Below are 115,343 nucleotides of genomic sequence, written 5' to 3'. Positions count from 1 at the left end.
CCTGGATCGAAACCCACTTGGTTCACTTGGGGGATCCGGTGGTAAATATTCTCTACAAGCGTCTTGAGGGCATGCTTAGCGACGGTTTATTGGATGCCGATGAATCGGTGGAATTGCTGGAGATTCTTCATCAGTTCGCCGGCCTGCCAGTGGGCGCAGCACAAACCTTCAGTGTGCCCAACAGCCTGCCGCTCGATAGTCCAGCCCCAACTCTGGACTGTGCCAATCGTGTTTTTCTGTTTACCGGTGTTATGGCTTACGGGCCGCGCAAAGCGTGTGAATCGCTGATCGTAGAACGCGGCGGAATGATAGGTGCAGGTGTCAGCAAGAAAATCCATTATCTAGTGATCGGCAGCATCGGCAATGAACAGTGGCTGCACAGCAGCTATGGTACGAAGATCAAAAAAGCCGTTGAGCTGAGAGACAGCGGCGTGCCGATCGCCATCATCAGTGAAGATCATTGGCAGAAGGTGCTGTTCGGATAACAGGAGCCAGGTATGAGTGGAAAAGCGATTCTGTTCTGCAAAACCGCTAGCCTGACCATTGCCTATGAGGCGCATGGCCCGGAAACCGGTGTGCCGGTGATCCTCCTTCATGGCTTCCCCTATTCCCCTCGCGCTTACGATGAAATCGCGCCGCCCCTCGCCGCTCAGGGTTACCGAGTCATCGTTCCGTACCTGCGCGGTTATGGGCAGACTCGCTTCAACGATGCACAAACACTGCGCTCAGGCCAGCAAGCCGCACTCGCTCAGGATTTGTTGAATTTGATGGATGCACTCTCCATCGAACAAGCCACGCTCTGCGGGTATGACTGGGGTGGTCGCGCGGCATGCATCGTCGCGGCGTTATTTCCGGAACGAGTGCGCGGCTTGGTGACCGGTGATGGCTACAACCTGCAGGACATCCCCAACTCGATTCGACCGCTGGATCCCGAGACCGAGCATCGGTTCTGGTATCAGTATTACTTCCACACGCCACGTGGCGTTGAGGGCCTGAAGCACAATCGTCGGGAGTTTTGTGAGCTGCTCTGGAGGCTTTGGTCTCCGACCTGGTCGCACGCTGCCAAGCGTTTTCCCCTGACCGCGCCTGCCTTCGACAACCCTGATTTCGTTGACGTGGTGATCCACTCCTATCGCCACCGCTTCATGTACGTCGCGGGAGATCCGGCGTTTGAGTTGATGGAAGATTTGCTGACTCGGCAACCGACCATTGGCGTGCCGACCATTTCTTTGTGCGGTGCCGACGACGGTGTCGGCCCTGCGCCGCAAGAGGATGAAGACGCAGAGCATTTCACCGGTTTTTATGAGCGGCGTGTGTTGCCCGATGTCGGCCATAACATTCCCGAGGAAGCTCCTGAACAAACCCTCAAGGCATTACTGGATCTGTTGCAGCGCTGACCGAAAACCGCTCGCGATAGGCCTGCGGCGTCACCCCGATAGCCCGCAGGAAACTTCGGCGCAATGTCTCTTCACTGCCAAACCCGCAATTGGCGGCGATGCGTTTGACCGGCAAACCGGTGTCACTGAGCAATCGCCGGGCGGTTTCGACGCGAATCAATTCGATCGCCCGCGCCGGGGTCTGGCCGGTGTCGGCACGGTAGTGGCGGACGAAACTGCGTTCGCTCATGCCAGCTTGTTCTGCGAGGGTCGGGATGCCGAGGTCGCAGGTGAGGTTTTCGGCGATCCACGCGTGCAGTTCATCAAAGCGATTGCCCTGACTCTGCAAGGATAAGGTCACGCTGAACTGCGATTGCCCGCCCGGGCGCTTGAGGAACACCACCAGATGCCGGGCGACGTCCAGGGCGATGTCGCTGCCCAGATCCTCTTCAACCATGGCCAAGGCCAGATCGATGCCGGCCGTGACCCCCGCCGAGGTCCAGATCGGGCCGTCATTGATGAAAATCGGATTGGCCTCAACGTGCAGATTCGGATGTTGCTGCGCCAGTTGTTCGCATCGCGTCCAGTGTGTGACCACGCGACGGCCATCGAGCCAACCGCTTGCCGCCAACAGAAATGCCCCCGTACACACGGAGGCCACGCGTCGACATTTGCCCGCGTGTTCGCGCACCCAATCCACCAACAGCACATCTTCGGCCGCCGGATAAATGCCCCAGCCACCGGCGATGATCAACGTGTCGCTGGGCGCTTCGGGCAACGGTTCGGCCAACACCGCCAGACCCGCCGACGACATCACCGCCCCGCCGCCGCTGGCAATCACGCTCGGCGCATACGGGATCGGCAAGCCGCGCTGACGGGCGATGTCGTTGGCCGAGGCGAACACCTGCAAGGGGCCGGTGACGTCGAGGATCTGCATGTTGGCAAACGCGAGTACGTGGATGGCTTTGGGCATTTGGCGTAATTCGTGGGGTTATTGGCGTATGCGCCAGAACCTACGCGCCTACAGTGAAGCCGTCCAGCCCTTTTCATGGAGTAAGAACGATGACGTTGCAGATCGGTTTTCTGTTGTTTCCGCAGGTTCAGCAACTCGACCTGACCGGGCCGTATGACGTGCTCGCCTCGCTGCCGGGCGTGCAGGTGCACTTGATCTGGAAGGATCTGATGCCGGTCACCGCCAGCACCGGACTGCTGCTGAAACCGACCACCACGTTTGAGGATTGCCCGGATCTGGATGTGATCTGTGTACCGGGTGGTGGTGGCGTCGGCGCGCTGATGGAAGATGAGCTGACGCTGGCTTTCATCAAGCGTCAGGCTGCGCAGGCGAAGTACGTGACATCGGTGTGCACCGGTTCGCTGGTGCTCGGCGCGGCGGGTCTGTTGCAAGGCAAGCGGGCGACCACGCATTGGGCGTATCACGATCTGCTGCCGACGCTGGGGGCGATCGCGGTGAAGGATCGGGTGGTGCGTGACGGCAATCTGTTTACCGGCGGCGGGATTACGGCGGGGATTGATTTTGCGCTGGTGCTGGCTGAAGAGTTGGTGGGTGCCGACGCGGCGCAGCTGATCCAGTTGCAATTGGAATATGCCCCGGCACCGCCGTTCAACTCGGGCAGCCCGGAGACTGCGCCGAGTGAGATTGTCGATGAAGCACGTTTGCGTGCAGCGCCATCGCTGAAGCTGCGCACGGAAATCACCGAGCGTGCGGCGGCGAAACTTAACTTGCGCTAGATCCCACGCCAAACGCAAAACCCTTTCTGGAATACCAATCCCCTGTGGGAGCGAGCTTGCTCGCGAATGCGGTGTATCAGTCGAAACAACTATTGCCTGTCACACCGCTTTCGCGAGCAAGCTCGCTCCCACATTGGGATTTATGTTTGGCCAACGGTATTGGAGTTGTCCCGGTTTGCCGCCACACCTTCACTTGTCCCCCGCCGCTCGTCCGTGTAGAAAGCCCTTCCACAAATTTGCACAGGGACTTTCGATGAAGGCTTTGCCATGGCTCTATCTGGCGCTTCTCAGCCTCGGTTACGGATGGGCGCTGAGTTACGGCCACCTCGGCTGGCTGGCGCTGATTTCCATTGGGCTGCTGGTGTTCGCAGGTTTCGCCGTGCATCTGCAGAAAGTGCCGGTCGCACGTTTTCTCGGCCATGGCCTGTTCATCGTGCTGGCCGTGGCGTTGGCATTGCACTGGCTACCGGGCTTCGCCAACGGTCGCGCCATTGATCCGCAACGCTTCACCGACAACGCCGTGCCGTTCGCGATGTACCTGAACCTCGACAAACCGCTGGTTGGCTTCTGGTTGTTGCTGGTGTGCCCGTGGATTGTCGGGCGACGTTCGTTGCGCCTGAGCGTCTACGCCACCGCCCTCGCCCTGACGCTGAGCGCGGTTCTTGCCCTTGGCGGCGCGCTGTTGCTGGGCGTGATCGCCTGGGCACCGAAGTGGCCTGATCAAGCGTGGCTGTGGGTGCTGAACAATCTGCTGCTGGTGACCTTGGTCGAGGAAGCGCTGTTTCGCGGCTATATACAGGGCGGCCTCAGTCAGCGTTTCAAAAGTCTGCCCTACGGAGAAAATCTCGCCCTGCTGCTGGCCTCGTTGCTGTTCGGTCTGGTGCATGCCGGCGCAGGCTGGACCTGGGTGTTGCTGGCAGGGCTGGCGGGCGTCGCCTATGGTCTGGCCTACCGTTTTGGCGGACTCGGCGCGGCGATCGCCACACATTTCGGCCTGAACCTGCTGCATTTCGGCCTGTTCACCTATCCGATGCTCGCCGGCTGAAGCAAGCGCCATTTTGCGACGCCGTGCTGATTATTGAAAAAAATTTCAATAAAAAGCTGTCACCGCCGACAACCTTTCAAAGCCTTGCGGATTGAAAAACCATGCGTAACAACCAGCCCATTACACAACGCGAACGGACTTTCCCGGCTCAGCAACGGTTGATTTCCACAACCGACGCCAAGGGCGTGATCACCTACTGCAACGACGCTTTCGTCGAGATCAGCGGGTTTTCGCGTGAAGAGCTGATCCGTGCGCCGCACAACCTGGTCCGTCACCCCGACGTCCCGGCGGCGGTGTTTTCGCACATGTGGGGCACATTGAAACAAGGCTTGCCATGGATGGGCATTGTCAAGAATCGCTGCAAGACCGGTGACCATTACTGGGTTAACGCCTATGTCACACCGGTGTTCGACGGCAATCAGGTGGTCGGTTACGAGTCGGTGCGGATCAAACCCACGGCCGAACAGATCCGCCGCGCCGAAGCGCTCTACCAACGCATCAACCAGGGCAAGTCGGCGATCCCTTCCAGCGACAAATGGCTGCCGGTGCTGCAGGACTGGCTGCCGTTCATTCTGGTCAGCCAACTGAGCTTCGTGATCGGCGCGACGCTGAACTCGCACTGGGGCTTCGCCCTCGCTGCCGGTTTGTCGGTGCCGCTGGGCCTGATGGGCCTGCAATGGCAGCAACGCGGGCTGAAACGCCTGCTGCGCCTGGCCGAGCAGACCACTTCCGACCCGCTGATCGCGCAGATGTACACCGACAGCCGTGGCGCCCAGGCGCGTCTGGAAATGTCGATCCTCAGCCAGGAAGCACGCCTGAAAACCTGCCTGACCCGTCTGCAGGACACCGCCGAACACTTGACCGATCAGGCCAAGCAATCCGACGTCCTGGCGCACAACAGCTCCACCGGCCTGGAACGCCAGCGTGTGGAAACCGAACAAGTCGCCACCGCCGTCAACCAGATGGCCGCGACCACCCAGGAAGTGGCGAGCCATGTCCAGCGCACCGCTGACGCCACTCAGGAAGCCAATCGCCTGACCGGTCGCGGCCGTGACATCGCCGGCGAAACCCGCGAAGCCATCCAGCGTTTGTCGGTCGTTGTCGGGGAAACCGGCCTGACCGTGACGCAACTGGCCAAGGACAGTGACGAAATCGGCGGCGTGGTTGATGTGATCAAAGGCATCGCCGACCAGACCAACCTGCTCGCGCTCAACGCCGCCATCGAGGCAGCCCGTGCTGGCGAGATGGGCCGTGGTTTTGCCGTGGTGGCTGACGAAGTGCGTCAACTGGCGCAACGCACCAGCGAATCGACCGGGCAGATTCATGCCCTGATCGCCAAGTTGCAGCAGACGGCTTCGAGTGCCGTGCAAACCATGGAAGCCGGACATCGTCAGGCTGAAGAAGGTGTAGCGCGGGTGCTGGAAGCGGATCAGGCGTTGGTCGGTATCAGTGAAGCGGTGGCCAACATCACCGACATGACCACGCAGATTGCTGCAGCGACGGAAGAGCAAAGTGCGGTGGCTGAAGAGATCAGCCGCAACATCAGCAATATTTCGGAACTGGCGGATCAGACGTCGGAACAGGCGCATAACTCGGCGTTGTTGAGTGAAGAACTGACGAAGACAGCGAATACGCAGTACTCGTTGGTGGAGCGGTTTAACCGCTGATTGAACTGGCGATAACATAAAACCCGGAAAGCGAGAGCTTCCGGGTTTTTTGTTGTGTCATTGAATATCTCCCCCTCACCCCAGCCCTCTCCCCCCAAGGGGGCGAGGGGGAAAGGGAGCCGATCTCTGTGCATTTCAGAATTTGAGTTCGACTCGGTATCTCAAGTCGGTGCACCTGGCACATTCACCTCGGTCAGTCCCCTCTACCTCTGGGAGAGGGTTAGGGTGAGGGCCGGCCCAATAACTACTGAGGCAACTTCAGCTTATCCAGCAGTCGATTGACCAACAGCTCGTTGAGCATGATCACCTGTTGCAGCGCCAGCAGCGGTTTGCGCTCCGGGCCGCCTATTGAGTTGGCGATGTTGCCGGCCATGGCGTGGGCGTATGAAAGCGACTCGCTCGCCTCGACCAGCAGGGTTTCGTCATCCAGCGTGGGGTCGACGAGATAGACCGGGCGAAATTTTGGCGAGCTTGGTGGAGCCCCCAGTGCTTCGGGTCTGAGGTAATAGTCGAGGGCGCGGTCGGTTGCTTCTTTGATCTTTTGCGGGCTGAGCGCTGGGTCGTGGGGGATTGGATCAGTGGGTGGTGGGTTTGGTGTGATTTTGAACATAGATAAAGCTCCAATTTGAAAAAACGGGAGCCATCACCCTCGCTACCAAACGGCGGGTGGCGGCCATGCGCGGGTTGGTAGACCGGTCAAATTGGGTAACCCGGCGCTCACAGAGGAGCCCCACGCATGCCCACCATACAAAGCCATATCTCAAAAAGGAGACAGCATCGACAGTGTCGCAACAACGACAATTTAAGGCGGGCTACCAAACCCGATCACTGTTTTTCAGTGACAAGGAAACGATATAGCCCGGCCTGTAGTCGTGTAAGCCGGCGGATTCTGGCGTACGCGTAGGTAACGGCGCAAGGTGTTGTAGGCCCCGTGGCGTAACGGGTTGTGTAATTTAAACGTGCTCACAAAATCATGTTTGCGCACAGGAAATGCTGGGCAGTGCGCGCTTCCAGTTTTTTATCGTGTCAGCGAAATCGCCCCTCACCCTAACCCTCTCCCAGAGGGAGAGGGGACTGACCGCATGGAATGGAAGAGATACGCCGACGTGCGATACCGAGTTGAACTCAGATTCTGAAACAGATCAAAAGCCCCTCACCCTAGCCCTCTCCCCGAGGGAGAGGGGACTGATCGCGGTGTTTGGGAGAGGTACGCCGACGTGCAATAGCGCGTTGAACTCAGGCTTTGAAAAGCCCAAAAATCGGCTCCCTCTCCCTCGGGAGAGGGCTGGGGTGAGGGGCGAGAACACCACAAAAACCAAAGCCAAGCGCGCCGTACTCTTCACCACTCAATAGGCCGAGTGTCAGCTCGCCTGCTTTTGATCTTGACCCACCGGCGACGTCGGAAGGCTGAGTGGAGGGATTGATCCGGGCGTGGGAGCGCAGCGACCGTTTGGCGCAGCCAAACACAGCGGGAGTAGGTGCAGCGAAGCAAACCGGAGACGCTGCGCCCGGATCGATCCCGGAGCGAAGGGACCCCGAGCTTTAGCGAGCGGGCCGCACGTAGGAGCAAGCGTTTTTTTGCTTACTTTTTTTAGGCGTTTGTAAAAAAAGTGAGTCGCCGTAAGGGCGAAACCCTAAGTGGGCTTAACCGCAGCAACGAATATGCACATAGATCGAAAAATGTGCAGTGTTCAAGATCTACCCCCTCACCCCAGCCCTCCCGAAACGTCGGACCGCCCCCAAGGGGGCGAGGGGGAAAGGGAGCCGATCTTTATGCAGTTCGGGATCTCGGTTAACCCTTGAGAAACTCGGATACTTTCTGCGCAGCGCTAGCCAAATGCTGTTCATGGGTAAACCCGGAAACCTTTAATGGCTTCAGGTCATGATCGCCGGCAGTTAACCACGCCACCTCAATACTCGGTGACAAGGTGTAAGCCTCAACCGCCTCCCGATTACCCAGCGCATCCCGCTCCCCCTGCACAATCAAAGTCCGCGTCTGCAAAGAAGCCAAATGCTCAACCCGCGGTTTCTCCGGTTTACCCACTGCATAAAACGGATAGCCCAAACACACCAACGCATCGGCACCCAATTCGTCAGCCAAAAGACTCGCCATCCGCCCGCCCATCGACTTCCCGCCAATGGCCAAAACCCCAGCGACATGACGTCGCACTTCGGCAAACACTTCGCGCCAGCATTCCTGCAGTTTCGCAGCAGGATTCGGCGGCCGCTTCACGCCATCCACCCGCCGCTGCGCCATATACGCAAACTCAAACCGCAACACGTTGATGCCAAGCCCGGCAAGGCGCCCAGCCATGTCGTTCATCCAATCGCTATCCATCGGCGCCCCCGCCCCGTGAGCAAGGATCAACGTCGCCGACGCCTTACCCTCAGCGGCATCCCAAAGCCACCCATGATCACGCACGCACTGCGCCCATTGATCCCCGTCAATACTGGCCTTGTGCTGTTTGTCCATGCTTGCCTCGCTTTTAGTCTGCCTATAACTCCAGACGAAGGATTCGCCGCGTGTTTTGCGCGCGCTCACTTCGGCTGAACCGTGGATGGGGAACCATGAACACTTCTATCAGTACCGCCTACAACTACAAGGTGGTCCGCCAATTCGCCATTATGACGGTGGTGTGGGGCATCGTCGGCATGGGCCTCGGGGTTTTTCTCGCGGCCCAATTGGTCTGGCCCGAACTCAACTTCAATTTGCCCTGGACCAGTTTCGGCCGTCTGCGCCCGCTGCACACCAACGCGGTGATCTTCGCGTTCGGTGGCTGTGCGCTGTTCGCCAGTTCGTTCTACTCGGTGCAACGCACCTGCCAAACCCAATTGTTTGCGCCGAAAATCGCCGCGTTCTGCTTCTGGGGCTGGCAACTGGTGATCCTGTTGGCGGCGATCAGCCTGCCACTGGGTTACACCAGCTCCAAGGAATACGCCGAGCTGGAATGGCCGATCGACATCCTGATCACCATCGTCTGGGTCGCCTACGCCATCGTGTTCTTCGGCACGATCATGCAGCGCAAGACCAAGCACATCTACGTGGGCAACTGGTTCTTCGGCGCGTTCATCATCACCGTGGCGATTCTGCACATCGTCAACAACCTTGAGTTGCCGGTGAGTTTCACCAAGTCCTACTCGGTGTACGCCGGTGCAACCGACGCGATGGTGCAATGGTGGTACGGCCACAACGCCGTAGGCTTTTTCCTCACCGCCGGTTTCCTCGGGATGATGTACTACTTCGTGCCGAAACAGGCCGAGCGTCCGGTGTATTCGTATCGCCTGTCGATCGTGCACTTCTGGGCCTTGATCACCCTGTACATCTGGGCCGGCCCGCACCACTTGCACTACACCGCGCTGCCGGACTGGGCACAGTCGCTGGGCATGGTGATGTCGCTGATTCTGCTGGCACCGAGCTGGGGCGGCATGATCAACGGCATGATGACCCTCTCGGGCGCCTGGCATAAGTTGCGCAGCGACCCGATCCTGCGCTTCCTTGTGGTCTCGCTGGCGTTCTACGGCATGTCGACCTTCGAAGGTCCGATGATGGCGATCAAGACTGTCAACGCCCTCTCCCACTACACCGACTGGACCATCGGCCACGTACACGCCGGCGCTCTCGGCTGGGTAGCGATGATCTCGATCGGCGCGCTGTACCACATGATCCCGAAAATCTTCGGCAAGGCGCAGATGCACAGCGTCGGTTTGATCAACGCGCACTTCTGGCTCGCGACCATCGGCACCGTGCTCTACATCGCCTCGATGTGGGTCAACGGCATCGCCCAAGGCCTGATGTGGCGCGCGGTGAACGAGGACGGCACGCTGACCTACTCCTTCGTCGAAACCCTGGTGGCCAGCCACCCAGGCTTCGTCGTGCGGCTGATTGGTGGGGCGATCTTCCTCAGCGGCATGTTCCTGATGGCTTACAACACCTGGCGCACCGTGCGGGCCTCGCGGCCTGCTGACGTCGTTGCTGCCGCGCAGATGGCCTGAGGAGTCCGCCATGAAACACGAAACGATTGAAAAGAACGTTGGCCTGTTGATGTTGCTCATGGTGTTCGCCGTGAGCATCGGCGGCCTGACCCAGATCGTCCCGCTGTTCTTCCAGGACGTCACCAACAAACCGGTGGAAGGCATGAAGCCCTACACCGCGCTGCAACTGGAAGGCCGCGACATCTACATCCGCGAAGGCTGCGTCGGTTGCCACTCGCAGATGATCCGGCCGTTCCGCGCCGAAACCGAGCGCTACGGGCACTACTCGGTGGCCGGCGAAAGCGTTTGGGATCACCCGTTCCTGTGGGGTTCGAAACGTACCGGGCCGGATCTGGCCCGGGTCGGCGCGCGTTACTCGGATGACTGGCACCGCGCGCACTTGTACAACCCGCGCAACGTTGTGCCGGAATCGAAAATGCCGGCCTACCCGTGGCTGGTCACGCAGGCGGTCGACAGCAGCCACACCGAAACCAAGCTCAAGACCATGCGCACCCTCGGCGTGCCGTACACCGACGACGACATCAGCGGCGCGGTGGCCAGCCTCAAGGGCAAGACCGAAATGGACGCCCTCGTCTCCTACCTGCAAGTGCTCGGCACTGCGATCAAGAGCAAGAGGTGAGCCATGGTCATTGAAATGAGCACAGGGCTGATCCGTGGTTTAGGCACCGTTGTCGTGTTTGTAGCTTTCGTCGGTTTGACTTTGTGGGTGTTCAACCGCAAGCGCACCCCGGAGTTCGCCGAAGCGCGTCTGCTGCCGTTCGCCGACGAGCTGCAACCCGACACAACCCCAGTAAATGAGACAAGGAGTACCCGGCCATGACCACCTTCTGGAGTACGTGGATCTGCGTACTGACCATCGGCAGCCTGATCGGCCTGACATGGCTGCTGATCGGCACCCGCCGGGGCGAGACCAAGGGCAGCGTCGACCAGACCATGGGCCACAGCTTCGACGGCATCGAGGAGTACGACAACCCGCTGCCGCAGTGGTGGTTCATGCTGTTCGCCGGCACGCTGGTGTTTTCCGTGGGCTATCTGATCCTCTATCCGGGCCTGGGCAACTGGAAAGGCATTCTTCCCGGTTACGAGGATGGTTGGACCGGTGTGCACGAGTGGGAAAAGGAAATGAATAAGGCCGACGCGAAGTTCGGGCCGATCTTCGCCAAGTTCGCCGCCATGCCGGTGGAAGAAGTGGCGAAGGATCCGCAGGCACTGAAAATGGGTGGCCGCTTGTTCGCTTCCAATTGCTCGGTGTGCCACGGTTCCGATGCCAAAGGCGCGTTCGGTTTCCCTAACCTTGCCGACAGCGACTGGCGCTGGGGCGGCGACGCCGACACCATCAAGACCACCATCATGGGTGGCCGGATGGCGGCGATGCCGGCCTGGGGCGAAGTGTTGGGCGAAGCCGGGGTGAAAAACGTCGCGGCGTACGTCCGTCACGAACTGGCCGGTTTGCCATTGCCAGCCGACAACAAGGCTGACCTGCAAGCCGGACAGCAAGCGTTCAGTACTACTTGCGTGGCCTGTCATGGGGCGACCGGCCAAGGTACTGAAGCCATGGGCGCGCCGAATCTGACGCACCCGGCCGGGTTTATCTATGGCACCAGCCTGACCCAACTCGAGCAGACCATTCGCCATGGTCGCCAGGGTCACATGCCGGCGCAGAACGAGCTGTTGGGCAACGATAAAGTGCAATTGCTTGCCGCTTATGTGTACAGCCTGTCACATGGATTGAGTACAGAAAAACTTATTACTGAAGACAACAAGAAGTAATCATTGCGTACACATCTGCCGCACCATTCTCGGTGCGGCAGCATCCAGCCCCTTTGCGACGCATTGTCGCACCCCTTCACACCCTCTCCTTTCGGTTCCTCTGATTCGGGTCTACGCTTGCTCGATGCGGACTGGCTTGTGCCGGTTCCAGGTCAACGCTGACTGCTGTGTTCCGCGAACCGGCTGACTGATGTGGCCGCAAACGCCGGTAGATACCGGCTGTCGTGCCATTTACCGTCCGTCACCCGAACTGAGCGTTTGAACACACCCCGTTACAAGCGACCTGAACCCCTCGCTTTTTTCGTCCGCTGCGACATTTTGTCCGAGGCCAATTTTGTCCTTACGCGGCGCATGGAAAGGCCGCAGAATCAGCGTTGGAAAGCATTGACCCAGGTCATGGCGCGTTGCAATGACCCCCTGCTCTCTGCATACTTGCGGCCGATTTTAATCCTAATAAAACACCCAAACCGTGGAACCTTAGAATGAGCACAGCAATCAGTCCGACTGCTTATAACTATAAGGTAGTCCGCCAGTTCGCCATCATGACGGTGGTCTGGGGGATCCTTGGCATGGGGCTCGGTGTCTTCATCGCCTCGCAACTGGTCTGGCCGGAGTTGAACTTCGGTCTGCCGTGGACGAGCTTTGGACGCCTGCGCCCGTTGCACACAAACCTGGTGATTTTCGCCTTCGGTGGTTGTGCACTGTTTGCCACTTCCTACTATGTCGTGCAGCGAACCTGCCAGACGCGACTGATTTCCGACAGCCTCGCGGCCTTCACCTTCTGGGGCTGGCAAGCGGTGATCGTCGGCGCAATCATCACCTTGCCGCTGGGTTACACCACCACCAAGGAATACGCGGAACTGGAATGGCCACTGGCTATTCTGCTGGCGATTGTCTGGGTCACCTACGGTCTGGTGTTCTTTGGCACCATTACCAAGCGCAAAACCAAGCACATTTATGTGGGTAACTGGTTCTACGGTGCGTTCATCGTGGTCACGGCGATGCTGCACATCGTCAACCACGCCTCCCTGCCGGTGAGCTTCTTCAAGTCCTACTCCGCCTACTCCGGCGCGACCGATGCGATGATCCAGTGGTGGTACGGCCACAACGCGGTGGGCTTCTTCCTGACCACCGGTTTCCTCGGGATGATGTACTACTTCGTGCCGAAACAGGCCGAACGTCCGATCTACTCCTATCGTCTGTCGATCGTGCACTTCTGGGCCCTGATCACCCTGTACATCTGGGCCGGCCCGCACCACCTGCACTACACCGCATTGCCGGATTGGGCACAATCGCTGGGCATGGCGATGTCGATCATCCTCCTGGCGCCAAGCTGGGGCGGCATGATCAACGGCATGATGACCCTGTCGGGCGCCTGGCATAAGCTGCGCACCGACCCGATCCTGCGCTTCCTCGTGGTTTCGTTGGCGTTCTACGGCATGTCGACCTTCGAAGGGCCGATGATGGCGATCAAGACCGTCAACTCGCTCTCGCACTACACCGACTGGACCATCGGCCACGTACACGCTGGCGCTCTCGGTTGGGTCGCGATGATCTCGATCGGCGCGATCTACCACATGATCCCGCGCCTGTTCGGGCGTGCGCAGATGCACAGTGTCGGCCTGATCAACGCGCACTTCTGGCTCGCGACCATCGGCACCGTGCTGTACATCGCTTCGATGTGGGTCAACGGCATCACACAGGGCCTGATGTGGCGTGCAATCAACGACGACGGCACCCTCACCTACTCGTTCGTTGAAGCGCTGCAAGCCAGCCACCCGGGCTACATCGTTCGCGCCTTGGGCGGTGCTTTCTTCGCCAGCGGCATGTTCCTGATGGCTTACAACGTCTGGCGCACCGTGCGCGCCTCGAACCCGGCTGAAGCCGAAGCCGCTGCCCAGATCGCTGTCGTTGGAGCTCACTGATGAAGCATGAAGCTGTCGAGAAGAATATTGGCCTGCTGGCCTTCTTCATGGTCATCGCCGTCAGCGTTGGCGGCCTGACCCAAATCGTTCCGCTGTTTTTCCAGGACGTCACCAACAAGCCGGTCGAAGGCATGAAGCCGCGTTCGGCGCTGGAACTGGAAGGCCGCGACGTTTACATCGCCAACGGCTGTGTCGGCTGCCACTCGCAGATGATCCGTCCGTTCCGCGCTGAAACCGAACGCTATGGGCACTACTCGGTCGCCGGTGAAAGCGTCTGGGATCACCCGTTCCTGTGGGGTTCCAAACGTACCGGGCCAGATCTGGCCCGTGTCGGCGGTCGTTACTCCGATGACTGGCAACGTGCGCACTTGTACAACCCGCGCAACGTCGTGCCTGAGTCGAAAATGCCGGCTTACCCGTTCCTCGTAGAAAACAAGCTCGACGGCAAAGACACTGCCAGGAAGATGGAAGTGTTGCGCACGCTCGGCGTTCCTTACACCGACGAAGACATCGCCGGGGCCAAGGATGCCGTGAAGGGCAAAACCGAAATGGACGCGCTGGTGGCCTATCTGCAAGGCCTGGGCACCATCATCAAAAGCAAACGGTGATCTGGATGGATATCGGGATGATTCGTGGCCTGGGCACCGTTGTCGTGATGGTGGCCTTCATCGGTCTGGCGCTGTGGGTGTTCAGCCCCAAGCGCAAGTCGGAGTTTGAAGACGCGACCTTGTTGCCTTTTGCGGATGATCCCGAAGCCATCAAGCACGTCGAGCAAGCTTCTAGGAGTAACAAAGAATGACTACATTCTGGAGTCTGTACGTCACAGTCCTCAGTCTCGGTACGATCTTTTCCCTGACCTGGCTGCTGCTGTCGACCCGCAAGGGCCAGCGCAGCGAACAGACGGACGAGACGGTCGGGCACTCTTTCGACGGGATCGAGGAGTACGACAACCCACTGCCGAAATGGTGGTTCATGCTGTTTGTCGGCACCATCATTTTTGCCTTGGGTTACCTGGTGCTGTACCCGGGCCTGGGCAACTGGAAAGGCCTGCTGCCGGGCTACAACTACCTCGATAACGACAAGCAGACCGCGTTCGCCAATGGCCAGACCGGCTGGACCGGCGTGCACGAGTGGGAAAAGGAAATGGCCCGCTCGGACGCCAAGTTCGGTCCGATCTTCGCCAAGTTCGCTGCCATGCCAATCGAAGAAGTGGCCAAGGATCCGCAAGCACTGAAGATGGGTGGCCGTCTGTTCGCCTCCAACTGCTCGGTGTGCCACGGTTCCGACGCCAAGGGCGCCTACGGTTTCCCTAACCTGACCGACGCCGACTGGCGCTGGGGCGGCGAGCCGGAAACCATCAAGACCACCATCATGGGCGGTCGTCACGCAGTGATGCCGGCCTGGGCTGAAGTCATCGGTGAGCAAGGTGTTGCCGACGTAGCAGCATTCGTTGTGACCAACCTGGATGGCCGCAAGCTGCCGGAAGGCACCAAGGCTGATCCGGCCAACGGCGGCAAACTGTTCGCCGCCAACTGCGTGGCCTGCCACGGTCCGGCCGGCAAAGGCACCCCCGCCATGGGCGCGCCTGACCTGACCCACCCGGGCGCGTTCATCTACGGTTCGAGCTTCGCGCAACTGCAGCAGACCATCCGTTACGGCCGTCAGGGCCAGATGCCTGCGCAGGAACAACTGCAAGGCAACGACAAGGTGCACCTGCTGGCGGCATATGTTTACAGCCTGTCCCACGGTGAAAAAGCACCCGAAGCGAACGCCGAGTAAGGCCAGCGCTTGAAGTACAAAAGGCCCCGCCAATGTTGATTGGCGGGGCCTTTTTTCATGCTGGCATTCATGCCTTGAGACATATGCTCAATAGACCTGAGCAGCACTGCCCTGTAGGTTTTTCCCACTCCGATGAACAGCATCGGGTCAACCTTCAAGGATGAAGCCTACATGTCAAAGAATGACGAAACCACACTGCCAAAACGTTTGCAGCCCCTCCATGATCATGAAGCAACGGCGGTGAATAGGCCTGTGGCACCCGCACGCTCACCCTCACCAAACCCTGTAGGTCGCCCAGGTAACAGCGGCGGTCTGGACGGTCTTGGCGGCGGCAGATTGCCCTGACAGGGGGCAGCAAAACACAGCGAATTTACGTCCAATATCCTGCGCCCCTGCCCTTTGGCCGGGGCGCTTTCGCCGGTGCCGTTATGACAGTGATAAACCGATCGTCCGCAACCCACCTTTTTGATTGCTGGGCAAACCCCAAAGTAGTAACGTTTCTACACCAGAATCACCGGAGGCCGAACATGATGGCCATCACGACCATTTCCAGCCGCGAATTCAACCAGGACACCAGTGCCGCCAAAAAAGCCGCGCATCAGGGCCCGGTCATCATTACCGATCGTGGCAAGCCTGCCCATGTACTGCTGAGCATCGAGGAATACCAGAAACTGACCGGTAGCCAGACCAGCATCGTCGATCTGCTGGTCATGCCGAATGCGCCTGACATCGAATTCGAAACCGAGCGCGCCGTCATCACTCCTCGCAGCGTGGACCTGTCCTGATGTTTCTACTGGATACCAATGTAGTTTCCGAACTGCGAAAACCCCAGGCCAACAAGCAGGTGGTGACATGGGCAAACAGCGTCGCCCCGGCCAGCCTGTATTTATCGGCCATCACTGTGCTGGAGCTGGAAACCGGCATTCTGCGTATCGAACGCCGCGACCCGCCACAAGGAGGGATGCTGCGCAACTGGCTCGAGCGTCATGTCAAACCCGCATTCTCGGGAAGAATCCTCTCGGTCGATAGCGCCGTCGCTAGCCGATGTGCACAGCTGCACGTGCCTGATCGCAGCAATGAATGCGACGCTTTGATCGCCGCCACCGCGCTTGTTCATGGTCTGACGCTGGTCACCCGTAATGTTGCCGACTTCCAACTCAGCGGCGTTCATCTGATCAATCCATGGAACGCGGCCAATCACTGATCGTCCAAAGCCCCGCCTAATCACTGGCGGGGCTTTTTTTATGGGCGCTTGGCAAAGATTGAATGCACCGGCGTCGTATCGATCAGCGTTCGATTGCGCCACTGATTGCTCTTCACCAGATAGACCTGCAACTGCTTGCGGTCCTCGGTGAAACTGGCAATCAGATAGGTTTGCTGAGACGTACTGCCGCTCAGGTAGATGGGTACGCTACCCTCCCAATAGGCATCACCTCCATCCTTATGCAAATGGCCGGCAAAGATCGCCGTCACTTGATATTTATTGACCATATCGGTGAAGCGTTTCTGTTGCGCCTGGGTCCCCTGGTGGCGCAACGGTTTATGCATATTGATGATGATGGCGTACCCCGAGGCTCGCGCCAGTCTGAGGTCCGTCTCGAGCCAGTCGAGCGCATGGTTGATTTCAAATGTCGTCGGGTTCAATGGATGAGCAATCCGGGTGGTATACGTCGGTTCGTTATTGAGTTGAACCATATGAACTTCGCCGATGTTTTTTGAATAGGCGAGACTGCCAGAGTACTTTTTACTGAGAAACCCACTGGTGATTTTCAGATCAAAGCTGTCGACTTTACCCTCATGGTGCTCTTTGAACTCGACAACACTTCCCGCCGCACAGCTATTACTAAAACAATCATCAACATTGTTTTCATAATCGTGATTACCCAAGCCGTATAAATACTCACCTTTGAAGTGCTTGGTCAGTAAATCCTTCATGAACGAACGCTGCCAGCCATGACCAAAAGCGGTTATATCGCCATTGATCATCAAAGGCACCTGGGCTTGAGAGCCGTGCTGATTTCTGAACTCGGCAATACTCCCAAGCTGAGTATCAACCAGCCATTTCGAACGAACATCGAATTCGGCGTCGGATTCGGCTTCGCGATCATCGGTCTTGTCGGTCCAGGGATATTGAGTATCCGAGGCAAAAACCATGTGTTTCGGTGTTCCGGTTATAGCCTGCGCCGATACACCCGTCGCCAACAAACAAACACCCAGCACAACGCTTGCAAACTTGTTAAAAGCCATACATTAAATTCCGTTTAAATTAATCAATCAGGCGCAAACTTTTCGCGCAAACAGAACTTATTCGAAAAAACAAAAAACTTCAAAGCACTCACAAAGAACAATCAATTGGATTTATTTCAGAGACACTAGCCGCACAAGTTTAATAACCTGCAGAGCACTGAAAATAAACATGACAAGTTCCATTCAACGTGGCGTGGCCCACGCAAAACCACATTCAAAGTTTTCTTTCAGGCCAGACACGCGTCGAGTTGTGCAAAGGAAACCCTGAACGTGACGCCATTCGTGCGTGCGTCCAATCTGACCAGGCTTTTTTATGAAACTCGCAATGACCGCAGCGGCGGACTGTTCTCCCATGGAAACAATGAATTAGCCCTCAAGCCAAAACCGTCCATACTCAACAAGTCAATTGACCTGCATCATGCTTTGCTGCATTCGCTACACCATTCAGGTTTTTTACCCAACGCGACCAAAGGTCGCACCCTTGAGCCAGAGCGACCGGCGTATCATTGCGCCACTGCAACACCCCTTTCTGACCTGGGTTGGCACGTATCGACCGAGGCATTTTTCCACTGCCGTGGGATGCAATGATGAGCAACCAGATTCCGGTACACGACGTCACACCACCGAGCAAAAACGCGAACAACAGCGTTGACCTTTACGCCTCTCGAGAAAAAATCTACACCCGCGCGTTCACCGGCCTGTTCCGCAATCTGCGGATGATGGGCGGCGCGGCATTGTTCCTGCTGTATTTCGGTACGGTGTGGCTGAACTGGGGCGGTCATCAGGCCGTGTGGTGGAACCTGCCGGAGCGCAAGTTCTTCATCTTCGGCGCCACTTTCTGGCCACAGGATTTCATTCTGCTCTCGGGCCTGTTGATCATTGCCGCGTTCGGCCTGTTCTTCATTACCGTGTACGCCGGCCGGGTCTGGTGCGGCTACACCTGTCCGCAAAGTGTGTGGACGTGGATTTTCATGTGGTGCGAGAAGGTCACCGAAGGCGACCGCAATCAGCGCATCAAGCTCGACAAGACGCCGATGAGCACCAACAAATTTGCGCGCAAATTCGCCAAACACGCGCTCTGGCTATTGATCGGTTTTGTCACCGGCATGACCTTCGTTGGCTACTTCTCGCCGATCCGTGAACTGGTCTTCGAATTCTTCACCGGCCAGGCCGATGGCTGGTCGTATTTCTGGGTCGGTTTCTTCACCCTCGCCACTTACGGCAACGCCGGTTGGCTGCGTGAGCAGGTGTGCATTTACATGTGCCCGTACGCACGCTTCCAGAGCGTGATGTTCGACAAGGACACGCTGATTGTTTCCTACGACCCGCGTCGCGGTGAAAGCCGTGGCCCGCGCAAGAAAGGCGTCGATTACAAGGCCCAGGGGCTGGGCGATTGCATCGATTGCACCATGTGCGTTCAGGTGTGCCCGACCGGCATCGACATCCGCGACGGCCTGCAGATCGAGTGCATTGGCTGCGCGGCCTGCATCGACGCCTGCGACAGCATCATGGACAAGATGGATTACCCGCGCGGGCTGATCAGCTACACCACCGAACACAACCTGTCCGGGCAGAAAACCCATAAACTGCGGCCACGCCTGATCGGCTATGCCGTAGTGTTGCTGGCGATGATCAGCCTGTTGGTCACTGCATTCGTGATGCGCTCGCTGGTTGGCTTCGACGTCAGCAAGGACCGCGTGCTGTACCGCGAAAACGCCGAAGGCCGGATCGAAAACGTCTACAGCCTGAAGATCATGAACAAGGATCAGCGCGACCACACTTACGTGCTGGAAGCCGCCGGCCTGCCCGACCTGCGCCTGCAAGGCAAACGCGAGATCAAAGTCGCGGCCGGCGACATCGTCAGCATGCCGGTCGAGTTGTCGAGCGCACCGGAGCAACTGCCATCGAGCACCAACGAGGTGAAATTCATCCTCAAGGATGCCGATGACGACAGCGTCCACGTTGAAGCCAAGAGCCGATTCATCGGCCCACAAATCCGTTGAGAGAACTGAACATGCCCGCAGCAAACGCCGCAAGTCCCTGGTACAAGCACCTTTGGCCATGGATCATCATCGGGATTCTGGCCTGTTCGGTGACCCTGACCCTGTCCATGGTGACCATTGCGGTGAACAACCCGGACAACCTGGTCAACGACAACTACTACGAGGCCGGCAAAGGCATCAACCGTTCGCTGGACCGTGAACTGTTGGCACAGACTCTGAAAATGCGCGCCGCTGTGCATCTGGATGACGTGACCGGTGAAGTTGATTTGCGCTTGAGCGGTGACAGTCAGCCAAAGACCCTGGAGCTGAACCTGATTTCACCGACGCAGCCGGAGAAGGATCGCAAGATTGTCCTGACCCGCAGCGAGACTGAAACCGGGCGTTACATCGGTCAATTGGGTGACAAAGTTGAAGGTCGCCGGTTTGTCGAGTTGCTGGGCAGTCAGGATGATCACGTCTGGCGGATGTTCGAGGAAGAATTGGTTAACCATGACAAGGATCTGCTGCTGGGTGATGAACCGCTGCAAGGTGCCGAAGACTTGAAGAAGTAAACAACTTCAAAAGCCCCCTCACCCTAGCCCTCTCCCCCAGGAGAGGGAACTGATCTCGAGCGTTTGCACGTTTTGTGTATGACAGTAAAGATCCAGCCGACTGAACCAGTTTTTCCGGCTCACACCGATCGGCTCCTTCTCCCTCCGGGAGAGGGAACTGATCTCGAGCGTTTGCACGTTTTGTGTATGACAGTAATGATCCAGCCGACTGAACCAGTTTTTCCGGCTCACACCGATCGGCTCCTTCTCCCTCCGGGAGAGGGGACTGATCTCGAGCGTTTGCACGTTTTGTGTATGACAGTAATGATCCAGTCGACTGAACCAGTTTTTCCGGCTCACACCGATCGGCTCCCTCTCCCTCCGGGAGAGGGCTGGGGTGAGGGCAAGCGGACAACCCCAATGCAAGGGCTTAACCCCTCAACGATGCCATGACCACCCCACTCCCCTGCTATCACTGCGCCCTGCCGGTCTCGTCCGGCAGCCGCTTCACTGCCGTCGTACTCGGGCAATCCCGCGAATTCTGCTGCCCGGGCTGTCAGGCCGTGGCCGAAGCCATCGTCGCCGGCGGCCTGGAAAGCTATTACCAACACCGCAGCGAAGCCTCGGCCAACCCCGAAGCATTGCCGGTGCAATTGGTCGATGAGCTGGCCCTGTACGACCGCGCCGATGTGCAGCAACCCTTCGTCCGCCATGAAGGCGAACTGGCTGAAACCACCCTGTTGATGGAAGGCATCAGTTGTGCCGCCTGCGGCTGGCTGATCGAAAAACACCTGCGCACGCTGCCCGCCGTGGCCGAAGCGCGGCTGAACCTGTCCAACCATCGCCTGCATGTGCGCTGGGCCGACGCGCAATTACCGCTGAGCCAAGTACTCGCCGAACTGCGCCACATCGGCTACGCCGCCCACCCGTATCAGGCCGATCACGCCAGCGAACAACTGGCCAGCGAAAACCGCCTGGCCCTGCGTCAGCTCGGCGTCGCCGGGCTGCTGTGGTTCCAGGCGATGATGGCGACCATGGCCACCTGGCCGGAATTCAACATCGACCTCAGCCCCGAGCTGCACACGATCCTGCGCTGGGTCGCGCTGTTCCTGACCACACCGATCGTGTTCTACAGCTGCGCGCCGTTCTTCAAAGGCGCGATGCGCGATCTGCGCACACGCCACCTGACCATGGATGTCTCGGTGTCGCTGGCGATCGGCAGTGCCTACATTGCCGGGATCTGGACCTCGATCACCGGGGTCGGCGAGTTGTATTTCGACGCGGTGGGGATGTTTGCACTGTTCCTGCTCGCCGGCCGCTATCTCGAACGCCGTGCCCGCGAACGCACCGCTGCCGCCACCGCGCAATTGGTCAATCTGTTGCCTGCCTCCTGCCTGCGCCTTGATGCAGCCGGCCAGAGCGAACGCATCCTGCTCAGCGAACTGCGCCTCGGCGAGCGGATTCTGGTGCAGGCCGGCTCGATTCTGCCGGCGGACGGCAAGATCATCGACGGCCAATCGAGCATCGACGAATCGCTGCTCACCGGCGAATACCTGCCGCAACCGCGTACCCTCGGCGACACGGTCACTGCTGGCACGCTCAATGTCGAAGGCGCGTTGACCGTGGAAGTTCAGGCGCTGGGCCAAGACACGCGCCTGTCGGCCATCGTCCGTCTGCTCGACCGCGCCCGGGCGGAAAAACCGCGACTGGCGGAAATCGCCGACCGCGCCGCGCAATGGTTTTTGCTGTTATCACTGATTGCCGCCGCGGCCATCGGCCTGCTCTGGTGGGAGCTGGATTCATCGCGCGCATTCTGGATTGTCCTCGCCATGCTCGTTGCGACCTGCCCGTGCGCGCTGTCGCTGGCAACACCGACCGCGCTCACCGCAGCCACCGGGACATTGCACAAACTCGGTTTGCTGCTGACCCGTGGTCACGTGCTGGAAGGCTTGAATCAAATCGACACGGTGATCTTCGACAAGACCGGCACCCTCACCGAAGGCCGACTGGTGCTGCGCTCGATTCGCCCGCTCGGCGCGCGCGACAGCGATGAATGCCTGAGCCTTGCCGCCGCACTGGAAAACCGTTCGGAACACCCGATTGCCCGCGCCTTTGGCCGTGCGCCGCTGGCCGCTGAAGAAGTCCACAGCACGCCAGGTCTTGGCCTCGAAGGCTTGGTCGATGGACAGCGTTTGCGCATCGGCCGGGCAGAATTTGTCTGCGCCCTCAGCGGTGCGAACGTGCCCGCCATGCCAAACGAGGCCGGCCAATGGTTGCTGCTCGGCGACACTCAAGGGCCGCTGGCGTGGTTCGTTCTCGACGACCGCTTGCGTGATGACGCCCCCGCGCTGCTCGCCGCGTGCAAGGCACGTGGCTGGCGTACGCTGTTGTTATCCGGCGACAGCTCGCCGATGGTCGCCAGTGTGGCGGCGGAACTCGGCATCGACGAGGCTCGCGGTGGTCTGCGCCCGGACGACAAGCTGCAAGTCCTGCAACAGTTGCACAAGGAAGGTCGCAAAGTGCTGATGCTCGGCGATGGCGTCAATGACGTGCCGGTACTCGCCGCGGCCGACATCAGCGTGGCCATGGGTTCGGCCACCGATCTGGCGAAAACCAGTGCCGATGCGGTGTTGCTGTCCAACCGCCTCGACGCCTTGGTCCAAGCCTTCACGCTCGCGCGGCGGACCCGTCGGGTCATCATCGAGAACCTGCTGTGGGCGGCGCTGTACAATGGCCTCATGTTGCCGTTCGCCGCCCTCGGCTGGATCACTCCGGTGTGGGCCGCCGTCGGCATGTCGATCAGTTCGTTGACCGTGGTGCTCAATGCCCTGCGCCTGACTCGCCTGCCGAGTCCGCCGCCCGCCAGCACCCGATCGCACACCCGCCCGCTGCCGGCCTGAGCCGCGCGGGCACCTGGAGTACAGATGCCAGCTCTCTACGTGATGATCCCGGCCGCCCTGCTGATCGTGGCCATCGCCGTTTACATCTTTTTCTGGGCGGTGGACAGCGGTCAGTACGACGACCTCGACGGCCCGGCGCACAGCATCCTGTTCGATGATCAGGATCCGAACCACACCGCCGCCGTGGACGAAGCCAACCCCGACAAACCGGACGACAAGGCCCCACCTCATGCTTGAACTGGCGCCCTTGCTGGTATCGGCATTGATCCTCGGCCTGCTCGGTGGCGGTCATTGCCTGGGCATGTGCGGCGGTTTGATGGGCGCGCTGACCCTGGCGATTCCCAAGGAACAGCGCAGCCGGCGTTTCCGCTTGTTGCTGGCGTATAACCTTGGGCGGATTCTCAGTTATGCCACGGCTGGTTTGTTGATCGGTCTGGCCGGATGGGCTGTCGCCAACAGTCCGGCCGCGCTGTTCATGCGCGTGCTGGCTGGATTGCTACTGATCGCCATGGGTTTGTATCTGGCCGGATGGTGGAGCGGGCTGACGCGCATTGAAAGTCTTGGACGCGGTTTGTGGCGCTACATTCAGCCGGTGGCCAACCGCTTGCTGCCGGTGTCGAGTGTGCCGCGCGCGTTATTACTTGGCGCATTGTGGGGCTGGCTGCCGTGTGGTCTGGTTTACAGCACATTGCTGTGGTCGGCGAGTCAGGGCAATGCGCTGGACAGTGCGTTGTTGATGCTCGCGTTTGGCCTCGGCACCTGGCCGGTGCTACTCGCCACGGGCCTCGCGGCAGAACGCGTGACTGCCATTTTGCGCAAACGCAGCGTGCGCATGGCGGGTGGATTGCTGGTAATTCTGTTTGGCATCTGGACATTGCCGGGGCCGCATCAGCATTGGTTGATGGGCCATTAGATCGGCGGCGCAGCCTGCTCGCGAAGAGGCCCGCACTAACACCACACCTCTCCCCGTTGATGCAAATCAACAGCGCCACCACCGCCCCCCGATAGACTCGCTCACACTGCCAGCCTATCCGGGGGAATGCCCGCATGCTCGACGCCATTCGTTGGGACTCTGATCTGATCCGCCGCTACGACTTGGCGGGGCCGCGCTACACCTCGTATCCGACGGCCGTGCAATTTCATAGTCAGGTCGGCACCTTCGACCTGTTTCATGCCCTGCGCGACAGCCGCAAGGCCCTGCGCCCGTTGTCGTTGTATGTGCATGTGCCGTTCTGCGCGAACATTTGCTACTACTGCGCCTGCAACAAAGTCATCACCAAGGATCGTGGTCGCGCCCTGCCCTACCTGCAGCGGCTGGAGCAGGAAATCCAGTTGATCGCCTGCCACCTCGACCCGGCGCAGAAGGTCGAACAATTGCACTTCGGTGGCGGCACGCCGACCTTTCTCAGCCACGACGAACTGCGTCAGTTGATGGCGCACCTGCGCAAGCATTTCAATTTACTGGATGACGACTCCGGTGATTACGGCATCGAGATCGACCCGCGTGAAGCCGACTGGTCGACCATGGGCCTGCTGCGCGAACTGGGTTTCAACCGGGTCAGCATCGGCCTGCAAGACCTTGATCCAGCGGTGCAGCGCGCGGTCAATCGCCTGCAAAGTCTGGAAGAAACCCGCGCGGTGATCGATGCTGCGCGTACTCTGCAATTTCGCTCGATCAATATCGATTTGATCTACGGCTTGCCCAAACAGACCTCGGAAAATTTCGCCCGCACCGTTGAAGAAGTCATCAGCCTGCAACCGGACCGGCTCTCGGTGTTCAACTATGCGCACCTGCCCGAGCGTTTCATGCCGCAGCGACGGATCAACGGCAATGAATTGCCCGAGCCTGCGCAGAAGCTGGAAATGCTTGAGCGCACCATCGAGCAGCTCACCGCCGCCGGCTATCGCTACATCGGCATGGATCACTTCGCCCTGCCCGATGACGAGCTGGCGATTGCTCAGGAAGAACAAACCCTGCAACGCAACTTCCAGGGTTACACCACTCATGGCCACTGCGATCTGATTGGTCTGGGGGTTTCCGCGATCAGCCAGATCGGCGACCTGTATTGCCAGAACAGCAGCGATCTCAACGAGTACCAGAACACCCTCGCCGCCGCACAACTGGCGACCAGCCGGGGCCTGGTGTGTAACGCCGATGATCGCTTGCGCCGAGCGGTGATCCAGCAGTTGATCTGCAATTTCAGTCTGGAGTTCGCCGCGATCGAGCAGCAGTTCAACATCGATTTTCAGGGCTATTTCGGCGCGCTGTGGCCGCAGTTGCAAGGCATGGCCAGTGATGGCCTGATCGCGCTGGATCGCGAGCGGATCGCCGTGTTGCCGGCGGGTCGTCTGCTGGTGCGCTCGGTGTGCATGGTGTTCGATGCCTATCTGGAACAGCAGAACCGTCAGCGTTTTTCGCGGGTGATCTAGTTTTTCGTCAGCAACGAACCGACGCTCAGGTTCTGATCCGCGGTCAACCCGGACTGCCCGACCACTTTGGACAAAGCCAGATTGGCCGTGATCAGGCCGGTATTCAAGGCGGCGATAGCGCCTCGCAGCGCGGCAGCCTTGATGATCTTTTCTTCGTTGGAAAGGCGCTTGTCGGCCATGACCGCTTCGATGAGTGCCTTTTTCTCGGCAATCTGTTTTTGCAGTTTGCGGATCATCTTCAGCAATTGCTGGATGTTCTCTGGCAAGCCACTGTTCTCGATGTCGCTGTTTTCGCCACCGATACTGGCGGCCTTTTCGATCGATGCGCCGGACAGCGACACTTTGACGCCCTCGACCAAGGTCGGGGTTGCCTCTTCGGGCGAGCCTGGATCGCGTGCATTGCCGGACGCAGCTTTAAACGCTTCCGGCGTTGCCGCAACGTCGCTGCTAGCGGGGCCCAGCGTACCAATGGCGGCCATCGAATCGTTCCTTGTATGCACTTTGATACCTGTTTATCGGCTGCTGGCCCTGTGGCTTTATGGCTGTAGGGCAAAGTCGCCCCAGACTGGCCTGAATGTCCTCCCGTGAGTTACCCTTACGGCTTATGTGTGTTTTCCCACAAGGATCCAAGAAATGTCCGAGCCAGTTAAACTGCGCGCTCACAACCAGGCCCATTGCAAGGATTGCAGCCTGGCCCCTCTCTGCCTGCCACTTTCTCTGAATCTGGAAGACATGGATGCGCTGGACGAAATCGTTAAACGCGGCCGCCCGTTGAAAAAAGGCGAGTTCCTGTTCCGCCAGGGCGACACGTTCGATTCCGTTTATGCAGTACGCTCCGGCGCCCTGAAGACCTTCAGCCTCAGCGACAGCGGCGAAGAGCAGTTGACGGGTTTCCACCTGCCGAGCGAACTGGTCGGCCTGTCCGGCATGGACACCGAGAAACACCCGGTCTCCGCCCAAGCACTGGAAACCACTTCGGTCTGCGAAATCCCTTTTGAACGTCTCGACGAACTGGCCCTGCAACTGCCGCAGCTACGCCGCCAGTTGATGCGCGTCATGAGCCGGGAAATCCGCGACGACCAGCAAATGATGTTGCTGCTGTCGAAAAAAACCGCCGACGAGCGCATCGCTACCTTCCTGGTCAACCTCTCGGCCCGCTTCCGCGCTCGCGGATTTTCGGCCAACCAGTTCCGTCTGAGCATGTCGCGCAATGAAATCGGTAACTACCTCGGTCTGGCGGTGGAAACCGTGTCCCGGGTCTTCACCCGTTTTCAGCAGAACGAACTGATCGCCGCCGAGGGCAAAGAGATTCACATCCTCGACCCGATCCAGCTCTGCGCGCTGGCCGGTGGCTCGATCGAAGGCTGATCTCGATCCGCGGTTGAGCGAAGCGTTTCAGCCGCGGGTATACTGCGCCGTTTGCAGCCCTGCCAGGACACCTCGACGATGGTCTTCGACTCCTTCGACATCAAATCGCTTATCCGCCCTGTGATCGACTTCCCGAAACCGGGCGTGATCTTTCGCGACATCACCCCGCTGTTTCAGTCGCCGACGGCTCTGCGCCTGGTGATGGACAGTTTCGCCCACCGCTACGTCGAAGCTGATTTCACCCACATTGGCGCGATGGATGCCCGTGGCTTCCTGATCGGCTCGGTGTTGGCCTATCAGTTGAACAAACCGCTGGTGCTGTTCCGCAAGCAAGGCAAACTGCCGGCGGACGTACTGGCCGAAGGTTACGCAACCGAGTACGGCGAAGCGTTCCTGGAAGTGCACGCCGACAGCCTGTGTGAAGGCGATTCGGTGGTGATGTTCGATGATTTGATTGCCACGGGCGGGACATTGATCGCAGCAGCCAACCTGATTCGCCGCATGGGCGCGCGGGTGCATGAAGCGGCGGCGATTATTGATTTGCCGGAGCTGGGTGGTTCGCAGCGTCTTGAGGACATGGGCATTCCTAGCTTCTGCCTGACGCAGTTTGCCCTGACTGATAAATAAGTAGCGCCCTCCCGGACGCTTTCGCGAGCAAGCTCGCTCCCACAAGGGAACGCATTCCAACTGTGGGAGCGAGCTTGCTCGCGAAGGGTCCGGCAGCCTCACGCCGAAACCTATAGCCCCATCTGCTTGCTGATGATCTCGTTCATCACTTCCCGCGTCCCGCCGCCAATCGACAGAATGCGGTTATCCCGATACAGCCGCTCCACCAGACTTTCGCGCATATAACCCAGCCCGCCAAGAATCTGCACCGCCTCGGTGGTGATCCGGTCCGAGGTGTCCGTGGCAAAGTTCTTCGCCATGGAAATTTCCTTGATCACACTCTGTCCCGCCGCCATCTTCGCCGCTTGCCGGTAAGTAAACTCGCGTGAGACTTCCAGCGCAGTCGCCATCTCGGCGAGGCGATGCTTGATTACCTGAAACTTGCCGATCGGCTTGCCAAACGCTTCGCGCTCGCGCGCCCACTTCAGGCTTTGCTCCAGTGCAAGCTGTGAGGTCATGTTGGCCATCAGCGCCAACGCCAGCCGTTCGCTCTGGAAATTGCCCATGATGCAGGCGAAGCCCATGTTCTCGGCGCCGATCAGGTTTCCTGCAGGCACGCGGCAATCGTCGAAGAACAACTCAGCCGTGTCCGACGCCCACCAACCCATTTTTTTCAACTGCCGGCCAACGGTGAAGCCCGGCGTACCCTTCTCGATCAGCAGCAGACTGATGCCGCCAAACCCCGGCGCACCGGTGCGTACCGCGACGGTGTAGAAATCGGCGCGCACGCCACTGGTGATAAAGGTTTTACTGCCGCTGACGCGATAGACATCGCCGTCACGCACGGCGCGGGTTTGCAGGTTGGCGACGTCGGAGCCGCCGCCGGGTTCGGTGACGGCCAGGGCACTGATCTTTTCGCCGCTGAGCACTTGCGGCACAACGTGATCACGCACCTCGGGACGGGCCCATTTGACGATCGGTGGCAGGCCGATATCCAGCGATCCCAGCCCCGCTACCAGGCCGCCAGAGCCGCAGCGCATCAACTCCTCACTGGCGGCGACCTTGGCGAACAGATCGCCTGCATGGCTGCCTCCCAGCGCTTCCGGATAACCGATGCCGAGGATGCCTGCCGCGCCAGCCTTCAGGTACAGCTCACGGGGAAAGCTTTCGGCTTCTTCCCACTGATCGATGTCCGGCAGGATCTCGCGTTCGACGAAACGTCTGACGCTGTCGCGGACCAATTGGTGGCTGGGGTCGAAGTATTCCTGAAAGGCAGGCATGGGCGAGCTCCACGGAAAGGTTCGCCGAACTTAACCGAGCGCTTGCTTGGTTTTCAACTCAATTGTGTGAATCAGCCAAACCGAGTCGCCCCATTCGCGAGCAAGCTCGCTCCCACAGGGGATTTGTGAATGACACAAAACCAATGTGGGAGCGAGCTTGCTCGCGAAGGCGTCAGCTCAGACACTGCAAATTCAGAGAGAAATCGGTTTACGCCCGGCAAACGAATGCGCCAGCGTGCCGCCATCGACCAGTTCCAGTTCACCACCCAACGGCACGCCGTGGGCAATCCGCGAGGCGATCAGGCCTTTGTTGCTCAACAGCTGAGCAATGTAATGCGCCGTCGCCTCACCTTCCACGGTCGGGTTGGTCGCGAGGATGACTTCGGTAAACGTGCCCGCCTCTTCGATCCGCGTCATCAACTGCGGAATGCCGATCGCCTCAGGCCCCAGGCCATCGAGCGGCGACAAATGCCCCTTGAGCACAAAGTAGCGGCCACGGAAACCGGTCTGCTCGACCGCATACACATCCATCGGCCCTTCCACCACGCACAGCAACGTATCGTCACGGCGGGTATCGGCGCATTGCGGGCACAGATCGTCTTCGGTCAGCGTGCGGCACTGACGGCAGTGACCGACCCCTTCCATGGCCTGGCTGAGGGCCTGGGCCAGGCGCAAGCCGCCGCTGCGGTCACGCTCGAGCATCTGCAACGCCATGCGCTGGGCGGTTTTCTGCCCCACGCCCGGCAAAGTGCGCAAGGCGTCGATCAGTTGGCGAATCAAAGGGCTGAAGCTCATGGGTAAAAAGTCCGACAAAACAACGAGACGCGGTTTATACCCGCGCCTCTGGCCAGCGTCAAATACTCAGTCCTGGGCGACCTTCACCACCAGTTTGCCGAAGTTGCGCCCTTCCAGCAGACCGATAAACGCCTCGGGCGCCTGCTCTAGGCCTTCGACCACGTCCTCGCGGGATTTCACCTTGCCATCGCGTACCCACGGCACCATGTGGCTGATGAACTCCGGCTGACGATCACCGTAATCGTCGAACACGATGAAGCCCTGAATCCGCACGCGCTTGGTCAGCAGCGTGCGTTGCAGCATCGGCAGGCGATCCGGGCCTTTTGGCGCTTCGGAGGCGTTGTAACCAGCGATCAGACCGCACAACGGAATGCGCGCCTTGGGATTGAGCAGCGGCACCACGGCATCGAATACATGACCACCGACGTTCTCGTAATAGATGTCGATGCCGTTGGGGCAGGCCTTGGCCAGTTGCTCGGCGAAGTCGGCGGCTTTGTGATCGATGCAGGCATCGAAACCCAGCTCTTCGACCACGTACTTGCACTTCTCGGCACCGCCGGCCACGCCGACCGAGCGCAGGCCTTTGATCTTTGCCACTTGCCCGACCACCGAGCCGACCGCGCCGGACGCAGCCGCCACCACCAGCGTTTCGCCTTCTTTCGGCTGACCGATGTCCATCAGCCCCATGTACGCGGTCATGCCGGGCATGCCCAACACACCCAGCGCCATCGACGGGCTCGGCAACCCGGCAGGGATCGGGATGATGTCACGGCCATCGCTGATGCTGTGGCTCTGCCAACCGGTCGCGCCGACCACCAGATCGCCTTTATGGAATTTCGGATGACGTGAATCCTCGACACGGCTGACCGCGCCGCCGGTCATCACTTCACCGATTTGTACCGGCGCGGCGTAAGAGGGTGCGTCGCTCATGCGCCCGCGCATGTAGGGATCGAGGGACAGGTACAGGGTTTTCAGCAATACCTGGCCGTCCTGCAGATCCGGCAAGGCTTCGCGTTCGAGGCGGAAGTTTTCCGGGGTCGGCGCGCCAACCGGACGCGAGGCGAGGACGAAGCGTTGGTTGAGGGTAAGAGAGTCGGACATGTCAGCGTCTCCTGTGAAGGGTTAATTCAGCGGGTATAGGGAGCAGACCGTTGAGCCATTTGGGCGTTCGATGTTTATTCCGGTGGACCGAGGTGAGTTGATCGTTCCCATGCTCCGCGTGGGAATGCCGCAACGGACGCTCCGCGTTCGGCTCTGGACTTGGAACGCGGAGCGTCCCGGGCTGCATTCCCACGCAGAGCGTGGGAACGATCGGTCAGAAACAAAAATGCCAGGCGCAATGCCTGGCATTTTGTGTAGCTCATCTGCCGCCGGTTGGCGAATCAGAATGGCAGTTTCATACCGGCCGGCAGGTTCATGCCAGCGGTCATGTTGCCCATTTTGTCCTGGCTGTTCTTTTCGATCTTGCGCACTGCGTCGTTGACGGCGGAGGCGATGACCGCTTCCAGCATTTCTTTGTCATCTTCGCTCATGCCTTCAACCAGGCTTGGGTCGATGCTCACGCTTTTGACGTCGTGACGACCGGTCATCACCACGGTGACCATATCGCCGCCGGCCTTACCGGTGACTTCGGCGTTGGCCAGTTCTTCCTGCATCTTGGCCATTTTTTCCTGCATCTGCTGTGCCTGCTTCATCAGGCCGGCCATGCCACCTTTCATCATGGGAATCACCTCAAAAGTACTTGGATCAAAACAGCGCCCGGCCAGCGCGGCCGGGCACCTTCAGTTATTAGCCTTGGGCGACCAAGGCATCGACAGGTTCAATAGTATCGTGTCGCACCACCGCGCCGAACTGCTGAACCATTTGCTGGATGAACGGATCGCCGTGAATCGACTCCTCCGCCTCGCGCTGACGGTTGGCACGCCGACGGGACGCGGCCCGGGCCGGGGTTTCCTGCTCGGGCTTGATCAGCTCGATGGTCAGGCTCAATGTGCGACCGTGGAACTGGTTCAGCGCATCGTTGAGACGACGCTGCTGCGTGGCGTTGAAGAGTGCGCTGTGCGCCGGGTCGAGGTGCATCAGCCAATGGTCGCCATCGACGGCGATCAATGTGCAGTTGGCGGCGATGCTGCCGGTCATGCCGGAGATCGGCAGTTTCGGGAACAATTCCAGCCACTGCAACGCCAGACCTGTGGCCGGCGCCGCAGCCGGCTCTGGCTCGGGCTCCGGGGCAGGCTCGGCGGCGTGCTCACTGGCCAGTTCGTCGAGGTAGCTGTAGGCCGAATCGATGTCCGGCTCGATGTAATCCTCATCCAGCGGCGGCTCGTCGTCCAGGTCCATGCCCGGGGTGGCGGCATCGACGTCAGCGACCGACGGTTCGGGAATCGGCGCGGCGGCCCACTCAGGCGCCTCCGGAACGACGCTGTCCGGGGTCGGCAGCGGCATCGGCGGCAACTCGGGTTGCTCGGCGGTGGTTTCCAGCACTGGTTCGACGGCGGGTTGCTGCGCAGGCTCGGGTTCAGCCTCGGGCTCTACCGGGTCATTCCACGGCAGGTCGACGACGGCTTCGGCGACGACCGGCGCGGGTTCAGGTTCTGCCGCAGCAACGGGCGCAACCGGCGCAGGCTCGGGAGTCGGTGCCGGGATCGCAACAGGTGCCGGCGCTGGAGCTGGATCCGGCACTGGAGCCGGCGCAACAGCAGCAGCGACTACCGGCGCTGGTTTAGGCGCGGCAGCCACGGAGTTTGCGGAATCAACTGTGGCCTGGCTGATCCCCACTGGCTTTAGCGGTTGCCTCGGTGCGTCTGCGGTATCTGCCGGCCGGAAGGCCAGCATCCGCAGCAGGACCATTTCGAAGCCACCACGCGGGTCCGGCGCCAGCGGTAAATCGCGGCGGCCGATCAGGCCCATCTGGTAATAGAACTGCACGTCTTCGGCCGGCAAGGCCTGCGCCAGTGCCAACACGCGATCGCGGTCGCCATGGCCATTGTCGACGCCTTCCGGCAGCGCCTGGGCGATGGCCACGCGGTGCAGCACATTAAGAATTTCCGAGAGCACGCCATTCCAGTCCGGGCCTTGTTCGGCCAGGTGACGCACGGCTTCGAGCAACGCTTTGGCGTCGCCTTCGATCAACGAATGCAGGACGTCATAGACCTGACCGTGATCCAGCGTGCCGAGCATCGCTCGCACGTCGGTAGCGAGAACCTTGCCTTCACCGAAAGCAATCGCCTGGTCGGTGAGGCTCATGGCATCACGCATCGAACCGTCAGCGGCGCGACCGAGCAACCACAGGGCATCGTCTTCAAACGGCACGTTTTCGGCAGTGAGAACGTGGGTCAAATGCTCGACCACACGCTCCGGCGTCATGTTCTTCAGAGAGAACTGCAGGCAGCGCGACAAAATCGTTGCCGGAAGTTTCTGCGGATCAGTGGTCGCCAGGATGAACTTAACGTACGGCGGCGGCTCTTCGAGGGTTTTCAGCAGCGCATTGAAGGAATGGCTGGAGAGCATGTGCACTTCGTCGATCAGGTAGACCTTGAAGCGCCCACGGCTTGGCGCGTACTGCACGTTGTCGAGCAGTTCGCGGGTGTCTTCGACCTTGGTGCGGCTCGCGGCGTCGATCTCGATCAGGTCGACGAAGCGCCCCTCATCGATTTCACGGCACACCGAACACTCGCCGCACGGGCTGGAAGTGATACCTGTCTCACAGTTCAGGCATTTGGCAATGATCCGCGCAATCGTGGTTTTACCCACCCCGCGCGTACCGGTGAACAGGTACGCGTGGTGCAGCCGCTGGCTGTCCAAGGCATTGATCAGAGCTTTGAGCACATGGGTCTGGCCGACCATTTCGCGGAACGAGCGCGGACGCCATTTACGTGCAAGAACCTGATAACTCATCGAAAACCGTCGCAGCGAAGGAAGCAGAAGCGGCTAATGCTAGCGGAGCAAGGGCAAAATTGCATCCGGTGTCCTCGTCTAATATGGCTAAGCTGCATGAGCAGAGGCTTTTATCGGCTCGGGATCGGGAATTACCGGAGCGTTTATGCGGTGGGCCTTAGGGGCGTTGCTGGGAATCAGCCTGAACGTGACGGCAGCGGAAAACCCGTTGCGCTTCGCCATGCCCGACAGCTGGGCAATGCCGATGGTGCAATTCGAACGCGGCCGACCGACCCAAGGCATTCTCTACGACCTGATGCTCAGCCTGGCCACGCAGGTCGGTGTACCGGCCGAGTTTCACGTCCTGCCCCGCGCCCGCGTGCAGACCGCCATGGAACACGGCGAGATCGACGTGCGCTGCTATGCCGCACAGTCATGGCTGCCAAATCAGTCGGGGGATTACATCTGGAGTCTGCCGTTGTTCTTCCAGCGCGATCTGCTGATCAGCCGCAAGATCAACCTGCCAGTGTCGTCCCCGCGCATTTGCCCCGCCAATCCATCGGCACCGTTCTGGGCTACACCTACCCGACTCTGCAACCACTGTTCGATGACGATCGATTGCAACGCGAAGATGCGCGCAATCAGGAGCAGGTGCTGGAGAAACTGCTGGCCGGGCGTTATCGGTATGCGGTGAGCAATCAGTGGACGCTGGACTGGTTTAACCAGCGCCTGCTCCCTGAGCAACAGTTGCAGGGGGTGGCGGTTTTACAGGAGCAGAAGGTCGGTTGTTACGTGAGGAATGATCCGAAGGTACCGGTGCAGCGAATATTGCGCACGTTGTTGCGGATGAAAATGTCGGGGGAGATTGATGAGATTATCCGGCTCTATACCGGGTCCTCTGAAGCCACCCCATAACCCCTGTAGGAGTGAGCCTGCTCGCGAAAGCGGTGTCTCAGTCAACTCATCTCTGGCAGGTCTGACGCCTTCGCGAGCAGGCTCGCTCCCACAGTTAACTCAGGGCACTGGCCAAATCGCAGACACAAAAAAACCGCAGTGGGCGAAACCCATGCAGTTCTGTTTAAGCGTTCGATTGTTCGTTAAGGTGGTAACCCCACCAGCCACACCCCGGCACACAATGTTCCCGCTGTGGCTGCTGCCTTCCGGCTCTGACCAGGTTCACGGGTAATCGTTGCGGGGGGACCGATGGGGTCACCATAACGACGCTTGCCTGTCGGCGAGCCGCGCCATTGTACCTATCTGAGACGAAGTTACAACCGTTGGTTGCAGATTAAAAATATGAACGGGTTCAAGGACATAAAGATCGCAGCCTGCGGCAGCGCCTACAGGGCCAGAACTTCATCCGCCCTGCCGCCCGCCTGCTGGATCACCAGATGAATGAAGTGCAGTTTGGCAATCGCTGGCGCCGGCAGCACGAACGGGTAGAAATCCGGCTGGCCCATGCTCCGTGACAGCTCATTGAGCATGCCCGCCAGTTCGATCCACGCGTTGACGAATGACAGGAACGCCTCGCCGCCGGGATGCTCCGGGTCGTACAGCGTGCTGGTCGGAAACGGTTGATAGTCGAAATCCATTTCCCGCGCGCTCATGCCAAAACCCAGTGCCGTGTCCACTGCGTCCATCATATGCAGGTAGTGCGCCCAGGTTTCCGCCCAGTCTTCCCACGGGTGCATGGTCGCGTAGGCGCTGACGTAGTACTGCGGCCAGTCCAGCGGTGCGCCCTGTTGATAGTGACGATCAAGCGCTTCGGCGTAACTGGCGCGTTCGTCACCGAACAGGCTGCGGAATGAATCGAGCCAGGGGCCGTTGGCGATCAGCCGATCCCAGTAGTAATGCCCGACCTCATGACGAAAATGCCCGAGCAGTGTGCGGTAGGGTTCATGCATCGCCGCCCTCACCTGCTCGCGGTGGGCGTCGTCGGCTTCTTTGATGTCGAGGGTGATCAGGCCATTGGCGTGGCCGGTCATCGGCGCCTTGCCTTCAAGGTCGACGCCGATGAAATCGAAGGCCAGCCCAGTGTCTTCATCCACGGTTTTCGGGATGACTTGCAGGCCGAGGGTGATCAGTTGCGCAACGAGGCGACGCTTGGCGATTTCGACTTTGCGCCAACGCTCAGGGTTGTCCGGGGCGGACAGGTCGGGGATGGTGCGATTGAGGCTGCAGGCGATGCACAGGCTGTCGTGATCATTGGCCGGCAGCAGCCAGTTGCACGCAGCGGCTGTGTCGAGGTTGGCGCAGCGGCGGAACAGGCCGGCCTCGGGGTCGGCGTCGAGCGTCCAGGTGCCCGCGTATGGCCCCGGCTGCAGCGAGGTCAGGCGACTTTCTTCGGCTTGATAACCAAGCAATGCGTTGCAGGCTAGGCACTGGCTATTGCGAAAGAACAGCGACTGGCCGCAGCGGCACGGCCAGACTTTGCTGTTGCGTGAGGATTCGCCCATGAACGGCGCGATGATGCGGGAACTGAGCTGCTCGAAAAAGCGGTGCATGGCGATCTCTCCACTGGGGCTTGCCAAGACTAGATCATTCCCGTGACAACATCGTTCCCGCGCTTTGCTGATCGTTCCAACGCTCTGCGTGGGAATGCATCCAGTGACGCTCTGCGTCACAGCGGACGCGGAGCGTCCGGGGCGGCATTCCCACGCGGGAGCGCGGGAACGATCAAACGTTCAGGCCATGGGTTTTGAGGAAGGCGATGAAGGCTTCTTCGTCCATCACCTTCACGCCCAGCTCATTGGCCTTGGTCAGCTTGGAACCAGCGCCGGGGCCTGCGACCACACAATGAGTCTTCGCCGACACGGAACCGGCAACCTTGGCGCCAAGGCTTTCCAAGTGCTCCTTGGCGACATCACGGCTCATCAGCTCAACCTTGCCGGTCAGCACCCGAGGTCTCGCCGGACAGCGGCAAGCCCTCAACAACCTTCTTCTCGCTCTGCCAGTGCATGCCGAAATCACGCAGTTGCTTTTCGGATGCCTCAGCCAGTTGCCGGTTCTCAGGCAGCGCAAAAAACTCGCGAACCGAATTGGCCTGTTTCTCCGGCAAGGCCTGACGCATGTCCAGCCAGTCAGCATTCATCACCGCTTCCAGCGAACCGAACTTGTCCGCCAGCTTCTGCGCGCCACCGGGGCCGACCGAAGGAATGTGCAGCTTGTCGAGAAAGCCACCCAACGTAGTGCTGGCCGCGAACTCGGCGCCCAACTCACCCTGATCCTGAATCTGCAAACCATGGCCGAGCAACTCGATGATCACCTGCTGGTTATGCGCATCTTCAAAGAAGCTGTGAATCTCGTGCGCCACTTCCAGCCCCACATCCGGCAGATAGGTCAGCACTTGCGGCAGCGCCTGCTGCACGCGCTCCAGCGAACCCAGCGAGCGCGCCAGGACCTTGGCAGTCTCCTCGCCGACATCAGGGATACCCAGTGCATAGATAAAACGCGCCAGCCCCGGTTTCTTGCTGTCTTCGATGGCCGCCAGCAGTTTGTTGCTCGATACCTCGGCAAAACCTTCCAGATCGACGATGTCATCGAACTTCAGCGCATACAGATCGGCCGGCGAACTGACCAGACCTTCATCGACCAGTTGCTCGACGCTCTTGTCGCCCAGCCCTTCGATGTCCATCGCGCGGCGCGAGACGAAGTGAATGATCGCCTGCTTCAGTTGCGCGCCACAGGCTAGTCGGCCCACGCAGCGATACACCGCGCCTTCGCTGACGGTTTCCTTGCCTTTGCTGCGCTTGATCAGTTGCGTGCGCTCGACGTGCGAACCGCACACCGGGCAGCTCTCGGGAATCTGCACCGCGCGCGCATTTTCGGGACGGCGATCCATGACCACTTGCACCACCTGCGGAATCACATCACCGGCGCGGCGGATGATCACGGTGTCGCCGACCATCAGGCCCAGACGCGCGACTTCATCCATGTTGTGCAGCGTAGCGTTGGCCACAGTGACGCCGGCGACCTTGACCGGTTTCAAACGAGCGACCGGGGTGACAGCACCGGTACGACCGACTTGAAACTCGACGTCGAGCAGCTCGGTGAGTTCTTCCATAGCCGGGAATTTGTGCGCGATCGCCCAACGCGGTTCGCGGGCACGGAAGCCCAGTTCGCGTTGATCGGCAATGCTGTTGACCTTGAACACCACGCCGTCGATTTCATAGGTCAGCGAGTTACGGCGCGCGCCGATGTCGCGGTAGTAATCGAGACATTCGCCAATGCCCTTGGCCAGCTTCAGTTCGTGACTGATCGGCATACCCCACTTCTGCAACTGCTTGAGGTTGCCGATGTGGGTGTCGGAAATATCGTGGGAGACCTGGCCGATGCCGTAGCAGCAAAACTCCAGCGGACGGTTGGCGGTGATCTTCGAGTCGAGCTGGCGCAGGCTACCAGCGGCAGCGTTGCGTGGATTGGCGAAGGTCTTGCCGCCGATTTCCAGTTGCGAGGCGTTGAGACGCTCGAAGCCGGCCTTGGACATGAACACTTCACCGCGCACTTCCGGGGTCGCCGGCCAGCCTTCGCCATGCAGTTTCAGGGGAATGTTGCGCACGGTGCGCACGTTGACGCTGATGTCTTCGCCAGTGGTGCCGTCGCCGCGCGTGGCGCCGCGTACCAGCACGCCGTCCTGATAAAGCAGACTGACCGCCAGGCCATCAAGTTTCGGCTCGCAGCTGTACTCCACCGCCGCACCGCCACCGAACAGATCGCCGGCCGGCAGGTCCAGACCTTCGGTCACCCGGCGATCAAATTCGCGCATGTCGGTTTCTTCGAAGGCGTTGCCGAGGCTGAGCATCGGCACTTCGTGACGCACCTGGGTGAACGCGGTCAGCGCCACGCTGCCGACGCGCTGGGTCGGCGAGTCGCTGGTGATCAGTTCCGGGTTGGCCGCTTCCAGCGCTTTGAGCTCGTGGAACAACCGGTCGTACTCGGCATCCGGAATGCTCGGCTCGTCGAGGACGTGGTAACGGTAGTTGTGCTGATCGAGTTCAGCGCGTAGCTCGAGAATGCGGTTTTTGGCGGCGGTCATGGGTGTTCTCTCATAAAGCAAAAGAGCAGCCGAGGCTGCTCAATCTATATTGCCGACTGCCTCTTGTGCCGAGGCAATCTTTTCAATCAACGCTTCTGGGTCAAGGCGCGACGTTCGAATTCGACGATGCGCTGACGGTAGTGTTCGATGGTCTGCGCGGTCAGGACGCTGCGCTGGTCATCTTTCAGTTCGCCGTTCAATTCCTGCGACAGCTTGCGGGCTGCAGCCACCATCACGTCGAAAGCTTGCTTCGGATGACGCGGGCCCGGCAGGCCGAGGAAGAAGCTTACCGCCGGGGTACTGAAATGGTCGATGTCGTCCAGATCAAAGATGCCCGGCTTGACCGCGTTGGCCATGGAGAACAGCACTTCACCATTGCCAGCCATGCTTTCGTGACGGTGGAAAATATCCATCTCGCCGAAACGCAGACCGCTTTCGAGAATGTTCTGCAACAGCGCCGGGCCTTTGAAGCCAGCGGCATCACGGCAGATCACGCTGATGACCAATACTTCTTCAGCTTGCGGCTGATCCTTGTCGGCCATCGCCGGCGCGGGCTTGCTGTCTTCAACGAAATCGTTGTCACGGCTGCTGAAGCTCGGGCCGCCGTCCAGATCCAGATCGAGGTTCAGGTCGCCCTGCGCCGGACCGTTGCTGCCACGCTTGCCACGTTTCGAACCGGATTCGCGAGGCTCGCGTGCTTCGCGGGCCGGCATGCTCACCGACGGCAGATCGTGTTCGTCCAGTTGCGGCTCTTTGTGGGTGTCCAGCACGCGAGCCGGGCCCAACAGCTCAGCGCTGGTGTCCTCGTCCGGCAGGTTGGACAGACTTCGGTCAAGACGGAATTTCAGTTTTCCCTTGCCGCCGCGCATACGGCGCCAGCCATCGAAAAGAATACCGGCTATCACAATGATGCCGATGACGATCAGCCACTCGCGCAGACCGATTTCCATGTAATCCCGTGCCTCTATAAAAAATGCTGAAAAATAAGGGGTTTACATTGTGCAAACCGCTTTAAAACGTGGCGCCAACTCTATGTTCTGACAGGCGTTTTGCCCACGTATACGAAAAATTGACATTAAACTAGCACGACCAAAGACAACTTTACACCGTCTGTCTCATTTGGCTTGCGCGAATATGTCGATTGGCCAGCAAGTCGCAGTTGGTAAAAAAGTCCTACAGACCTGAATTACCTTTTCCGACACCACGCTGACTCAGGCGTCCACCATCGCCATCGCCTCCTCGACATCCACGGCTACCAGTCGCGAACAACCCGGTTCATGCATCGTTACGCCCATCAACTGCTCGGCCATTTCCATGGCGATCTTGTTGTGGGTGATATAGATGAACTGCACGGTCTGCGACATCTCTTTGACCAAGCGTGCGTAGCGTCCAACGTTAGCGTCATCCAGTGGCGCGTCAACCTCATCGAGCATGCAGAACGGCGCCGGGTTCAATTTGAAGATGGCAAAAACCAGTGCCAGTGCGGTCAGGGCTTTTTCCCCGCCGGAGAGCAAATGGATGGTGCTGTTCTTCTTCCCTGGCGGCTGCGCCATGATCGTTACCCCTGTATCGAGTAGATCTTCGCCCGTCAGTTCCAAATACGCGCGCCCGCCACCGAAAACTTTTGGAAAAAGTGCCTGTAAACCACCGTTGATCTGATCAAAGGTATCTTTGAAACGGTTACGGGTTTCCTTGTCGATCTTGCGGATTACGTTTTCAAGCGTTTCCAGTGCTTCGACCAGATCGGCGTCCTGGGCATCCAGATAACGTTTACGCTCGGACTGTTGCGTGTATTCATCGATGGCCGCGAGGTTGATCGCCCCCAGGCGCTGAATCCGCGCGTTGATGCGTTCGAGTTCTTCTTCGGCTTCGCGTTCACTGGCTTGCGCGGTTAATGTCGCGAGCACGCCGTTAAGATCGTAGCCGTCTTCCAGCAACTGATCCTGCAAAGCCTTGCGGCGCACGGTCAGGGCTTGCCATTCCATGCGTTGCTGTTCGAGCTGGCCGCGAATCAACTGCGATTGCTGCTCGGCCTGAGTCCGGCGCTTTTCCGCGTCGCGCAATTCGCGATCGGCATCTTCCAAAGCGATCTGCGCGGTCTTCAGTTCTTCATCGACGGTCATGCGCTTGTCGAGCAGTTCTTCGAGTTTCAGGCGCAGCTCTTCCAGCGGTGCCTCGCCCTCCTCCAGATTCAGACTCAACTGTTCGCGCTTTTCAGTCAGGCGCTCGGCCTGCATTTCCAGACGCTCCAGCGCCTGACGCGTGGAGTCGTGTTGCGCGCGCAAAGAGCCAAGACGCACGGCCAATTGATGGGCGTGATCCTTGTGCTGCCGCGCCTCCTGGCGCACGCGGTCAAGGCGCTCGCGCAGGCTGTCGCGCTGGGCCAGCAGCAATTCACGCTGCTCGGTGTCCAGCGCCATGGCATCCAGCGCTTCCTGCAATTGCATGCGCGCTTCGCCGATCTGTTCATGCTCGAGTTCGCGTTGTTCGCCCAGTTCGACCAGCTCTTCATCGAGACGGGTGCGACGCAAAGTCAGCTGTTCGGCCTTGGCTTTACCGGCGGACAGCTGTGCTTTCAATTCGCCTTGCTGACGCGCTTCGTCTTGCAGCAAACGGCGCAAATGTTCGCGGCCGTTTTCCTGCTGACGCTGTTGCGCACGCAGGGTTTGCAGACGGGTTTCCATGGCCTCGACCGTGGCTTCTTTTTCTTCACGTTCGAGGTGCAGCGCTTCGATTTCCTGGCCACGGGCGAGCATGCCGCTTTCCGCTTCGCTGGCCCGGCGCACGCGCAGGAAGTGCCGACCGACCCAGTAACCGTCGCGGCTGATCAAGCTCTCGCCGGCGCTCAATTGCCCGCGCAAGGCCAAGGCTTGCTCGAGGCTGTCGACCGGCTTGACCTGACCGAGCCACGGCGACAGATCGATCTGCGCATCAACCTTGTCGAGCAAGCTGCCGGCCACGCGCACGCCATCGCTGGCAGGGCTGAGCAGGCGCAGATCGCCCTGAGTAAAACCGGACAAATCGAAGCCGCTGAAGTCGTCGACCAGCACCGCTTGCAGATCGGCGCCGAGCACGGTTTCCACCGCCAGCTCCCAACCGGCCTCGACCTTCAAGCCCTCGGCCAGACGCGGGCGCTCGGCGAGGTTGTGTTCTTTCAGCCATTCGGCAGTGCCGGTGCCCGGGTCGAGCGCGGCTTGCTGCAAGGCTTCGAGGGACGCGAGGCGACCGTTAAGTCGCTGCAAATCGCCCTGCGCCTGTTGTTGCGCGGTCAGCGCCTGCTGCAATTCCTGCCGCAGTTGTTCGAGTTTTTCGACCTGCGCTTCTTCGCTGGTCTGCAAATCTTCGAGGGTCGCTTCGGACTCGGCGAGCTGCTCGTTGAGTTCCATGATCGCCGCGTCTTCCGGGTCAGCCGAGAGCAGCGCGCGCTCTTCGCCGAGACGCTTTTGCCGGTCGGCCAGACGCTCCATGCTGGTTTCCAGCTGCTGGATGCGCGACTGCTGCACTTCAGCCTGACGGCGCGGTTCGGCGGCGGTCAGGTTGAAGGCGTCCCACTGCTCCTGCCAGCCGTGCATGACCGATTCGGAATCTTCCAGTGCAGCGGCGGCTTCTTCGGCGGCAGCGCTGGTGACTTCCTGCTCGGGGGTGAGCATGTCCAGCTCTTCGCCGAGGGTCAGCAACAACGTGCGGTCGTGGCCCGGGTGTGATTCGGTTTCGAGGCGTGCGCGCTCGGCTTCTTTCAAGTCGTCCTGCAACTGCCGCAAGCGTTGCTGGCCGTGCTGGATGCTTTGCTCGACGCGGGCGATATCGCCGCCGACCGAATAGAAGCGCCCTTGCACCAGATTGAAGCGCTCGGACAGGTCATGGTGACCATCACGCAAGCGCTCAATGGCCGCGTCAGCATTACGCTGCTCGGCGACCAGCGCTTCGAAACTGATTTCCTGGGTGCCGATGATCGACTCGCGCTGACCGACCTGTTCGTTGAGATCCTGCCAGCGCAGGGCCGACAGTTGTGCCTTGAGCTGACGCTCCTCGGCTTTGAATTCCTGATACTTCTTCGCCGCTTCGGCCTGGCGGTGCAGGCGCTCGAGTTGACGCTCGAGCTCTTCGCGCAGGTCAGTCAGACGCGCGAGGTTTTCGTGGGTGCGGCGGATGCGGTTTTCGGTCTCACGCCGGCGCTCCTTGTACTTGGAGATGCCGGCGGCTTCTTCGATAAAGTTGCGCAGGTCTTCGGGCTTGGACTCGATCAGCTTGGAGATCATCCCCTGCTCGATGATCGAGTAACTGCGCGGGCCCAGACCGGTGCCGAGGAAAATATCGGTGATGTCGCGACGCCGGCATTTGGTGCCGTTGAGGTAATAGGTGGTCTGGCTGTCGCGGGTGACTTTACGGCGGATGGAAATCTCGGCGTAGGCGGCGTACTCGCCCAGCAGCGTGCCGTCGGAGTTGTCGAAAACCAGCTCGATACTGGCCTGACTCACCGGTTTACGGCTGGTCGAACCATTGAAGATGACGTCGGTCATCGACTCGCCACGGAGGTTCTTCGCCGAACTTTCGCCCATCACCCAGCGTACGGCGTCGATGATGTTCGACTTGCCGCAACCGTTCGGCCCGACGACCGCCGCCATGTTACTGGGGAAGTTCACCGTGGTCGGGTCGACGAAGGATTTGAATCCCGCCAGTTTGATGCACTTGAGCCGCACGCTTAGGCAACCGTCAGGGCGGAAACCACCAGATCGCAGCTGCGCTGGGCGTAAGCCGTCAGCACGATGCGGATCTGCGGCAAATCACGGGCGAGCACGGCGGCGAGCAGGCGTTCGAACAGTTCGAGGAACTCGCTCATTGAAGCCTTGCGCTGTTCGAGGGCGAGGAAGTACGCACGGCTCATGGCCGGCTGCAGGTTCTCGACGGTCTCTTGCAGGTACGGATTGTTGGCGAACGGATAGGCGGCGCGCATCACGCTGAAGCTGTCGTCGACGAAGCTGCGGATGTCCTGACGCTCGTAGCTGGCGGTCAGGCGCTGCTGGATCTGCACGAACGGCGCCATGTCCGATTGCACTTGCCAGCCATTGGCCACCGCGTTGCCGAGCAGAATGTACAGCTCGCTCATCAGCGTGCACAGGCTCTGCACCTTGTGCGGCGTCAGCTCGGTGACGTGCGCACCACGACGCGGCAGGATCGCGATCAGGTGACGGCGCTCTAGGATCAGCAAGGCTTCACGGACCGAACCGCGGCTGACATTCAGTGCCAGCGTGACCTTCTGTTCCTGGATGCGCTCTCCCGGCTTCATTTCGCCACGAATGATGCGTTCGGCGAGGTGGTGAGCGATTTGCTCGGCGAGGCTGTCCGGCGCCTTGAACGTCATGGTTGTCCTTCAAACTCTATCGATCTGCACAAGCGGCGCAGTGTAGCGCAAATGCAGGCTCATGGCGGAGTGCCCACTCAGCGGTTTTTGGCACGATTCCCGCAAAAAAGCAGGGGATCCAATGAGGGTCAATACTGAATAGACACGCTGTTGATCGACGAAATGCTTTTTCCTGACCTTTAAGTCAGAAAACCATTGACCGAAAAGTCAGACCTGCTAAATTCGGTTCACGTCGGTTAACAACAATAATGAGTCTGCGAGGCCTTCCGTGATCCAGTTTTTACTTAACCAGGAACTCCGTAGCGAGCACGCCCTGGACCCGAATCTGACTGTGCTCAATTACCTGCGTGAACACGTCGGCAAATCCGGCACCAAAGAAGGTTGCGCCAGCGGTGACTGCGGTGCCTGCACCGTGGTGGTCGGCGAGTTGCAAACGGATGACGCTGGCCGCGAACACATTCGCTATCGCAGCCTCAACTCGTGCCTGACGTTCGTGTCGTCGCTGCACGGCAAACAACTGATCAGCGTCGAAGACCTCAAACACAAAGGCGAACTGCACAGCGTGCAGAAAGCCATGGTCGAGTGCCACGGCTCGCAGTGCGGTTTCTGCACCCCCGGCTTCGTCATGTCGCTGTTCGCCCTGCAAAAGAACAGCGATGCACCGGATCACGCCAAGGCCCACGAAGCACTGGCCGGCAACCTCTGCCGCTGCACCGGCTACCGCCCTATTCTGGCGGCGGCCGAGCAATCCTGCTGCGGCAAGCAGCCGGATCAGTTCGATGCCCGCGAAGCGGAGACCATCGCACGCCTCAAAGCCATCGCACCGACCGATATCGGCGAACTCAACAGCGGCGACAAGCGCTGCCTGGTGCCGCTGACTGTCGCCGACCTTGCCGATCTCTACGACGCGTACCCACAAGCGCGTCTGCTCGCTGGCGGTACCGATCTGGCGCTGGAAGTCACCCAATTCCACCGCACCCTGCCGGTGATGATCTACGTCGGCAACGTCGCGGAAATGAAGCGTATCGACACCTTCGAAGACCGCATTGAAATCGGCGCCGCCACCGCCCTCTCCGACTGCTACGAAGCACTGAACGCCGAGTACCCGGACTTCGGCGAACTGCTGCACCGCTTCGCCTCGCTGCAGATCCGCAACCAGGGCACCCTTGGCGGCAACATCGGCAACGCCTCGCCGATCGGTGATTCGCCACCGCTGCTGATCGCCCTCGGCGCGCAGGTCGTGCTGTGCAAAGGCGAAACCCGCCGCACACTGAACCTGGAAGATTACTTCATCGACTACAAAGTCACTGCCCGTCAGGAAAGTGAATTCATCGAGAAGATCATCGTCCCGCGCGCCAGCGCCGAGCAGCTGTTCCGCGCCTACAAAGTCTCCAAGCGTCTGGACGATGACATCTCCGCCGTCTGCGCCGCGTTCAACCTGCGCGTCGAAAACGGTGTGATCATCGACGCACGCATGGCTTTCGGCGGCATGGCCGCGATCCCGAAACGCGCTGCCCACTGCGAAGCCGCGCTGATTGGTGCGCCGTTCACCAACACGGTGGTCGAACGCGCCTGCGCCGCACTGGCGGAAGATTTCACCCCGCTGTCGGACTTCCGCGCCAGCAAGGAATATCGCCTGCTCAGCGCACAGAACCTGCTGCGCAAATACTTCATCGAACTGCAAACACCGCACATCGAGACTCGGGTGACCGCTTATGTCTAACCATCACGGCGTAGAAAAAACCCAGGCTGAACTGGCTGAACTGTTCGCCAAGGATCTGACCTCTGGCGTCGGCCGCAGCGTCAAGCACGACAGCGCCGCCAAGCACGTGTCCGGTGAAGCGCAGTACATCGATGATCGCCTGGAATTTCCCAACCAGTTGCACCTGTATGCACGCATGTCGGACCGCGCCCACGCGAAGATCATCAGCATCGACACCTCGCCGTGCTACGCCTTTGAAGGCGTGCGCATCGCCATCACCCACGAAGACGTGCCAGGCCTGAAAGACATCGGCCCGTTGATGCCAGGCGACCCGTTGCTGGCCATCGATGACGTGCAGTTCGTCGGTCAACCGGTGCTCGCGGTGGCCGCGAAGGATCTGGAAACCGCGCGCAAAGCCGCGATGGCGGCGATCATCGAATACGAAGATCTCGAACCTGTGCTCGACGTAGTCGAAGCCCTCCGCAAGCGCCACTTCGTCCTCGACAGCCACACCCACCAGCGCGGCGATTCGGTTTCTGCGCTGGCAACCGCTGAACACCGCATCCAAGGCACGCTGCACATCGGCGGTCAGGAACACTTCTACCTGGAGACGCAAATCTCCTCGGTAATGCCCACCGAAGACGGCGGCATGATCGTTTACTGCTCGACGCAGAACCCGACCGAAGTACAGAAACTGGTTGCCGAAGTGCTCGACGTGTCGATGAACAAAATCGTCGTCGACATGCGCCGCATGGGCGGTGGTTTCGGTGGCAAGGAAACCCGGGCCGCCAGCCCGGCGTGCCTGTGCGCGGTGGTTGCGCACCTCACCGGCCAACCAACGAAGATGCGCCTGCCGCGCGTCGAAGACATGCTGATGACCGGTAAGCGTCACCCGTTCTACGTCGAGTACGACGTCGGCTTCGACAGCACCGGGCGCCTGCACGGGATCAACATGGACCTGGCCGGCAACTGCGGCTGCTCGCCGGACCTGTCCGCGTCGATCGTTGACCGGGCGATGTTTCACTCGGACAACTCGTACTACCTCGGCGATGCGACCATCAATGGTCACCGCTGCAAGACCAACACCGCGTCGAACACCGCTTACCGTGGTTTCGGTGGCCCACAAGGCATGGTCGCGATCGAAGAAGTGATGGACGCGATTGCCCGTCATTTGCAACTCGACCCACTCGCGGTGCGCAAGGCCAACTACTACGGCAAGACCGAACGCAACGTCACCCACTACTACCAGACCGTCGAGCACAACATGCTCGAAGAGATGACCGCCGAACTGGAAGAAAGCAGCCAGTACCACGAGCGCCGTGAAGCGATTCGTCGCTACAACGCCAACAGCCCGATCCTGAAAAAAGGCTTGGCGCTGACCCCGGTGAAATTCGGCATTTCCTTCACCGCCAGTTTCTTGAACCAGGCCGGTGCGCTGATCCACATCTACACCGATGGCAGCATCCACCTGAACCATGGCGGCACGGAAATGGGTCAGGGCCTGAACACCAAAGTCGCGCAGGTCGTGGCCGAAGTGTTCCAGGTCGAAATCGATCGTGTGCAGATCACTGCGACCAACACCGACAAGGTGCCAAACACCTCGCCGACGGCCGCGTCCAGCGGTGCAGACCTGAACGGTAAAGCAGCGCAGAACGCGGCGGAAATCATCAAGAAACGCCTGATCGAATTCGCTGCGCGTCACTACAAAGTCACTGAAGAAGACGTTGAATTCCACAACGGTCACGTGCGTGTTCGCGACCATATCCTGACCTTTGAAGCGCTGATCCAGCAGGCGTATTTCAATCAGGTTTCGCTGTCGAGCACTGGCTTCTACAAGACCCCGAAAATCTACTACGACCGCAGCCAGGCGCGTGGTCGTCCGTTCTACTACTTTGCCTTCGGCGCGGCGTGCTGCGAAGTGATCGTCGACACCCTGACCGGCGAGTACAAGATGCTGCGCACCGACATCCTTCACGACGTCGGCGCCTCGCTGAACCCGTCCATCGACATCGGTCAGGTCGAGGGTGGTTTCATTCAGGGCATGGGTTGGCTGACCATGGAAGAGCTGGTCTGGAACAACAAAGGCAAGCTGATGACCAACGGCCCGGCCAGCTACAAGATCCCGGCCGTGGCGGACATGCCGCTGGACCTGCGGGTGAAGCTGGTGGAAAACCGCAAGAACCCGGAAGACACGGTGTTCCATTCCAAGGCTGTCGGCGAGCCGCCGTTCATGCTCGGGATTGCTTCGTGGTGCGCGATCAAGGATGCGGTGGCGAGCCTCGGTGATTACAAACATCAGCCGCAGATCGATGCGCCGGCGACGCCGGAGCGGGTGTTGTGGGGGTGTGAGCAGATGCGTCAGTTGAAGGCTGTGAAAGCGGTCGAAGCTGAAACCGCGGTTGTTTGATGATCGTTCCCACGCTCTGCGTGGGAATGCAGCCCGCGACGCTCTGCGTCGCATCCTGAACAGCGGACGCGGAGCGTCCAGTGATGCATTCCCACGCAGAGCGTGGGAACGATCTGAGAGGTGTGTATGTACAACTGGATCGACGCCCTCGCCGACCTGCAGAACCAGGGTGAACCCTGCGTTCTAGTGACGATCATCGAAGAGCTCGGCTCGACGCCACGCAATGCCGGCTCGAAAATGGTCATCAGTGCTAATCAGAGTTTCGACACCATCGGTGGCGGGCATCTGGAATACAAAGCCATGCAGATCGCCCGCGAGATGCTCGCCAGCGGCAAGCAGGACACCCATCTGGAGCGTTTCAGCCTCGGCGCCAGCCTGGGCCAGTGCTGCGGCGGCGCCACCGTGTTGCTGTTCGAACCGATGGGCCAGGTGCAGGCGCAGATCGCCGTGTTTGGTGCCGGCCACGTCGGCCGCGCTTTGGTGCCGCTGCTCGCCAGCCTGCCCTGCCGGGTGCGCTGGATCGATTCGCGCGAGGCCGAATTCCCCGAACAGATCCCCCACGGCGTGCGTAAAATCGTCGCCGAAGAGCCTGTGGATGAAATCGATGACCTGCCCGCCGGCAGTTACTGCATCGTCATGACCCACAACCATCAACTCGACCTTGAACTCACTGCCGCGATTCTCAAGCGCAACGACTTCGCCTACTTCGGCCTGATCGGCTCGAAGACCAAACGCGCGAAGTTCGAACACCGTTTACGTGATCGCGGTTTCGACAGCGGCGTCGTGCAACGCATGCGCTGCCCGATGGGCATCGGCGAAGTCAAAGGCAAACTGCCTGTGGAAATCGCCATCTCCATTGCCGGCGAAATCATCGCCACCTACAACGCCAACTTCGGCCAGCAGACTGCCAGCGCCGAACCGATTGCCAAACTGCTGCCGGTGTCGCGGCGCAGTCAGGCGACCAAACTCAAAGCCTCAAACTGATTAGAGAACCCTCATGCCTCTGACTCGCAAAGCCTACCGCGCCGCCATCCTGCACAGCATCGCCGACCCCGCCGAAGTCGGGATCGAAGCCTCCTACGAATATTTCGAGGACGGCCTGCTGGTGGTCGATGGCGGCAAGATCAGCGCCCTTGGCCATGCCAGTGATTTGCTGCCGACCCTGCCGGCGGACATCGAAATCGAGCATTACCAAGACGCGTTGATCACCCCGGGCTTCATCGATACCCACATTCACTTTCCGCAAACCGGCATGGTCGGTGCCTACGGCGAGCAATTGCTCGACTGGCTGAACACCTACACCTTCCCGTGCGAAAGCCAGTTCGGCGACAAGGCCCACGCCGACGAAGTCGCTGACATTTTCGTCAAGGAGCTGCTGCGCAACGGCACCACCACCGCACTGGTGTTTGGCAGCGTGCACCCGCAATCGGTGAACTCGTTATTCGAAGCGGCCGAGAAGCTCGACCTGCGCATGATCGCCGGCAAGGTGATGATGGACCGCAACGCCCCGGACTACCTGACCGACACCGCCGAATCGAGCTACGTCGAAAGCAAGGCGCTGATCGAACGCTGGCACGGCAAGGGCCGCCTGCACTACGCGGTCACCCCGCGCTTCGCGCCGACCAGCACCCCGGAGCAACTGACCCTCGCCGGCCAACTGCTGACCGAATACCCGGATCTGTACATGCAGACCCACATCAGCGAAAACCTCAAGGAAATCGAGTGGGTCAAGGAGCTGTTCCCGGAGCGCAAGGGCTACCTCGACGTTTACGATCACTACAAACTGCTCGGCGAGCGCTCGGTGTTCGCCCACGGCGTGCACCTGTGCGACGACGAATGCGCACGACTGGCGGAAACCGGTTCAGCGATCTCGTTCTGCCCGACCTCGAACTTCTTCTTGGGTAGCGGCTTGTTCAACCTGCCGATGGCCGAGAAGCACAAGCTCAATGTCGGTCTGGGCACTGACGTTGGCGGCGGCACCAGTTTCTCGCTGCTGCAAACGCTGAACGAAGCGTACAAAGTGATGCAACTGCAAGGTGCGCGCCTGAGCCCGTTCAAGTCGCTGTACCTGGCGACCTTGGGTGGCGCGCGGGCGCTGCGTCTGGAAGACAAGATCGGCACCCTGCAACCGGGTTCCGACGCTGACTTCCTGGTGCTCGATTACAACGCGACGCCGCTGCTGAGCTACCGTTTGAAGCAGGCCAACAACATTGCCGAGACGTTGTTTGTGTTGATGACGCTGGGCGATGACCGCACGGTGCAGCAGACGTATGCGGCGGGTGCTTTGGTGCATCAGCGCTAATTTCCCCCGCCCCATGATCGTTCCCACGCTCTGCGTGGGAATGCAGCCCGTGACGCTCCGCGTCACTGGACGCGGAGCGTCCCCAGAGGCATTCCCACGCAGAGCGTGGGAACGATCAGACAGGCACAAAAAATCCCCCGCAACTTTTCAGCTGCGGGGGATTTTTCTATTGGTCAGTCAGAGCTTGGCCGCAGGACGCCCCGGCTTCTTGGTCTGCAACAAATGCGAGAACACCGCATGCAGATCATCCGACGCGCCTTCCTCGTCGAGGTTGAGCTTGCTGTCGATGTGATCCATGTGGTGCATCATCAGATTCACCGCCAGCTCACCGTCGCGCTTCTCGATCGCGTCGATCAACTGGGTGTGTTCGTCATACGAGCAATGCGAGCGATTGCCGCTTTCGTACTGGGCAATGATCAGCGACGTCTGCGAAACCAGGCTGCGCTGGAAGCTGATCAACGGGGCGTTCATCGCCGCTTCCGCCAGCTTCAGGTGGAATTCGCCCGACAGACGAATACCGGCGCCACGATCACCACGGGAGAAGCTGTCGCGCTCATCGTTGACCATCTGCCGCAATTCGGCGATCTGCTCGGCGGTGGCGTGTTGCACCGCCAACTCAGTGATCGCGCGTTCGACCAGACGGCGTGCGAGAAACACCTGACGGGCTTCTTCAACGCTCGGGCTGGCAACCACGGCGCCACGGTTCGGCCGCAACAGCACCACGCCTTCATGGGCCAGACGCGAGAGCGCGCGGCGAATGATGGTGCGGCTGACCCCAAAGATTTCCCCCAGCGCTTCTTCGCTCAACTTGGTGCCGGGCGCCAGACGCTGTTCGAGGATGGCCTCGAAGATATGCGCGTAGACAATATCGTCCTGGGTTCCGCTGCGGCCGGCTTTGCCTGCTCGCGGTTGTTTCTTGAGGGGTTGCAACTGTTCGTTCATGGGCACTCGAGTCGGGAGAACTGCGGCGAATAGACCGTGACTGTAATACGGCACAGTAGGTCGCTGGCAAGTATCGCGTAAAAAACAGCGCGATTGTACACAATGGAAGGTGGCAACACGACTGTACGGCTGTTTGTGACTTCCGCTGTATTGCAACGATCCGTTACGTTTGAGTTTAGGCTTGATCACAGAATCCGCTGGTCGACCACAATCCCCTGTGGGAGCGAGCCTGCTCGCGAAAGCCGTTTCACATTCAAAATGAATGTCGACTGACACACCGCTTTCGCGAGCAGGCTCGCTCCCACAGGGGTTTGGCGTACAGGGGACATCTTCATTGGTATAAGGAACACCGCCGTCATGAACGACGCCACGCACACTCAACTGCGCCCACTGGCCGACACATCACCATCGGCGATCGTCGCGGGATTCATCGCGATGATGACTGGCTACACCAGCTCGCTGGTGCTGATGTTCCAGGCCGGGCAAGCGGCGGGTCTGAGCAGCGGGCAGATTTCTTCGTGGATCTGGGCGATCTCGATCGGTATGGCGGTCTGTTCGATTGGTTTGTCGCTGCGTTATCGCACGCCCATCACCATCGCCTGGTCGACCCCCGGCGCAGCGTTGCTGATCACCAGCCTCGGCGGCGTGAGCTATGGCGAGGCCATTGGCGCCTACATCACCTGCGCCGTGCTGGTGACGATCTGCGGCCTGACCGGCAGCTTCGAACGCTTGGTGAAAAAGATCCCCGCTTCACTGGCGGCGGCATTGTTGGCAGGGATTCTGTTCAAGATCGGCAGTGAAATCTTCGTCGCCGCGCAGCACCGCACCGGGCTGGTGCTGGGGATGTTCTTCACTTATCTGCTGATCAAACGCCTGTCGCCGCGTTATGCCGTGCTCGCCGCGCTGCTGATCGGCACCGCGCTGTCAGGCTTTATGGGTCTGCTCGACTTCAGCGGTTTTCATCTGGAAGTGGCGACACCGGTGTGGACCACCCCGCACTTCTCGCTGGCGGCGACCATCAGCATCGGCATTCCGCTGTTCGTGGTGGCCATGACCTCGCAGAACATGCCCGGCATCGCCGTGCTGCGCGCCGACGGTTACAACGTGCCGGCCTCACCGCTGATCACCACCACCGGGATTGCCTCGCTGCTGCTGGCGCCATTCGGCTCCCACGGCATCAACCTCGCAGCGATCAGCGCGGCAATCTGCACCGGACCGCACGCCCATGAAGATCGCAACAAGCGCTACACCGCTGCGGTGTGGTGCGGGATTTTCTACGGGATTGCCGGGGTGTTCGGCGCCACGTTAGCGGCGTTGTTTGCCGCGCTGCCGAAGGAACTGGTGCTGTCGATTGCCGCGCTGGCGCTGTTCGGTTCGATCATCAATGGCTTGAGCATTGCCATGACCGAGGTGAAGGAGCGTGAGGCGGCGCTGATTACCTTTATGGTCACGGCGTCGGGGTTGACGTTGTTTTCCATTGGTTCGGCGTTTTGGGGGATTGTGGCGGGGGTTTTGACCTTGCTGATCCTCAATTGGCGCAAAGTTTAAGGCAAAAGATCAAAAGCCCCTCATCGGAACGCCGCCCGCCTATCCCTCTCCCGAAGGGAGAGGGGACTGACCGCGTTGTATGCGGGAGTTTTAGCGACATGTGATCCCGAGTTGAACTCAGGCTTTGAAAAGCCCATAAATCGGCCCCCTCTCCAGGGGGAGAGGGCTGGGGTGAGGGGTAGATTCACCGCCAAACCAAAACCGAACCCCCAACCACCAGACGAAAAAAAACGGCGACCCTCAGGTCGCCGTTTTTTTCAGTATCACTTAGCCGCGTTGATCGGCTTTTCCGGATACCAAACGTCCAGCAACGGGCTGACTTCATACTTGGTCAGCTCGGAGCGGGTTTTCAGCCAGGCTTCAACGGCAGCGCGCTGCTCTTCGTTGACCGAGCCACGCTTCTGCAGGCAAACCAGACCGAAGTCATCGCCGCCCACATAACCCAGACCATTGGCTTCCATGGCTTCTTTGATGAAGGCTTCGAGGAAAGCGTCAATGGCTTCTTCGGACAAGTCTTCTTTGAAGTCCAGGTTCAGTTCGAAACCCAGCTCTTGAAATTCATCAACGCACAGTTTTTTGCGCAGACGCTGGGAACGGTTAGTCGCCATTGGAACAATCCTCTTAAGTATTAACGGCCGGCACTTTACCAGTTTAAGCCGCCGATTGCCCGACTCTCTGGCCCCTGAAGCCGACCGCCTGTAAAAAAATAACGTATTGGCCGGCCCCGACAAGGCACAAGCTGTAACACCTTGGGGCATAATGCCGACACTTTCATGACCGCTGAGGGCTTTTTCATCCATGTCCTCGTTATTTTCCCCTCGACTGTAGGGTTTTATTTCATATGATCAAATCGTTGCGTCCTCTGTTTCTAGCCGGCCTTCTTTTGCCCCCTGGCCCTGCCTGTTTCCGCTGCCACCATCAATACTTCCCTCACCCCGAATGTCGAAAAAGCCCTCAAGGCGAGCAAATTGCAGCCCAGCGCCCTGTCGCTGGTGATGGTGCCGCTGGACGGCCCGGGCACGCCGACCGTGTTCAACGCCGACGTGTCGGTCAACCCGGCCTCGACCATGAAACTGGTGACCACTTACGCGGCGCTGGAAATGCTCGGCCCCAACCATCAGTGGAAGACCGAGTTCTACACCGATGGCGACCTGAACGGCGGCATCCTCAACGGCAACCTCTACCTCAAGGGCGGCGGCGATCCAAAGCTGAACATGGAAAAGCTCTGGCTGCTGATGCGCGACCTGCGCGCCAACGGTGTGACGCAAATCACCGGTGATCTGATCCTCGACCGTAACTTCTTCGTGCAGCCAGTGCTGCCGGAATTCAACGATGACGGTAATGACGAGAACAAGCCGTTCCTGGTCAAACCCGACTCCTTGCTGGTCAACCTCAAGGCCCTGCGCTTTGTTGCCCGTAACGATAACGGCCGGGTGCTGATCTCGGTTGAGCCGCCGATTGCCAGCGTGCGTATCGAAAACACTGTCAAAGCGCTGCCTTCCAAACAATGCACCGGCGGCGTGCGCTACAACCCGGTGCCGCAGGCCGATGGCAGCGTGACCGTGACCGTGGCCGGCCAGTTGGGCGAAGGTTGCAGTTCGCAGACTTATCTGTCGCTGCTCGACCACGCGACCTACACCGCCGGCGCCGTGCGCGCGATCTGGAAAGAACTGGGTGGCAGCATTCAGGGCAAGGATCGTCTGGCCTCGACCCCGAGCAACGCGAAACTGCTGGCTCGTGCCTACTCGCCGGACCTGGCGGAAATCATCCGCGACATCAACAAATACAGTAACAACACCATGGCCCAGCAGCTGTTCCTCAGCCTTGGCCAACGCTTCCGCAACGACGCCGACGGTGATGACGCCAAGGCAGCGCAACGCGTAGTGCGTCAGTGGATGGCGAAGAAAGGCATCACCGCACCGCATCTGGTGATGGAGAATGGCTCCGGTTTGTCTCGCGCCGAACGTGTCAGCGCCCGTGAGATGGCGAGCATGCTGCAAGCGGCGTGGCACAGCCCGTATGCCGCTGAATACATCAGCTCGCTGCCGATCGCCGGTACTGACGGCACCATGCGTAAACGCCTGAAAACCACGGCGATGCGCGGTGAGGCTCACGTCAAGACCGGCACCCTGAACACCGTGCGCGCGATCGCCGGCTTCAGCCGTGATGTGAATGGCAACACCTGGGCAGTGGTGGCGATCCTCAATGACAAGGCACCGTTTGGGGCATCGTCGGTGCTCGATCAGGTGCTGCTGGATCTGTACAAGCAGCCGAAACTGGCGCAGACCGCTTCGGTTCTCTGATCACCGCGGCTCCTGTAGGAGTGAGCCTGCTCGCGATAGCGTCAGTCCAGATACATCATGTGTGACTGACATACCGCAATCGCGAGCAGGCTCACTCCTACAAGGGAACAGCGTCGCGGCTTAGCTCATCTGTTCGACGCGATCACGCCCGCGCTGCTTCGCCATATACACGCCCGAATCCGCCCGCAACAGCAGCGCGTCCGCGCCCTCCCCCGGTCGCCAACTGGCGATACCGAAACTCGCGGTCACCACGCCAACTACATCCACCGGCGCACTGCGCAAACCCTGCCACAACTCAACCGCCAGCGTGTGCGCATGCTCGCCGTCGATGTCCGGGCACAGCACCATGAATTCCTCGCCGCCCAAGCGACAGAACACATCGGTGCGCCGCAATCGATGGCCGATGCGTTCGCACACCGCTTGCAGCACCCGGTCGCCCACAGCGTGGCCGTACTGATCGTTGATACGTTTGAAGTGGTCAATATCAAGCATGATCACCGACAGCTCGCCGCCGCCGCGCTCGACCCGGGCCATTTCCGTGGTCAGGCGTTCCTGGAAGTAGCGACGGTTGTGGATGCCGGTCAGCGAATCGGTCACCGACAGCGCCCGCAACTCTTCCTCGACGCGTTTGAGGTCAGAAATATCCGAGATATAGCCGTGCCAAAGCACGCCGCCGCCCGGCAGCTCTTCCGGCGTCGCCTCGCCGCGCACCCAGCGCAGGCCGCGCTCGGGCAGTTGCACGCGGTATTCCTCGCGCCATGGGCTGAGGCTGTCGGCCGAGGCGCGAATGGAAGAGCGCACACGAGTAACGTCCTGTGGATGAATGCGCGTGAAGATCGCTTCGGCGTTGAACAACAGCACGTCCGGCTCCAGCTCGTAGATCTCGCGGATGCCGTCGCTGGCGTAGATCACGCTGAAGCGCCCATCGAATTCCATCCTGAACTGATAAATACCGCCGGGCACGTGCGCGCTGAGTTTCTTCAGCAACACATCCCGCGCCGCCAGCACCTCGTGCACGCGCTTGCGCTCAGTGATGTCGATGCAGATCGCCAGATGCCCGACCCACAACCCTTGTTCATCGAGCACCGGCGTGGCGAGCATGTTCACCGGCAAATGACTGCCATCGCTGCGCACCAGCGTCCACTCCCGGGCTTCGTGGCCGCCGACCTCACCGCCCTCGACCAGCATCGCGTGGCAGGTCGGGATGCTTTTCCCGTAGCGCGCACTCAACTCGGCAGCGCGGGCCATCAGCTCACGGGGCAGGTGCAGGTTTTCCAGGGTCATGTGCCCGACGACTTCGGCACTGCTGTAACCGAGCATTTGTTCGGCGCCGGGGTTGAAGGTGTTGATCACGCCGCGCAAGTCGGTGGCAATGATCGCCACCTGCGTCGCCGCATTCAGCACGCCGCGTAACTGGCCGTGGGTGCCGCGCAGCTCCTGTTCGCTGGCGTGCAGTTCCTGGGTGCGCAATTCGACCATGCGCAGGGCGCGCTGACGTTGACTGACCAACACGTAGAGCAAGGCGCTGAGCAGCAGACTGAGCAAGCCCCCCAGGATAATCACACTGCCGACCGACGAATGGTTGGCCTGCGCGAAGGCGTCGCTCGGCAGGATATCGACCTGATAGTCGTGATCGGCCATGCGCAGTAATCGCGTGGCCGACAGGTCGCTCGGCGCCGGCTCATTGGTCGACTCGAACAACACTTCGTGCTGATCATTGGTCGACATGTCGAGAATGCGCACCGACAGATAATCATGGAAGGCATCCGGCAGACCATCGGCCAGCAACTGGCGCATGCTGATTACCGCCATCACGTAGCCAAACGACTGGCGCTCGCCATTACGACTCACTGGCGCCACCAGCAGCACACCGCGCGCATAGGACGGCTCGATGCTGACCAGGTGCATCGGTTGCGACACCGCCAGCCCGCCGCGTTTGTCGGCACGTTGCAGGGTGTCCCGGCGCAAGGGTTGCGCCAGCAGGTCATAGCCCAGCGGTGAGCCGAGTCGACTCTGCGTCTGGCTGTAGAGTACCGGCACGTATTCCTCGCGTTCGCCCGCCAGTTGCAGTTCGCCCTGCGCATTCAGCTCACGAATCGTGAAGTGGGTCAGGCCTTCGTCACGCACGCGCTGCTCAAATGCAGCGCGCTCGGCCCCATTGACCTTGAGGGCAAACGAATAGGCCTGGGTACGCATCAATAAGGGGTGGGTGTAACCGTCGAATTCGGCGCGGGACACCGATTCAGAGTTGGCGAAGAAGCGGCGCAGGCCATCGAGGCGTTGCTCCTGATCCTGAAAGCGTTCTTCGATGCGGGTGTAACGTTCGTTGGCCAGCAGTTGAAAACGCTGACGGGTCTGTTGCTGGAATTGATTGAGGGTGGCCCAGGCGAGCAGCCCCGTGAGAACCCCGCCGGCGAGCAATACCAGTAGCGCGACCAGCCAGGCCGAGACGTCTTCGCTGATGAAACCCAGAATCTTTGGGCGCACGGGGTGCAACGACATAAAGACAACTCACACTACGCCAGCATTTACGGGAAAACCCCATTGACCGTGTGTGAGTTATAGCTATTAGCCACTAATTTAGCTAGCGCGGGCAGATCCACGGAGCCTTTAAAAATCAAGGCTCTGTGGATCCAATTGCGCAAAGCGTCAACGAGCCGTGATTTTCCAGGCGCGGTGGATCTTGGTGTTACGGGCGAAATCCGGATCGATGGTCTGCGCGCTGATTTCCTCGACCGCGTAACGCTCGGCGAGGTTTTCTTCCAGCTGGAACTTGCGGAAGTTGTTGGAGAAATACAGCACACCGCCCGGCGCCAGACGCGCCATGGCCAGGTCGATCAACTGCACCTGGTCACGTTGCACGTCGAAGATGCCTTCCATGCGCTTGGAGTTGGAGAAGGTCGGCGGATCGATGAAGATCAGGTCGTACTCGTCACGGCTGCTTTCCAGCCACGCCATCACATCGCCCTGCTCCAGACGGTTCTTGTCCGAGAAGCCGTTCAACGACAGGTTGCGGCGTGCCCAGTCGAGGTAGGTTTTCGACAGGTCGACGCTGGTGGTGCTGCGCGCACCGCCCTTGGCCGCGTGCACACTGGCGGTCGCGGTGTAGCAGAACAGATTGAGGAAGCGCTTGCCGGCAGCCTCTTTCTGAATACGCATGCGCATCGGACGGTGATCGAGGAACAGGCCGGTATCGAGGTAGTCGGTGAGGTTGACCAGCAACTTCACGCCGCCCTCGCTGACTTCATTGAACTTGCCTTGCGCAGCCTGACGCTCGTACTGCTTGGTGCCGCTCTGGCGTTCGCGGCGCTTGACCACCACGCGGCTCTTGTCGACATTCAGCGCCTGCGGAATCGCCGCCAGCGCGTCGAACATGCGCGCCGAGGCTTTTTCCGGGTCGATCGATTTTGGCGCGGCGTATTCCTGGACGTGCACCCAATCGTGGTACAGGTCGATGGCCATCGCATATTCAGGCATGTCGGCATCGTAGACGCGGTAGCAATCGATGCCTTCGCGCTTGACCCACTTGCCCATGGCCTTGAGGTTTTTCTGCAGACGGTTGGCAAACATCTGCCCGCCTTCGCTCAAGCGCGGTTGCTCGATCACCGGTGCCGGGGCTGGCGTCGGTTTGATCGGGTTACCGTTCTTGTTGAACTTGCGCTCTTGCGGCTCGTCCGGGGTCTGGTCGTAAGCCGCTTGCTCACGCTCGGCCTGACGCTGTTCCGGGGTACGCCGCTCGCCGGTGACGAACTGATCCGGCAGCACTTTGATCAACAGCAGTTTGCACGGCAGCGCGCCGTTCCAGAACGAATACTGTTTGTGGCTACGAATGCCCATGCGCTTGCCCAGATCCGGGGCGCCGGTGAACACCGCCGCTTCCCAGTTCAGGCAAGCCTGACGTAGGCGCTCGCCGAGGTTCTGGTAGAGATACAGCAGGCTGGCTTCGTCGCCGAGACGCTCGCCGTACGGCGGGTTGCAGATGACCAGACCTTTCTGGTTCTGATCCGGACGCGGCTCGAAGGTCGCGACTTCGCCTTGGTAGATCTTGATCCACTCGCTCAGGCCAGCACGCTCAACGTTGTTGCGGCCCGGCTGAATCAGACGTGGGTCAGCTTCATAACCACGAATCCACAGCGGTGGCTTGGCCAGACCGGCAGCGGCACGCTCGACGGCTTCTTCGTGGAGTTTTTTCCACAGCGCCGGCACGTGACCGAGCCATGCGGTGAAGCCCCACTGCTCACGGCGCAGGTTCGGCGCCATGTCGGCGGCAATCATGCCGGCTTCGACGAGGAACGTACCGACACCGCACATCGGGTCAGCCAGCGCGCCGCCTTCAGCGGCAATGCGCGGCCAGCCGGAACGGATCAGGATCGCCGCCGCGAGGTTTTCCTTCAGCGGTGCAGCGCCCTGCTGCAGACGGTAACCGCGCTGGTGCAGGCTGTGGCCGGACAGGTCAAGGGAGAGAATCGCTTCGCCGCGATCCAGACGCAGGTGAATGCGCAGGTCCGGGTTGAGCTTGTCGATCGACGGACGGTCGCCCTGCGGCGTGCGGAGTTTGTCGACGATGGCGTCTTTGACCTTCAGGGCACCGAAGTGGGTGTTGTCGATGCCTGAGCCGTGGCCGCTGAATTCAACGGCCGGGTACCGTCGCTGAGCATGTGATCCTGCCACTCGATGTCGAGCACACCGTGGTACAGGTCTTCAGCGTCTTTCATCGGGAAACGCTTGAGTACCAGCAACACGCGGTTGGCCAGACGCGACCAGAGGCACAGGCGATAAGCGGTTTCCATGGTCGCCATGCCACGCACGGCAGAAGTGTGCTCGCGCGCTTCTTCAAGGCCAAGCCCGACGGCTTCCTCGATGAGCAGGCCTTCAAGACCTTTAGGGCAAGTGAGGAAGAGTTCGAAACGGTCGGACATGGTATTTCCAGAGCCTTTGGCTAGTGAATCGGCAACGCATTGCCGATCCGGTTTTCAATCAGGCGCTTTTCTAAAAGAACGCCCGCGTGGCACGAAGGTGTGCCGTTCCATCCCCGCTGCTCGGGTTAAAAGAGCTTAGATGCCGGGACAGATAAAAAAGTTGATGAAACAAAAAGTCTTAAAGCGACCCTTCGTCGCTTTATACCCCAGCGCAAACGTGGGTCATTCTCACTAAAGAATTAACCCCATCATGCAGCGCGGGGCCGATCATACCGGGGTTTGCTGAAAAACCGTGCATGAAACCCGTCGTTACTTATGGCTGTAGCACCAATTTCGTTACGTCCTTATGACAAAACGATCATTCCCTCGGTGTGACTCATTGGTTAGAACTGAACACAGGTTGACGTCGCAACGGCGTCAACACCTTGGCTCGCCACGCCGGCAGCGAGCCGCACCATGGCAGGTTTCTTCTGCCAGACCTCAGTTGAGGTCAACGCGACACAAAACAGTCAACAAGTGAGGGAAACACCCTATGAGAAGACTTAAGCGTGATCCGTTGGAAAGAGCATTTTTGCGCGGATATCAATATGGCGTTGGTGGCAAATCCCGTGAGCTTTGCCCATTTACTCTACCGTCGGTACGCCAAGCCTGGATTAACGGCTGGCGAGAAGGACGCGGCGACAACTGGGACGGTATGACCGGCACTGCGGGAATCCACAGACTCAACGAACTTCACGCCGTCGGCTGACACAGGGCATTAATTCCGACACGACAATCTGAATTTGTAGCGACTTACCATGCACGTCCTTCCCGGACGGCGGGCTGCGGCCCAGGGGCTCCTTCGAGGAGCCCTTTTTATTGCATGGATTTTTGTGCCGAGCGCATAACCTGTAGGAGTGAGCCTGCTCGCGATAGCGGTCTGTCAGTCGCTGATGAAGTGACCGAAAGAAAGCTATCGCGAGCAGGCTCACTCCTACAAGGGAACAGTGGTGTCTATGGATCAGCGCAGGGCGGCGATCGCGTCTACCGATTCACGAATCAGCGCCGGGCCTTTATAGATAAAGCCAGAGTAGATCTGCACCAGGCTCGCACCGGCCAGAATCTTCTCGGCAGCATGCTTGCCTTCGGTAATCCCGCCAGCCGCAATGATCGGCAACCGCCCAGCCAACTCACCCGCCAGCACCTTCACGGTATTGGTGCTCTTCTCCCGCACTGGTGCGCCGGACAAACCGCCCGCCTCGTCGCCATGCTCCATGCCTTCGACGCCAACACGGCTCAGGGTGGTGTTGGTCGCGATCACCGCGTCCATGCCGGTTTCGATCAGCGCCTGAGCAACCTGTGCGGTTTCTTCATCGGTCATGTCCGGCGCGATCTTGATCGCCAGCGGCACATGCTTGCCGTGACGCAAGGCCAGTTCGGCGCGACGTGTGGCCAGATCGGCGAGCAACTGCTTGAGCGAATCACCAAATTGCAGGCTGCGCAGGCCCGGAGTGTTCGGCGAGCTGACGTTGACTGTCACGTAGCTGGCGTGAGCGTAAACCTTGTCCAGGCAGATCAGGTAATCGTCGACCGCGCGCTCAACCGGCGTATCGAAGTTCTTGCCGATGTTGATACCCAGCACGCCTTTGTATTTCGCCGCTGCCACGCGCGCCAGCAGGTTATCGACACCGAGGTTGTTGAAACCCATGCGGTTGATGATCGCCTCGGCTTCCGGCAGACGGAAGATCCGTGGTTTCGGGTTGCCCGGCTGCGGGCGTGGGGTCACGGTGCCGATTTCAACAAAACCGAAACCCAGTTGCGCGAAGCCATCGATGGCCGCGCCGTTCTTGTCCAGACCGGCCGCCAGCCCCACCGGGTTCGGGAACTCGAGGCCCATGACCGTCACCGGCTTCTTTGCCGGCGCCTTGCACAGCAAGCCGTTGAGGCCCAAACGCCCACCCGCGCCGATCAGATCCAGCGACAGATCGTGGGAGGTTTCCGGGGAAAGTTTGAACAACAGCTGACGGGCCAGGGTGTACATGGGCGGCGATGACTCGGGCGGCGAAAAGAGGCGGCGATTATAGCCGGGCATCGACCTGCGGCGCGAGGCGCACGCGCAAATCACTGGCACTGGCATATGCCTTGCACCCTCCTGGCTATCAGCGCGCCGGTCAATGACGGCAGGCGGGCACGGACAATGGCGTCGTCTTCGGGGTTTGCCTGCGCAAAGTCCGGGGCGGCGCTTTTTTTTCGAGGTACGTCGGATGAATGAACCTTCGGTAGGGCCACTGGCCTGGGTCAATGGCAGCGATGCCCCGGAAAAAAGCGCGATCAACCTCGGCTTCATGGCCCTGAGCGATTGCGCGTCGGTGGTGGTCGCAGCCACACAGGGCTTCGCCCAGCCTTATGGATTGACGCTGAACCTCAAGCGCCAGAGCTCATGGGCGAATCTGCGCGACAATCTGGTCAGCGGCGAACTCGACGCCGCGCACAGTTTGTACGGACTGATCTACGCCGTGCACCTGGGTATCGGCGGGGTCGCCCCGACGGATATGGCCGTACTGATGGGCCTGAATCAGAACGGTCAGAGCCTCAACCTCTCTCACGGCCTGCAAAACCTCGGCGTGAGCAGTCCTGAAGCACTGGACCGGCATGTGCACCAAAGCCGCGCAAAACTCACCTTCGCGCAGACCTTCCCCACCGGCACTCATGCCATGTGGCTGTATTATTGGCTGGCGAGCCAGGGCATTCATCCATTGCAGGACGTCGACAGCGTGGTGGTGCCGCCGCCGCAAATGGTCGCGCACCTGCAAGCCGGGCGTATCGACGGTTTTTGCGTCGGCGAACCGTGGGCCGCCAGTGCAGTGCAGCAGAATCTCGGTTTTACCCTGGCCACCAGCCAGACCATCTGGCCCGATCATCCGGAAAAAGTCCTTGGTTGCACTCGCGAATTTGTCGAGCAGTATCCGAACACCGCACGGGCGTTGGTGATGGCGATCCTTGAAGCCAGCCGCTTCATCGAAGAAAGCCCGGAAAACCGCCGCAGCACCGCGCAGTTGCTTAGCGCGCCGGAATATCTCGATGCGCCAGTGGCGTGCATCGAACCGCGTTTTCTCGGTGATTACGCCGATGGCCTCGGCAATCGCTGGCAGGATCCGCATGCGCTGCGTTTTCACGGCAACGGTGAAGTGAATTTGCCGTACTTGTCCGATGGCATGTGGTTCATGACCCAGTTCCGCCGTTGGGGTTTGCTGCGCGAAGATCCGGACTACCTCGGCGTCGCCAGCCAGGTTCAGCGGCTGGACGTCTACCGCGACGCCGCCACCGCCGTCGGCGTCGCCGCATGGGGCACCGACATGCGCAGCAGTCAGTTGCTCGACGGCAAGGTCTGGGACGGCAGTGACCCGGCCGCTTACGCGCGCAGTTTCAAGTTGCACGCGCTGAACGACGACGCCCCCCTTCTCGCCCGCCGCTGACAGGAGACCGCGAACATGTTGCGCATTCTGTTGATCAACGACACAGCGAAAAAAGTCGGGCGCCTGAAAGCTGCGTTGACCGAGGCCGGTTTCGAGGTGATCGACGAGTCCGGCCTGACCATCGACCTGCCCGCGCGCGTCGAAACGGTGCGCCCGGACGTGATCCTGATCGATACCGAGTCACCGAGCCGCGATGTCATGGAGCAAGTGGTACTGGTCAGCCGCGACCAGCCACGGCCGATCGTGATGTTTACCGACGAGCATGACCCCGGTGTGATGCGTCAGGCGATCAAGTCCGGGGTCAGTGCGTACATCGTCGAAGGCATTCACGCCCAGCGCTTGCAGCCGATTCTCGATGTGGCGATGGCACGATTCGAGAGTGATCAGGCCTTGCGCGCGCAGTTGCAGGCGCGTGATCAGCAATTGGCTGAACGTAAGCGCATTGAGTTGGCCAAGGGGTTGTTGATGAAGATGAAGGATTGCAATGAGGAAGAGGCTTACACCTTGATGCGGCGCCAGGCGATGAGTCGGCAGCAGAAGCTGATTCAGGTGGCGGAGCAGATTATTGCGATGAGTGAGTTATTGGGCTGAGGTGTTCTGACAGCTTAAGAGCCCCTCACCCTAGCCCTCTCCCGGAGGGAGAGGGAACCGATTGGGGGATGCTCGGGAAATACGCCGACCTGCAATTCCTTCTGTGAATCCATAATCGACTCGGTGTTTCAGGTCGATGTTTGAGGTCCGACACCTCGGTCAGTCCCCTCTCCCTCTGGGAGAGGGCTAGGGTGAGGGGCTTTTGATTTTCCGGCTGTTGGCACAAATCTCGCTAAGTAAAACGCACAGGTAACCAACGGCGGTTGCCCCACCTACGACAAAGACGTCGCTCACCCGTTCGCCCAACCGGCGCATCAGGGAGCGGCGTTTTTGCGTTTTGGCCCCACAGACCGGGGCCGGTGGTGCGGCCGTGGCGGCGCTCCACCTGCTGTTGCATGACTCCTTTCGAGACTCTTTTCAGCTGAGGTGCGCGATGAATTCAAGCTTCTGGAAATCCGGCCACACCCCGACATTGTTCGCGGCCTTCCTCTATTTCGACCTGAGCTTCATGGTCTGGTACCTGCTCGGTCCGCTGGCGGTGCAGATTGCCGCCGACCTGCAGCTAACCACGCAACAACGCGGTCTCGTCGTCGCCACGCCGATCCTCGCCGGTGCAGTGCTGCGTTTTGTGATGGGCATGCTCGCCGATCGGCTGTCGCCGAAAACCGCCGGCCTGATTGGCCAGGTCATCGTCATCTGCGCGCTGTTCGGCGCCTGGAAACTCGGCATCCATAGTTATGAGCAGGCGCTGATATTGGGTCTGTTCCTCGGCATGGCCGGCGCCTCGTTCGCCGTCGCCCTGCCGTTGGCGTCGCAGTGGTACCCGCCGCAGCATCAAGGCAAAGCCATGGGCATTGCCGGTGCGGGCAACTCCGGCACCGTTTTCGCCGCGCTGCTCGCGCCGGTACTCGCCGCCGCGTTCGGCTGGAGCAATGTCTTCGGTTTCGCTCTGATCCCGCTGATTCTGACCCTGGTGCTGTTCGCCTGGCTGGCAAAAAACGCCCCTGAGCGGCCGAAAGCCAAAGCCATGGCTGACTACTTCAAAGCCCTGGGCGACCGTGACAGTTGGTGGTTCATGTTTTTCTACAGCGTGACCTTCGGCGGCTTTATCGGCCTGGCCAGCGCCCTGCCCGGCTACTTCAACGATCAGTACGGTTTGAGCCCGGTGACCGCTGGCTACTACACCGCAGCCTGCGTGTTCGGCGGCAGCTTGATGCGGCCGCTGGGTGGCGCACTGGCTGATCGCTTCGGTGGTATTCGCACGTTGCTGGCGATGTACACCGTCGCCGCCGTGTGCATCGCGGCCGTCGGTTTCAACCTGCCAAGTTCCTACGCTGCTCTGGCGCTTTTCGTCTGCACCATGCTCGGTTTAGGGGCAGGCAACGGCGCAGTTTTCCAACTGGTACCGCAGCGTTTTCGTCTGGAGATCGGCGTGATGACCGGGCTGATCGGCATGGCCGGCGGCATCGGCGGTTTTGCCTTGGCCGCCGGTATGGGCGCGATCAAGCAGAGCACCGGCAGCTATCAGTTGGCGTTGTGGTTGTTCGCCAGCCTTGGCGTGCTGGCGTGGTTTGGCCTGCACGGCGTCAAGCGTCGCTGGAGAACCACCTGGGGGTCGGCGGCAGTGACGGCGGCGCGGGTCTGAACCTTCGATGGCCCTGCAACTGAGTTTCGCCGAAGCCAGCGCCACCGGTCCGCGCGCGGAGAATCAGGACGCTTTGCGTCTGGTCACGCCCGCGCCGGCGCTGGCGGCGAGCAAGGGTTATCTGTTCGCTATCGCCGATGGCGTCAGCCAGTGTGCCGATGGCGGACTGGCCGCGCGCTCGACCTTGCAGGCGCTGGCGCTCGACTACTACGCCACGCCGGAAACCTGGAGCGTGGCCCAGGCACTGGATCGCCTGCTGCTCGCGCAAAACCGCTGGTTGCAGGCCAACGGTGGTGGGCAACCGTTGCTCACCACGGTCAGCGCCTTGGTCATGCGTGGTCGGCGTTTCACCCTCGCCCACGTCGGCGATTGCCGGGTGTATCGCTGGCACGCCGACAGCTTGCAGCGAATCAGCGAAGACCACGTCTGGGATCAGCCGGGCATGCAGCATGTGCTCAAGCGTGCGCTAGGGCTGGATCAGCATCTGGTGCTGGACTTCCTTGATGGCGAACTGCGCGACGGCGAGTGCTTTGTTTTGCTCAGTGACGGGGTCTGGTCGACACTCGGCGATACCGCCATTGCGGCGATTCTGCGTGATCAACCGGATCTGCACAGTGCCGCGCAGACGCTGATCAACGCCGCGCATCTGGCGGGGAGCCAGGACAATGCCAGTGCTTTGCTGGTGCGGGTGGATGCTGTCGGTGAGGCGAGTATCGGCGATGCGCTGATTCATCTGCAGCAATGGCCCCTGCCGCCACCGTTGAAACTCGGTCAGTCATTCGAAGGCTGGCAAGTGCTGGAGGTTGTCGCTCAGAGCCAGCAATCGCTGCTGTATCGGGTGCTTGATGGACAAGGTCAAACGTGGCTTCTGAAAACCCTACCCACGCGTTCCGCCGATGATTCCTACGCCGGGCAAGCACTGTTGTCCGAGGAATGGTTTCTGAAACGCGTAGCCGGTCGCCACTTTCCTGAAGTCCATGCCTGCCAGCAGCGTCAGCATTTGTACTACGTGATGCGGGAATATTCCGGGGCGACGCTGGCACAGCTGTTTCAACAGTCAGGCCCGCTGCCGTTGGCACAGTGGCAGGACATCGCCGAGCGCCTGTTGCGTGCGGTCGGGCTGCTGCATCGGCGGCAGATCCTGCACCGGGACATCAAACCGGAAAATCTGCACGTGGGGGACGACGGCGAATTGCGTCTGCTGGATTTTGGCCTGGCGTACTGCCCAGGCTTGTCCGAAGACGCGCCATCGACGCTGCCCGGGACACCCAGTTACATCGCTCCGGAAGCATTTCGCGGTGATCCGCCAAGTGTGTCGCAGGATTTGTATGCGGTCGGTGTGACCCTGTATTTCCTGCTGACAGGGCATTTTCCCTATGGCGAAATTGAAGCGTTTCAACGACCGCGCTTTGGTCTGCCGGTGAGCGCCAGTCGCTATCGGCCGGATCTGCCGGAATGGCTGGCGCAGAGTCTGGAGCGTGGCGTGGCGGCTGATCCGCAACAACGGTTTGAAACGGCTGAGGAATGGCTGTTGGTGCTGGAACAGGGTGAGCGGCGGAGTTTGAGTGTGCGGCCCAGACCATTATTGGAGCGTGAGCCGTTGAAGGTCTGGCGGACGATGGCGTTGCTGGCGTTGCTCGGAAATGTGGCGCTGCTGGTTTTGTTGTTTCACAGTTGAACCGCGTCGCGTCATTCGCGAGCAGGCTCGCTCCCACAAGGAATTTGTGAACGACAAAGATCCACTGTGGGAGCGAGCTTGCTCGCGAAGGGGCCCGCCCAATCACTACAAATCCACCTGCCTGAATGCCCCACGAACGAGCAACCCGCCTCGATTCAGTGCAAAAAATTACCCTCAAAAACTGCCAAACCCCAATAAACCCGCCACCGCCCCCACTTGGCACAACCACTGCATTACCCCACCCAACACACACATAAAGCCCAACCTTCAACGACGAAGGCTGCGCTTCCCGAGAGAACGGGACCAGGACAAAGGCGTCCTCGCTAGGCAACTAGCGGGACGCCTTTTTTTGTTTGCGCAAAATTTCTCGAGCAAGGCCTGACTGCCCACAAGAGGCCAGCCGCAGCTCCCCGGAGAACCTGATGAAAAAACTCAAACTGGTGATGATCGGCAATGGCATGGCCGGGGTCCGCACCCTCGAAGAACTGCTCAAGCTGAGCAACGAGCTGTACGACATCACGGTCTTCGGCGCCGAACCGCACACCAACTACAACCGCATCCTGCTGTCGCCGGTGCTGGCCGGTGAGCAGACTTTCGAGGAGATCGTGCTCAACGACCTCGACTGGTACCTGGAAAACAACATCAAGTTGCTGCTCAACCGCAAAGTGGTGGAGATCGACCGGGTCAAACGCCGGGTGATCGCCGAGGACGGCACCGAAGCCGAATACGATCGCCTGCTGATCGCCACCGGTTCGACGCCGTTCATCCTGCCGATCCCCGGCAACACCTTGCACGGAGTGATCGGCTATCGCGACATCGCCGATACCCAGGCAATGATCGACACCGCTAAAACCCACAAACACGCGGTGGTCATCGGTGGCGGTCTGCTCGGGCTCGAAGCCGCCAATGGCCTGATGCTGCGCGGCATGCACGTCACCGTGGTGCACATCGGTGAGTGGTTGCTGGAACGTCAACTCGACAAAACCAGCGGCCAACTGCTGCAAAACGCTCTTGAATCCCGTGGCCTGCACTTCCGTCTGTGCGAACAGACTCAGGCGCTGCACGACGCAGGCAATGGCCGGGTCGGCTCGGTGCAGTTCAAGAACGGCGAGATCATCCCCGCCGATCTGGTGGTAATGGCTGCCGGTATTCGTCCCAACACAGAATTGGCGGAAAAGGCCGGCATCCCGTGCAATCGCGGGATTCTGGTCAACGACACGCTGCAAACCTACGACCCGCGCATTTATGCCATCGGCGAGTGCGCCAGCCACCGCGGCATTGCCTACGGTCTGGTCGCGCCGTTGTTCGAACAGGCCAAGGTCTGCGCCAACCACCTCGCACAACTGGGTTTCGCCCGTTATCAGGGTTCGGTGACCTCGACCAAATTGAAAGTCACCGGCATCGATCTGTTTTCTGCCGGCGATTTCATGGGCGGCGAAGGCACGGAAACCATCACCCTCTCCGACCCGATTGGCGGCGTGTACAAAAAACTGGTGATCAAGGATGACGTGCTGGTCGGCGCCTGTCTGTACGGCGATACGGCAGATGGCGGTTGGTATTTCCGGCAGATTCGTGAGAATCACGCCATCGGCGAAATCCGCGATCACCTCATGTTTGGAGAAAATGCGTTAGGCGACGTAGGACATCAAGGCCAGGACAAAGCCATGGTCATGGCCGACACCGCCGAAGTCTGCGGCTGCAACGGCGTGTGCAAAGGCGCCATCGTCAAAGCCATTCAGGAACACGGCCTGTTCAGCGTCGATGAGGTGAAGAAACATACCAAGGCTGCCAGCTCCTGCGGCTCCTGCGCCGGGCTGGTCGAACAGATCCTGATCAACACCGTCGGCGGTGCGGCGGACGTCAAACCGAAGAGCGAAAAAGCCATCTGCGGTTGCAGCGACCTCAATCACGGGCAGATCCGTCAGGCCATCCGCGAGCAACATCTGCTGACCATCGCCGGCACCATGAGCTACCTCAACTGGCGCACGCCGAACGGCTGCGCAACATGCCGCCCTGCCCTCAACTATTACCTGATTTCCACTTGGCCCGGCGAAGCCAAGGACGATCCGCAATCGCGCCTGATCAACGAACGCGCCCACGCCAACATTCAGAAGGACGGCACCTATTCGGTGGTGCCACGGATGTGGGGCGGCGTGACCAATCCTTCGGAACTGCGGCGGATTGCCGACGTGGCCGACAAGTACAACGTGCCGATGGTCAAGGTCACCGGCGGTCAGCGCATCGATTTGCTCGGCATCAAGAAGCAGGACTTGCCCGGCGTCTGGAAAGACCTCGACATGCCGTCCGGGCATGCCTACGGCAAATCCATCCGCACCGTGAAAACCTGCGTCGGCAGTGAGTTCTGCCGCTTCGGCACGCAGAACTCGACGCAACTGGGCATCGAGCTCGAGCACGATCTGTTCAACATGTGGTCGCCGCACAAAGTGAAACTCGCCGTCTCCGGTTGCCCACGCAACTGCTCGGAAGCGGGGATCAAAGACGTAGGAATTATCGGTGTCGACTCCGGTTGGGAGATGTACATCGGCGGTAACGGCGGGATCAAAACCGAAGTCGCCGAGTTCTTCGTCAAGCTGAAAACCGCCGAGGAAGTCCGCGAATACAACGGCGCGTTCCTGCAGCTCTACCGCGAAGAAGCCTTCTACCTCGAACGCACCGTGCACTACCTGCAACGGGTCGGCATGGAGCACATCAAGAAAGCCGTGCTCGAAGACCCCGAGCGTCGCAAGGCCCTGAACGAGCGCCTGCAATTCTCTCTGTCGTTCGAGCAAGACCCTTGGAAAGAGCGTCTGGCGCAGCCGCAACTGAAGAAAGAATTCGACGTAATTCCCGTGAAAAACCTGGAGGTGCCGGCATGAACTGGCTGGATATCTGTGCCCTCGACGAGATCAATGCCCTCGGTTCGCGAATCATTGCCGGGCCGAAAGGTGACATCGCGATTTTTCGTACAAGCGACGATGAGGTTTTCGCCCTCGACGACCGCTGCCCGCACAAGGGCGGACCATTGTCGCAAGGTTTGATCTACGGCAAACGTGTGGCCTGCCCGTTGCACAACTGGCAGATCGACCTCGAATCTGGCGAAGCTCAGGCGCCGGACATCGGTTGCGCGCACCATCACCCGGCGCGGGTCGAAAACGGTCGTGTGCAACTGGCCCTGCGGGACGCCATCTGATGAACCGCCAGACGACCGCCTCGACCTGCTGTTATTGCGGGGTCGGCTGCGGCGTGCTGATCGAGCATGACGGCGAGCGCATCCTCGGCGTCAGCGGCGATCCGGCGCACCCGGCCAACTTCGGCAAACTGTGCAGCAAAGGCTCAACCCTGCACCTGACCGGCGACCTGGCAGCCCGCGCGCTGTACCCGGAACTGCGTCTGGGCAAAGGCCTGGCGCGCAGCCGAACGGATTGGGATACGGCACTGGAACACGCTGCCAACGTGTTCGCCGAGACCATTGCCGAGCACGGCCCGGACAGCGTGGCGTTCTATATCTCCGGGCAGTTGCTGACCGAGGACTATTACGCCTTCAACAAACTGGCGCGGGCGTTGGTCGGGACCAACAACATCGACAGCAATTCGCGCCTGTGCATGTCTTCAGCAGTGGTCGGCTACAAACGCAGCCTCGGCGCCGATGCTCCTCCGTGCAGTTATGAAGACCTGGAACTCAGCGATTGCGTGATGATCGTCGGCAGTAACATGGCCTACGCCCATCCGGTACTTTTCCGTCGGCTGGAAGAGGCAAAATCCCGCCGCCCACAGATGAAAGTCATCGTCATTGACCCACGGCGTACCGACACCAGCGACCTCGCGGATCTGCACTTGGCGATTCTGCCGGGCACCGATGTCGCGTTGTTTCACGGAATTCTGCATCTGTTGCTGTGGGAAGACTGGATCGACCGTGACTTCATCAAGGCGCACACCGATGGCCTCGCCGACTTGAAAAATCTGGTGCGCGATTACACCCCGCAAATGGTTTCGCAACTGTGCGGGATCAGTGTCGAGCAACTGCAGCAGTGCGCTGAATGGGTGGGCACCTCGCCGAGTTTTCTGTCGCTGTGGTGCATGGGCCTGAACCAGTCCACCGCTGGCAGCGCGAAGAACAGCGCACTGATCAATCTGCATTTAGCTACCGGGCAAATCGGCCGTCCGGGTGCAGGACCTTTCTCCCTTACCGGTCAGCCAAATGCCATGGGCGGGCGCGAAACGGGCAGTTTGTCGAATCTGTTGCCGGGCCATCGAGACGCGGCCAACCCTGAACATCGCGCCGAAGTAGCGGCATATTGGGGCGTTGATCGGTTGCCGGAAAGTACCGGTCTCAGTGCCATCGAACTGTTCGAGCAAGTGCGCAACGGCAAGATCAAGGCGTTGTGGATTGCCTGCACCAACCCTGCGCAATCGATGCCGGACCAACATGCTGTGCGAGCAGCGCTTGAGACCTGCCCGTTTGTGGTTCTGCAAGAAGCCTTTCGCACCACCGAAACCGCAGCATTCGCCGATCTCCTGCTGCCTGCCGCCAGTTGGGGCGAGAAAGAAGGCTCGGTGACCAATTCCGAGCGACGCATTTCCCACGTGCGTAAAGCCATCCTCCCACCGGGTGAGGCGCGGCCGGACTGGGAGATCACGATAGATTTCGCACAACGTCTAGAGAAACGTCTGCGTCCCGCTGAGTCGAGCCTGTTTACGTTTAACCAACCTGCGCAGTTGTTCGATGAATTCAAAGGGCTGACCCGTGGACGGGATCTGGATATGTCCGGGATCAGCCACGCGCTGATCGACGAGATCGGACCGCAGCAATGGCCCTTCCCTGTCGGAGCGCGGCAAGGAACGCCACGACTGTACGAGGACGGGATTTTTCCGACCGCCAACGGACGCGCGCAATTCATATCCGACCCGTATCGCGCCGCTAAAGAGCAGCGCGATGCTCGCTTTCCACTGACGTTGATCACTGGCCGCTTGCGCGATCAATGGCACGGTATGAGCCGCACTGGCACGGCAGCGCAATTGTTCGGGCATGTCAGCGAAGCGGTGTTGAGCCTGCACCCGGACGAAATGCGCCGGCATCGTTTGCAGCCGGGCGATCTGGTCAACCTTAAAAGTCGTCGCGGCGCGGTAATCGTCGCGGTTGGCAGCGATGACAGCGTACGTCCGGGGCAAGCGTTTCTGCCGATGCACTGGGGCGACCGTTTTCTCAAGGGCGGTGTGAACAGCCTGACCCTGCCGGACTTTGATCCGCTGTCGAAGCAACCGGAACTCAAACACAACGGTGTGCGCCTCGAGCCGGTCAGTCTGCCGTGGCAACTTTTCGCACTGATCGAGGGTGATGTTCAACGGCATTTCGAGACGCTACGACCGCTCTGTGAGGCATTTTCCTACGTGAGTCTCAGCCTTGTCGGACGTGAACGATCGGCATTGCTCATACGCGCGGCCAGCAGCGAAGCTCCGAATGCGCAATTGCTCGGTGAAATCGACCAATGCCTGTCACTGATCGACGGCCCGGTATTGGCTTATGACGATCCTCGCCGCGCCATTGGCAAACGCGTGCGCATTGAAAACGGCCGGATCACTGCGATCCGGTTAGCCGGTGAAACCCTCGCTCAGCATTGGCTGCAAGGGTTGTGGCTGGAAGGCCGTGCGGATGAGCAACTGCGGCGCTGGCTATTGGCGCCAATGAGTGCGCCGCCGGGCAGTGTCGGGGCGCAAATGGCTGTGGATAAAACCCTGTGCAACTGCAAGAACGTCAGCCTCAACGCGGTCTGCGCCGGCATTCGCCAAGGCCTGGATCTGCAGGGCTTGAAAAACCAACTGGGCTGCGGCACGCAATGCGGCTCGTGCGTCCCGGAAATAAAACGCTTACTGGCTGCCGACGTGCAGCCAGCCGCCGTTATCTGATGAGGGAAACACCATGAACGCAAAAGTCTGGCTGGTCGGCGCGGGGCCGGGTGATCCGGAACTGCTGACCCTCAAAGCGGTGCGCGCCCTGCGCGAGGCCGATGTGGTGCTGATCGATGATCTGGTCAACGACGCGGTGCTGGAACACTGCCCTGACGCCCGCATCATTGCAGTGGGTAAACGCGGCGGCTGCCGTTCGACGCCGCAGGCATTTATCCATCGGTTGATGCTGCGCTATGCCCGCCATGGCAAGTGTGTGGTGCGGCTCAAGGGCGGCGATCCGTGCATCTTCGGCCGTGGCGGCGAAGAGGCGCAGTGGCTGCGTGAACGTGGCGTCGAAGTAGAGTTGGTCAATGGCATCACCGCCGGGCTGGCCGGGGCGACGCAGTGCGATATTCCGCTGACGTTACGCGGTGTGGCACGCGGGGTGACGCTGGTGACTGCACACACCCAGGACGACAGCCAGTTGAACTGGCAGGCGCTGGCGCAGGGTGGTACGACGCTGGTGGTTTATATGGGCGTGGCCAAGCTTGGGGAGATTCGCGATCAACTGCTGGCAGGCGGGATGGTGGCGGATACGCCGGTGGCGATGATCGAGAATGCATCGTTGCCAGAGCAGCGCGAATGCCGGAGTGATCTGGCGAGTATGAGTGATGATGCGCGTGCGTTTGGATTGAAAAGCCCGGCGATTCTGGTGATCGGGGCGGTGGCGGCTGTTGTTGAAGAACAAAAGATCGCAGCCTGCGGCAGCTCCTACTTTGGATCTGCATTGGTCCTGTGAGCTGCCGAAGGCTGCGATTTTTTAAAGCTGCAAAGCCAAATCGCAGGCAAAGAAAAGCCCGGCCTAAGCCGGGCTTTTCTCAGAGCGGCAGCTAATTACTTAGCTTGAGCTTCAACCTGCGCTTCTACGCGACGGTTTACAGCGCGGCCAGCTTCAGTTTTGTTGTCAGCAACTGGGCGGGATTCGCCGTAGCCAACAGACTGAACGCGGGACGATTCAACACCGTACTGGTTGGTCAGAACTTGCTTAACGGCGTTTGCACGACGCTCGGACAGTTTCTGGTTGTAAGCGTCAGGACCGACGGAGTCAGTGTGACCTTCAACAGTAGTGGTGGTGGATGGGTACTGCTTCATGAAGTCAGCCAGGTTTTTGATGTCGCCGTAGCTGTTTGGCTTCACAACCGACTTGTCGAAGTCGAACTTAACGTCCAGCTCAACACGAACAACTTCAGCAACTGCTGGGCAGCCGTCAGCGTCAACAGTTACGTTGGCTGGGGTGTCCGGGCACTTGTCAACGTTGTCGCAAACGCCATCGTTGTCGCTGTCGGAGCAGACTTCAGCTGGTGCTGGAACTGGAGCAGCAGCAGGCTTGGAGCCGCCACCGAAGTTCACACCGATACCGACGCTAGGAGCCCACTCGGTGTCGCCCTGGTCGATGTTGTACTGAGCTTCAACGCCAGCACGGGCGTAGAAGTTGTCGGTGAAGTACAGCTTGGCACCAGCGCCAACGTTGGCGAAGGTGGAGCGGTCACGACCGCCGGAACCGTTCTGACCGATGCTCTGATCGGAGAAACCAGCCGATACGTATGGACGCAGCATGTCGCCTGGGTTGTTGAAGTGGTACAGAGCGTCCAGAGCGGTGTTAGCGCCCTTGATGTTACGACCGTCGTCGGAACGCACGTTGTGCACTTCGTCGTAGCCCAGACGCAGTTCAACGTCGTCGGTCAGGAAGTAACCGATCGAGCCGCCGAACAGGTTGCCGTTGTTCTTGAAGTTACGAGCGCTGTCGAATTGTTCTTTCTTTGCGAAGCCTTCGATTTCAACTGCGCCTTGGCCTTGTGCCAGAGCGCCGAACGAAGTGGCGGCAATCAGAGAACCAATGGCCAAGCCCAAGGTGTTTTTCAGTTTCATCCGTTAAATCCCCATCTGGTGATTGTGAAGCAGTCCCGCAAACCGGGGGACAACTCGGCGGCAAGTCTATCAGAACTTGCCTACACGTAAGAGATATTTGCGCTGAACTAAGTTTCAGCAATGCCTGCAAATTTCTCACGCAATTTATCTAGAGCACGTTTGTAACGCATTTTTGTCGCACTCAAACCCATGTGCATGATGTCTGCGATCTCCTGAAATTCCAGCTCTGCGACAAATCGAAGCACCAGAATTTCACGGTCAATCGGGTTCACATACACCAGCCAGCGATCAAGCCCGCCCTTCTCCTCGGGTTTCGGCGCCTTTTCTTCGGACGCTTCCTCGAGGGGGTCAAGACTCAATGCGTCCATCAAGCGACGCTTTCGCCGTTCCTTCCGATACTGCGTAATACATTCGTTGTACGTGATGCTGTAGAGCCACGTTTTGAACTTCGATTTCCCCTCGAAGTTCTTCAGGCCATACAGCACCTTCAACATGACTTCCTGACAGACATCGTCTGCGTCGCGATCGTTCCCAAGATATCTCGCACAAACGTTAAATAATGTTCGCTGGTAACGCCGCATCAGTTCTTCATAGGCGCGCGTTACGTGAAAAAGCTCGGTATGCGAGCGCGCGACCAACTCCTCATCAGAGAGCTCGCGGGGGTCGTAGCGCGTGGATAGCGTTTGGGCTTTATTCAAAACAAGTCGTGCCGACAGTCAGGTCAATGTCCGCCGCAACCAGCATCAGCTGGCATTTTGCGGCGGCATACATTAGCAGGGTTTGCCGGATTAGCGGCTACTCACATGCTGTTCCAGCAGGATCCGATTGGAAAGAGAGACTAGCTCACCCTCATCGGTCAGCAATGTGGTTTTAACCGTGCCGATCTCCTCGATCTGGCCTTCGACCTCGCCAACACGCACTTGTTGCCCAACCTGATACAACTCACGCACATAGATTCCCGCAAGAATCTGACCGGCAATTTCCCGGCTTCCCAAACCCATGGCCAGCGCAACGGCCAGACCAACGGTAATCAAAACGATGACGATCACATGGTTCAGCAGGTCAGTCTTGACCTCAAGCTGACTGATCGCGACCGAGATGCTGATGATGATCACCAGCCCTTGTGCAATTCGCCCCAGCCCCGAAGCGTAGTCCAGGCCCACACCTTCTGCCGCCCCGCGCACCAGCCCGTTGGCCAGTTGCGCGAGCAAAACACCTACCAGCAATACCAGCGCCGCGCCGAATACTTTCGGCAAATAGAGCGCCAACATATCCAGCGTAGCCGAAACTCGCTCAAGGCCAAGGGATTCTGCTGCAGAAACCAGGAAAATCAGCAGGACGAACCAATAAACGATCTTGCCGATCAGGGTCGAGATCGGAACTTGCAACCCGGCGCGCGACATCAATTTGGTCAGCCCGGTGCCACCCATCAGGCGATCAAGACCGAGCTTGGCGAGCAGTTTGGACAGCAGGGTATCGAGCAGCTTGGCCACGACGAAACCCAACAGCAGCACGACCAGTGCGCCGAACAGGTTCGGGATGAAGTTGGCGACTTTGGTCCACAACGCAGTCATTGCCGTGACGAGGCTCTGAGTCCAGAGATCAAGTTCCATATTCAATCAGCCTTATCAGCAGTGCGAGCGGTAGGTTTACGAAGACGGGAAACCGGCGAGACATGCGCCGATCCATTATTCAGGGCGATCATCAGCGCGGGCAGCCAGCGGCCCAGCAGGCTGAACAGATCACCGGCGCCAACCTGGCGGTTGGCGGTTTTGAGTACGCGGCCCAGGCACGCATCGTCGTCGCGGCTGGACGGCGAAGCGTTGAGCATGTCGCGCAAAGACTGTTCAAACGGATCGTGCATACGCACCTCTCGTGATGTCTGTGAAAGACGCGGGCAGATTTGGTCGGGTCACATGCGCCATCTTCATACCCAGCGCAAACGACGGAATAACCACCACTGACCGAAGGCCAGGGCGAGCACCGTCAAACAGGCAATCAGGAAACCATAAGGGCTGCTGGAGAACGGAATTCCGCCGACGTTTATACCCAGCAAACCGGTGATAAAACTCATCGGCAAAAAGATGCAGGTGATGATCCCGAAGCGGTACATCGTGCGATTCATACGCTCGCTCAAGCGCCGGTCTTCGGCCTCCAGCACAAGCCCCACGCGCTCTCGGGTCAATTCGAGCTCTTCGAGATAGCGGGTCAGACTGTTGTTCAGTTCGTTCCAGTAATCGGCATCGTCATCGACAAACCAAGGCAGTTTTATCCGCGTGAGTTGTCCGAAAATATCCCGCTGCGGTGCAAGAAAACGCTTTAGTCCGGCCGCCCGGCGACGGATGTGCAAAATGGCGCCATGCTCGGGAGTATACCGTTCGTCGGCATCCATCTTTTCTTCTTCCTCATCGGCGATTTCCGAGAGGCAAGTGACCAGATCCTGCACCTTGTTGGTGAGGAACTGCGCCAGATAAAGGATCAGTTCGGAGGAGGTTTTCGGGCCGTTGCCGTCGGCCAATTGCGCCAGCAGCTCATCGGTGGCGCGCAACGGGCGCAAACGCAGGGAAATCACCCGTTGGGCAGAAGCGAAAATCCGCACCGAGACCATGTCTTCCGGCTCGGCGCCCGGGTTGAGATTGACCCCGCGCAGAAACAGCAACAGTTCGGCATCCGGCAGCGGCAACAGGCGCGGCCGGGTGTTCTCTTCCAGCAGCAGATCACAGGTGAATTCATTGAGCCCGCTGGATTTGCGCAGCCAGGTCTGGGTCTGCGGATGGCTGCGATCCCAATGCAGCCACAGGCTTTCATGGGCCTGCAGCTGCAAATCGTCGAGCTCAGTCCGGGCTATCGAACGCGCACCGCCTTTTCCGTCCAGCACCAGGGCATGCACTAGCCCCCACTGCGCGTTTTCTTCCTCGAACATCCGCATCCCTTTGTCGAAAAGCTTATTCAGGCATCTTCAGCGGACTCGGCGAGATGATCACGCCGTTGTTGTCCGCATAAATGTAGTGGCCCGGGTGGAACGTCACACCGGCGAAAGTCACCGGGACGTTGAGGTCGCCAATACCACGTTTTTCAGTTTTCATCGGATGGCTGGCCAGCGCCTGCACGCCCAGATCGGTCTGGGCGATGACGTCAACGTCACGGATGCAGCCGTATATCACCAGCCCTTCCCAACCGTTTTTCGCCGCCTTCTCGGCGATCATGTCGCCCAGCAGCGCACGGCGCAGCGAACCGCCGCCATCGACCACCAGCACCTTGCCGCTGCCCTTGAGTTCAGCCTGTTCCTTGACCAGCGAGTTGTCTTCGAAGCATTTGATGGTCACGATTTCGCCGCCGAACGAATCACGGCCGCCGAAATTGCTGAACATCGGTTCCAGCACCTGTACCAGCTCCGGATAGGCGTCGCACAGATCAGGCGTAAGGTAATGGTTCATCGAAAAACTCCTGTAAAAAGGAAAACGATCAAGGATGCTGCGTTCTGAGGAGACGAGTTTCGGTGGTCGTTGTTTACCTTAGTCCATCCCATGGTCGCTGAACGAACCTGAACAAACCCTGAAACGTAATAGCTAAACCGCCACCAAAAATGACCAGATCCGCACATTGCGTCATATCTTAGCCGCAAGCCAACCCGAACGAAATCCCTTCAAGTCCTTCGCACTCACACGGCAGCGGCCAGATCCGGCTTCTCGCCCAACAATGGCGTGTGCTGATCGTTCAACCAAAGCGCCACCAATGGCCAGACCTCGGTCTGCGCCGCTTTGCTCACCAACATCTCGACATGGCCGAAATTATCGTTGAAGCCCTGCTCGCGCCCCAGATTGATGAACTGCTTGTGCTCGGAGCCGATCTGCTCGAACAATTTGCGACAGGCCCAGGCCGGATCCTGATGATCCCCTGCTGCGGTCACCGCCAGCACTGGCACTTGAACATCGGCCAGCCCCGCCCACCAATCCTTGTCCTTGTCGCCAAAACGACCGAACAAGCCGTACCAGCGCATGCTTTCCAGCGCCAGACCGATCGGCTCATCTTCCGGGCCACGCTTGAGACGCGAACCCGACAATTGCGCAAAACGCTTGAGGATAAAGCGCCCGCTCCACTCCACTGGCGGGATTTTCAGCGGCCAGTAGGTGCGGCTGACCTGGGTGCCAAAAAACGCTGCCGACGCTACCGCCGGCTCGCCCAGGTATTCGCCACCGAGCGCCGCCGCCAGGGTGATGCCGCCCAGCGAATGACCAATCCAGTGCGGCACCTGTCCGCTCTGCTCACGCACGAACGCGGCAATCGCCGGCAGGTCGTAGCGGGCATAGTCGGCCACGCGATTGCGCCGGTATTCCTCGTTGCGCTGCGACAGGCCGTGGCCGCGCATCTCCGGAATCCAAACGTCGAACCCCAGGCGCGTCAGATATGCGCCCAAGCCCAGGCCTTTGGGTGAGAACCAGAAGCGCCGATTGGAAAAACTGCCGTGCAGCAGAATCACCGGCACACCGCGAGGCGTCGAGTCATCGGCCATGCCCAAACGGGTCACAGCGATTTCCACGGACCAGTCGGGACTGTTGCCGGGTTTCAAGCGATACACGTCTTCGCTCAGATCACCACGCCGTTCGGCGCTGATCAGGGCGACAGGAAATAAGTTGCTGCTGCTTTGCATAATGCTCTTGCACAAAAAAGGGCGGCATCTACAGGAGCCCGCCCTACTTGAATCTCAAGGCCCGCCCCTGAGAGGGAACGGGCCGTTCACATATTGATCAGGCCTGCGCCTGGCCTTCGGCGAGGAAGAACCAGGTTTCCAGCACGGAGTCCGGGTTCAGCGACACGCTTTCGATGCCCTGCTCCATCAGCCACTTGGCCAGATCCGGGTGGTCCGAAGGACCCTGACCGCAGATACCGATGTACTTGCCGGCCTTGTTGCATGCCGCAATCGCGTTGGCCAACAGCTTCTTGACCGCCGGATTACGCTCGTCGAACAGGTGCGCGATGATACCGGAATCGCGGTCCAGACCCAGGGTCAGCTGAGTCAGGTCGTTGGAACCGATCGAGAAACCGTCGAAGAATTCGAGGAATTCTTCAGCAAGGATCGCGTTGGATGGCAGTTCGCACATCATGATCACGCGCAGACCGTTCTCGCCGCGCTTCAAGCCGTTCTCGGCGAGCAGATCAACAACCTGGCTGGCTTCGCCCAGAGTACGGACAAACGGCACCATGATTTCGACGTTGGTCAGGCCCATCTCGTTGCGCACACGTTTCAGCGCGCGGCATTCGAGTTCGAAGCAGTCACGGAACGATTCGCTGATGTAACGCGAAGCGCCACGGAAGCCCAGCATCGGGTTTTCTTCTTCCGGCTCGTAGAGCTTGCCGCCGATCAGGTTGGCGTATTCGTTGGACTTGAAGTCCGACAGACGCACGATAACTTTCTTCGGTGCAAACGCAGCCGCGAGGGTGCTGATGCCTTCAACCAGTTTCTCGACATAGAAGCCGACCGGATCGTCGTAACCGGCGATACGCTTATCGACGCTGTCCTTGATTTCCTGCGGCAGACCGTCGTAGTTCAACAGCGCTTTCGGGTGGACGCCGATCATGCGGTTGATGATGAATTCCAGACGGGCCAGGCCCACACCGGCGTTCGGCAGTTGCGCGAAGTCGAAGGCGCGGTCCGGGTTGCCGACGTTCATCATGATTTTGAACGGCAGCTCCGGCATGGCGTCGACGGAGTTCTTCTTGATGTCGAAGCCCAGTTCGCCTTCGAAGATGTAACCGGTGTCGCCCTCGGCGCACGAAACGGTCACGCCCTGGCCATCCTTCAGCAGTTGGGTGGCGTTGCCGCAACCGACCACTGCCGGAATACCCAGCTCACGAGCGATGATCGCCGCGTGGCAAGTACGGCCGCCACGGTTGGTGACGATCGCGCTGGCGCGCTTCATGACCGGTTCCCAGTCCGGGTCGGTCATGTCGGAAACCAGTACGTCGCCCGGCTGGACTTTGTCCATCTCGGACACGTCTTTGATGATGCGAACCTTACCGGCGCCGATGCGCTGGCCAATCGCACGACCTTCAACCAGCACGGTGCCGGTTTCTTTCAGCAGGTAACGCTCCATGACGTTGGCCTGGGTGCGGCTTTTCACGGTTTCCGGACGCGCCTGCACGATGTAGAGCTTGCCGTCGTCACCGTCCTTGGCCCACTCGATGTCCATCGGGCAGCCATAGTGCTTCTCGATGATCATCGCTTGTTTGGCCAGCTCGCTGACTTCAGCGTCGGACAGACAGAAACGCGCGCGATCCGCCTTGTCGACGTCAATGGTCTTGACCGAACGACCGGCCTTGGCCTCGTCGCCATAGATCATCTTGATCGCTTTGCTGCCCAGGTTGCGACGCAGGATCGCCGGACGACCGGCCTCCAGCGTGCCCTTGTGCACGTAGAACTCATCCGGGTTGACCGCGCCTTGTACGACGGTTTCGCCCAGGCCGTAGGCGCCGGTGATAAACACCACGTCACGGAAACCGGATTCGGTGTCGAGGGTGAACATCACGCCGGCAGTGCCGGTTTCCGAACGCACCATGCGCTGCACGCCAGCCGACAGGGCGACCAGTTTGTGGTCGAAGCCCTGGTGCACGCGGTAGGAGATCGCACGGTCGTTGAACAGCGACGCGAACACCTCTTTGGCGGCGCGGATAACGTTTTCCACACCACGGATGTTCAGGAAGGTTTCCTGCTGACCGGCGAACGAGGCGTCCGGCAAGTCTTCGGCGGTGGCGGAAGAACGCACGGCCACGGCCACATCAGGATTGCCGGCCGACAGCGCGGCGAACGCGGTGCGGATTTCGGCATTCAGTTTTTCAGGGAATTCGGCTTCCATGATCCATTGACGGATCTGTGCGCCGGTCTTGGCCAGGGCGTTGACATCATCAACGTCGAGCGCGTCGAGGGCCTTGTGGATCTGGTCGTTGAGGCCGCTCAGTTCGAGGAAATCACGATAGGCCTGGGCCGTCGTGGCGAAGCCGCCGGGGACCGAAACACCGGCGCCTGCCAGGTTACTGATCATCTCGCCCAGGGATGCGTTCTTGCCCCCCACATGCTCAACATCGTGTTTGCCGAGCTTATCGAGGGAAACTACGTACTCTACCAAGGTGATCTCTCCACTAACTGTGTTGGAAAAGCTCAGAAACCGGTGGCCCGGGGGAGCCTTGGCCGGTTGTATGGCCTGGACCTGGAAAATAAGTGAGAATGCGGGCCAGTCGCGGCCGACAAATCGCGCCTATCATATCCAGAAATGCTCATTAGCTTAAGGCCCAAGGTGCAAATGAAACGATCTGCTTTCTTCATCTCCGATGGCACCGGCATCACTGCCGAAACCCTGGGTCAAAGCCTTCTGGCGCAGTTCGAAAACATTACCTTCAGCAAATTCACGCGACCGTACATCGACAGCGTTGAAAAAGCGCGGGCCATGGTACAACAAATCAACAAAGCCGCTGAAACCGACGGCTTTCGCCCGATCATCTTCGACACCATTGTCAATCAGGACATCCGTGAGATTCTCGCAACGTCCAATGGTTTCATGATCGACATTTTCTCGACCTTTCTTGCCCCGCTGGAGCAGGAACTGTCCGAGCACTCTTCCTACACCGTCGGCAAGTCGCATTCGATCGGCCACAACTCCAACTACATGGAACGTATCGAGGCGGTTAACTTTGCCCTCGACAACGACGACGGCGCGCGCACGCACTATTACGACAAAGCCGATTTGATACTAGTGGGCGTGTCGCGATGCGGCAAAACGCCGACGTGTCTGTACATGGCCATGCAGTTCGGCATTCGCGCGGCCAACTATCCGCTGACCGAAGACGACATGGAACGCCTGACCCTGCCGACGGCCCTGCGCGCTCATCAGCACAAGCTGTTCGGCCTGACCATCGACCCGGACCGCCTCACCGCAATCCGCAACGAGCGCAAGCCCAACAGCCGTTATTCGAGCTACGCCCAGTGCGAGTTCGAGGTGCGTGAAGTGGAGAATCTGTTCCGTCGCGAGAACATCCCCAACATCAACTCCACGCATTTTTCGGTGGAAGAAATTTCGGCGAAGATTCTGGTGGAGAAAGGTGTGGAGCGGCGGTTCAAATAGGTCTGTATTGCCTGTTCTGACGCTTTCGCGAGCAGGCTCGCTCCCACAGTTTGATCGCGTTTATCCCGTTGAAATGCGGTCGAATGTGGGAGCGAGCCTGCTCGCGAAGAACGATCACACGGTGTCTGTTAATGCCTTGGCCAGAGCTTCAAAACCTGCCAGCAACAACCGATCATTCCCCACCGCATTACACACACTCACCCGAATAAATTGCGGCACTGCTGCGTGCCCCACCGCAAACGCCTCAGCGATGGCCACCAGATAGTTGTTCTCCTTCAACTCCGCCGCAATCTGCGACGCCCGCCACAGCTCAGGTACCTCTACCCAGAAGTGCGGGCTATAAGGGTGAGTCTTGTAATTCAAACCCTGCAGCACAGGCGCCACCAACGCTTTGCGCCGAGCGATCTCGCTGATCTGCTCGTCCAGTAAACGCTCGGCCATGCCGCTTTCAATCCACAGGCTCGCGACTTCCATCGATAACGGATTGGCCATCCAGCAGGTCGCGCGGATGGCGGCACTCAAACGCCCGATCAAGGCTTGCGGCGCATGCAGATAACCGACGCGCAGCCCCGCCGAAACAGCCTTGCTCAGGCTGCCAATCAACACCGATCGCTCCGGCGCAAAATAGCTGAGCGGCAATGGGCGCTGGCGATCCAGAACGGCATGGGCCTCGTCTTCGATAATCAGCAGATTGTGTTGACGACAGAGATCGGCAATCGCCTCGCGCCGTGGGATGGACATTACAGCGGCCGTAGGATTCTGGATCGTCGGGGTGCAATACAGTGCTGAAACACGATGCTGACGACAAATGTCCTCGAGCGCCGACGGTAAAAGCCCTTCGTCATCCATTGCCGCGCCAATGAGTTTTATTCCGAGCTGGCGTGCGACGCCGATCAATCCCGGGTAGGACAAATGCTCGGTCACAACGGTGTCGCCGGCCTTGAGCAAGCCCATCAACGTGCACAGCAGACCATGCTGGCCACCGTTGACGCACAACACCTGATCGGCATGCGGGACATACGCCGCATGCTGCAACCACACCGCCCCCGCCACACGATGCCGCGCCAACCCGGCTTCAGCGGTGTACCCGGTCAACTGTTGCAGCACCCGAGGATCGCTGGCCAGTTCCTGCAGACTCTGGCTCATGAACGCCGCTTCCTGCGCCGGAATAGGCTGGTTGCGGCTCATGTCGAAGCAGGCTGACGGCTCATCGCTGACATTACGAAAGCCTTTGTCCTGCGGCCGTTCCATCCCGCGCTGACACACATAAGTGCCATCTCCGACGCGGGCGACGACCAACCCCACGCGTTCCAATTCGCCATAGGCACGGCTGATCGTACCGATGGTCACTCCGAGACTGTCGGCCAACAACCGGTGCGGCGGCAGTTTGCTACCGGCATCGATTACGCCTTCGTCGATAGCCTGCGCGACGGCATTCGCCAGGCGTTTGTACTTCACGCCCACGCCATTGGCGAGTCCATCACGGAGGATTGACACCATGGCAATACTTACTTTGACAGTCATTCTCGCCCCGAATAGCGTGCTTAAAAAGGTTCAATCAGAAATAGACCGTTTCCGCGATCAGGTCAATTCCACCGTTCGGAGTACGCCACATGTCGACCGCCGTCAGCACACCGATGCACATCAGCAAACCCTGGCTCGCCGGATTGATCACCAGCACGCTGTTTCTCATCGTCTGTCTGAGTTGGGGCACGACGTGGCTGGGGATCAAGATTGCGGTGGAAAGCGTGCCGCCGCTGACGGCCGCCGGGCTACGTTTTCTGATTGCTTTTCCGCTGTTCCTGAGCTTCGCGCTGTTGCGCAAGGAACCGCTGTTGTTTCCCCGACAAAGCCGCTGGTTCTTTGTGTTCGTCACCCTGTCGTATTTCAGCCTGCCTTACTACCTGCTCAACTACGGTGAGATGCACGTGTCGTCTGGCCTGACTGCATTACTGTTCAGTTGCATGCCGGTGTTTATCCTGTTGTTTTCCGCGCTGTTTCTGCGCGAGAGAATCTACCCGTCACAAATGCTCGGCATCGCCATTGGTTTTGGCAGTCTGTTCATGATTATTCGTAGTCAGGGCCTGCATCTGGATCAAGCGGAATGGCTGGGAGTATTGGCGATTCTCTGTGCGGCAGTGATGCATGCGCTGTGTTACGTAGTGACGAAAAAACACGGCAGCGCGATCAGCGTGATCACCTACAACACGCTGCCAATCGGCATTGCCGGGGCGATGTTATTTATTGTCGGATTGAGCGTTGAGACGCCGGTATTCAGCGATGTCAGCGCGCGCTCGTGGGGCGCCCTGCTGTATCTGGGACTGGTGGCATCAGTGGGCGGATTCATCGTTTACTTTTTGCTGCTTAAACGCTTGAGCCCGATCATCCTGTCGTTCGTGTTTATCATTTTCCCGGTGTTCGCCGTGATCATCGGCGCCTGGTACGAGGGGCAAACCCTGTCCCGGGAGCTGATGATCTATTCGGCGGTTTTGTTGAGCGGGTTTGCGATCACCAAAATGCCTGTGGAAAAGTGGTTCAGATAACGAACATATCCACAAAACGATTGACCGGGGTGGCTTCGAGCTGCGCCGGATCCTTGCACAACGCGAAAATTTCGCCGCTGCGCTGGCCGGTGAAACGTGTAGCCAGATTGGCCTTGAACTTGTCTTCCAGCAATGGAATGCCCTCGACACGGCGGCGACGATGACCGATCGGGTATTCCACGACGACGTTTTCAGTGCTGCTGCCATCCTTGAAAAACACCTGTACGGCGTTGGCAATCGAGCGCTTGTCGGGCTCCAGATATTCACGGGTGAAACGCGGTTCTTCGACGATGACCATTTTCTCGCGCAGCACATCGATGATCGGGTGCGCCTTGTGGAAATCATCTTCGTACTGCTCGGCGACCAGATTGCCAAAGGCCAGCGGCACGGCGGTCATGTACTGGATGCAGTGGTCACGGTCGGCGGCGTTGGCCAGCGGCCCGACTTTGGAAATGATGCGAATCGCCGATTCGTGGGTGGTGATGACGATCCGGTCGATTTCATGCAGACGATTGCGCACTTGCGGGTGCAAGGTCACCGCGGCTTCGCAGGCGGTTTGCGCGTGGAATTCGGCGGGGAAACTGATCTTGAACAGCACGTTTTCCATCACGTAACTACCGAATGGCCGCGAGAAACTGAAGGCGCGTTTATTCTCCGGTTTCAGCGCCAGATCGCTGTTGGTATGGCTGAACAGCACGTCATAAAAGCCCCACTGTTTCGCAGTCAGCACGCCGGGAATACCCATTTCGCCGCGCATGGCGATGTCGGCCAGTCGCACACCACGACTCGTCGCATCCCCCGCCGCCCAGGATTTTCGTGAACCGGCGTTAGGTGCATGACGATAAGTGCGCAGCGCCTGACCATCAGCGAACGCGTGGGACAACGCCGACAGCAATTGCTCGCGATTGGCGCCCATCAGTTTGGCGGTGACAGCGGTTGAAGCGACTTTCACCAGAATGACGTGATCGAGTCCTACACGATTGAAGGAGTTTTCCAGAGCGATCACGCCTTGAATCTCGTGGGCCATGATCATCGCTTCGAGCACATCGCGAATGGTCAGCGGTGCTTCAGCGTTGGCCAGACGCTTCTGCGAAAGATGATCGGCCACAGCGAGAATCCCGCCGAGGTTGTCGGATGGATGACCCCACTCGGCGGCAAGCCAGGTGTCGTTGTAGTCGAGCCAGCGGACGATGCTGCCGATGTCCCACGCGGCCTTGACCGGGTCGAGGCGATAGGAGGTGCCGGGAACGCGTGCGCCGAACGGGACGACGGTGCCTTCGACGATCGGGCCCAGATGCTTGGTGCATTCGGGAAAGCGCAACGCCAGCAGGCCGCAGCCCAGCGTGTCCATCAGGCAGTTGCGGGCGGTGTCGAGGGCTTCGGTGGAGGTGACTTTGAAGGTGAGGACGTAATCGGCGATGTCCTGCAGGACACGGTCGTAGTCGGGGCGGTTGTTCAGGTCGACGTTGGCGCTCATTGCGGTTCTCCTGTGCGGGAATGATGAGTGGGTGCGGTCTTCCTCAGGGCTTGGCTGGGTTGGTCTGGTTGATTGCAGGTCTGGGGTGCCTGCTTGTTTTGGGTTTCTTCAGTGGGTGGCCCCTCACCCTAGCCCTCTCCCGAGGGAGAGGGAACCGATTGGGGGATGCTGTAGAGGTTCACCGACGTGAACGATCTCCACGGAATCCATAATCGATTAGATCGATGAACATCCCAGCCACCTCGGTCGGCCCCCTGAGTCCATAATCGACTCGATCTTTCAGGTCGATGTACAACCCCAGACACCTCGGTCGGCCCCCTCTCCCTTTGGGAGAGGGCTGGGGTGAGGGTATAAGATCTCAAGTTAGAAAGAATCCCCGGGGACGCGGACGTAGCCTTCCATCAGCACCCGAGCACTACGGCTCATGATGGCTTTCTTCACCACCCACTCGCCGTTCTCCAGACTGGCTTCGGCGCCAACGCGCAACGTCCCGGACGGATGCCCAAAACGCACGGCACTACGTTCAACACCACCCGCTGCAAGGTTCACCAATGTCCCGGAAATGGCTGCCGCCGTACCAATCGCCACCGCCGCAGTGCCCATCATCGCGTGGTGCAACTTGCCCATCGACAAGGCGCGCACCAGCAAATCCACATCACCGGCGCCAACCGCTTTGCCACTCGACGCCACGTAATCCGAAGGCTTGGCGACAAACGCGACTTTCGGCGTGTGCTGACGTTTGGCCGCTTCATCGAGATTCGATATCAGACCCATGCGCAACGCGCCATAAGCCCGAATCGTCTCGAACATCTGCAGCGCTTGCGGATCGCTGTTGATCGCGCTCTGCAACTCGGTACCGGTGTAGCCGATGTCTTCAGCATTGACGAAAATCGTCGGGATGCCAGCATTGATCATGGTCGCCTTGAACGTGCCGACACCCGGTACTTCCAGCTCATCGATGAGGTTGCCGGTGGGAAACATCGAACCACCGCCGCCCTCTTCTTCCGCTGCCGGGTCCATGAATTCGACTTGCACTTCGGCCGCCGGAAAGGTCACGCCGTCGAGTTCGAAATCACCGGTTTCCTGCACTTCGCCGTTGGTGATCGGCACATGGGCAATAATCGTTTTACCAATGTTGGCCTGCCACACGCGCACCACCGCAACACCGTTGTGCGGAATGCGGCTGGCGTCGACCAGACCGTTGCTAATGGCGAACGAACCGACCGCTGCCGAGAGGTTGCCGCAATTGCCGCTCCAGTCCACGAACGGCTTGTCGATGGAGACCTGGCCGAACAGGTAATCGACGTCGTGATCGGCCTTGATGCTTTTCGACAGGATCACGGTTTTGCTGGTGCTGGACGTGGCGCCGCCCATGCCATCAATTTGTTTGTCGTACGGGTCGGGGCTGCCGATCACGCGCAGCAGCAAAGCGTCGCGGGTCGGGCCGGGAATCTGTGCCGCTTCGGGCAGATCCTTGAGGCTGAAGAACACGCCTTTGCTGGTGCCGCCGCGCATGTAGGTCGCAGGGATTTTGATTTGTGGTGCGTGAGCCATGGTGCTCCTTAACCACAGACGTGAGACCCAAGCCTCACGCCTGCATCAGTAGATTTAAACGGCAACCGCCGACTCTTCGAGGAAGTCCTGAGCGAAGCGCTGCAACACGCCGCCAGCCTCATAGATCGACACTTCTTCAGCGGTATCCAGACGGCAGGTCACCGGCACGTCAACGCGCTCGCCGTTCTTGCGATGGATCGCCAGCGTCAGGTCCGCGCGCGGTTTGCGCTCGCCGATCACGTCGTAGGTTTCGCTGCCGTCGATGGCCAGGGTGTGACGGTCAGTGCCCGGCTTGAACTCCAGCGGCAACACGCCCATGCCCACCAGGTTGGTGCGGTGAATGCGCTCGAAACCTTCTGCGGCAATCGCCTCGACACCGGCCAGACGCACGCCTTTCGCCGCCCAGTCACGGGACGAACCCTGACCGTAATCGGCGCCGGCAATAATGATCAGCGGCTGCTTGCGCTCCATGTAGGTCTCGATGGCTTCCCACATGCGCATGACCTTGCCTTCCGGCTCGACACGGGCCAGCGAACCCTGCTTGACCTTGCCGTTTTCCACGACCATTTCATTGAACAGTTTCGGGTTGGCAAACGTCGCGCGCTGTGCGGTCAAGTGGTCGCCACGGTGGGTGGCGTAAGAGTTGAAGTCCTCTTCCGGCAAGCCCATTTTCGCCAGGTATTCGCCGGCGGCGCTGTCGAGCATGATCGCGTTGGATGGCGACAGGTGATCGGTGGTGATGTTGTCCGGCAGCACGGCCAGCGGGCGCATACCCTTAAGCGGACGTGCGCCGGCCAGCGCGCCTTCCCAGTACGGTGGACGGCGAATGTAGGTGCTCATTTCGCGCCAGTCGTACAGCGGCGTGACTTTCGGGCCGGTGTCTTCGTGGACGGCAAACATCGGAATGTAGACCTGACGGAACTGCTCAGGCTTGACCGAACATTTCACCACGGCGTCGATTTCTTCGTCGCTCGGCCAGATGTCCTTCAGGCGGATTTCCTTGCCGTCGACCACGCCCAACACATCCTTTTCGATGTCGAAACGGATGGTCCCGGCGATGGCGTATGCGACCACCAGTGGCGGCGAAGCGAGGAACGCTTGCTTGGCGTACGGGTGAATGCGGCCGTCAAAATTGCGGTTGCCCGAGAGCACGGCGGTGGCATACAGATCACGGTCGATGATCTCTTGCTGGATAACCGGATCGAGCGCGCCGGACATGCCGTTGCAGGTGGTGCAAGCGAAGGCGACAACACCGAAACCGAGCTGTTCCAGCTCAGTGGTCAGCCCCGCTTCGTCGAGGTACAGCGCCACGGTTTTCGAACCCGGCGCCAGCGAGGATTTCACCCACGGCTTGCGGGTCAGGCCAAGCTTGTTGGCGTTGCGCGCCAGCAGTCCGGCGGCAATCACGTTGCGCGGGTTACTGGTGTTGGTGCAACTGGTGATGGCGGCGATGATCACCGCGCCGTCGGGCATTTGCCCGGGCACGTCCTCCCACTGCCCGGAGATGCCTTTGGCCGCCAGATCCGCCACCGCAACGTGCGCGTGCGGGTTGCTCGGGCCGGCCATGTTGCGCACTACCGAGGACAGATCGAAAGTCAGGCCGCGCTCGTATTGCGCTCCTTTCAGGCTATCGGACCACAGGCCGGTGAGCTTGGCGTACTGCTCTACGAGCTGCACTTGCTGGTCTTCACGACCGGTCAGTTTCAGGTAATCGATAGTCTGTTGGTCAATGTAGAACATCGCTGCAGTGGCGCCGTATTCCGGGGCCATGTTGGAGATGGTCGCGCGGTCGCCGAGGGTCAGCGCCGCCGCACCTTCGCCGAAGAACTCCAGCCAGGCGCCGACGACTTTCTGTTTGCGCAGGTATTCGGTCAGCGCCAGCACCATGTCAGTGGCGGTGATGCCCGGTTGCAGCTTGCCGGTCAGTTCGACGCCGACGCTTTCCGGCAGGCGCATCCACGACGCGCGGCCGAGCATTACGCTCTCGGCTTCGAGGCCGCCGACGCCGATGGCGATTACACCCAACGCATCGACGTGCGGGGTGTGGCTGTCGGTGCCGACGCAAGTGTCGGGGAACGCCACGCCTTCACGCACCTGAATCACCGGGGACATTTTCTCCAGGTTGATCTGATGCATGATGCCGTTGCCCGGCGGGATCACATCAACGTTCTTGAAGGCTTTTTTGGTCCAGTTGATGAAGTGGAAACGGTCTTCGTTGCGACGGTCTTCGATGGCGCGGTTTTTCTCGAACGCCTGCTTGTCGAAACCGCCCGCTTCTACCGCCAGCGAGTGGTCGACGATCAATTGCGTCGGCACCACCGGGTTGACCTGCGCTGGGTCGCCGCCCTGCAACGCAATCGCGTCGCGCAGGCCGGCGAGGTCGACCAGTGCGGTCTGGCCGAGAATATCGTGGCAGACCACACGCGCCGGGAACCACGGGAAATCGAGGTCGCGTTTACGTTCGATCAGTTGCTTGAGGGAATCGGTGAGCGTGGCCGGGTCGCAGCGACGCACGAGGTTTTCCGCCAGCACGCGGGAGGTGTACGGCAAAGTGTCGTAACTGCCGGGCTGAATCGCCTCGACCGCCGCGCGGGCGTCGAAATAATCCAGAGGGCTGCCGGGCAGGGTTTTACGGAATTCTGTGTTCATCGGGTCAGGACTCGGGTCACGGTGGTTGCAAAGGGTGGGCTGACGCCAGACTCAAGATTCACACCGTCCCTTGTAGGAGTGAGCCTGCTCGCGATAGCGGTAGATCAGTCGACATCGATGGTGAATGTCAGTCCGTCATCGCGAGCAGGCTCACTCCTACAGGGTTTAGCGGTGATCTTGCGCTTCGGGTCAGCTCACCATTTCAGCGACGTTCGATTGGCACGAACTTGCGCTGTTCAACGCCGATATATTCGGCGCTTGGACGGATGATGCGGTTGTTGGCGCGCTGCTCGAACACGTGCGCGGCCCAGCCGGTCAGGCGCGAGCAGACGAAGATCGGCGTGAACAGCTTGGTCGGAATGCCCATGAAGTGGTACGCCGAGGCATGGTAAAAATCGGCGTTGGGGAACAGTTTTTTCTGCTCCCACATGGTCTTGTCGATGGCTTCGGAAACCGCGAACAACACCTTGTCGCCGACCTCGTCCGCGAGTTTTTTCGACCAGCCCTTGATCACCTCGTTGCGCGGATCGCTGTCCTTATAGATCGCGTGGCCGAAGCCCATGATCTTGTCCTTGCGCTCGAGCATGCCGAGGGTGCCTTTGATCGCCTCTTCCGGCGACGAGAAGCGCTCGATCATTTCCATCGCCGCTTCGTTGGCGCCGCCGTGCAACGGGCCACGCAGCGAACCGATGGCGGCGGTCACGCAGGAATAAAGATCAGACAGGGTCGACGCACAAACGCGCGCGGTGAAGGTCGAGGCGTTGAATTCGTGTTCGGCGTAGAGGATCAGCGAAACGTTCATCACTTTGACGTGCAGTTCGCTTGGCTTCTTGTCGTGCAGCAGGTGCAGGAAGTGACCGCCGATAGTCGGCTCGTCACTGACGCAGTTGATGCGTTTGCCGTCGTGGCTGAAGCGATACCAGTAGCACATGATCGCCGGGAACGCGGCCAGCAAGCGGTCAGTCTTGTCGCGCTGCTCGGAGAAGTCTTGCTCCGGCTCGAGGTTGCCAAGGAACGAGCAACCGGTGCGCATCACGTCCATCGGGTGGGCGTCGGCGGGGATGCGTTCGAGCACTTCTTTCAGCGCTTGCGGCAGGTCGCGCAGCTTGCTGAGTTTGCCTTGGTATTCGTCGAGTTGCGCCTGGGTTGGCAGCTCGCCGTAGAGCAGCAGGTAGGCGACTTCTTCAAATTGTGCATCGGCAGCGAGTTCGCGCACGTCGTAGCCGCGATAGGTCAGCCCGGCACCGGCCTGGCCCACGGTGGACAGTGCGGTTTGCCCGGCAACCTGGCCACGGAGCCCGGCACCACTGAGTACTTTTGCTTCGGCCATTGTGTTCTCCAATCTTTTTGAATTTGTATGGGGAAAACTTGTGGGAGCGAGCCTGCTCGCGAAAGCGCTGGATCAGTCGACATCAATGTTGGATGTCAGTCCGTCTTCGCGAGCAGGCTCGCTCCCACAGGGGATCTTGTTCAGCCTTTCTTTTGTGCAAACAACGCATCGAGCTTCTGCTCGAAGGTGTGATAGTCGATGCGATCGTACAGCTCCATGCGAGTCTGCATGGTGTCGATGACATTCTGCTGCGTGCCATCGCGGCGGATCGCGGTGTAAACGTTTTCTGCTGCCTTGTTCATCGCGCGGAACGCCGACAGCGGATACAGCACCAGCGACACATCGGCGCCAGCCAGTTGCTCGGTGGTGTACAGCGGCGTCGCGCCGAACTCGGTGATATTGGCCAGAATCGGCGCTTTCACACGGTTGGCGAACAGCTTGTACATCTCCAGTTCAGTGATGGCTTCCGGGAAGATCATGTCGGCGCCGGCCTCGATGCATGCGGCTGCGCGATCGAGTGCCGACTCCAGACCTTCCACCGCCAGTGCATCGGTTCGCGCCATGATCACAAAGCTGTCATCGGTACGCGCATCCACCGCAGCCTTGATGCGATCAACCATTTCCTGCTGGCTGACGATCTCTTTATTAGGACGGTGGCCACAACGCTTGGCGCCAACCTGGTCCTCGATGTGAATCGCCGCAGCGCCGAACTTGATCATCGACTTGACCGTGCGCGCCACATTGAACGCCGACGAGCCGAAACCGGTGTCCACATCGACCAGCAGCGGCAGATCGCAGACGTCGGTGATGCGCCGCACGTCAGTCAGCACGTCGTCCAGGCCGGTGATGCCCAGATCCGGCACGCCGAGGGAACCTGCGGCCACGCCGCCACCGGACAGGTAGATCGCCTTGAAACCGGCGCGCTTGGCCAGCAGCGCGTGGTTGGCGTTGATCGCGCCGACCACTTGCAATGGATGCTCGCTGGCGACCGCATCGCGGAAACGCTGGCCTGGAGTGTTCAGGTTGGAACTCATGACTCACCTCGTTCAGTGGCTGTCTTGTTGTGGGCGCCGTCCTGGTAATGACGGGCAATGTTGCGTTTCGAAGCGCCGATGTGACGGCGCATCAACAATTCCGCGAGTTCGCCGTCACGGTCGGCGATGGCATCGAGAATCCGGTGGTGTTCGGCAAAGGCCTGGCGCGGGCGGTTCGGCGTGGTCGAGAACTGGATGCGGTACATGCGCACCAGTTGATACAGCTCGCCGCAGAGCATCTGCGTCAGCGTGCGGTTGCCGCTGCCCTGGATGATCCGGTAGTGGAAGTCGAAATCGCCTTCCTGCTGGTAATAGCCAACGCCGGCCTGAAACGCCGCGTCGCGCTCGTGGGTTTCCAGCACCCGGCGCAGTTCGTCGATTTCTTCGACGCTCATGCGTTCGGCCGCCAGACGGCAGGCCATGCCTTCGAGGGATTCGCGGATTTCGTAGAGTTCGAGCAATTCGGCATGACTGAGCGACACCACCCGCGCACCGACGTGCGGTACACGCACCAGCAGGCGCTGGCCTTCCAGGCGATGAATCGCCTCACGCAACGGCCCGCGACTGATGCCGTAGGTGCGCGCCAGCTCCGGCTCTGAGATCTTGCTGCCCGGGGCGATCTCACCTTTGACGATGGCCGCTTGAATACGCCGGAAGACGTTTTCCGAGAGCGTCTCGGAATCGTCGCCGCTGATGACCGGGGGATCGAGTTGATCCAGCATGATTGTCGACACCTTTAAATCCAATGCGGCAAAAACTAGCCAATTCGCCCGCATCAGTCAAAGGATAAATAGGTATTGTCGACAATCGTCTAATAACCTTAAAAGATCGCAGCCTTCGGCAGCTCCTACAGGGCGCACGCAAATCCAATGTAGGAGCTGCCGAAGGCTGCGATCTTCTGATCTTTTATAGACCGGCCCAAGCGCTGGCGCCATAAACCCACCGTGCTAGAATGCCGCCCGCATTTGCTGGCCATTTGTACGGCTTGTCATAAAAAGCTGCCAGGCACACGAAGGGCCTTGCGCAAGTTTTGCCAAGGACCTGAACCGAAAACGGAACGCTGCGCACCAGGATTTATGAGACTCAAGCCTTTTCCCACATTCTTTGCCCTGTTTTGCCTGCCCGGCCTCGCCGCCGCGGGGGAAAAAACCGTGTACGGCCTCAACGAATACGCTTCGCTTGACGGCATCAACCTGGAAGTTGCGGCCAAACTCGACACCGGTGCGAAAACCGCATCGCTGAGTGCCCGCGACATCAAACGCTTTAAACGCAACGGTGAGTCCTGGGTACGTTTCTACCTGGCCATCGACGCCGCGCATTCGCACCCGATCGAACGGCCGCTGGCGCGGGTCAGCAAGATCAAGCGCCGCGCTGGCGATTACGACCCGGAGGAAGGCAAGAAGTACACCGCCCGTCCGGTGATCGAGCTGGATATCTGCATGGGCACGGCGATGCGCAGCATCGAAGTGAACCTGACCGACCGAAGTGCGTTCCAATATCCGCTTTTTGATTGGCTCCGAAGCGCTGAAACGCTTTGATGCGCTGGTCGATCCAAGCCTTAAATACGCTGCCGGCAAACCCGCCTGCACCATCGCCGCTCATACCGCCGAGTAATTTCCATGCGTTCTCTAACCTTCCACCTGAAAATCCTGATCACCATTCTGGTGCTCCTGGGCGTTTCGGTTACGGCCTATCAGATTTTCGTGCTCGGCATCCCGGTGACCGAAGACGCCACCGACGACTTGTGGAACATCGACGCCAAGGTCGAGTTCGTCGCCAGCACCAAGGATCCGGTGAAGATCCAGATGTTCGTGCCACCGTTGAGCCGCGATTACGTCAGCCTCAACGAGAGTTTTATCTCCAATAACTACGGTGTCGCCGTCAACCGCGTCGACGGCAACCGCAAGGTCACCTGGTCGGCGCGCCGGGCCAAGGGCAACCAGACCCTTTATTACCGTCTGGTGCTGACCAAGCGTTACACCGCCGAAAAATCCAAGATCAAAGGCCCGACCTTCCGCGACAGCATCGCCATCGAAGGCCCTGAGAAAATCGCCGCCGAAGCCCTGCTCGCGCCGATCCGCCAACATTCCGCCGACGTCGAAACCTTTATTGGCGAGGCGATCAAACGCGTCAACAACGTCAACGACGACAACGTGAAACTGCTGCTGGCCGGCGATCCGTCGACGCCGCACAAAGCCAAAATCGTTGAACTGCTGTTGTCCATTGCCCACGTGCCGGTGGAAAAAGTCCACACCATCCGCCTCGTCGCCGACCAGCCGCAAACCCCGGAACTGTGGCTGCGCAGCTTCAACGGCAACGACTGGCTGTACTTCAACCCGGAAACCGGCGAGCAGGGCCTGCCGACCGACCGCCTGCTGTGGTGGACCGGCGATGAAAACCTGATCACCGTCGATGGCGGCAAAAAAGCCAACGTGACCTTCAGCCTGAACAACAGCGAGATGAATGCGATTCGTCTGGCCAAGCTGACGGACGAAAACACCGACGCCAACTTCCTCGAATACTCGCTGTACGGCTTGCCGCTGCAGACGCAGCAGACGTTCATGATCATGGTGATGATCCCGATCGGCGTGCTGGTGATCCTGATTCTGCGCAACCTGATCGGCCTGCAGACACTCGGCACGTTCACCCCGGTGCTGATCGCCCTCGCCTTCCGCGAAACGCAACTGGGCTTCGGCATTCTGCTGTTTACCGTGATAACGGCGCTGGGCTTGTCATTACGTTCGTATCTGGAACACCTGAAGCTGCAAATGCTGCCGCGACTCTCGGTGGTGCTGACCTTTGTTGTAGTGTTGATCGCGGCGATCAGCCTGTTCAGCCACAAACTTGGCCTGGAACGCGGGCTGTCGGTGGCGCTGTTCCCGATGGTGATTCTGACCATGACCATCGAACGCCTGTCGATCACCTGGGAAGAACGCGGCGCCAGCCATGCGATGAAAGTCGCGATCGGCACGCTGTTCGCGGCGTCACTCGCGCACCTGATCATGACCGTGCCAGAGCTGGTCTACTTCGTGTTCACCTTCCCGGCGATCCTGCTGATTCTGGTCGGTTTCATGCTGGCGATGGGGCGCTATCGCGGTTACCGCCTGACCGAACTGGTGCGTTTCAAGGCTTTCCTGAAGAAGGCTGACGCCTGATGTTCGGTTTCTGGAAGACCTGGAAGGCCCTGGAGGCGCGGGGCATCATGGGCATCAATCGGCGTAACGCCGACTACGTGCTCAAGTACAACAAGCGCAGCCTGTACCCGATTGTCGATGACAAGATCATCACCAAGGAGCGCGCCATCGAGGCCGGCATTCACGTGCCGGAGCTGTACGGCGTGATCTCCACCGAGAAGGAAATCGACAAGCTCGACGAGATCATCGGCGGGCGCAACGACTTCGTGATCAAACCGGCCCAAGGCGCTGGCGGTGACGGCATCATCGTGATTGCCGACCGCTTCGAGGGCCGCTATCGCACGGTGTCAGGCAAGATCCTCGCTCATGAAGAGCTGGAGCATCACATCTCGAGCATCCTCACTGGCCTGTATTCGCTCGGCGGCCACCGTGATCGCGCGCTGATCGAATACCGCGTGACCCCGGATCAGATCTTCAAAAGCATCAGCTACGAAGGCGTGCCGGACATCCGCATCATCGTGCTGATGGGCTACCCGGTGATGGCCATGCTACGCTTGCCGACCCGGCAGTCCGGCGGCAAGGCCAACCTGCACCAGGGCGCCATCGGTGTCGGTGTTGACCTGGCCACGGGTCTGACGTTGCGCGGCACCTGGCTGAACAACATCATCGCCAAACACCCTGACACCACCAACGCGGTGGACGGCGTGCAACTGCCCTACTGGGACGGTTTCATGAAGCTCGCAGCTGGCTGTTATGAGCTGTGCGGGTTGGGCTATATCGGTGTTGATATGGTGCTTGATCAGGAGAAAGGCCCACTGATTCTCGAGCTGAATGCGCGGCCTGGGCTGAATATTCAGATTGCCAATGATTGTGGGCTGACGTTGCGTACCCATGCGGTTGAAGCGCGGCTGGAAGAGCTGAAGGCGCGTGGGGTGACGGAATCGGTTGAAGAGCGGGTGGCGTTTACGCAGGAGATGTTCGGGCATATTCCTGCTGTGGAAGGCTAAAAGCTGAAAAACAAAAAGCCCCTCACCCTAGCCCTCTCCCAAAGGGAGAGGGGACTGACCGAGGTGGATGTTCGAGGTACGCCGACCTGAACGTCTTGAGTCGAACTCCGGCATTGAAAAGCATGATGATCGGCTCCCTTTCCCCTCGCCAGCTTGAGATATCGAGCCGAACTCGGATCTTGAAAAGCATGAAGATCTGCTCCCTTTCTCCTCGCCAGCTTGAGATATCGAGCCGAACTCGGGTCTTGAAAAGCATGAAGATCTGCTCCCTTTCCCCCTCGCCAGCTTGAGATATCGAGCCGAACTCGGATCTTGAAAAGCATGAAGATCTGCTCCCTTTCCCCCTCGCCAGCTTGAGATATCGAGCCGAACTCGGATCTTGAAAAGCATGAAGATCTGCTCCCTTTCCCCCTCGCCAGCTTGAGATATCGAGCCGAACTCGGATCTTGAAAAGCATGAAGATCTGCTCCCGTTCCCCCTCGCCAGCTTGAGATATCGAGCCGAACTCGGATCTTGAAAAGCATGAAGATCTGCTCCCTTTCCCCCTCGCCAGCTTGAGATATCGAGCCGAACTCGGATCTTGAAAAGCATGAAGATCTGCTCCCTTTCCCCCTCGTCAGCTTGAGATATCGAGCCGAACTCGGGTCTTGAAAAGCATGAAGATCTGCTCCCTTTCCCCCTCGCCCCCTTGGGGGAGAGGGTTGGGGTGAGGGGGTAGGCTTTTGATTTTGATCTGACAGCCGAGAGAGGACTACAATCCCCACCCCGCCTCAACGGCCGATCTGCCCCGCCCATGTTGACCTGTTCCGTACACCCGCTGCCCTACCATGCCAATCCCGCCGACTACTTCGCGGCCATCCGCAACGCGCCCGGCGCCGTGCTGCTCGACAGTGGCCGGCCGAGTGCCGGCCGTGGTCGTTATGACCTGCTCAGCGCCTGGCCGCTGGAACATCTGGCGGTGTTGCCCGACGAAAGCGGCGGCGTATTCCTTCAGCGCCTGCGGGATAATCTGACCCGTCTGGGCAAGGCTGATTTGCCAACGGGTTTCGACCTGCCATTCGCTGGCGGTTTGATCGGCTACCTGAGCTACGATTTCGGTCGGCATCTGGAAAACCTGCCGAGCCAGGCGCTGGATGATCTGCAATTGCCGGATGCCCGCTTTGGCCTGTACGACTGGGCGCTGATCAGCGATCACCAGACGTCCAGCAGCCAACTGGTGTTTCATCCATCCGTGATCGATAGCGAGAAACAGCGGCTGATCGCGCTGTTCAGCCAGCCGCTTGTCGAGTCGATGGCGCCGTTCAAACTGAACCAGCCAATGACCGCCGACCTCTCGGCCGACAATTATCGTCAGGCCTTCGAGCGCATCCAGCATTACATCCAGGCCGGCGATTGCTATCAGGTCAACTTCGCTCAGCGCTTTCGCGCTTCATGCCAAGGCGATCCGTGGCTGGCTTATTGCGCATTGCGCGAAGCCTGCCCGACGCCGTTCTCCGGTTTCCAGAGCCTGCCTGATGGCAGTGCCGTTTTGAGTCTGTCGCCAGAGCGCTTCGTCAAAGTCAGCGACCGTCAGGTGGAAACCCGGCCGATCAAAGGCACCCGTCCGCGTGGCATGACCCCGACTGAAGATGCCGCGAACGCTGCCGAACTGCTGGCCAGCCCCAAGGATCGCGCGGAAAACCTGATGATCGTCGACCTGCTGCGCAACGACCTCGGGCGCACCTGCCGCATCGGTTCGGTGCGAGTGCCGGAGCTGTTCAGTCTGGAAAGCTATCCGAACGTGCATCACTTGGTCAGTAGCGTCACCGGTGAGCTGGCGGATAATCGTGACGCACTGGATTTGATTGCCGGCAGTTTCCCCGGTGGCTCGATTACCGGCGCGCCGAAGATCCGCGCGATGCAGATCATCGATGAGCTGGAACCGACGCGGCGTGGGTTGTATTGCGGCTCGTTGCTGTATCTGGACGTGCGCGGCGAGATGGACAGTTCCATCGCGATTCGCAGTCTGTTGGTCAAGGATGGGCAGGTGTGCTGCTGGGGCGGTGGCGGAATTGTGGCCGATTCGGATTGGCAGGCTGAATATCAGGAGTCGATTACCAAAGTGAAGGTTCTGCTGGAAACCCTGCAAAACCTCTAAAAGCTTCGCGAGCAGGCTCGCCCCACAGGGGAATGCATTCCAAGTGTGGGAGCGAGCCTGCTCGCGAAGGGGCCCTTCCAGACGACTACAAACTCAGGTCGCGATTTGAGGCTTTGAGGAATTCCTGCTTTAACTCGGCAAAGGTATGCACCGCAGGAAACTGCGGGAACTCACGAATCACATTCTCCGGCGCATGAAACAGAATCCCCGCATCAGCCTCGCCCAGCATCGTCGTGTCGTTATACGAATCCCCCGCCGCAATCACCCGGTAATACAGGCTCTTGAACGCCAGTACCGACTGGCGCTTGGGATCTTTCTGGCGCAACTGATAGCTGGTCACCCGCCCGGTTTCGTCAGTAATCAGGCGATGGCAAAGCAACGTCGGAAAGCCCAGCTGCCGCATCAGCGGCTGCGAGAACTCGTAAAACGTATCCGACAGAATCACCACCTGAAAGCGTTCGCGCAGCCAGTTGACGAACTCCACCGCGCCGTCCAGCGGCTTCAGTGTGGCGATCACTTCCTGAATGTCCGACAGCTTCAAGCCGTGCTCATCGAGGATGCGCAGGCGCTGCTTCATCAGCACGTCGTAATCGGGAATGTCCCGGGTGGTGGCCTTGAGGGATTCGATTCCGGTTTTTTCGGCGAAGGCGATCCAGATTTCCGGCACCAACACCCCTTCAAGATCCAGGCAAGCAATTTCCACAAGACACTCCCGTTTGTATTGATTATTTGAGTCGAGCGAGGCCGAACTCTAGCGACTCACATGCAGACGCGCAACGCACAGCACGTCCCCGAGCCGTGCAGCTTTTTGTTACCATCAGCGCCATATAGAGCGCCCAGCGCCACCGACCTGTAGGAAGCCGCCCTGATGAGTGCAACGTTCGACGTCGTGGAACTCGCCACGACCTATGCCAACAAATCCGCGCAAGAGATCCTCAAACTCGCGTTCGCCGAGTTCGGCGATGACTTGTGGATATCTTTCAGCGGCGCCGAGGATGTGGTGCTGGTGGACATGGCCTGGAAGCTCAACAAGAACGTCAAGGTGTTCAGCCTCGACACCGGCCGTCTGCACCCGGAGACCTACCGCTTCATCGATCAGGTGCGCGAGCACTACAAGATCGACATCGAACTGGTGTCGCCGGACTACACGAAACTCGAACCGTTCGTGAAGGAAAAAGGCCTGTTCAGTTTCTATAAGGACGGCCACGGCGAATGCTGCGGTATCCGCAAGATCGAGCCGCTGCGCCGAAAATTGTCCACCGTCAAAGCCTGGGCCACCGGCCAGCGCCGCGACCAGAGCCCGGGCACTCGTAGTGCCGTAGCGGTGATGGAAATCGATACCGCGTTCTCCACCCCCGAGCGCACCCTGTACAAGTTCAACCCGTTGGCGCAGATGACCAGCGAAGAGATCTGGGGTTACATCCGCATGCTCGAGTTGCCGTACAACAGCCTGCATGAGCGCGGCTTTATCAGTATCGGCTGCGAACCGTGCACCCGCCCTGTCCTGCCGAATCAGCACGAGCGCGAAGGCCGCTGGTGGTGGGAAGAGGCAACGCAGAAAGAGTGCGGGTTGCATGCCGGGAATATCATCAGCAAGGCGTAATCCTTCTAATTGTCACCCCATTCCCTGTGGGAGCGAGCTTGCTCGCGAAAGCGCAATGTCAGTCAGCATCTTCCTAAACTGACACACCGCCTTCGCGAGCAAGCTCGCTCCCACAAGGTTTTGGAGCGAATCAATAAATGTGTACACAGGAATGTCACCATCGGTGCCATTTATGTGTGCACTTTTTTGTTTAAGCGCCCTGAAAAGTTACATCCCTGCCAAAAATCCCTCGCCTCCGCCCGCCATCAAAATCCCCCGCCAAAAATAAATACCTGTTCAACCGGTCAATTTTTAGCCAATTATTTTCAGACACTTAGCGCACATCGATAACTTTTCGAAATGAGCACGGTTGCACATAGATCAACGACTGGCACAGATCTGGCTTAGGTGCATACATGTTTTGTATACAAAACTGCAAAACATAAAACCACTTTCGATCCGCAAGCCTGAAGCGCCCTATCCCGTACAGGCTGCAGATGCCCCGTAACCAGTGATGCTTTCACTGCCGCGACGAAGATTTGTCGAGCCTGACGGCTCATGCACAGTCATCGCGGCCCTGAACATCAGGAGCCTGCCGGAATGCGTACAAGTCTCTCCAACAACATCGCGCTGAATCTGCCCGCCGCTGCTCTCGACCAACCGTTACCCCATGACGGTCTGGCCGAGCCGTTACAACTCAGTCCGCGTCTGCACAACAGCGATCTGGCGCCAACCAAGGCCGAAGGTCGACGCTGGGGCAAATACAGCATCTTTGCCCTGTGGACCAACGATGTGCACAACATCGCCAACTACTCGTTCGCCATCGGTCTGTACGCCTTGGGCCTGGGGGGCTGGCAGATTCTGCTGTCGCTGGGGATCGGCGCGGCGCTGGTGTATGTCTTCATGAACCTGTCCGGTTACATGGGACAAAAAACCGGGGTGCCGTTTCCAGTGATCAGCCGGATCAGTTTCGGCATCCACGGCGCGCAAATTCCTGCACTGATCCGCGCGGTTATCGCCATCGCCTGGTTCGGCATTCAGACGTATCTGGCGTCAGTGGTATTTCGCGTATTGCTCACTGCAGTCCATCCCGGATTCGCCGAATACGACCACGATTCGATTCTTGGTCTGTCGTCGCTGGGTTGGGTGTGCTTCGTGGCGATCTGGTTCGTGCAACTGGCGATCCTCGCCTACGGCATGGAAATGGTCCGCCGTTACGAAGCGTTTGCCGGGCCAGTGATTCTGCTGACCGTTGCCGCCCTCGCCGCGTGGATGTACTTCCAGGCCAACGCGACCATCGCCTGGTCGATCCGCGAGCCACTGACCGGTGGCGAGATGTGGCGCAACATTTTTGCCGGCGGCGCACTGTGGCTGGCGATCTACGGCACGTTGATTCTGAATTTCTGCGACTTCGCCCGCTCATCGCCGTGCCGCAAGACCATCAAAGTAGGAAACTTCTGGGGTTTGCCGGTGAATATTCTGGTATTCGCCGCGATTACCGTGCTGCTCTGCGGTGCGCAATTTCAGATCAACGGCCGGATCATCGAGAGCCCGACAGAGATCATCGCCTCGATTCCCAACACCTTCTTCCTGGTGCTCGGTTGCCTGGCATTCCTGATTGTCACCGTGGCGGTGAACATCATGGCCAACTTCGTCGCCCCGGCATTCGTGCTGAGCAACCTGGCGCCGAAGTACCTGACCTTCCGCCGCGCCGGACTGATCAGCGCGACCATCGCCGTGTTGATCCTGCCGTGGAATCTCTACAACAGCCCGCTGGTGATCGTGTACTTCCTGTCTGGCCTCGGCGCCCTGCTCGGCCCGTTGTACGGCGTGATCATGGTCGACTACTGGCTGATCCGCAAAGGCCGGATCAACGTGCCGCAGCTCTACAGCGAAGATCCCGACGGCGCTTATTACTACAGCCGTGGGGTGAATTTCCGTGCGGTGGCGGCGTTTATTCCTGCGGCACTGATCGCCATCGTCCTGGCGCTCGTGCCGGGTTTCCACAGCGTCTCCCCGTTCTCCTGGCTGATCGGCGCCGCGATCGCCGGAATGCTTTATCTGATCATCGCCAAACGCCAGCCGCACTACGCCGACATCAGCGGCGAATCGATCGCTGTCGACAACGTCTGCCATTAATTCCCTCGTGGCCCGGACTTCGGGCCGCCGAACTGCCCGCTATAAGGATTTCCCCATGCGTATTCTCGTGGTCAACGTCAACACCACCGAATCCATCACCGAGGCCATTGCCCGCTCGGCGCAGGCTGTCGCCTCGCCCGGTACCGAAATCGTCGGTTTGACGCCGTACTTCGGTGCCGACTCGATTGAAGGCAATTTCGAAAGCTATCTGGCGGCCATCGCGGTGATGGATCGGGTGATGGCCTACGACCAGCCGTTCGATGCCGTGATTCAGGCCGGCTACGGCGAGCACGGTCGCGAAGGTCTGCAGGAATTGCTCAACGTGCCAGTGGTGGATATCACCGATGCGGCCGCGAGCACGGCGATGTTTCTCGGCCACGCCTATTCGGTGGTGACAACGCTGGATCGCACCGTACCGCTGATCGAAGATCGGCTGAAACTCTCCGGCCTGTGGGATCGTTGTGCATCGGTACGGGCCAGTGGTCTGGCCGTTCTGGAACTGGAACACGAGCCACAGCGTGCCTTGGAAGCCATCGTGCATCAGGCAGAACTGGCGGTGACGCAGGACAAAGCCGAGGTGATCTGCCTGGGTTGCGGTGGCATGGCCGGCCTGGATGAGCAGATTCGTCGGCGCACTGGCGTGCCGGTGGTGGATGGTGTCACGGCGGCGGTAACGATTGCGGAATCGCTGGTGCGCTTGCGCTTGTCGACGTCGAAAGTGCGAACGTATGCAACACCCCGACCGAAGAACATCATTGGCTGGCCGGGGCGGTTTGCCCGCTAGGCTCATCATCGGAAACCGAGTCGCCCCATTCGCGATCAAGCTCGCTCCCACAGGGGAAATGCATTCCAAATGTGGGAGCGAGCCCGCTCGCGAAGACTGCAACTCGGTATCAAGGTTGCTCAAATCGCACTAAAGCGCCGCGCCAATCCCTGTTCCGCAAACTGTTCAATCACATAATCGACAAACGCACGCGTCTTGCCCGGCAACAATTTGTGTTCGGCGTAATAGATGGAGATGTTGCCATCATCGACGAACCAGCCCGGCAACACCCGCTGCAACGTACCCGCCTGCAGATACCCCACCGCAAACGGCATGCTCACCAGTGCAATCCCCAGGCCCTGCGCTGCTGTCGCACACGCGGCTTCGGAATCGCTCATGGTCATCCTGGCCTTGAGCATCAACGGACTGTGCTGCTGATTGCGGTGCGTCAATTGCCATGAACGCACACGCCCGGTTTGCGGTGAGCGAATCAGAATGCCGTCGTGCTGCTTGAGATCGTCCGGATGAGTGATCGCAGGATTGCCGTTCAGATAATCCTGCGAAGCGACCAACACCCGATGCGCTGGCGTCAATCTGCGCGCCACCACACCTTGTGGCAGCTCAAAGCCGCCGCCAATCGCCGCATCAAAGCCCTGCCCGATCAGATCGACCTGACGATTATCGAAATGCCAGTCCGGATTGATCGCCGGGAAGCGCTGCAGAAACTCGCCGAGCAACGGCACTATATAAAGGCGCCCGAACACCGTGCCCATGCTGACTTTCAAGGTGCCGATCGGCTGCCCTTCGGCACTGGCCAGATTGGCCACGGCATTCTGGATCGTGGTCAGACTGGCACTGACTTCACTCAAAAACAGCTGCCCCGCCTCGGTCAGCGTCAGACTGCGGGTGCTGCGCTGAAACAGCCGCACACCCAGCCGCGCCTCAAGCTTTGCGACACTTTTGCCAACCGCTGCCGGGGTCAGACTCAAGCGCCGCGCCGCCTCGGCAAAGCTGCCGACCTCAGCACTACGGACAAAGCATTCGATACTGCTGAAGGTTTCCATGGCCGCCACTATAAACTTTTGGTTTACACAGACTATAGCAATCAGGGTCTACACGGTTGTGGATCAGAGGCCGATACTCGGCACCAACAACAAGGCATCCCGCCTTGAATAGTCTGGAGATCGAACATGACCACTCAACACCTCGGCGGCAAAGTCGCTCTGATTCAAGGCGGTTCCCGTGGTATCGGCGCTGCCATCGTCAAACGCCTGGCCGCTGAAGGCGCTGCAGTAGCCTTCACTTACGTCAGCTCCACCGCCAAAGCCGAAGAGTTACAGAACAGCATCACCGCCAGCGGCGGTAAAGCCCTGGCGATCAAGGCCGACAGCGCCGACGCCGCAGCGATCCGCCACGCGGTCAGCGCCACGGTCGAAGCCTTTGGCCGACTCGACATCCTGGTCAACAACGCTGGTGTGCTGGCTGTCGCTCCGCTGGAAGATTTCACCCTGGAAGATTTCGACCAGACCCTGGCCATCAACGTGCGCAGCGTATTCATCGCCTCGCAAGAAGCCGCCAAGCACATGGGCGAAGGTTCGCGCATCATCAACATCGGCAGCACCAACGCCGACCGCATGCCCTTCGCCGGTGGCGGTGTGTACGCCATGAGCAAATCGGCGCTGGTCGGTTTGACCAAAGGTCTGGCCCGCGACCTCGGCCCGCGCGGCATCACCATCAACAACGTCCAGCCTGGCCCGGTCGACACCGACATGAACCCGGCGCACGGTGACTTTGCCGAAAGCCTCATTCCGTTGATGGCCGTCGGTCGTTACGGTAAAGCCGAAGAAATCGCCAGTTTCGTCGCCTATCTGGCGGGCCCGGAAGCCGGTTACATCACCGGTGCCAGCCTGACCATCGACGGTGGTTTCGGCGCGTGATTTTCCGAGTCGCCTGAACGAAAAACGCCGCTCCTCTTTTTACAGAGGGGCGGCGTTTTTTTGTCTCAGATGTTTACGCCCATTCCAGTGCCGGCAAACCACAGGCACTTGGCGTGAACGCTTTCAAACTCCGAAGAATCCCGTCAGCGTGTGCGTACTTTTCATCGGCCATGGCGGCATCGGGGATGGCGATGGCCGTCATGCCTGCGGCTTTCGCTGCGGTCACGCCAAACGGCGAATCCTCGAACACCAGGCAGTCCTCAGGTGCCACACCCAGACGGCGGGCAGCGGTCAGGAAGATATCCGGTGCCGGTTTCGCCGCGCCGACTTCCGGATCGTCCGCCGTGACAATGAAGTCGAACAGCGCGAACCAGTCGCGGTGCAGCGTGGTTTTTTGTCCGAACGATAGCCGCGACGAACTGGTGCCGACGGCGATGGGGATGTTGTGCGCCTTGAGGTGGCGAATCAGCTCCTCGGCACCCGGCATCGCTTGCGCCGTGGGAAAACGCTCGCGCATCAATGGTTCGCGGATCACCAGAAACTCTTCGGCGGTGATCGGCAGATCCAGTGCCTGCACCACGTAATTGGCCAGATCGTTGGCTCCACGACCAATGATGTTCTGCTTGACGCTCCAGTCGAAGGTGCGCCCGTAGCGCTGGGCAATCAGCGAAGTGACTTCGGTGTAAATGCCCTCGGTGTCCAGCAGCAAACCGTCCATATCGAAAATCACGGCCTTGATCGGGCCGAACGCCTTCAGCGGTGCATTCATCATCGGATCCGTTAACAAAGACATCCCAGGCGGCAGGTGAACCGCTGCTCGGATCTGATTAAAGGATTCAGCAGCATAACGAGCGCGACAGACATTGAGCAACGGCCAATGTTTATTGAGCGATGAACTACTCGCAGATATTTAGCGAAATGCCCTACAGGCATCGCCTACTCGCCCGACTTCTTTCCTGTTTGATCCCCCGCAAAGTCCCCGCACCTTTTTGACGTGCGCGAGAGACTGCGAATGCTTCCAACCGATCGGCTGCTGGCCCTGAACAACAGCATCGGCCTGCTCGTTGTTGCTGCTTTGAATCCCGATGAGCCGGACTTCGAACACCTGATTCGCGAATTCCGCCTGTGCCTGAACAACTACGAGGCCTGGGCCGAGCAGTTCTGGACAGGCACCGCGCTGGATGTCGAGCAAGTTTTTACGGTCGGCAACGACGTGCGCCTTAGCGCGCCGATCAAGTCGCGCCAACCGCTCAGTTCATCGGTAGTCATGTGCTCGGCCAGCGGGTCGCTGACGCTGGTGCACATGTTCGAGGCCGCGAGGTTTGTACCGATTGGCAACACCCCGGTAACCCTCGAACCGGTGCTTGCCGATGTCGGCGGCGTGCTGACTTTCGGCGAACCGCTGCATTACACCATCGGCCCCAGCGGCATTCTGCAAGTGACCGACTGCGATCGGGGCCAGCGTTATCGCATCACCTTCTTTCCCGATGTGTCCACGGACCATGTGCGTGCGCTGTATGCCTCTTATGAAAGTGTCATTGCAGGCCTTGAGGGCTGGTTGCGCGCTGAGTGGGCAGAGTTTCAACCACAGTGGACGGAGTTTTCCAGCGCTGGATTTCTTGAGCGTTACGGTCAGTTGCAACAGGCCGACTGGCGTGGATTCGAGAAAGCCCTGAATGGCGTCTGGGATGACATTAAACAGGTATTCGCCCTGCTCGCCGACTTGCAGGCCAACAGTGAAAAGTTGCTGGAATACCTCAGCGAGGCCGAGCTTGAGGCGTTATTGAATGCCTCCAGCGACGCCATCGCCAACGGTCTGTTGATCCTCAGTGACGAGCCGCTGCTGTTCATTCATCTGGCCGCGTTTACCAGTTGGCTGAAGATGCTGCCGCCGCAGTATCTGGCTGAAGTGGTGGCCGAGGTGCGCGTCGAATTGCTGATCAGCTTCCTGTTGATGGGCGTGTCGGGTGGCATCGGCGTGCCGCTGCGTTTGAGCAGCAAGGTGCTGGCGAAGATCAAGTCGCCGCGCGCGCGGGAGTGGCTGGCGGCCTCGGCGTTGCGCTTGGCCGAACTGACGTCCTCGGCGGATTTGACGCGGCATGCCAGCGTTTTGAAGCCGGTGATGCTCAATGTGCGTGACGTTGAGTTGAAACCGACACCGTCGATACCGCTGAACATTCGTCAGGCCGATTCTGTGGTGTTGACGGTGCCGAATCCGGCGCCTGTTGTGCGGGACAAGTCTGGCGCTTCGAGCCGGATCGAGCGGCATGAGCCGCATGACGACTCGCCGGATCAGGCGAAAAACCCCAACGGTGACAGCGCCGATTGTGTGCCTCGCACCTGCACCAACGGCTGCCCGGTGTCGATGGTCACCGGCGAAGAACTGCTGACCCTGAGCGATGCGGTGCTCGATGGCGTGTTGCCGTTTGAGTTCACCCGTTTGTATCGCTCCAGCGCCGCCGAAATCGATGTTGGGTTGGGCTTTGGCTGGAGTCATTCGCTGGCGCATCGGCTGGCGTTTGAAGGCGAATTTGTGGTCTGGGTCGACCACGAAAACCGCCGCACCCGTTTTCCGTTGCCGAGCAGTGAGCGGCCAGCGATTCACAACAGTTTGTCGCGGGCGGCGATTTTTCTCGGTGATGAACCGGAAGAGCTGATCCTCGCGCTGGCCGGGGACACGGCGCGCTTTTATCACTTTCGTGCAGGACGGCTGACGGCGATCAGCGATGCCTATGGCAATCGTCTGACGGTGCAGCGCGATCGGTCTGACCGGGTGCAGCGCCTGGACAACGGCGCCGGGCGTTCGCTGTTGTTGCGCTATGACCGGGCGCAGTTGCTGGGTGTTGATTATCAGGTGTTTCGCGAGGGTGCCTGGAGTACCGAACAGGCGCTGGTCAGTTACCGCTACGACGCCTACCGGCACCTGATCGAAGCGACCAACGCCGCCGGTGACAGCGAGCGCTACGACTACGACGACGCTCACGTGATTCTGCAGCGGCAACTGGCCGGCGGCGCGAGCTTCTTCTGGGAGTGGGAGCGTTCGGGGAAAGCCGCTCGGTGTGTCAGGCACTGGGCATCGTTTTCGCAGATGGACACGCGTTACGTCTGGAACGACGACGGCAGCGTGGCGGTGTATTACGTCGACGGCACTCAAGAGACCTACGTCCACGACGAGCGTGCGCGGCTGGTGCGTAAAGTCTCGGCGGACGGTGGTGAACAGCTCAAGGCCTATGACTCATCGGGGCGGTTGATCGCCGAGCAGGATGCCTTGGGTGCGGTCACCGAATACCGCTACGACGAGGTCGGACGGCTGATCGCGCTGATTCCGCCGGACGAGGCGCCCACGTCCTACGAGTATCGCAACGGTTTCCTGTACCTGCGTTCACGCGGCGAGGCGGTGTGGATCTACCGGCGCAATGCCGAGGGTGACGTCACCGAAGCGGTCGATCCCGACGGCCATGTCACCCATTACTACTACGACACCCGTGGGCAGTTGCTGTCGATCCGCTACCCGGACAGCAGCCGGCATCGGCTGGTGTGGAATGCCCTCGGCCAGTTGACCGAGGAAACCCTGCCCGACGGTGGCGTGCGGCGTTTTTCCTACGACGCGCTGGGGCGACGGACCACGACTGCGGACGAACACGGTGCAGTCACCCGTCAGCACTGGGACGCCGTTGGCCGACTGATTCAGACGACATTTCCTACCGGTAGCACCCGCGCCTACAGCTACGGCGCCTACGGTCAGGTCACTGCCGAGCGCGATGAACTGGGGCGCATCACCCGCTACGAATACGACGACGATCTGCACCTGGTCTCGCGGCGGATCAACCCCGACGGCACGCGGGTGCAATACCGCTATGACCATGCGCAACTGCTGCTCACCGAGATTGAAAACGAATCCGGGGAAAAGTATCGGCTGGATTACACCTCCACCGGGCTGATTCGTCAGGAAAGCGGTTTTGACGGCCGCCGCACCGCCTATGCCTACGACCTCAACGGGCATCTGCTGGAGAAGACCGAGTTCGGCGATGACGGTTCACAGTTAGTCACGGCGTATAAACGCGATGCTGCCGGGCGTCTGCTGGTCAAAACCCTGCCCGACGGCGTCAAGGTCAGTTACCAGTACGACCGACTCGGCCGATTGATCAGTGTTGATGACGGCCAGCAACATCCTTTGGCCTTCGAGTACGACCGTCAGGACCGGCTGATCACCGAGCATCAGGGCTGGGGCACCCTGCGTTACCGCTACGACACCTGCGGCCAGCTCAAACGCATGCGTCTGCCGGACAACAGCGTGCTCGACTACCGCCACGCCAAGGGCGGCGCGCTGAACGGGATTGACCTCAACGGCACGCCGCTGACCCGCCATGTCTACCAGTCCGGTCGCGAACTGCAGCGCCAGCAAGGCCTGCTGCTCAGCGAATATTCCTACGACGATCAGGGACGATTACTCGCCCACGCCGTAGGCCATCAGCGCGATGCACTGTACCGCCGCGATTATGCCTACAGCGCCAACGGCAATCTCGCGCACATTGCCGACACCCGTCACGGCCAGCGCACCTACGGCTACGACGCCCTCGACCGGCTGATCCGCGTACGACACTCGCGCGACGAACTGCCGGAATCCTTCGCCCACGACCCGGCCGGCAACCTGCTGATGCAGGACCGCCCCGGCCCCAGCCAGATCCGAGGGCAATCGCTTGCTGATGCAAGGCGATCGTCATTACGACTACGACGCCTTCGGCAACCTGATCCGCGAACGTCGCGGCCGCGCACAGACACTCGTCACTGAATACCGCTACGACTGCCAGCACCGCCTGATCGGCCTGACCCGCCCCGACGGACAAACCGCCAGTTACCAATACGACGCCTTTGGCCGGCGTATCCGCAAAACCGTCAACGGCGAGACCACCGAGTTCTTCTGGCAAGGCGACCACCTCATCGCCGAAAGCAGCGAACACGAATACCGCAGCTACGTCTACGAACCCGGCACCTTCCGCCCCATCGCGCTGCTCGACGGCAAAGGCCCGAAAAAAGCCTGCCCGTTTTATTACCAACTCGACCACCTCGGCACCCCGCAGGAACTCACCGACTACAGCGGCGACATCGTCTGGTCCGCGCAATACGACGCCTACGGCAAAGTCGCCACGCTGACACTGGCCGGCGAGGACTACCTGAACCAGCCGCTGCGCTTTCAGGGGCAGTATTTCGACGGCGAAAGCGGCCTGCATTACAACCGGCACCGGTACTACGACCCGAGGTTGGGACGGTATTTGACGCCGGATCCGATCAAGTTGGCCGGTGGGTTGAATCAGTACCAGTACGTGCCGAATCCGACGGGGTGGGTGGATCCGTTGGGGTTGAGCTCCAATTGTCCGCCCAAAGGCCGAAAATCGATCAATTGTTCAAAACCTGATGATGTTGAGCTACCACAGGTTTCCAGGCGCGGTGCATTCAGACAGGCAAAAGTTGATGCAGGAATTCCGAAAGGGCAACAGCCAGATATTCAAATTGATGAGGTAAGTGGCAGGCAGAAGCAGTTCACCTATGTCAACATGACGGATAGAAAAGGAAATAACATTCTAGACAGCAGTGGAAAGCCGATTATAACCAGAGAATATAGATTCACCCGAGAGGATGGTTTTATATTGACACTCCAAGACCACTCAGCGGGACACAAGTATGGAGATATAAATAACCGAGGAGATCAAGGACCTCACATAAACATACGACCCGCTGATGACACACGCAATGGCAAAGTAAAAAATACGAGCGATCATTATCCATTCAAGGAATGACCATGAAATACTGGAATGAAATAGAAGGAGGCAAACTCTTCAACATGGTATTCAGCAGAAATATACCCGTTGGGGAGATCAAGCTATTCGCTTTAAACATGGACAACAACCTTTCAACATTGACCTTGGCATTTGATATTAGAGAAATGCCGGACACTCCTCCGAAAAAATGGGAATCCATAGGATACAATGCTTGCCGAATCGGAATAACATGCTGTGAAATTAGAGAGTTGACGACATCCAACATTCCAACTCAAAAAAACTTAAGTCTATCCATACAACCAATTGGAGACAGATATCTGATTTCAGCTGTATCAAGCACTTCGAAAGTAACGTTTACCACATCATCATTAAGACTGCGAGAACCTAGCGTATATTTAACAGAGTTACCTTTCTAAAATTTATTGAGCGACGGGTGCTCTATTACCGTGAGGCATCATAAAATTTTATATAGATACAGAGAACAGTTCGACATCCAGTTGCTCAGCATGATTCTAGACAATTTGGAATTCTCTAAATCCGAGATTTCACATTGTTAGCACTACAAAAAAACGCCTATACCTAGACTCGCTCACCAGATCAATGACTGGTGGGCAGCCATTTTTAGTCACTAACAAATTTGTAGGACCTCTTGAACTCAGGCCCTTAAAATCCGGATTCAGACGCTCAGATTTTCTCAAACATCCGATCACTGCTCATCCTCATCCTCTTCATACTCCATACCCGCCTCATCCGAATCATTCAACGGCACCGTCGCATCATCCATCAACGACCCCGGATCCTCATTCCCCGGATCATTAATAAACGGCAGTCCACTCGAACCTTTCTCTTCCTTGCCTTCGGTTTCAGGAGTCATGGCAACCTCGTCATTTCAGGGAGTGTATGACGTTCGAAAAGCCCTACAGTCAATCGTTCCGGTGTCTGACGATCAAATGCAAAAAACCCGGCAAAAAGCCGGGTTTCCGCTTAACCCTCCATCAATGATGGCGGTTTTTATGTTTGTTCTTGTGCTTGTGACCGCCACCCGAATGAGATCCGCCATCGTCACCCAGGTTATTACCGACCGCACCACCCGCCGCGCCGCCCAACCCTGCGCCAATGGTCGAACCCGTAGACCCGCCAAGGCTGTTGCCAACGACCGAGCCACCTGCCGCGCCGAGACCACCGCCAATAGCCGCTTCAGTTCGATTGCGTTTATTCGCCCCGACGGCACTGCCGGCCGCGCCACCAACACCCGCACCTACCGCCGCGCCAGTACTGCCACCGAGTTGTCCACCGACCACATTGCCGAGCGCGCCGCCCAAGCCGCCACCCACAGCGGCGGTACCATCACCAGCGGCCATCGCCCCTTGTGCTACCAGCAAACCGAAAAACAGTGCAGATAATGACAAGCGCATATGAACCTCACAGTTCCCGAAGCGGGACAGTCCGCCCAGACATGGGCCTATGTGAGATTGGAGACGCAAACGGGGAAAACGTTCAGCCATGAAAAAGCCCGACATCGAGCCGGGCTTTTTCTGACAAGGGATTAGTCTCAGTGACGCTTGTGACCTTTGGACAAGTTGCTGCCCACTGCGCCGCCAGCTGCGCCACCCAGGCCTGCACCAATCGTGGCGCCGGTTCTGCCGCCCAGGCTGTTGCCGATCACCGAACCACCGGCTGCGCCAACGCCGCCGCCAATCGCCGCTTTGGTCCGGCTACCCTTGCGCGCCGCCATTGCGCTGCCCGCCGCGCCTGCTACGCCGGCGCCAATGGCCGCGCCAGTGCTGCCGCCCATTTTCTGGCCGACGACATTACCCAGTGCGCCACCCAGACCACCGCCCAACGCAGCAGTGCCATCACCGGCAGCCATTGCACCTTGAGCAACCAGAAGCCCCAGAACCAGAGCAGGCAGTGTTAAACGCATGACGAAAACCTCAACAATTGGGATGACAAAAAGGGCCGGGATTTAATGCCGTCGTCGCGCGAAAGTCCAGCCAAAATCACGGATCTCGCGCGCACTCGGCGCCGATTGGACAGCAATTCTGGAAAAGGTTTTGTGGCAGGCAAAAAAAAGCCCGCTGGGGAAACGGGCTGGAGACTTGCTTTCTAACGGATGGCTTCACCCTACTGCGGCAGACGTGAAAAGTTTGTGAAAGTAGACTGATTTTCCGTCATCACCTGTAGGAAAATTCTTCAAACCCACAACCATAAAAAACCCCGCTCAGTAGCAGGGTTATGCAGAGAACGATTATTTCCTGGAACGCGTGGTGACTCTGGGGAGAAATTTCGCCTTGGGTCCCTTGGGTGCCGCGGATTTGATTTTGCCGATCTGCACCGGATCCTCGCCAAAACCTGACTGATACTCGGTCTGGCCGCACCGTACGCAGTTATTGAAGGAAAATTCAGCGCCATCGTCTTCGATATACGGATCAGTCATACCTTCGCCCCGTCGCAACAGATCGACACCGGCAAAAACCCTTGTGCCTGAAAAAATATCGACCTCCATGGCTTTTGAGACTAGCTGGTCATTCCTGGACTTGTGATTCAGATCCCCTGATGCCCGACGAATGGCCTGAAAAATTTAAACAGACGATGAACCATTGGTCCCAGATTGCTAAAGAATTCCAAAGCCAGGCCGTTGCCCTTTTTCATACAAATGAATCTCAAGGAGAGAACATGCAAATCAACGGATTCCCCAATATGCCTGTCGTAAAACTCACGGACGAACAGATCGCAGCCGGCAAGGCTGGCGCGGAAAAACTCAAGGAGAAGATCGCTTCCGGTGAAATCACCATCAAGTATCCGGGTCCGGACACACCGGTTCTGCAACCAGGGGTCATTTACCATCCCAGCAAGCCAGTCGAACCCAACCCGCCTTCTGATACACCCCCTCTCGTCGCCGTCGACACACCACTGACCTATGACGAAAGAGGCACCGTGATCCTCAAGCCACAAGGCTGATTGCACCGCAAGATTGAGCCCATTCAACCTCTGAATGGGCTTACACACCCGTCAAACAAACTCAACGCAACTTCACCGCCGTACCCGTCGCAAACACAACAACCATCCCGCCCTTCCCGCCGGGCATACTGATCTCAAAGTCCACCCCGACCACCG

General features: G+C 59.5%; 90 protein-coding genes, 1 other RNA gene and 6 pseudogenes (2 of these 97 cut by a window edge). 53 read left to right on the top strand and 44 right to left on the bottom strand.

All coding sequences use genetic code 11. The features are described from left to right. Both AB4O11_RS18185 and AB4O11_RS18180 read left to right on the top strand, forming a co-directional pair. Positions 1-485, top strand: the 3' portion of a protein-coding gene (locus AB4O11_RS18185) for a BRCT domain-containing protein (protein WP_099758487.1). Its footprint begins 148 nt before the window's first position; the window shows 485 of its 633 coding nt (coding positions 149-633); the start codon falls outside the window, past its left edge; it ends in the stop codon at positions 483-485. Between the two features lie 12 nt (positions 486-497). Continuing rightward, positions 498-1,397, top strand: a complete 900-nt coding sequence (locus AB4O11_RS18180; protein ID WP_460127750.1) for an alpha/beta fold hydrolase — start codon at positions 498-500, stop codon at positions 1,395-1,397. Here AB4O11_RS18180 and AB4O11_RS18175 read toward each other — a convergent pair. Next, positions 1,366-2,349 (bottom strand): GlxA family transcriptional regulator, encoded by a 984-nt coding sequence (locus tag AB4O11_RS18175; RefSeq protein ID WP_460127748.1) that lies wholly within the window; start codon positions 2,347-2,349, stop codon positions 1,366-1,368. The two genes, AB4O11_RS18180 and AB4O11_RS18175, sit on opposite strands and share 32 nt — an antisense overlap. An 89-nt stretch (positions 2,350-2,438) precedes the next feature. On the opposite strand from AB4O11_RS18175, the gene inhA reads away from it, so the two are divergent. From inhA to AB4O11_RS18160, 3 genes are all read left to right on the top strand, one after another. Next, positions 2,439-3,125, top strand: coding sequence for an isonitrile hydratase (gene inhA / locus AB4O11_RS18170; RefSeq protein WP_257358027.1), 687 nt, complete (start codon positions 2,439-2,441; stop codon positions 3,123-3,125). Between the two features lie 253 nt (positions 3,126-3,378). After that, positions 3,379-4,170, top strand: a complete 792-nt coding sequence (locus AB4O11_RS18165; protein ID WP_460090299.1) for a CPBP family intramembrane glutamic endopeptidase — start codon at positions 3,379-3,381, stop codon at positions 4,168-4,170. 101 nt (positions 4,171-4,271) lie between these two features. Continuing rightward, positions 4,272-5,837 carry a methyl-accepting chemotaxis protein gene (locus AB4O11_RS18160; protein ID WP_460090298.1) on the top strand — a complete coding sequence of 522 codons (1,566 nt, stop codon included), beginning with the start codon at positions 4,272-4,274 and terminating at the stop codon, positions 5,835-5,837. 244 nt (positions 5,838-6,081) lie between these two features. Here the strand turns inward: AB4O11_RS18160 and AB4O11_RS18155 are convergent, their stop codons facing one another. Together AB4O11_RS18155 and AB4O11_RS18150 are read right to left on the bottom strand one after the other, a co-directional pair. Continuing rightward, the gene (locus AB4O11_RS18155) at positions 6,082-6,447 is read right to left on the bottom strand and encodes a DUF6124 family protein (protein ID WP_099758482.1); all 366 of its coding nucleotides are present in this window, start codon (positions 6,445-6,447) and stop codon (positions 6,082-6,084) included. A 1,182-nt stretch (positions 6,448-7,629) separates the two neighbouring features. Continuing rightward, positions 7,630-8,310 carry an alpha/beta family hydrolase gene (locus AB4O11_RS18150; RefSeq protein ID WP_460127745.1) on the bottom strand — a complete coding sequence of 227 codons (681 nt, stop codon included), beginning with the start codon at positions 8,308-8,310 and terminating at the stop codon, positions 7,630-7,632. Between the two features lie 95 nt (positions 8,311-8,405). Between AB4O11_RS18150 and ccoN (AB4O11_RS18145) the strand changes: the two genes are divergently transcribed. From ccoN (AB4O11_RS18145) to AB4O11_RS18100, 10 genes are all read left to right on the top strand, one after another. After that, positions 8,406-9,830, top strand: coding sequence for a cytochrome-c oxidase, cbb3-type subunit I (gene ccoN, locus AB4O11_RS18145; RefSeq protein WP_099758480.1), 1,425 nt, complete (start codon positions 8,406-8,408; stop codon positions 9,828-9,830). Positions 9,831-9,840: 10 nt separating this feature from the next. Continuing rightward, positions 9,841-10,449, top strand: coding sequence for a cytochrome-c oxidase, cbb3-type subunit II (ccoO, locus tag AB4O11_RS18140; RefSeq protein ID WP_003223389.1), 609 nt, complete (start codon positions 9,841-9,843; stop codon positions 10,447-10,449). 3 nt (positions 10,450-10,452) lie between these two features. Beyond that, positions 10,453-10,650, top strand: a complete 198-nt coding sequence (locus tag AB4O11_RS18135) for a cbb3-type cytochrome oxidase subunit 3 (protein ID WP_460127743.1) — start codon at positions 10,453-10,455, stop codon at positions 10,648-10,650. Then, positions 10,647-11,600, top strand: coding sequence for a cytochrome-c oxidase, cbb3-type subunit III (gene ccoP / locus AB4O11_RS18130; protein WP_460127741.1), 954 nt, complete (start codon positions 10,647-10,649; stop codon positions 11,598-11,600). Before AB4O11_RS18135 ends, ccoP (AB4O11_RS18130) begins: the two co-directional genes overlap by 4 nt. A gap of 482 nt (positions 11,601-12,082) precedes the next feature. Continuing rightward, positions 12,083-13,525 (top strand): cytochrome-c oxidase, cbb3-type subunit I, encoded by a 1,443-nt coding sequence (gene ccoN, locus AB4O11_RS18125; RefSeq protein ID WP_093431876.1) that lies wholly within the window; start codon positions 12,083-12,085, stop codon positions 13,523-13,525. Next, positions 13,525-14,133: a cytochrome-c oxidase, cbb3-type subunit II gene (gene ccoO, locus AB4O11_RS18120; protein ID WP_093431874.1), complete on the top strand. Its 609-nt coding sequence runs from the start codon at positions 13,525-13,527 to the stop codon at positions 14,131-14,133. The genes ccoN (AB4O11_RS18125) and ccoO (AB4O11_RS18120) overlap by 1 nt, the downstream gene beginning before the upstream one ends. Before the next feature lie 5 nt (positions 14,134-14,138). Beyond that, positions 14,139-14,324, top strand: a complete 186-nt coding sequence (locus AB4O11_RS18115) for a CcoQ/FixQ family Cbb3-type cytochrome c oxidase assembly chaperone (protein WP_003175465.1) — start codon at positions 14,139-14,141, stop codon at positions 14,322-14,324. Continuing rightward, entirely contained in the window at positions 14,321-15,304 is a 984-nt protein-coding gene (gene ccoP / locus AB4O11_RS18110) for a cytochrome-c oxidase, cbb3-type subunit III (protein WP_093431872.1), read from the top strand. Before AB4O11_RS18115 ends, ccoP (AB4O11_RS18110) begins: the two co-directional genes overlap by 4 nt. A 530-nt stretch (positions 15,305-15,834) precedes the next feature. Next, entirely contained in the window at positions 15,835-16,089 is a 255-nt protein-coding gene (locus tag AB4O11_RS18105) for a type II toxin-antitoxin system Phd/YefM family antitoxin (RefSeq protein WP_175559588.1), read from the top strand. After that, positions 16,089-16,508, top strand: coding sequence for a type II toxin-antitoxin system VapC family toxin (locus AB4O11_RS18100; protein ID WP_093431866.1), 420 nt, complete (start codon positions 16,089-16,091; stop codon positions 16,506-16,508). The genes AB4O11_RS18105 and AB4O11_RS18100 overlap by 1 nt, the downstream gene beginning before the upstream one ends. A 38-nt stretch (positions 16,509-16,546) precedes the next feature. Here the strand turns inward: AB4O11_RS18100 and AB4O11_RS18095 are convergent, their stop codons facing one another. Next, the gene (locus tag AB4O11_RS18095) at positions 16,547-17,551 is read right to left on the bottom strand and encodes a metallophosphoesterase family protein (protein ID WP_460127739.1); all 1,005 of its coding nucleotides are present in this window, start codon (positions 17,549-17,551) and stop codon (positions 16,547-16,549) included. 270 nt (positions 17,552-17,821) lie between these two features. On the opposite strand from AB4O11_RS18095, the gene AB4O11_RS18090 reads away from it, so the two are divergent. From AB4O11_RS18090 to hemN, 7 genes are all read left to right on the top strand, one after another. Continuing rightward, complete coding sequence (locus AB4O11_RS18090) at positions 17,822-18,139, top strand: hypothetical protein (protein WP_257358019.1); 318 nt, start codon at positions 17,822-17,824, stop codon at positions 18,137-18,139. Beyond that, complete coding sequence (ccoG, locus tag AB4O11_RS18085) at positions 18,139-19,554, top strand: cytochrome c oxidase accessory protein CcoG (RefSeq protein ID WP_093431860.1); 1,416 nt, start codon at positions 18,139-18,141, stop codon at positions 19,552-19,554. The genes AB4O11_RS18090 and ccoG overlap by 1 nt, the downstream gene beginning before the upstream one ends. 11 nt (positions 19,555-19,565) lie before the next feature. Next, positions 19,566-20,105 carry a FixH family protein gene (locus tag AB4O11_RS18080; RefSeq protein WP_093431857.1) on the top strand — a complete coding sequence of 180 codons (540 nt, stop codon included), beginning with the start codon at positions 19,566-19,568 and terminating at the stop codon, positions 20,103-20,105. Between the two features lie 428 nt (positions 20,106-20,533). Further along, positions 20,534-22,984, top strand: a complete 2,451-nt coding sequence (locus AB4O11_RS18075) for a heavy metal translocating P-type ATPase (RefSeq protein WP_460127737.1) — start codon at positions 20,534-20,536, stop codon at positions 22,982-22,984. Between the two features lie 24 nt (positions 22,985-23,008). Continuing rightward, a complete protein-coding gene (gene ccoS, locus AB4O11_RS18070; RefSeq protein WP_093431851.1) occupies positions 23,009-23,221 on the top strand; it encodes a cbb3-type cytochrome oxidase assembly protein CcoS in 213 nt (70 codons plus the stop codon). After that, the gene (locus AB4O11_RS18065) at positions 23,214-23,897 is read left to right on the top strand and encodes a sulfite exporter TauE/SafE family protein (RefSeq protein ID WP_064116888.1); all 684 of its coding nucleotides are present in this window, start codon (positions 23,214-23,216) and stop codon (positions 23,895-23,897) included. The genes ccoS and AB4O11_RS18065 overlap by 8 nt, the downstream gene beginning before the upstream one ends. A 134-nt stretch (positions 23,898-24,031) precedes the next feature. After that, the gene (gene hemN, locus AB4O11_RS18060) at positions 24,032-25,414 is read left to right on the top strand and encodes an oxygen-independent coproporphyrinogen III oxidase (RefSeq protein ID WP_320337289.1); all 1,383 of its coding nucleotides are present in this window, start codon (positions 24,032-24,034) and stop codon (positions 25,412-25,414) included. Here the strand turns inward: hemN and AB4O11_RS18055 are convergent. Further along, positions 25,411-25,893, bottom strand: coding sequence for a hypothetical protein (locus tag AB4O11_RS18055; protein ID WP_093431846.1), 483 nt, complete (start codon positions 25,891-25,893; stop codon positions 25,411-25,413). The two genes, hemN and AB4O11_RS18055, sit on opposite strands and share 4 nt — an antisense overlap. 154 nt (positions 25,894-26,047) lie before the next feature. Between AB4O11_RS18055 and fnr the strand changes: the two genes are divergently transcribed. Both fnr and AB4O11_RS18045 read left to right on the top strand, forming a co-directional pair. After that, a complete protein-coding gene (gene fnr, locus AB4O11_RS18050; RefSeq protein ID WP_007918332.1) occupies positions 26,048-26,782 on the top strand; it encodes a fumarate/nitrate reduction transcriptional regulator Fnr in 735 nt (244 codons plus the stop codon). A 78-nt stretch (positions 26,783-26,860) separates the two neighbouring features. Further along, the gene (locus tag AB4O11_RS18045; protein WP_034152844.1) at positions 26,861-27,409 is read left to right on the top strand and encodes an adenine phosphoribosyltransferase; all 549 of its coding nucleotides are present in this window, start codon (positions 26,861-26,863) and stop codon (positions 27,407-27,409) included. A 110-nt stretch (positions 27,410-27,519) separates the two neighbouring features. Here AB4O11_RS18045 and AB4O11_RS18040 read toward each other — a convergent pair whose 3' ends face one another. The 5 genes from AB4O11_RS18040 to dnaX form a co-directional block, all read right to left on the bottom strand. Then, positions 27,520-28,668: an acyl-CoA dehydrogenase family protein gene (locus AB4O11_RS18040; protein WP_194934563.1), complete on the bottom strand. Its 1,149-nt coding sequence runs from the start codon at positions 28,666-28,668 to the stop codon at positions 27,520-27,522. Positions 28,669-28,860: 192 nt separating this feature from the next. Then, positions 28,861-29,463 carry a recombination mediator RecR gene (gene recR, locus AB4O11_RS18035; protein WP_007918335.1) on the bottom strand — a complete coding sequence of 201 codons (603 nt, stop codon included), beginning with the start codon at positions 29,461-29,463 and terminating at the stop codon, positions 28,861-28,863. 66 nt (positions 29,464-29,529) lie between these two features. After that, on the bottom strand, positions 29,530-30,564 hold the full coding sequence (locus tag AB4O11_RS18030; RefSeq protein WP_460127734.1) for an NADP-dependent oxidoreductase: 1,035 nt from the start codon (positions 30,562-30,564) through the stop codon (positions 29,530-29,532). Between the two features lie 281 nt (positions 30,565-30,845). Next, a complete protein-coding gene (locus AB4O11_RS18025) occupies positions 30,846-31,184 on the bottom strand; it encodes a YbaB/EbfC family nucleoid-associated protein (protein WP_016984747.1) in 339 nt (112 codons plus the stop codon). 67 nt (positions 31,185-31,251) lie between these two features. Then, the gene (gene dnaX, locus AB4O11_RS18020) at positions 31,252-33,360 is read right to left on the bottom strand and encodes a DNA polymerase III subunit gamma/tau (protein WP_460127732.1); all 2,109 of its coding nucleotides are present in this window, start codon (positions 33,358-33,360) and stop codon (positions 31,252-31,254) included. 145 nt (positions 33,361-33,505) lie between these two features. Between dnaX and AB4O11_RS18015 the strand changes: the two are divergent. After that, positions 33,506-34,254, top strand: a pseudogene (locus AB4O11_RS18015) (substrate-binding periplasmic protein). Between the two features lie 194 nt (positions 34,255-34,448). Here AB4O11_RS18015 and ffs read toward each other — a convergent pair. The 6 genes and pseudogenes from ffs to AB4O11_RS17985 all read right to left on the bottom strand — a co-directional run bounded on the left by ffs (position 34,449) and on the right by AB4O11_RS17985 (position 43,736). Beyond that, an RNA gene (gene ffs, locus AB4O11_RS18010) (signal recognition particle sRNA small type) lies at positions 34,449-34,545 on the bottom strand. A gap of 134 nt (positions 34,546-34,679) precedes the next feature. Beyond that, on the bottom strand, positions 34,680-35,843 hold the full coding sequence (locus tag AB4O11_RS18005) for a zinc-binding metallopeptidase family protein (protein WP_460127730.1): 1,164 nt from the start codon (positions 35,841-35,843) through the stop codon (positions 34,680-34,682). A gap of 172 nt (positions 35,844-36,015) precedes the next feature. Beyond that, positions 36,016-38,374: pseudogene (gene ligA, locus AB4O11_RS18000) on the bottom strand (NAD-dependent DNA ligase LigA). A gap of 86 nt (positions 38,375-38,460) precedes the next feature. Then, positions 38,461-39,324 carry a cell division protein ZipA gene (zipA, locus tag AB4O11_RS17995; protein ID WP_034152851.1) on the bottom strand — a complete coding sequence of 288 codons (864 nt, stop codon included), beginning with the start codon at positions 39,322-39,324 and terminating at the stop codon, positions 38,461-38,463. 261 nt (positions 39,325-39,585) lie between these two features. After that, on the bottom strand, positions 39,586-43,074 hold the full coding sequence (gene smc, locus AB4O11_RS17990) for a chromosome segregation protein SMC (RefSeq protein ID WP_460127728.1): 3,489 nt from the start codon (positions 43,072-43,074) through the stop codon (positions 39,586-39,588). Positions 43,075-43,076: 2 nt separating this feature from the next. Then, positions 43,077-43,736, bottom strand: coding sequence for a GntR family transcriptional regulator (locus AB4O11_RS17985; RefSeq protein WP_460127725.1), 660 nt, complete (start codon positions 43,734-43,736; stop codon positions 43,077-43,079). 268 nt (positions 43,737-44,004) lie between these two features. On the opposite strand from AB4O11_RS17985, the gene xdhA reads away from it, so the two are divergent. The 4 genes from xdhA to guaD all read left to right on the top strand — a co-directional run bounded on the left by xdhA (position 44,005) and on the right by guaD (position 50,147). Then, complete coding sequence (gene xdhA, locus AB4O11_RS17980; protein ID WP_460127724.1) at positions 44,005-45,459, top strand: xanthine dehydrogenase small subunit; 1,455 nt, start codon at positions 44,005-44,007, stop codon at positions 45,457-45,459. Further along, entirely contained in the window at positions 45,452-47,845 is a 2,394-nt protein-coding gene (xdhB, locus tag AB4O11_RS17975) for a xanthine dehydrogenase molybdopterin binding subunit (RefSeq protein ID WP_460127722.1), read from the top strand. Before xdhA ends, xdhB begins: the two co-directional genes overlap by 8 nt. A 126-nt stretch (positions 47,846-47,971) precedes the next feature. Then, positions 47,972-48,829, top strand: a complete 858-nt coding sequence (xdhC, locus tag AB4O11_RS17970; RefSeq protein ID WP_460090284.1) for a xanthine dehydrogenase accessory protein XdhC — start codon at positions 47,972-47,974, stop codon at positions 48,827-48,829. 13 nt (positions 48,830-48,842) lie between these two features. Next, positions 48,843-50,147: a guanine deaminase gene (gene guaD, locus AB4O11_RS17965; protein WP_034152857.1), complete on the top strand. Its 1,305-nt coding sequence runs from the start codon at positions 48,843-48,845 to the stop codon at positions 50,145-50,147. Positions 50,148-50,324: 177 nt separating this feature from the next. Here guaD and AB4O11_RS17960 read toward each other — a convergent pair whose 3' ends face one another. Continuing rightward, positions 50,325-51,089 carry a GntR family transcriptional regulator gene (locus AB4O11_RS17960; RefSeq protein WP_007918375.1) on the bottom strand — a complete coding sequence of 255 codons (765 nt, stop codon included), beginning with the start codon at positions 51,087-51,089 and terminating at the stop codon, positions 50,325-50,327. Between the two features lie 357 nt (positions 51,090-51,446). Between AB4O11_RS17960 and AB4O11_RS17955 the strand changes: the two genes are divergently transcribed. After that, positions 51,447-52,637, top strand: coding sequence for a benzoate/H(+) symporter BenE family transporter (locus AB4O11_RS17955; protein ID WP_093431804.1), 1,191 nt, complete (start codon positions 51,447-51,449; stop codon positions 52,635-52,637). 263 nt (positions 52,638-52,900) lie between these two features. On the opposite strand, the gene AB4O11_RS17950 is transcribed toward AB4O11_RS17955, so the two are convergent. Further along, positions 52,901-53,245: a YggL family protein gene (locus tag AB4O11_RS17950; protein ID WP_007916365.1), complete on the bottom strand. Its 345-nt coding sequence runs from the start codon at positions 53,243-53,245 to the stop codon at positions 52,901-52,903. A 233-nt stretch (positions 53,246-53,478) separates the two neighbouring features. On the opposite strand from AB4O11_RS17950, the pseudogene dacB reads away from it, so the two are divergent. Continuing rightward, a pseudogene (dacB, locus tag AB4O11_RS17945) lies at positions 53,479-54,940 on the top strand (D-alanyl-D-alanine carboxypeptidase/D-alanyl-D-alanine endopeptidase). A gap of 120 nt (positions 54,941-55,060) precedes the next feature. On the opposite strand, the gene AB4O11_RS17940 reads toward dacB, so the two are convergent. Next, positions 55,061-57,442 (bottom strand): sensor domain-containing diguanylate cyclase, encoded by a 2,382-nt coding sequence (locus tag AB4O11_RS17940; protein WP_460127719.1) that lies wholly within the window; start codon positions 57,440-57,442, stop codon positions 55,061-55,063. A gap of 147 nt (positions 57,443-57,589) precedes the next feature. After that, positions 57,590-59,859 (bottom strand): annotated as a pseudogene (rlmKL, locus tag AB4O11_RS17935) (bifunctional 23S rRNA (guanine(2069)-N(7))-methyltransferase RlmK/23S rRNA (guanine(2445)-N(2))-methyltransferase RlmL). Positions 59,860-60,391: 532 nt separating this feature from the next. Here rlmKL and rmf point away from each other — a divergent pair. Further along, positions 60,392-60,607 (top strand): ribosome modulation factor, encoded by a 216-nt coding sequence (rmf, locus tag AB4O11_RS17930; RefSeq protein ID WP_003223300.1) that lies wholly within the window; start codon positions 60,392-60,394, stop codon positions 60,605-60,607. 252 nt (positions 60,608-60,859) lie between these two features. On the opposite strand, the gene AB4O11_RS17925 is transcribed toward rmf, so the two are convergent. Next, complete coding sequence (locus tag AB4O11_RS17925) at positions 60,860-61,879, bottom strand: quinone-dependent dihydroorotate dehydrogenase (RefSeq protein ID WP_034152862.1); 1,020 nt, start codon at positions 61,877-61,879, stop codon at positions 60,860-60,862. 223 nt (positions 61,880-62,102) lie between these two features. Between AB4O11_RS17925 and AB4O11_RS17920 the strand changes: the two genes are divergently transcribed. The 8 genes from AB4O11_RS17920 (at position 62,103) to cobA (ending at position 73,913) form a co-directional block, all read left to right on the top strand. Beyond that, entirely contained in the window at positions 62,103-63,314 is a 1,212-nt protein-coding gene (locus AB4O11_RS17920) for a CmpA/NrtA family ABC transporter substrate-binding protein (RefSeq protein ID WP_460127717.1), read from the top strand. Positions 63,315-63,329: 15 nt separating this feature from the next. Next, the gene (locus tag AB4O11_RS17915; RefSeq protein WP_007916390.1) at positions 63,330-63,905 is read left to right on the top strand and encodes an ANTAR domain-containing response regulator; all 576 of its coding nucleotides are present in this window, start codon (positions 63,330-63,332) and stop codon (positions 63,903-63,905) included. 433 nt (positions 63,906-64,338) lie between these two features. Beyond that, a complete protein-coding gene (locus tag AB4O11_RS17910; protein ID WP_095047741.1) occupies positions 64,339-65,550 on the top strand; it encodes a nitrate/nitrite transporter in 1,212 nt (403 codons plus the stop codon). Positions 65,551-65,557: 7 nt separating this feature from the next. Further along, a complete protein-coding gene (locus AB4O11_RS17905; protein ID WP_460127715.1) occupies positions 65,558-67,228 on the top strand; it encodes a protein kinase domain-containing protein in 1,671 nt (556 codons plus the stop codon). 422 nt (positions 67,229-67,650) lie between these two features. Next, positions 67,651-70,104, top strand: a complete 2,454-nt coding sequence (gene nirB, locus AB4O11_RS17900; RefSeq protein ID WP_460090275.1) for a nitrite reductase large subunit NirB — start codon at positions 67,651-67,653, stop codon at positions 70,102-70,104. Then, positions 70,101-70,418: a nitrite reductase small subunit NirD gene (gene nirD, locus AB4O11_RS17895; protein ID WP_016985592.1), complete on the top strand. Its 318-nt coding sequence runs from the start codon at positions 70,101-70,103 to the stop codon at positions 70,416-70,418. The genes nirB and nirD overlap by 4 nt, the downstream gene beginning before the upstream one ends. After that, positions 70,418-73,132 (top strand): nitrate reductase, encoded by a 2,715-nt coding sequence (locus AB4O11_RS17890; protein ID WP_460127713.1) that lies wholly within the window; start codon positions 70,418-70,420, stop codon positions 73,130-73,132. Before nirD ends, AB4O11_RS17890 begins: the two co-directional genes overlap by 1 nt. 13 nt (positions 73,133-73,145) lie before the next feature. Further along, complete coding sequence (gene cobA / locus AB4O11_RS17885; RefSeq protein WP_099758461.1) at positions 73,146-73,913, top strand: uroporphyrinogen-III C-methyltransferase; 768 nt, start codon at positions 73,146-73,148, stop codon at positions 73,911-73,913. 95 nt (positions 73,914-74,008) lie between these two features. Here the strand turns inward: cobA and AB4O11_RS17880 are convergent, their stop codons facing one another. From AB4O11_RS17880 to ppsA, 8 genes are all read right to left on the bottom strand, one after another. After that, positions 74,009-75,043 carry an OmpA family protein gene (locus AB4O11_RS17880; protein ID WP_034152869.1) on the bottom strand — a complete coding sequence of 345 codons (1,035 nt, stop codon included), beginning with the start codon at positions 75,041-75,043 and terminating at the stop codon, positions 74,009-74,011. Between the two features lie 107 nt (positions 75,044-75,150). After that, on the bottom strand, positions 75,151-75,741 hold the full coding sequence (sigX, locus tag AB4O11_RS17875; RefSeq protein ID WP_011333251.1) for an RNA polymerase sigma factor SigX: 591 nt from the start codon (positions 75,739-75,741) through the stop codon (positions 75,151-75,153). A 90-nt stretch (positions 75,742-75,831) separates the two neighbouring features. Then, entirely contained in the window at positions 75,832-76,656 is an 825-nt protein-coding gene (locus AB4O11_RS17870) for a mechanosensitive ion channel family protein (RefSeq protein WP_007916401.1), read from the bottom strand. A 2-nt stretch (positions 76,657-76,658) separates the two neighbouring features. Beyond that, positions 76,659-76,907 (bottom strand): hypothetical protein, encoded by a 249-nt coding sequence (locus AB4O11_RS17865; RefSeq protein WP_008076827.1) that lies wholly within the window; start codon positions 76,905-76,907, stop codon positions 76,659-76,661. A gap of 63 nt (positions 76,908-76,970) precedes the next feature. Continuing rightward, positions 76,971-77,966, bottom strand: coding sequence for a zinc transporter ZntB (locus tag AB4O11_RS17860; RefSeq protein WP_093431779.1), 996 nt, complete (start codon positions 77,964-77,966; stop codon positions 76,971-76,973). Between the two features lie 22 nt (positions 77,967-77,988). Then, positions 77,989-78,480 (bottom strand): ribonuclease E activity regulator RraA, encoded by a 492-nt coding sequence (rraA, locus tag AB4O11_RS17855; protein ID WP_093431777.1) that lies wholly within the window; start codon positions 78,478-78,480, stop codon positions 77,989-77,991. 224 nt (positions 78,481-78,704) lie between these two features. Further along, positions 78,705-79,694: an alpha/beta fold hydrolase gene (locus tag AB4O11_RS17850; protein ID WP_093431775.1), complete on the bottom strand. Its 990-nt coding sequence runs from the start codon at positions 79,692-79,694 to the stop codon at positions 78,705-78,707. Positions 79,695-79,791: 97 nt separating this feature from the next. Further along, positions 79,792-82,167, bottom strand: a complete 2,376-nt coding sequence (gene ppsA / locus AB4O11_RS17845) for a phosphoenolpyruvate synthase (RefSeq protein WP_093431773.1) — start codon at positions 82,165-82,167, stop codon at positions 79,792-79,794. Between the two features lie 174 nt (positions 82,168-82,341). Here ppsA and ppsR point away from each other — a divergent pair, with 174 nt between their 5' ends. Continuing rightward, complete coding sequence (gene ppsR / locus AB4O11_RS17840) at positions 82,342-83,160, top strand: posphoenolpyruvate synthetase regulatory kinase/phosphorylase PpsR (protein ID WP_093431771.1); 819 nt, start codon at positions 82,342-82,344, stop codon at positions 83,158-83,160. Positions 83,161-83,274: 114 nt separating this feature from the next. Here ppsR and AB4O11_RS17835 read toward each other — a convergent pair whose 3' ends face one another. After that, on the bottom strand, positions 83,275-84,684 hold the full coding sequence (locus AB4O11_RS17835; protein ID WP_460127710.1) for an aminotransferase-like domain-containing protein: 1,410 nt from the start codon (positions 84,682-84,684) through the stop codon (positions 83,275-83,277). Positions 84,685-84,797: 113 nt separating this feature from the next. Here AB4O11_RS17835 and AB4O11_RS17830 point away from each other — a divergent pair, with 113 nt between their 5' ends. Beyond that, positions 84,798-85,703 (top strand): DMT family transporter, encoded by a 906-nt coding sequence (locus tag AB4O11_RS17830; RefSeq protein WP_460131103.1) that lies wholly within the window; start codon positions 84,798-84,800, stop codon positions 85,701-85,703. On the opposite strand, the gene prpD is transcribed toward AB4O11_RS17830, so the two are convergent. From prpD to AB4O11_RS17800, 6 genes are all read right to left on the bottom strand, one after another. Continuing rightward, on the bottom strand, positions 85,696-87,180 hold the full coding sequence (gene prpD, locus AB4O11_RS17825; RefSeq protein WP_460127707.1) for a 2-methylcitrate dehydratase: 1,485 nt from the start codon (positions 87,178-87,180) through the stop codon (positions 85,696-85,698). The two genes, AB4O11_RS17830 and prpD, sit on opposite strands and share 8 nt — an antisense overlap. 363 nt (positions 87,181-87,543) lie before the next feature. Continuing rightward, positions 87,544-88,734 carry a 2-methylaconitate cis-trans isomerase PrpF gene (prpF, locus tag AB4O11_RS17820; RefSeq protein WP_460127705.1) on the bottom strand — a complete coding sequence of 397 codons (1,191 nt, stop codon included), beginning with the start codon at positions 88,732-88,734 and terminating at the stop codon, positions 87,544-87,546. 54 nt (positions 88,735-88,788) lie between these two features. After that, on the bottom strand, positions 88,789-91,383 hold the full coding sequence (acnD, locus tag AB4O11_RS17815) for a Fe/S-dependent 2-methylisocitrate dehydratase AcnD (protein WP_460127703.1): 2,595 nt from the start codon (positions 91,381-91,383) through the stop codon (positions 88,789-88,791). A 202-nt stretch (positions 91,384-91,585) separates the two neighbouring features. Beyond that, positions 91,586-92,713, bottom strand: coding sequence for a bifunctional 2-methylcitrate synthase/citrate synthase (prpC, locus tag AB4O11_RS17810; protein ID WP_116255222.1), 1,128 nt, complete (start codon positions 92,711-92,713; stop codon positions 91,586-91,588). Positions 92,714-92,853: 140 nt separating this feature from the next. Further along, positions 92,854-93,747, bottom strand: a complete 894-nt coding sequence (prpB, locus tag AB4O11_RS17805) for a methylisocitrate lyase (protein WP_093431754.1) — start codon at positions 93,745-93,747, stop codon at positions 92,854-92,856. Then, on the bottom strand, positions 93,744-94,466 hold the full coding sequence (locus tag AB4O11_RS17800) for a GntR family transcriptional regulator (protein ID WP_172828118.1): 723 nt from the start codon (positions 94,464-94,466) through the stop codon (positions 93,744-93,746). The genes prpB and AB4O11_RS17800 overlap by 4 nt, the downstream gene beginning before the upstream one ends. A gap of 357 nt (positions 94,467-94,823) precedes the next feature. Here AB4O11_RS17800 and rloA point away from each other — a divergent pair. The 4 genes and pseudogenes from rloA to pabB all read left to right on the top strand — a co-directional run bounded on the left by rloA (position 94,824) and on the right by pabB (position 100,025). Further along, a pseudogene (gene rloA, locus AB4O11_RS17795) lies at positions 94,824-95,361 on the top strand (retropepsin-like aspartic peptidase RloA). A gap of 5 nt (positions 95,362-95,366) precedes the next feature. Then, complete coding sequence (gene rloB / locus AB4O11_RS17790; RefSeq protein WP_093431750.1) at positions 95,367-96,902, top strand: osmotic stress tolerance membrane protein RloB; 1,536 nt, start codon at positions 95,367-95,369, stop codon at positions 96,900-96,902. Further along, a complete protein-coding gene (locus tag AB4O11_RS17785; protein ID WP_093431747.1) occupies positions 96,902-97,888 on the top strand; it encodes an alpha-L-glutamate ligase-like protein in 987 nt (328 codons plus the stop codon). The genes rloB and AB4O11_RS17785 overlap by 1 nt, the downstream gene beginning before the upstream one ends. A gap of 793 nt (positions 97,889-98,681) precedes the next feature. Then, entirely contained in the window at positions 98,682-100,025 is a 1,344-nt protein-coding gene (pabB, locus tag AB4O11_RS17780; RefSeq protein WP_460127701.1) for an aminodeoxychorismate synthase component I, read from the top strand. 85 nt (positions 100,026-100,110) lie between these two features. Here the strand turns inward: pabB and thrH are convergent, their stop codons facing one another. After that, positions 100,111-100,728 (bottom strand): bifunctional phosphoserine phosphatase/homoserine phosphotransferase ThrH, encoded by a 618-nt coding sequence (thrH, locus tag AB4O11_RS17775; RefSeq protein WP_007916444.1) that lies wholly within the window; start codon positions 100,726-100,728, stop codon positions 100,111-100,113. 165 nt (positions 100,729-100,893) lie between these two features. Between thrH and AB4O11_RS17770 the strand changes: the two genes are divergently transcribed. From AB4O11_RS17770 to AB4O11_RS17760, 3 genes are all read left to right on the top strand, one after another. After that, a complete protein-coding gene (locus AB4O11_RS17770) occupies positions 100,894-101,628 on the top strand; it encodes a phosphoadenylyl-sulfate reductase (protein ID WP_116255220.1) in 735 nt (244 codons plus the stop codon). Positions 101,629-102,207: 579 nt separating this feature from the next. Next, positions 102,208-103,746 (top strand): NCS1 family nucleobase:cation symporter-1, encoded by a 1,539-nt coding sequence (locus AB4O11_RS17765; RefSeq protein WP_460127699.1) that lies wholly within the window; start codon positions 102,208-102,210, stop codon positions 103,744-103,746. A 55-nt stretch (positions 103,747-103,801) separates the two neighbouring features. Next, a complete protein-coding gene (locus AB4O11_RS17760; RefSeq protein ID WP_095047763.1) occupies positions 103,802-104,530 on the top strand; it encodes an aspartate/glutamate racemase family protein in 729 nt (242 codons plus the stop codon). 119 nt (positions 104,531-104,649) lie between these two features. Here AB4O11_RS17760 and AB4O11_RS17755 read toward each other — a convergent pair whose 3' ends face one another. Continuing rightward, complete coding sequence (locus AB4O11_RS17755; RefSeq protein WP_460127697.1) at positions 104,650-105,573, bottom strand: LysR family transcriptional regulator; 924 nt, start codon at positions 105,571-105,573, stop codon at positions 104,650-104,652. Between the two features lie 126 nt (positions 105,574-105,699). Between AB4O11_RS17755 and AB4O11_RS17750 the strand changes: the two genes are divergently transcribed. Beyond that, positions 105,700-106,446 (top strand): 3-oxoacyl-ACP reductase family protein, encoded by a 747-nt coding sequence (locus tag AB4O11_RS17750; RefSeq protein WP_093431727.1) that lies wholly within the window; start codon positions 105,700-105,702, stop codon positions 106,444-106,446. Positions 106,447-106,519: 73 nt separating this feature from the next. Here the strand turns inward: AB4O11_RS17750 and AB4O11_RS17745 are convergent, their stop codons facing one another. Next, positions 106,520-107,215, bottom strand: coding sequence for an HAD-IA family hydrolase (locus tag AB4O11_RS17745; RefSeq protein WP_460127695.1), 696 nt, complete (start codon positions 107,213-107,215; stop codon positions 106,520-106,522). A gap of 243 nt (positions 107,216-107,458) precedes the next feature. Here AB4O11_RS17745 and AB4O11_RS17740 point away from each other — a divergent pair. Both AB4O11_RS17740 and AB4O11_RS17735 read left to right on the top strand, forming a co-directional pair. Then, positions 107,459-112,244, top strand: a pseudogene (locus AB4O11_RS17740) (RHS repeat-associated core domain-containing protein). 2 nt (positions 112,245-112,246) lie between these two features. Continuing rightward, positions 112,247-112,642, top strand: coding sequence for an Imm50 family immunity protein (locus AB4O11_RS17735; protein WP_158561689.1), 396 nt, complete (start codon positions 112,247-112,249; stop codon positions 112,640-112,642). A gap of 290 nt (positions 112,643-112,932) precedes the next feature. Here AB4O11_RS17735 and AB4O11_RS17730 read toward each other — a convergent pair whose 3' ends face one another. The 4 genes from AB4O11_RS17730 to AB4O11_RS17715 form a co-directional block, all read right to left on the bottom strand. Further along, the gene (locus tag AB4O11_RS17730) at positions 112,933-113,100 is read right to left on the bottom strand and encodes a hypothetical protein (protein ID WP_186624372.1); all 168 of its coding nucleotides are present in this window, start codon (positions 113,098-113,100) and stop codon (positions 112,933-112,935) included. Between the two features lie 121 nt (positions 113,101-113,221). Then, positions 113,222-113,641 (bottom strand): YMGG-like glycine zipper-containing protein, encoded by a 420-nt coding sequence (locus tag AB4O11_RS17725; protein WP_007914081.1) that lies wholly within the window; start codon positions 113,639-113,641, stop codon positions 113,222-113,224. 137 nt (positions 113,642-113,778) lie between these two features. Next, entirely contained in the window at positions 113,779-114,150 is a 372-nt protein-coding gene (locus AB4O11_RS17720) for a glycine zipper domain-containing protein (protein WP_016983669.1), read from the bottom strand. Positions 114,151-114,474: 324 nt separating this feature from the next. After that, complete coding sequence (locus AB4O11_RS17715; protein WP_093441821.1) at positions 114,475-114,663, bottom strand: hypothetical protein; 189 nt, start codon at positions 114,661-114,663, stop codon at positions 114,475-114,477. A 119-nt stretch (positions 114,664-114,782) separates the two neighbouring features. Between AB4O11_RS17715 and AB4O11_RS17710 the strand changes: the two genes are divergently transcribed. After that, entirely contained in the window at positions 114,783-115,187 is a 405-nt protein-coding gene (locus AB4O11_RS17710; RefSeq protein ID WP_225919972.1) for a hypothetical protein, read from the top strand. Between the two features lie 61 nt (positions 115,188-115,248). Here the strand turns inward: AB4O11_RS17710 and AB4O11_RS17705 are convergent, their stop codons facing one another. Then, positions 115,249-115,343: the 3' portion of a YbjQ family protein gene (locus tag AB4O11_RS17705; RefSeq protein WP_099758444.1), read on the bottom strand. Its footprint extends 226 nt past the window's final position; only the last 95 of its 321 coding nucleotides appear in the window; its start codon lies beyond the right edge, outside the window — the gene reads right to left on this strand; its stop codon occupies positions 115,249-115,251.

This window comes from Pseudomonas sp. H1_D05 (assembly GCF_054682705.1).
Note: the sequence above shows the minus strand (reverse complement) of the source record. Positions and strands in the feature narration are given on the sequence as shown.

What these genes read in the sequence shown, in the direction of transcription:
- AB4O11_RS18180 (WP_460127750.1), top strand. Translation starts at nt 498, where the DNA reads ATGAGTGGAAAAGCGATTCTGTTCTGCAAAACCGCTAGCCTGACCATT.
- AB4O11_RS18175 (WP_460127748.1), bottom strand. Translation starts at nt 2,349, where the DNA reads ATGCCCAAAGCCATCCACGTACTCGCGTTTGCCAACATGCAGATCCTC.
- inhA (WP_257358027.1), top strand. Translation starts at nt 2,439, where the DNA reads ATGACGTTGCAGATCGGTTTTCTGTTGTTTCCGCAGGTTCAGCAACTC.
- AB4O11_RS18165 (WP_460090299.1), top strand. Translation starts at nt 3,379, where the DNA reads ATGAAGGCTTTGCCATGGCTCTATCTGGCGCTTCTCAGCCTCGGTTAC.
- AB4O11_RS18160 (WP_460090298.1), top strand. Translation starts at nt 4,272, where the DNA reads ATGCGTAACAACCAGCCCATTACACAACGCGAACGGACTTTCCCGGCT.
- AB4O11_RS18155 (WP_099758482.1), bottom strand. Translation starts at nt 6,447, where the DNA reads ATGTTCAAAATCACACCAAACCCACCACCCACTGATCCAATCCCCCAC.
- AB4O11_RS18150 (WP_460127745.1), bottom strand. Translation starts at nt 8,310, where the DNA reads ATGGACAAACAGCACAAGGCCAGTATTGACGGGGATCAATGGGCGCAG.
- ccoN (WP_099758480.1), top strand. Translation starts at nt 8,406, where the DNA reads ATGAACACTTCTATCAGTACCGCCTACAACTACAAGGTGGTCCGCCAA.
- ccoO (WP_003223389.1), top strand. Translation starts at nt 9,841, where the DNA reads ATGAAACACGAAACGATTGAAAAGAACGTTGGCCTGTTGATGTTGCTC.
- AB4O11_RS18135 (WP_460127743.1), top strand. Translation starts at nt 10,453, where the DNA reads ATGGTCATTGAAATGAGCACAGGGCTGATCCGTGGTTTAGGCACCGTT.
- ccoP (WP_460127741.1), top strand. Translation starts at nt 10,647, where the DNA reads ATGACCACCTTCTGGAGTACGTGGATCTGCGTACTGACCATCGGCAGC.
- ccoN (WP_093431876.1), top strand. Translation starts at nt 12,083, where the DNA reads ATGAGCACAGCAATCAGTCCGACTGCTTATAACTATAAGGTAGTCCGC.
- ccoO (WP_093431874.1), top strand. Translation starts at nt 13,525, where the DNA reads ATGAAGCATGAAGCTGTCGAGAAGAATATTGGCCTGCTGGCCTTCTTC.
- AB4O11_RS18115 (WP_003175465.1), top strand. Translation starts at nt 14,139, where the DNA reads ATGGATATCGGGATGATTCGTGGCCTGGGCACCGTTGTCGTGATGGTG.
- ccoP (WP_093431872.1), top strand. Translation starts at nt 14,321, where the DNA reads ATGACTACATTCTGGAGTCTGTACGTCACAGTCCTCAGTCTCGGTACG.
- AB4O11_RS18105 (WP_175559588.1), top strand. Translation starts at nt 15,835, where the DNA reads ATGGCCATCACGACCATTTCCAGCCGCGAATTCAACCAGGACACCAGT.
- AB4O11_RS18100 (WP_093431866.1), top strand. Translation starts at nt 16,089, where the DNA reads ATGTTTCTACTGGATACCAATGTAGTTTCCGAACTGCGAAAACCCCAG.
- AB4O11_RS18095 (WP_460127739.1), bottom strand. Translation starts at nt 17,551, where the DNA reads ATGGCTTTTAACAAGTTTGCAAGCGTTGTGCTGGGTGTTTGTTTGTTG.
- ccoG (WP_093431860.1), top strand. Translation starts at nt 18,139, where the DNA reads ATGAGCAACCAGATTCCGGTACACGACGTCACACCACCGAGCAAAAAC.
- AB4O11_RS18080 (WP_093431857.1), top strand. Translation starts at nt 19,566, where the DNA reads ATGCCCGCAGCAAACGCCGCAAGTCCCTGGTACAAGCACCTTTGGCCA.
- AB4O11_RS18075 (WP_460127737.1), top strand. Translation starts at nt 20,534, where the DNA reads ATGACCACCCCACTCCCCTGCTATCACTGCGCCCTGCCGGTCTCGTCC.
- ccoS (WP_093431851.1), top strand. Translation starts at nt 23,009, where the DNA reads ATGCCAGCTCTCTACGTGATGATCCCGGCCGCCCTGCTGATCGTGGCC.
- AB4O11_RS18065 (WP_064116888.1), top strand. Translation starts at nt 23,214, where the DNA reads ATGCTTGAACTGGCGCCCTTGCTGGTATCGGCATTGATCCTCGGCCTG.
- hemN (WP_320337289.1), top strand. Translation starts at nt 24,032, where the DNA reads ATGCTCGACGCCATTCGTTGGGACTCTGATCTGATCCGCCGCTACGAC.
- AB4O11_RS18055 (WP_093431846.1), bottom strand. Translation starts at nt 25,893, where the DNA reads ATGGCCGCCATTGGTACGCTGGGCCCCGCTAGCAGCGACGTTGCGGCA.
- fnr (WP_007918332.1), top strand. Translation starts at nt 26,048, where the DNA reads ATGTCCGAGCCAGTTAAACTGCGCGCTCACAACCAGGCCCATTGCAAG.
- AB4O11_RS18045 (WP_034152844.1), top strand. Translation starts at nt 26,861, where the DNA reads ATGGTCTTCGACTCCTTCGACATCAAATCGCTTATCCGCCCTGTGATC.
- AB4O11_RS18040 (WP_194934563.1), bottom strand. Translation starts at nt 28,668, where the DNA reads ATGCCTGCCTTTCAGGAATACTTCGACCCCAGCCACCAATTGGTCCGC.
- recR (WP_007918335.1), bottom strand. Translation starts at nt 29,463, where the DNA reads ATGAGCTTCAGCCCTTTGATTCGCCAACTGATCGACGCCTTGCGCACT.
- AB4O11_RS18030 (WP_460127734.1), bottom strand. Translation starts at nt 30,564, where the DNA reads ATGTCCGACTCTCTTACCCTCAACCAACGCTTCGTCCTCGCCTCGCGT.
- AB4O11_RS18025 (WP_016984747.1), bottom strand. Translation starts at nt 31,184, where the DNA reads ATGATGAAAGGTGGCATGGCCGGCCTGATGAAGCAGGCACAGCAGATG.
- dnaX (WP_460127732.1), bottom strand. Translation starts at nt 33,360, where the DNA reads ATGAGTTATCAGGTTCTTGCACGTAAATGGCGTCCGCGCTCGTTCCGC.
- AB4O11_RS18005 (WP_460127730.1), bottom strand. Translation starts at nt 35,843, where the DNA reads ATGCACCGCTTTTTCGAGCAGCTCAGTTCCCGCATCATCGCGCCGTTC.
- zipA (WP_034152851.1), bottom strand. Translation starts at nt 39,324, where the DNA reads ATGGAAATCGGTCTGCGCGAGTGGCTGATCGTCATCGGCATCATTGTG.
- AB4O11_RS17985 (WP_460127725.1), bottom strand. Translation starts at nt 43,736, where the DNA reads ATGACGTTCAAGGCGCCGGACAGCCTCGCCGAGCAAATCGCTCACCAC.
- xdhB (WP_460127722.1), top strand. Translation starts at nt 45,452, where the DNA reads ATGTCTAACCATCACGGCGTAGAAAAAACCCAGGCTGAACTGGCTGAA.
- xdhC (WP_460090284.1), top strand. Translation starts at nt 47,972, where the DNA reads ATGTACAACTGGATCGACGCCCTCGCCGACCTGCAGAACCAGGGTGAA.
- guaD (WP_034152857.1), top strand. Translation starts at nt 48,843, where the DNA reads ATGCCTCTGACTCGCAAAGCCTACCGCGCCGCCATCCTGCACAGCATC.
- AB4O11_RS17960 (WP_007918375.1), bottom strand. Translation starts at nt 51,089, where the DNA reads ATGAACGAACAGTTGCAACCCCTCAAGAAACAACCGCGAGCAGGCAAA.
- AB4O11_RS17955 (WP_093431804.1), top strand. Translation starts at nt 51,447, where the DNA reads ATGAACGACGCCACGCACACTCAACTGCGCCCACTGGCCGACACATCA.
- AB4O11_RS17950 (WP_007916365.1), bottom strand. Translation starts at nt 53,245, where the DNA reads ATGGCGACTAACCGTTCCCAGCGTCTGCGCAAAAAACTGTGCGTTGAT.
- AB4O11_RS17940 (WP_460127719.1), bottom strand. Translation starts at nt 57,442, where the DNA reads ATGTCGTTGCACCCCGTGCGCCCAAAGATTCTGGGTTTCATCAGCGAA.
- rmf (WP_003223300.1), top strand. Translation starts at nt 60,392, where the DNA reads ATGAGAAGACTTAAGCGTGATCCGTTGGAAAGAGCATTTTTGCGCGGA.
- AB4O11_RS17925 (WP_034152862.1), bottom strand. Translation starts at nt 61,879, where the DNA reads ATGTACACCCTGGCCCGTCAGCTGTTGTTCAAACTTTCCCCGGAAACC.
- AB4O11_RS17920 (WP_460127717.1), top strand. Translation starts at nt 62,103, where the DNA reads ATGAATGAACCTTCGGTAGGGCCACTGGCCTGGGTCAATGGCAGCGAT.
- AB4O11_RS17915 (WP_007916390.1), top strand. Translation starts at nt 63,330, where the DNA reads ATGTTGCGCATTCTGTTGATCAACGACACAGCGAAAAAAGTCGGGCGC.
- AB4O11_RS17910 (WP_095047741.1), top strand. Translation starts at nt 64,339, where the DNA reads ATGAATTCAAGCTTCTGGAAATCCGGCCACACCCCGACATTGTTCGCG.
- AB4O11_RS17905 (WP_460127715.1), top strand. Translation starts at nt 65,558, where the DNA reads ATGGCCCTGCAACTGAGTTTCGCCGAAGCCAGCGCCACCGGTCCGCGC.
- nirB (WP_460090275.1), top strand. Translation starts at nt 67,651, where the DNA reads ATGAAAAAACTCAAACTGGTGATGATCGGCAATGGCATGGCCGGGGTC.
- nirD (WP_016985592.1), top strand. Translation starts at nt 70,101, where the DNA reads ATGAACTGGCTGGATATCTGTGCCCTCGACGAGATCAATGCCCTCGGT.
- AB4O11_RS17890 (WP_460127713.1), top strand. Translation starts at nt 70,418, where the DNA reads ATGAACCGCCAGACGACCGCCTCGACCTGCTGTTATTGCGGGGTCGGC.
- cobA (WP_099758461.1), top strand. Translation starts at nt 73,146, where the DNA reads ATGAACGCAAAAGTCTGGCTGGTCGGCGCGGGGCCGGGTGATCCGGAA.
- AB4O11_RS17880 (WP_034152869.1), bottom strand. Translation starts at nt 75,043, where the DNA reads ATGAAACTGAAAAACACCTTGGGCTTGGCCATTGGTTCTCTGATTGCC.
- AB4O11_RS17870 (WP_007916401.1), bottom strand. Translation starts at nt 76,656, where the DNA reads ATGGAACTTGATCTCTGGACTCAGAGCCTCGTCACGGCAATGACTGCG.
- AB4O11_RS17865 (WP_008076827.1), bottom strand. Translation starts at nt 76,907, where the DNA reads ATGCACGATCCGTTTGAACAGTCTTTGCGCGACATGCTCAACGCTTCG.
- AB4O11_RS17860 (WP_093431779.1), bottom strand. Translation starts at nt 77,966, where the DNA reads ATGTTCGAGGAAGAAAACGCGCAGTGGGGGCTAGTGCATGCCCTGGTG.
- rraA (WP_093431777.1), bottom strand. Translation starts at nt 78,480, where the DNA reads ATGAACCATTACCTTACGCCTGATCTGTGCGACGCCTATCCGGAGCTG.
- AB4O11_RS17850 (WP_093431775.1), bottom strand. Translation starts at nt 79,694, where the DNA reads ATGCAAAGCAGCAGCAACTTATTTCCTGTCGCCCTGATCAGCGCCGAA.
- ppsR (WP_093431771.1), top strand. Translation starts at nt 82,342, where the DNA reads ATGAAACGATCTGCTTTCTTCATCTCCGATGGCACCGGCATCACTGCC.
- AB4O11_RS17835 (WP_460127710.1), bottom strand. Translation starts at nt 84,684, where the DNA reads ATGACTGTCAAAGTAAGTATTGCCATGGTGTCAATCCTCCGTGATGGA.
- AB4O11_RS17830 (WP_460131103.1), top strand. Translation starts at nt 84,798, where the DNA reads ATGCACATCAGCAAACCCTGGCTCGCCGGATTGATCACCAGCACGCTG.
- prpD (WP_460127707.1), bottom strand. Translation starts at nt 87,180, where the DNA reads ATGAGCGCCAACGTCGACCTGAACAACCGCCCCGACTACGACCGTGTC.
- prpF (WP_460127705.1), bottom strand. Translation starts at nt 88,734, where the DNA reads ATGGCTCACGCACCACAAATCAAAATCCCTGCGACCTACATGCGCGGC.
- acnD (WP_460127703.1), bottom strand. Translation starts at nt 91,383, where the DNA reads ATGAACACAGAATTCCGTAAAACCCTGCCCGGCAGCCCTCTGGATTAT.
- prpC (WP_116255222.1), bottom strand. Translation starts at nt 92,713, where the DNA reads ATGGCCGAAGCAAAAGTACTCAGTGGTGCCGGGCTCCGTGGCCAGGTT.
- prpB (WP_093431754.1), bottom strand. Translation starts at nt 93,747, where the DNA reads ATGAGTTCCAACCTGAACACTCCAGGCCAGCGTTTCCGCGATGCGGTC.
- rloB (WP_093431750.1), top strand. Translation starts at nt 95,367, where the DNA reads ATGCGTTCTCTAACCTTCCACCTGAAAATCCTGATCACCATTCTGGTG.
- AB4O11_RS17785 (WP_093431747.1), top strand. Translation starts at nt 96,902, where the DNA reads ATGTTCGGTTTCTGGAAGACCTGGAAGGCCCTGGAGGCGCGGGGCATC.
- pabB (WP_460127701.1), top strand. Translation starts at nt 98,682, where the DNA reads ATGTTGACCTGTTCCGTACACCCGCTGCCCTACCATGCCAATCCCGCC.
- AB4O11_RS17770 (WP_116255220.1), top strand. Translation starts at nt 100,894, where the DNA reads ATGAGTGCAACGTTCGACGTCGTGGAACTCGCCACGACCTATGCCAAC.
- AB4O11_RS17765 (WP_460127699.1), top strand. Translation starts at nt 102,208, where the DNA reads ATGCGTACAAGTCTCTCCAACAACATCGCGCTGAATCTGCCCGCCGCT.
- AB4O11_RS17760 (WP_095047763.1), top strand. Translation starts at nt 103,802, where the DNA reads ATGCGTATTCTCGTGGTCAACGTCAACACCACCGAATCCATCACCGAG.
- AB4O11_RS17755 (WP_460127697.1), bottom strand. Translation starts at nt 105,573, where the DNA reads ATGGAAACCTTCAGCAGTATCGAATGCTTTGTCCGTAGTGCTGAGGTC.
- AB4O11_RS17750 (WP_093431727.1), top strand. Translation starts at nt 105,700, where the DNA reads ATGACCACTCAACACCTCGGCGGCAAAGTCGCTCTGATTCAAGGCGGT.
- AB4O11_RS17745 (WP_460127695.1), bottom strand. Translation starts at nt 107,215, where the DNA reads ATGAATGCACCGCTGAAGGCGTTCGGCCCGATCAAGGCCGTGATTTTC.
- AB4O11_RS17735 (WP_158561689.1), top strand. Translation starts at nt 112,247, where the DNA reads ATGAAATACTGGAATGAAATAGAAGGAGGCAAACTCTTCAACATGGTA.
- AB4O11_RS17730 (WP_186624372.1), bottom strand. Translation starts at nt 113,100, where the DNA reads ATGACTCCTGAAACCGAAGGCAAGGAAGAGAAAGGTTCGAGTGGACTG.
- AB4O11_RS17725 (WP_007914081.1), bottom strand. Translation starts at nt 113,641, where the DNA reads ATGCGCTTGTCATTATCTGCACTGTTTTTCGGTTTGCTGGTAGCACAA.
- AB4O11_RS17720 (WP_016983669.1), bottom strand. Translation starts at nt 114,150, where the DNA reads ATGCGTTTAACACTGCCTGCTCTGGTTCTGGGGCTTCTGGTTGCTCAA.
- AB4O11_RS17715 (WP_093441821.1), bottom strand. Translation starts at nt 114,663, where the DNA reads ATGACTGATCCGTATATCGAAGACGATGGCGCTGAATTTTCCTTCAAT.
- AB4O11_RS17710 (WP_225919972.1), top strand. Translation starts at nt 114,783, where the DNA reads ATGCCCGACGAATGGCCTGAAAAATTTAAACAGACGATGAACCATTGG.